Annotated in this window: 78 protein-coding genes, 1 tRNA gene and 1 pseudogene; 67 read left to right on the forward strand and 13 right to left on the reverse strand. The window is 72.5% G+C overall.

The window, feature by feature from the left end; genetic code table 11:
- Positions 1–49: 49 nt before the first annotated feature.
- The 3 genes from RB146_06255 to RB146_06265 form a co-directional block, all read right to left on the reverse strand.
- Entirely contained in the window at positions 50–490 is a 441-nt protein-coding gene (locus RB146_06255; GenBank protein MDQ7828581.1) for a hypothetical protein, read from the reverse strand.
- An 11-nt stretch (positions 491–501) separates the two neighbouring features.
- Complete coding sequence (locus tag RB146_06260; protein MDQ7828582.1) at positions 502–1,656, reverse strand: FAD/NAD(P)-binding oxidoreductase; 1,155 nt, start codon at positions 1,654–1,656, stop codon at positions 502–504.
- Positions 1,657–1,868: 212 nt separating this feature from the next.
- Positions 1,869–2,993 (reverse strand): trypsin-like peptidase domain-containing protein, encoded by a 1,125-nt coding sequence (locus RB146_06265; GenBank protein ID MDQ7828583.1) that lies wholly within the window; start codon positions 2,991–2,993, stop codon positions 1,869–1,871.
- A gap of 246 nt (positions 2,994–3,239) precedes the next feature.
- Between RB146_06265 and RB146_06270 the strand changes: the two genes are divergently transcribed.
- The 13 genes from RB146_06270 to RB146_06330 all read left to right on the forward strand — a co-directional run bounded on the left by RB146_06270 (position 3,240) and on the right by RB146_06330 (position 16,116).
- Positions 3,240–4,541, forward strand: a complete 1,302-nt coding sequence (locus RB146_06270) for an RNA chaperone Hfq (protein ID MDQ7828584.1) — start codon at positions 3,240–3,242, stop codon at positions 4,539–4,541.
- Positions 4,542–4,606: 65 nt separating this feature from the next.
- Positions 4,607–6,100, forward strand: coding sequence for an acyl-CoA carboxylase subunit beta (locus RB146_06275; protein MDQ7828585.1), 1,494 nt, complete (start codon positions 4,607–4,609; stop codon positions 6,098–6,100).
- Positions 6,101–6,245: 145 nt separating this feature from the next.
- A complete protein-coding gene (locus RB146_06280; GenBank protein ID MDQ7828586.1) occupies positions 6,246–6,593 on the forward strand; it encodes an SPW repeat protein in 348 nt (115 codons plus the stop codon).
- A 152-nt stretch (positions 6,594–6,745) separates the two neighbouring features.
- Positions 6,746–6,913 (forward strand): hypothetical protein, encoded by a 168-nt coding sequence (locus tag RB146_06285; protein MDQ7828587.1) that lies wholly within the window; start codon positions 6,746–6,748, stop codon positions 6,911–6,913.
- 88 nt (positions 6,914–7,001) lie between these two features.
- On the forward strand, positions 7,002–7,484 hold the full coding sequence (locus RB146_06290) for a GNAT family N-acetyltransferase (protein ID MDQ7828588.1): 483 nt from the start codon (positions 7,002–7,004) through the stop codon (positions 7,482–7,484).
- A gap of 32 nt (positions 7,485–7,516) precedes the next feature.
- Positions 7,517–9,010 (forward strand): biotin carboxylase N-terminal domain-containing protein, encoded by a 1,494-nt coding sequence (locus tag RB146_06295; protein MDQ7828589.1) that lies wholly within the window; start codon positions 7,517–7,519, stop codon positions 9,008–9,010.
- A complete protein-coding gene (locus tag RB146_06300) occupies positions 9,007–9,645 on the forward strand; it encodes a biotin/lipoyl-containing protein (protein MDQ7828590.1) in 639 nt (212 codons plus the stop codon). The genes RB146_06295 and RB146_06300 overlap by 4 nt, the downstream gene beginning before the upstream one ends.
- Positions 9,638–11,299: a methylmalonyl-CoA mutase family protein gene (locus tag RB146_06305; GenBank protein ID MDQ7828591.1), complete on the forward strand. Its 1,662-nt coding sequence runs from the start codon at positions 9,638–9,640 to the stop codon at positions 11,297–11,299. Before RB146_06300 ends, RB146_06305 begins: the two co-directional genes overlap by 8 nt.
- A 4-nt stretch (positions 11,300–11,303) precedes the next feature.
- Entirely contained in the window at positions 11,304–12,260 is a 957-nt protein-coding gene (gene meaB, locus RB146_06310) for a methylmalonyl Co-A mutase-associated GTPase MeaB (protein MDQ7828592.1), read from the forward strand.
- The gene (gene mce, locus RB146_06315) at positions 12,257–12,652 is read left to right on the forward strand and encodes a methylmalonyl-CoA epimerase (GenBank protein ID MDQ7828593.1); all 396 of its coding nucleotides are present in this window, start codon (positions 12,257–12,259) and stop codon (positions 12,650–12,652) included. Before meaB ends, mce begins: the two co-directional genes overlap by 4 nt.
- 268 nt (positions 12,653–12,920) lie before the next feature.
- Positions 12,921–13,958 carry a 3D domain-containing protein gene (locus tag RB146_06320; protein MDQ7828594.1) on the forward strand — a complete coding sequence of 346 codons (1,038 nt, stop codon included), beginning with the start codon at positions 12,921–12,923 and terminating at the stop codon, positions 13,956–13,958.
- 92 nt (positions 13,959–14,050) lie between these two features.
- The gene (rsmA, locus tag RB146_06325; protein ID MDQ7828595.1) at positions 14,051–14,875 is read left to right on the forward strand and encodes a 16S rRNA (adenine(1518)-N(6)/adenine(1519)-N(6))-dimethyltransferase RsmA; all 825 of its coding nucleotides are present in this window, start codon (positions 14,051–14,053) and stop codon (positions 14,873–14,875) included.
- Positions 14,872–16,116 (forward strand): PLP-dependent aminotransferase family protein, encoded by a 1,245-nt coding sequence (locus RB146_06330; GenBank protein MDQ7828596.1) that lies wholly within the window; start codon positions 14,872–14,874, stop codon positions 16,114–16,116. Before rsmA ends, RB146_06330 begins: the two co-directional genes overlap by 4 nt.
- A gap of 188 nt (positions 16,117–16,304) precedes the next feature.
- Here RB146_06330 and RB146_06335 read toward each other — a convergent pair whose 3' ends face one another.
- Positions 16,305–17,561, reverse strand: a complete 1,257-nt coding sequence (locus RB146_06335) for an LCP family protein (protein MDQ7828597.1) — start codon at positions 17,559–17,561, stop codon at positions 16,305–16,307.
- Positions 17,562–17,662: 101 nt separating this feature from the next.
- On the opposite strand from RB146_06335, the gene ispE reads away from it, so the two are divergent.
- The 8 genes and pseudogenes from ispE (at position 17,663) to RB146_06375 (ending at position 23,376) form a co-directional block, all read left to right on the forward strand.
- Positions 17,663–18,550, forward strand: a complete 888-nt coding sequence (gene ispE, locus RB146_06340; protein MDQ7828598.1) for a 4-(cytidine 5'-diphospho)-2-C-methyl-D-erythritol kinase — start codon at positions 17,663–17,665, stop codon at positions 18,548–18,550.
- Positions 18,551–18,594: 44 nt separating this feature from the next.
- Entirely contained in the window at positions 18,595–19,344 is a 750-nt protein-coding gene (locus RB146_06345; GenBank protein ID MDQ7828599.1) for a nucleotidyltransferase family protein, read from the forward strand.
- 43 nt (positions 19,345–19,387) lie between these two features.
- On the forward strand, positions 19,388–20,245 hold the full coding sequence (gene purR / locus RB146_06350; protein MDQ7828600.1) for a pur operon repressor: 858 nt from the start codon (positions 19,388–19,390) through the stop codon (positions 20,243–20,245).
- A 122-nt stretch (positions 20,246–20,367) separates the two neighbouring features.
- Positions 20,368–20,970 (forward strand): SMI1/KNR4 family protein, encoded by a 603-nt coding sequence (locus tag RB146_06355; GenBank protein ID MDQ7828601.1) that lies wholly within the window; start codon positions 20,368–20,370, stop codon positions 20,968–20,970.
- Between the two features lie 43 nt (positions 20,971–21,013).
- Positions 21,014–21,090, forward strand: a tRNA-Met gene (locus RB146_06360).
- A gap of 369 nt (positions 21,091–21,459) precedes the next feature.
- A complete protein-coding gene (locus tag RB146_06365; GenBank protein MDQ7828602.1) occupies positions 21,460–21,816 on the forward strand; it encodes an endonuclease/exonuclease/phosphatase family protein in 357 nt (118 codons plus the stop codon).
- Positions 21,817–21,830: 14 nt separating this feature from the next.
- The gene (locus RB146_06370) at positions 21,831–22,394 is read left to right on the forward strand and encodes a hypothetical protein (protein ID MDQ7828603.1); all 564 of its coding nucleotides are present in this window, start codon (positions 21,831–21,833) and stop codon (positions 22,392–22,394) included.
- Between the two features lie 811 nt (positions 22,395–23,205).
- A pseudogene (locus RB146_06375) lies at positions 23,206–23,376 on the forward strand (transposase).
- 478 nt (positions 23,377–23,854) lie between these two features.
- On the opposite strand, the gene RB146_06380 reads toward RB146_06375, so the two are convergent.
- Entirely contained in the window at positions 23,855–24,406 is a 552-nt protein-coding gene (locus tag RB146_06380) for a Uma2 family endonuclease (GenBank protein ID MDQ7828604.1), read from the reverse strand.
- A 635-nt stretch (positions 24,407–25,041) separates the two neighbouring features.
- On the opposite strand from RB146_06380, the gene RB146_06385 reads away from it, so the two are divergent.
- Positions 25,042–25,605: an NTPase gene (locus RB146_06385; protein MDQ7828605.1), complete on the forward strand. Its 564-nt coding sequence runs from the start codon at positions 25,042–25,044 to the stop codon at positions 25,603–25,605.
- Here the strand turns inward: RB146_06385 and RB146_06390 are convergent.
- A complete protein-coding gene (locus RB146_06390; GenBank protein ID MDQ7828606.1) occupies positions 25,541–25,762 on the reverse strand; it encodes an aspartyl protease family protein in 222 nt (73 codons plus the stop codon). The two genes, RB146_06385 and RB146_06390, sit on opposite strands and share 65 nt — an antisense overlap.
- Positions 25,763–25,981: 219 nt before the next feature.
- Between RB146_06390 and RB146_06395 the strand changes: the two genes are divergently transcribed.
- From RB146_06395 to RB146_06525, 27 genes are all read left to right on the forward strand, one after another.
- Positions 25,982–27,154, forward strand: coding sequence for a DEAD/DEAH box helicase (locus RB146_06395; protein ID MDQ7828607.1), 1,173 nt, complete (start codon positions 25,982–25,984; stop codon positions 27,152–27,154).
- 217 nt (positions 27,155–27,371) lie between these two features.
- Entirely contained in the window at positions 27,372–28,364 is a 993-nt protein-coding gene (locus tag RB146_06400; GenBank protein ID MDQ7828608.1) for an ABC transporter substrate-binding protein, read from the forward strand.
- A gap of 38 nt (positions 28,365–28,402) precedes the next feature.
- Positions 28,403–29,305, forward strand: coding sequence for an ABC transporter ATP-binding protein (locus tag RB146_06405; GenBank protein ID MDQ7828609.1), 903 nt, complete (start codon positions 28,403–28,405; stop codon positions 29,303–29,305).
- Positions 29,302–30,066 (forward strand): ABC transporter permease, encoded by a 765-nt coding sequence (locus tag RB146_06410; protein MDQ7828610.1) that lies wholly within the window; start codon positions 29,302–29,304, stop codon positions 30,064–30,066. Before RB146_06405 ends, RB146_06410 begins: the two co-directional genes overlap by 4 nt.
- Positions 30,059–30,907 carry an ABC transporter permease gene (locus tag RB146_06415; GenBank protein MDQ7828611.1) on the forward strand — a complete coding sequence of 283 codons (849 nt, stop codon included), beginning with the start codon at positions 30,059–30,061 and terminating at the stop codon, positions 30,905–30,907. The genes RB146_06410 and RB146_06415 overlap by 8 nt, the downstream gene beginning before the upstream one ends.
- A 163-nt stretch (positions 30,908–31,070) precedes the next feature.
- Positions 31,071–32,060 (forward strand): ABC transporter substrate-binding protein, encoded by a 990-nt coding sequence (locus RB146_06420; protein MDQ7828612.1) that lies wholly within the window; start codon positions 31,071–31,073, stop codon positions 32,058–32,060.
- 9 nt (positions 32,061–32,069) lie between these two features.
- Positions 32,070–32,819 (forward strand): ABC transporter permease, encoded by a 750-nt coding sequence (locus RB146_06425; GenBank protein ID MDQ7828613.1) that lies wholly within the window; start codon positions 32,070–32,072, stop codon positions 32,817–32,819.
- 38 nt (positions 32,820–32,857) lie between these two features.
- Complete coding sequence (locus RB146_06430) at positions 32,858–33,469, forward strand: urea carboxylase-associated family protein (protein ID MDQ7828614.1); 612 nt, start codon at positions 32,858–32,860, stop codon at positions 33,467–33,469.
- Entirely contained in the window at positions 33,466–34,266 is an 801-nt protein-coding gene (locus RB146_06435; GenBank protein ID MDQ7828615.1) for an ABC transporter ATP-binding protein, read from the forward strand. The genes RB146_06430 and RB146_06435 overlap by 4 nt, the downstream gene beginning before the upstream one ends.
- Before the next feature lie 17 nt (positions 34,267–34,283).
- A complete protein-coding gene (locus RB146_06440) occupies positions 34,284–35,000 on the forward strand; it encodes a class II aldolase/adducin family protein (GenBank protein ID MDQ7828616.1) in 717 nt (238 codons plus the stop codon).
- Positions 34,997–35,731 (forward strand): GntR family transcriptional regulator, encoded by a 735-nt coding sequence (locus RB146_06445; GenBank protein ID MDQ7828617.1) that lies wholly within the window; start codon positions 34,997–34,999, stop codon positions 35,729–35,731. The genes RB146_06440 and RB146_06445 overlap by 4 nt, the downstream gene beginning before the upstream one ends.
- Positions 35,728–36,744 carry a dihydrodipicolinate synthase family protein gene (locus RB146_06450; protein MDQ7828618.1) on the forward strand — a complete coding sequence of 339 codons (1,017 nt, stop codon included), beginning with the start codon at positions 35,728–35,730 and terminating at the stop codon, positions 36,742–36,744. Before RB146_06445 ends, RB146_06450 begins: the two co-directional genes overlap by 4 nt.
- Positions 36,741–37,781, forward strand: a complete 1,041-nt coding sequence (locus RB146_06455) for an ornithine cyclodeaminase family protein (GenBank protein ID MDQ7828619.1) — start codon at positions 36,741–36,743, stop codon at positions 37,779–37,781. Before RB146_06450 ends, RB146_06455 begins: the two co-directional genes overlap by 4 nt.
- Before the next feature lie 115 nt (positions 37,782–37,896).
- The gene (locus RB146_06460; protein ID MDQ7828620.1) at positions 37,897–38,769 is read left to right on the forward strand and encodes a VOC family protein; all 873 of its coding nucleotides are present in this window, start codon (positions 37,897–37,899) and stop codon (positions 38,767–38,769) included.
- Between the two features lie 6 nt (positions 38,770–38,775).
- Positions 38,776–40,866, forward strand: coding sequence for a hydantoinase/oxoprolinase family protein (locus RB146_06465; protein MDQ7828621.1), 2,091 nt, complete (start codon positions 38,776–38,778; stop codon positions 40,864–40,866).
- Complete coding sequence (locus tag RB146_06470; protein ID MDQ7828622.1) at positions 40,859–42,601, forward strand: hydantoinase B/oxoprolinase family protein; 1,743 nt, start codon at positions 40,859–40,861, stop codon at positions 42,599–42,601. Before RB146_06465 ends, RB146_06470 begins: the two co-directional genes overlap by 8 nt.
- A 158-nt stretch (positions 42,602–42,759) precedes the next feature.
- Positions 42,760–43,779, forward strand: coding sequence for an LLM class flavin-dependent oxidoreductase (locus RB146_06475; protein MDQ7828623.1), 1,020 nt, complete (start codon positions 42,760–42,762; stop codon positions 43,777–43,779).
- 144 nt (positions 43,780–43,923) lie between these two features.
- Positions 43,924–45,222, forward strand: a complete 1,299-nt coding sequence (locus RB146_06480) for an aromatic ring-hydroxylating dioxygenase subunit alpha (protein MDQ7828624.1) — start codon at positions 43,924–43,926, stop codon at positions 45,220–45,222.
- Entirely contained in the window at positions 45,213–45,719 is a 507-nt protein-coding gene (locus RB146_06485) for a 3-phenylpropionate/cinnamic acid dioxygenase subunit beta (protein ID MDQ7828625.1), read from the forward strand. The genes RB146_06480 and RB146_06485 overlap by 10 nt, the downstream gene beginning before the upstream one ends.
- Before the next feature lie 52 nt (positions 45,720–45,771).
- Complete coding sequence (locus tag RB146_06490) at positions 45,772–46,035, forward strand: dihydrodiol dehydrogenase (GenBank protein ID MDQ7828626.1); 264 nt, start codon at positions 45,772–45,774, stop codon at positions 46,033–46,035.
- 16 nt (positions 46,036–46,051) lie between these two features.
- Positions 46,052–46,846 carry a glucose 1-dehydrogenase gene (locus RB146_06495; GenBank protein ID MDQ7828627.1) on the forward strand — a complete coding sequence of 265 codons (795 nt, stop codon included), beginning with the start codon at positions 46,052–46,054 and terminating at the stop codon, positions 46,844–46,846.
- 161 nt (positions 46,847–47,007) lie between these two features.
- Positions 47,008–47,748, forward strand: a complete 741-nt coding sequence (locus tag RB146_06500) for a GntR family transcriptional regulator (GenBank protein MDQ7828628.1) — start codon at positions 47,008–47,010, stop codon at positions 47,746–47,748.
- Positions 47,749–47,759: 11 nt separating this feature from the next.
- On the forward strand, positions 47,760–48,620 hold the full coding sequence (locus RB146_06505) for a VOC family protein (protein MDQ7828629.1): 861 nt from the start codon (positions 47,760–47,762) through the stop codon (positions 48,618–48,620).
- A gap of 2 nt (positions 48,621–48,622) precedes the next feature.
- Positions 48,623–49,294: a DUF4286 family protein gene (locus tag RB146_06510; GenBank protein ID MDQ7828630.1), complete on the forward strand. Its 672-nt coding sequence runs from the start codon at positions 48,623–48,625 to the stop codon at positions 49,292–49,294.
- Positions 49,291–50,493: an amidohydrolase gene (locus RB146_06515; GenBank protein ID MDQ7828631.1), complete on the forward strand. Its 1,203-nt coding sequence runs from the start codon at positions 49,291–49,293 to the stop codon at positions 50,491–50,493. The genes RB146_06510 and RB146_06515 overlap by 4 nt, the downstream gene beginning before the upstream one ends.
- Positions 50,494–50,495: 2 nt before the next feature.
- Entirely contained in the window at positions 50,496–52,853 is a 2,358-nt protein-coding gene (locus tag RB146_06520; protein ID MDQ7828632.1) for a xanthine dehydrogenase family protein molybdopterin-binding subunit, read from the forward strand.
- 111 nt (positions 52,854–52,964) lie between these two features.
- Positions 52,965–53,642, forward strand: coding sequence for a dienelactone hydrolase family protein (locus RB146_06525; protein ID MDQ7828633.1), 678 nt, complete (start codon positions 52,965–52,967; stop codon positions 53,640–53,642).
- A 164-nt stretch (positions 53,643–53,806) separates the two neighbouring features.
- On the opposite strand, the gene RB146_06530 is transcribed toward RB146_06525, so the two are convergent.
- The 3 genes from RB146_06530 to RB146_06540 all read right to left on the reverse strand — a co-directional run bounded on the left by RB146_06530 (position 53,807) and on the right by RB146_06540 (position 56,145).
- Positions 53,807–54,943: a PQQ-dependent sugar dehydrogenase gene (locus RB146_06530; protein ID MDQ7828634.1), complete on the reverse strand. Its 1,137-nt coding sequence runs from the start codon at positions 54,941–54,943 to the stop codon at positions 53,807–53,809.
- 83 nt (positions 54,944–55,026) lie between these two features.
- Positions 55,027–55,416, reverse strand: a complete 390-nt coding sequence (locus tag RB146_06535) for a cupin domain-containing protein (protein ID MDQ7828635.1) — start codon at positions 55,414–55,416, stop codon at positions 55,027–55,029.
- A 57-nt stretch (positions 55,417–55,473) separates the two neighbouring features.
- Positions 55,474–56,145: a LysE family transporter gene (locus RB146_06540; GenBank protein MDQ7828636.1), complete on the reverse strand. Its 672-nt coding sequence runs from the start codon at positions 56,143–56,145 to the stop codon at positions 55,474–55,476.
- Between the two features lie 101 nt (positions 56,146–56,246).
- Between RB146_06540 and RB146_06545 the strand changes: the two genes are divergently transcribed.
- Positions 56,247–56,696 carry a DUF488 family protein gene (locus RB146_06545; protein MDQ7828637.1) on the forward strand — a complete coding sequence of 150 codons (450 nt, stop codon included), beginning with the start codon at positions 56,247–56,249 and terminating at the stop codon, positions 56,694–56,696.
- Here RB146_06545 and RB146_06550 read toward each other — a convergent pair.
- The 4 genes from RB146_06550 to RB146_06565 form a co-directional block, all read right to left on the reverse strand.
- Positions 56,614–57,537, reverse strand: coding sequence for a VWA domain-containing protein (locus RB146_06550; GenBank protein ID MDQ7828638.1), 924 nt, complete (start codon positions 57,535–57,537; stop codon positions 56,614–56,616). The two genes, RB146_06545 and RB146_06550, sit on opposite strands and share 83 nt — an antisense overlap.
- Positions 57,480–58,709 carry a ribonuclease H-like domain-containing protein gene (locus RB146_06555; protein MDQ7828639.1) on the reverse strand — a complete coding sequence of 410 codons (1,230 nt, stop codon included), beginning with the start codon at positions 58,707–58,709 and terminating at the stop codon, positions 57,480–57,482. The genes RB146_06550 and RB146_06555 overlap by 58 nt, the downstream gene beginning before the upstream one ends.
- Positions 58,710–58,800: 91 nt before the next feature.
- Positions 58,801–61,143: a DEAD/DEAH box helicase gene (locus tag RB146_06560; protein MDQ7828640.1), complete on the reverse strand. Its 2,343-nt coding sequence runs from the start codon at positions 61,141–61,143 to the stop codon at positions 58,801–58,803.
- Between the two features lie 162 nt (positions 61,144–61,305).
- Complete coding sequence (locus tag RB146_06565) at positions 61,306–61,488, reverse strand: hypothetical protein (GenBank protein ID MDQ7828641.1); 183 nt, start codon at positions 61,486–61,488, stop codon at positions 61,306–61,308.
- A gap of 273 nt (positions 61,489–61,761) precedes the next feature.
- Between RB146_06565 and RB146_06570 the strand changes: the two genes are divergently transcribed.
- From RB146_06570 to cas3u, 17 genes are all read left to right on the forward strand, one after another.
- Positions 61,762–62,148, forward strand: a complete 387-nt coding sequence (locus tag RB146_06570) for a cupin domain-containing protein (protein MDQ7828642.1) — start codon at positions 61,762–61,764, stop codon at positions 62,146–62,148.
- Between the two features lie 63 nt (positions 62,149–62,211).
- On the forward strand, positions 62,212–66,540 hold the full coding sequence (locus RB146_06575) for a DEAD/DEAH box helicase (GenBank protein MDQ7828643.1): 4,329 nt from the start codon (positions 62,212–62,214) through the stop codon (positions 66,538–66,540).
- A 28-nt stretch (positions 66,541–66,568) separates the two neighbouring features.
- Positions 66,569–67,987: a pitrilysin family protein gene (locus tag RB146_06580; GenBank protein ID MDQ7828644.1), complete on the forward strand. Its 1,419-nt coding sequence runs from the start codon at positions 66,569–66,571 to the stop codon at positions 67,985–67,987.
- Complete coding sequence (locus RB146_06585) at positions 67,984–69,450, forward strand: pitrilysin family protein (GenBank protein ID MDQ7828645.1); 1,467 nt, start codon at positions 67,984–67,986, stop codon at positions 69,448–69,450. The genes RB146_06580 and RB146_06585 overlap by 4 nt, the downstream gene beginning before the upstream one ends.
- Positions 69,451–69,478: 28 nt before the next feature.
- Positions 69,479–70,993, forward strand: coding sequence for a gluconokinase (locus tag RB146_06590; protein MDQ7828646.1), 1,515 nt, complete (start codon positions 69,479–69,481; stop codon positions 70,991–70,993).
- A gap of 92 nt (positions 70,994–71,085) precedes the next feature.
- Positions 71,086–72,414, forward strand: coding sequence for a phenylacetate--CoA ligase (locus RB146_06595; GenBank protein ID MDQ7828647.1), 1,329 nt, complete (start codon positions 71,086–71,088; stop codon positions 72,412–72,414).
- Positions 72,415–72,460: 46 nt separating this feature from the next.
- Positions 72,461–73,060: a TIGR00730 family Rossman fold protein gene (locus RB146_06600; GenBank protein MDQ7828648.1), complete on the forward strand. Its 600-nt coding sequence runs from the start codon at positions 72,461–72,463 to the stop codon at positions 73,058–73,060.
- A gap of 81 nt (positions 73,061–73,141) precedes the next feature.
- Positions 73,142–73,804, forward strand: a complete 663-nt coding sequence (locus tag RB146_06605; protein MDQ7828649.1) for a hypothetical protein — start codon at positions 73,142–73,144, stop codon at positions 73,802–73,804.
- 258 nt (positions 73,805–74,062) lie between these two features.
- Entirely contained in the window at positions 74,063–75,322 is a 1,260-nt protein-coding gene (gene cas7u, locus RB146_06610) for a type I-U CRISPR-associated RAMP protein Csb1/Cas7u (protein ID MDQ7828650.1), read from the forward strand.
- Between the two features lies 1 nt (position 75,323).
- Positions 75,324–76,928, forward strand: a complete 1,605-nt coding sequence (gene csb2, locus RB146_06615) for a type I-U CRISPR-associated protein Csb2 (protein ID MDQ7828651.1) — start codon at positions 75,324–75,326, stop codon at positions 76,926–76,928.
- Positions 76,929–77,073: 145 nt separating this feature from the next.
- Positions 77,074–78,051: a type III-B CRISPR module RAMP protein Cmr1 gene (gene cmr1 / locus RB146_06620; GenBank protein MDQ7828652.1), complete on the forward strand. Its 978-nt coding sequence runs from the start codon at positions 77,074–77,076 to the stop codon at positions 78,049–78,051.
- Positions 78,048–78,905: a hypothetical protein gene (locus tag RB146_06625; GenBank protein MDQ7828653.1), complete on the forward strand. Its 858-nt coding sequence runs from the start codon at positions 78,048–78,050 to the stop codon at positions 78,903–78,905. Before cmr1 ends, RB146_06625 begins: the two co-directional genes overlap by 4 nt.
- Positions 78,902–81,895, forward strand: a complete 2,994-nt coding sequence (locus RB146_06630) for a CRISPR-associated protein Csx11 (GenBank protein ID MDQ7828654.1) — start codon at positions 78,902–78,904, stop codon at positions 81,893–81,895. The genes RB146_06625 and RB146_06630 overlap by 4 nt, the downstream gene beginning before the upstream one ends.
- Positions 81,888–82,874, forward strand: coding sequence for an RAMP superfamily CRISPR-associated protein (locus RB146_06635; protein MDQ7828655.1), 987 nt, complete (start codon positions 81,888–81,890; stop codon positions 82,872–82,874). The genes RB146_06630 and RB146_06635 overlap by 8 nt, the downstream gene beginning before the upstream one ends.
- A complete protein-coding gene (locus RB146_06640; protein MDQ7828656.1) occupies positions 82,874–83,248 on the forward strand; it encodes a hypothetical protein in 375 nt (124 codons plus the stop codon). The genes RB146_06635 and RB146_06640 overlap by 1 nt, the downstream gene beginning before the upstream one ends.
- Positions 83,245–84,102, forward strand: a complete 858-nt coding sequence (locus RB146_06645; GenBank protein MDQ7828657.1) for a hypothetical protein — start codon at positions 83,245–83,247, stop codon at positions 84,100–84,102. Before RB146_06640 ends, RB146_06645 begins: the two co-directional genes overlap by 4 nt.
- Positions 84,099–86,396 (forward strand): type I-U CRISPR-associated helicase/endonuclease Cas3 (cas3u, locus tag RB146_06650; GenBank protein MDQ7828658.1); only part of this gene is annotated, 2,298 nt, incomplete at its 3' end. The genes RB146_06645 and cas3u, both read left to right, overlap by 4 nt.

An 86,396-nucleotide genomic window follows, 5' to 3' on the forward strand; every position in this document is an offset into this window, starting at 1 on the left:
CTAGCCGGAGGGGCGCTGCCCGGGCCCGGGACAAGGTCAACGGGAAAGGTCAACGGGCGGGCTGGGGAGGCCGCAGCGCCCGCAGGGCGGCCAGCAGCACCTCCAGGGCTTGGGCCACTTCCGGACTGCGAAGCGCCTGCCAGACCTCCCGGACACGCATGGGCCGGGTGCGCGGCTGGGCCAGCTTCTCGTTGGCGGCCTGCGCCGCGTACAGGGCCAGGCGGAACAGGGGCTCGTAGCGAACCTGGCCCAGGACGCCCAGGAGCATCATGGCGTTGGCCACCAGGGTCATAAGCTCCGGACGGGTGGCAGCGCTGAACTGTTCGTCGAACTCCTCCATCACGCCGTCGACGGCGGCCAGGAGCCCGCTGCGCTGCAGTCGGCCCACCACGTCCAGGAGCTGCTCCACCGCGTCCGCGTGCTCGGCCAGCTTGGCCAGCACGCGGTCCAGCGCCTGCCGGTCCACGTCCCGCACGCTCACCTCGCCCATGGCATCCCACCTCACCGCCCGAACAGGCTCGCGAACCACAGACGCTCGAACCCCACCTTCACCGACCGAAACAGCCGCATGCCCCCCAACAGCCGGCAGTCCGGGTAGGACGACCGCCCGTACAGTTTGTCGGTGAAGTCGCACCACACCGCGGCGCCGATGTAGCCCGTGTCCATCACGCACACGCCCACCATGTTGTAGAGCTCCCCCAGGTACGCCCCGCGCACCCGGTCCAGGATCTGGGTCACCACGTGGTCGGCCTGGAAGTGGGCGAACACCCCCGCCATGCCCAGGCCGATGGTGGGCGCCACGACGTCGCCGATCCCGAACACCTCCGGGTACCGCAGCGAGGCCATGCTGGGGAGCGCCACGTCCATGTACCCCTCCCCCGTCGCCAGGGGTGACTGGCGTACGGGCTCCGGCGGCGCGTGGGGTGGGATGAGGATGGCCAGGTCGTACTCCAGGGATCGCCCGTCTGCGGAACGCAGTGCCCGGGCGTCACGGTCATGGGCGACCAGCTGGAAACCTCCCTGGAAGTCCACCCGGAACTGCTGGAGGAACGTCCGAAAGCCTTCCACCATCAAGGGCCCGAAGGTCTCCATGGGCTGTTGCCACGGGTGGAACACCGTGATGCGGGTGCGGTCGGAGATGTGCCGCTGGTCCGCCAGGTAGCGCAGCATGAAGGCCACCTCGAAGGGCGCGGGCGGGCAGCGGTACGGCCACTCCACCGGGCCCACCACCACGTGTCCACCGTGGAACCCCCGCAGGGCCTCCCGCAGCCGCACCGCGTACTCCAGCTCCCACGGCCCCTCGAAGCCGTCCGTGCGGGGGTCGGGCCGCAGGACGGCACCCAGGGCCACTACCAGGACGTCGTAGTCCAGCGAACCCGCGTCCGTGTCCACTCGGCGCGCCTCCGGTTCGATGCGCGTCACCGTGGCGTGCACCACCTTCGTGCCGTACCGCGCCTCCAGAAGCTTCAACGGACGGCGTACCTGATCGGGGTCGCGCTTGCCCATCATCACCCACAGGTAGCTGGGCCGGTACTCGTGCCACGGGCTGCGGTCCACCAGGACCACCTCCACCTCGCCGGGCCGGGACCACTCCGCCAGGCGCTTGGCAGCGATGGCCCCGCCGCTTCCCCCGCCCAGGATCACCACGCGGTGCATCGCGCTCCGCCTCCTTTCCAGCCGCAGGGTATCGTGACTGTAGGCCGAGGGCCATCCGGCGGTCGCCCGAACCGACCGTACCGTGACCGTGGGTCGAGGGCCATCGGGCGGTCGCCCGAACCGACCGCTAATCCTGCGACGGCGCCGTCAGGTCTTGACGGCTCCCCTCGCGGCCGAGGGAGCACCGCCCCAGACGCGGGCGAGGCCGCGGATCACTCGAAGACGACCAGAGCCCAGACGACCTCGGTCCGCGGGTCGAAGAAGACGCCAATCCCCTCGCGCGGCCAGTAGGCGGCCGGGCTTCCGTCGCGGGCCGAGGCAAAGGTCCGGGAGCCCTGGACGCGCGGGCCGATCCGCGGTTCGCCCAGGACCCTGACGAACTCGGCCAGCCGCATCCCCCGGCGCAGCCCCTCCTCGGTCCGGTGACGCGAGAGGGTCGAGGCGATGAGCGCGACGGTCTCCTGCCCGGGAGGCCCGACCAGGATCATCCAGGCCGCGAAGGCGTCGCCCGCGCCGCGCCAGGCGCGGATGCGACACGAGGTGCCCCGGGTCCGCTCCTCCGGGCTGGTGCAGTCCTCGGCGATGCTGGCCGTGCCCCCGAAGGTCGTGATGGCCGCCGCCGAGGCTTCGTTGAGCGTCATGCCGAGCGCGATGCCCGAGATGCGCTCCCCCGGCACGACCAGATCGTCAAAGGCCGGAGCGCTGCGCACCACGGTCGGGTTCTGCACCTGCGCCCGGACCCAGTTGCTGGGGGCGGCGAAGGAGAACCCGGAACCACCGTGGAGCCGCCCGACGTGGACGCCGACCACCTCCGCCCGCAGGTTCACGACAGGGCTGCCGCTCCCGCCCCCGAAGGTGGCCGCATCGTACTGGATGAAGCCCTCGCGGCCCCGGGTGGCACTGATGATGCCGCGCGTCACGCTCGGCTCGCGCACCTGGGCGCCCAGGAGCGCCGGGTAGCCGATGACCAGGATCTCCTCCCCCTGCTGCAGCCGGTCCGAGTCCGCCAAATCGAGGGCGACGCAGGGCGGCCGTCCCTGCACCAGGGCGACATCCCTGGTGCGGTCGAAGCCGACCACCGTCCCCGGGTAGGAGGGACCCTGCCCATGGACGGTCACCTGCCGGGCGCGTCCCACCACGTGGGCGGCCGTCGCCAGGTGACAGCCACCCGAGACGTAGAAGCCACTGCCGAGGCTGCTGGGCGCCTCGACAATGACCACGGCGGGCTTCACCCGCTCGATGACCGCCACGTACGGCGACTGGGCTTCCGCAGGTCCGGAAGCCAGGCTCGCGACCAGCAGGGCCAGGAGGCACGAGGCGAGGGCCAGCGGTCTCATCGCGCCACCCCCTGGGTAGGAGGTTTGTCTCAAGACTGGGGATTCCTCCATGCGCGGGGGCGGCCCGTGCCCGGGCGAAGTTGCCACGATCCTCCCGCGACATTGCCTGGCGCCTGCCGTGCGCCCCCGAGCCGGCGCGGGGGTGGGTGGGGGGCCGGAGCCGGTGCGGGTACCGGGTCTCTCCCTGCCGTGGTCGCCCCGCCCGCGAGGCGGTACACTGGCCCTGAGGGCATTCCGGCGATCACCATGGCGACCGAGGTCTTTGCCGAGGAGATCGAGGCCTTCCTCGAGCAGGTCGAGGGCGTGGCCGCCGCCCGCGTCGTCGCCACCGACGAGGGGCGCATCGACCGCATCTACCTGACCACGGAGACCCAGCGCGACGACGCCGCGCTGCGGCGGGCGGTGACGGCGGCGCTGGCCAGCCGCTACCGCCTCCACCTGGAAGGGTGGCGGGTCCAGATCGCCCACCTGGAGCCCGATCCCACCCGACGGCCGCACTTCCACCTCCACCGGCTCGAGGAGACGCTCACCGGGGAGGCCACGCGCGTCATCGTCGAGCTGCGCTACACCCGCAACGGCGGGGCCCGCACGACGACGGGGAGCGCGGAGGCGCCGACAGGGGGAGGCGCCGTCCGCGTCCGCACCGCCGCGCAGGCCGCCCTGGCCGCCGTGCGTCCCGTCCTGGAGGCGCTGGGGTGGCGGCCGGCGCTGGAGGCCGCGACGGTGATGCCCTTCGGCGGCACGCAGGTGGCGCTGGCCGCCGTGACCCTCGCCGGCGGCGGGGCCCTCAACGCACGGGGGCAGGTGCACATCGGCGCGGTTGCCGTCAGTGGCAGCGAGACCGAGGCGGTCGTGCGCGCGGTGCTGCGTGCGGTCGGGACGACCGACGACCTGCCCGAGCCGCCGCGGGACCGCCGCGAGCGCATGGAGGCGCTGCGGGCCCACTACCACCGCCTGATCCGCCTGCCCGAGGCCGGGGAGGTGGCGGCGGCTGCGGAGGAGGAGAGCTTGCCGGAGCCGCCGCCGGCCGTGAGCGCCTCGGAGGCCGGCCCGGAGCCCGCGCCCGACGCCCCGCCCCAGGCTGCCACGCCTGCCGACGTCCCGCCCCAGGCTGCCACGGAAGCGCCGGCGGTGCCGGGACGCCCGTCGGTCTCGTGGGTCTCCGGAGGTGCGGATCCGGCCGGAGCGCCCAGTGCGGGAGCGTCCACCGGTGCCGCGGGGCTCCAGGAGATCCGTCCCGAAGTCGAGGGAGGTGCGGTGATGGCGACACGCGAGGAGCCGCAGCAGCGGGTGGAGGCGGTGTCCCGTCCCCCGGCGCGGCACGGGGCGCTGGAGGACGACTTCTACCGCCGCCTGGTCCACAGTGGCGTGCCCGTGCACATCCGCTGCCGGGACGGCTATGAGATCCCCGACGGCATCGTCAAGGACTTCGGCACCTACTGCCTGCTGGTGGAGAGCCAGGGGGTGGAGGAGCTCCTCTTCAAGCACGCCATCCTGACCATCCGCCCGCACCGTCCCGTGCCCCGCGACCTCCCCCTGCAGGCCTAGCCCGCCGCGTGCCCCCCGAGGACCTCCTGGAGGAGCTGCGCCGCCGCCGCGCCCGGGTGGAGGCGATGGGCGGTCCGGAGCGGGTGGCCCGCCAGCACGCCGCCGGCAAGCTCACCGCGCGGGAACGGCTGGCGGTCTTGCTCGACCCCGGCTCCTTCGTCGAGCTCGACCGCTTCGTCACCCACCGCGGCCGCGACTTCGGCCTCGACCGCCTGGAGGCGCCCGCCGACGGGGTGGTCACCGGCCACGGCACCATCGACGGCCGGCCGGTGGCGGTCTTCTCCCAGGACTTCACCGTGCTCGGAGGATCCCTCGGCGAGGCGCACGCCGAGAAGATCGTCAAGGTGATGGACCTGGCCCTGCGCGTCGGCATGCCGGTCATCGGCCTGAACGACTCGGGCGGGGCGCGCATCCAGGAGGGGGTGGCGGCGCTCGGCGGCTACGCGGAGATCTTCTTGCGCAACACGCTGGCCTCCGGCGTGATCCCGCAGCTCTCCCTCATCCTGGGCCCCTGCGCCGGCGGGGCGGTCTACTCGCCGGCCATCACCGACTTCACCATCATGGTGCGCGGGACGTCTTACATGTACGTCACCGGCCCGCAGGTGGTGCGGGCGGTGACGCGGGAGGAGGTCACCCACGAGCAGCTCGGCGGGGCGGACGTGCACGCCGAGCGCAGCGGCGTGGCGCACCTCGTGGCCGAGGACGACGAGGAGGCCCTCACGCTGGCACGGCGGCTGCTGGCCTACCTCCCCCAGAACAACCTGGAGGAGCCGCCGCGCCTGCCCCCCACCGACGATCCGGGCCGCATGGAGGACGCGCTCAACACGCTGGTCCCGGAGGACCCCCAGCGTCCCTACGACATGCACGAGGTCATCCGCCTGATCGTGGACCACGGCGAGTTCCTGGAGGTCCAGCCGGCGTTCGCCCGCAACCTGCTGGTGGGCTTCGCCCGCCTGCACGGCCGACCGGTGGGCATCGTGGCGCAACAGCCCAGCGTGCTGGCCGGGGTGCTCGACATCGACGCCTCGGTGAAGGGGGCGCGCTTCATCCGCTTCTGCGACGCCTTCAACATCCCGCTGGTGACCTTCGTGGACGTGCCGGGGTTCATGCCGGGCACAGCGCAGGAGTACGGCGGCATCATCCGCCACGGGGCCAAGCTCCTCTACGCCTACTGCGAGGCCACCGTCCCCAAGCTCGCCGTCATCACCCGCAAGGCCTACGGCGGCGCCTACGACGTGATGTCGAGCAAGCACATCCGCGGCGACCTCAACCTGGCCTGGCCCACGGCGGAGATCGCCGTCATGGGGCCAGAGGCGGCCATCGACATCATCTTCCGGCGGGAGCTGGCCGAGGCGCCCGACCCGGAGGCCCGCCGCCGCGAGCTCGTGGCCGAGTACCGGGCGCGCTTCGCCAACCCGTACGTGGCCGCCGCGCGGGGCTACCTGGACGACGTCATCGAACCCCGCGAGACCCGCCCCCGTCTCATCGCCGCCCTCGAGGTCCTGGCCCACAAGCGCCAGAGCCCGCCGCGCCGCAAGCACGGCAACATCCCTCTGTAGGGGAGAGCGTCCGGCACCTGCAGGGCGTCCGGCCCGCACCCCCCGGGAGTCTACCGGCCGGGCGACTGGCGCTCCCCGCTGATCGGCTGGTTATAATAAGAGCCGGGAAGGCTGCCGGACCCTGTGCGTAGGGAGGTGATGCGCCATGGTCTGGGCGAACTGGGTCAACGCCCTGGTCGGCCTCTGGTTCATCATCGCGCCCTTCGCGCTGGGCTTCCGGGACCAGAGCGGGGCCACCTGGCTGAGCATCATCGGCGGCGCCATCCTGCTCGTCCTGGCGGCCTGGGCCGCCATGAGCGAGGAGGCGCGGCGACAGCGGTGGATCCAGTACGTGAACGGCCTGATCGGGCTGTGGTTCATCGTCTTCCCCTTCGTGCTGGGCCTCACCGCCCGGTCGGCCGTCACCTGGACCTCCGTGATCGGTGGCCTGATCGCGCTGGTGCTCAGCGCCTGGCTGGCGTTCAGCGTCCTGCCGCGCGAAGCCCGCGCCTGATCTGCGCCGCCTCCTGAGGGCGGCACGCTGTCTTGGCCTGTCTCGTCCGGCCGGCGGCCTTCCCACCCCGCCGCCACGCAGACCCACCGGTCGGTGCGCCGGGAGATCGTGGTCGGGCCGCATCCGGCCCTGACCGGCGCGAGGAGGCTTCCATGCTGCTGGTCGCCATCGCCGCCGCTATCGGCGTCGTGCTCCCGCTCGTCCGCTTCAGCCTGCACACCTTCCAGGTCCCGCCCGAGCAGCAGGGCGTGGCGGCCATGGCCCTCCTGGTCACCTACCTCCTCTTCCTCTCCCCCGTGCTCGCCCTGCTGGCCCCGTAGGAGTCCGCTCCCGGGGAGGCCCCCGTAGGAGTCCGCCCCGCGGGGAGGAATACTCCAGGTGTCCAGCAGCCCCGTGGGGTGGAGCGCGATGAAGCTGGAGTACGTGGAACCGGGCGATCCCAAGTTCCGCGACTGGATCCGTCGCTACCGCGAGGAGATCAACGGCGAAGCCCCGCCCGACGACTGGCTCGACGGCTACCTGGAGACCCTCTTCAAGGAGCAGGGGAAGAGCCGTCACATCTTCTGGGGGGTGGACCAGGGGCGGCGGGTCGGGTGCGTGGTGACCTCCCTCCACCGCGGGATGAACGGGCGCCACCATGGGATGATCGCCGAGTTCTACGTCCACCCCGAGTACCGGCGGGAGGGGTACGGGCGGCGCATGGCCGAGGCCGTCATCGAGTTCCTGAAGGGACAGGGGGCCGGAGAGGTCTACGCCGCGGTGGTCGCTGGCAACGTCCGCGGCCTGCGCTTCTGGGAGTCCTGCGGCTTCGTCATCGCCCGCTACTCCCTCGTCTACCGGCCGGAGGCGCGCCGCGACGAGGACGAGGAGGAGGACGAGAGGACGTTCTGATCCGCCGCGTCCTCATCGCCAACCGCGGAGAGATCGCCCTCCGCATCGCCCGCACCTGCCGCGCGCTGGGGATCGAGCCGGTGGCGGTCTACACGCCCGCGGACCGCGACGCCCCCTACCTGCGCCTGGCCGCCGAGGCCCATCCCCTCCCCGCCGACGCCCCCGCCGAGTCGTACCTCAACATCGCGCGCCTGGTGGAGATCGCCCGGCGGGCCGGCGCCGACGCCGTCCACCCCGGCTACGGCTTCCTGGCCGAGAACCCGGAGTTCGCCGCAGCCTGCGCCGAGGCGGGGTTGCGCTTCGTCGGTCCGCCGGCCGCGGTGCTGGCGCGCTGCGGCGACAAGGCGGAGGCGCGCCGCCGCGTAGCCGCCGCCGGCGTCCCCGTGCTGCCGGGGACGGGGCCCGTCTCCGACGAGGAGGTCGAGCGCGCCGCGGCGGCGGTGGGCTACCCGCTGCTGATCAAGGCCGTGGGCGGAGGCGGCGGCAAGGGGATCCACCTGGTGGAGCGCCCCGAGGCATTGCGCAGCGCGGTGCGGCTGGCCCGCGGAGAGGCGCAGGCGGCCTTCGGCGACCCGCGCATCTACCTGGAGCGCTGGCTGCCCCGCCCCCGTCACGTCGAGGTCCAGGTGCTGGCCGACCGGGAGGGGCAGGTGGTCCACCTGGGGGAGCGCGACTGCTCCATCCAGCGGCGTCACCAGAAGGTGATCGAGGAGACTCCGTCCCCTGCGGTGGGTCCCGCCCTGCGGGCGCGGCTGGGCGAGGCGGCGGTCCGCGCCGCGCAGGCCCTGGGCTACGAGAACGCCGGGACGGTGGAGTTCCTCCTCGACACGGACGCCGCGCCGACAGGGTCTTCGGCACCGTTTGGGGAGGCTTTCTACTGCATCGAGATCAACGCCCGCCTCCAGGTCGAACACCCGGTCACCGAGCTCGTCACCGGGCTGGACCTGGTGGCCCTGCAGCTCCACCTGGCCGGCGGCGCGCCCCTGCCCCTCCGTCAGGAGGACGTGACCTGGCGGGGGCACGCGGTGGAGTGCCGGGTCAGCGCCGAGGACCCGCACCACGACTTCCTGCCCACGCTCGGCACCGTGGCGGCGGCGTGGGAGCCTTCGGGTCCGGGCGTGCGGGTTGACTCCACCCTCGCTCCCGGCCTGCTGGTGACGCGCCACTTCGACCCGCTCCTGGCCAAGGTGGTGACGTGGGGCCCCGACCGCCCCACTGCCATCGCCCGCATGACCGCCGCCCTCGACGAGATGGCGGTGGCCGGGGTGCGCACGACGCTCCCCTTCCTGCGGTGGGCGGTCCGCACGCCCGCCTTCCGTGAGGGCCGCTACGACGTGCGCTTCACGGAGGCGTGGACCCGGGCGGCCCCCGATCCCGAGGCCACGGAGCTGGCCGTCCTGGCCGCAGCGCTGTGGGAGCACGGGCGCCGCCGCGGCCCGGTCCTGCCGCGAGGGGAGGCGGGCGCGCGCTGGGGACGGGCGGGTCGCCTGGAGGCGGTCAGGCGCGAGGCGGGGGTGGGCGCGTGACCGGCGGCACCGGCGCTGCCGACCGTTACGTGGTGGAGACGCCCTCGGGGCGGCGCGAGGTCGAGGTGGCGGAGCGCTCGCCGGGCCGGTACCGCGTGCGGGTGGAGGGGGCGGAGTATGATGTCGGGTGGCGCCGTGCGCTGGGGCAGGCCCACTGGTGGCTCGAGGTAACCGGGCGGCGCCACCTCGTCGCCGCCGAGCCCGAAGGGGACCGGCTCGGGGTCACGGTGGGGTGGAGCCACCTGGACGTGGGCGTCGGCCTGGCCCTGCCGGGGGGCCGGCGGCGGTCCGCTGACCGACGCGGTGGGCCGGTGGAGGTGCGCGCGCCGATGCCGGGGCTGCTGGTGGCGCTGGAAGGTGCGCCCGGCGCGCGGGTGACCGCCGGCCAGACCCTGGCTGTCATCGAGGCCATGAAGATGCAGATGGAGTTGCGCGCCCAGCACAGCGGCACGGTGCGCGAAGTGCGGGCGCAGGCGGGAGCCGAGGTGACGGGGGGTCAGGTCCTCCTGGTCATCGTCCCGGAGGCGGACCCCGGCGCGCGGGAGGGGGACGCCGGCGCGCCGGAGGGGGACGCCGGCACCCACGGCGGCGCCTCCGCCGGGCACCCCCGAGAGGAGGCGGGATGGGATGGCTGACGAGCGGGAACGGATCCGGGCGGCCCGCGCGGCCTGGGAGGCGCGTGTGGACCGCGCGGCCCTGCGGCGCCCCGCGGTGGAGACCGCCGACGGGCTGCCCGTCGACCTGCTCTACACGCCCGCCGATGTCGCGACCGACTACCTGCGCGACCTGGGCTTCCCCGGCGAGCCGCCCTACACCCGCGGCATCTACCCGACCATGTACCGGGGCCGGCTGTGGACGATGCGCCAGTACGCCGGCTACGGCACCGCCGAGGAGTCGAACCGCCGCTTCCGCTACCTGCTCAGCCAGGGCCAGACGGGGCTCTCGGTGGCCTTCGACCTGCCCACCCAGATGGGCTACGACTCCGACCACCCGCTGGCCGAGGCCGAGGTGGGGAAGGTGGGCGTGGCCATCGACTCCCTGGCCGACATGGAGGTGCTGCTGGAGGGGATTCCCCTCGACCAGGTCTCCATCTCCATGACCATCAACGCCACAGCCGCCATCCTCCTGGCCATGGTCGTGGCTGTGGCCGAGCGCCGGGGCGTGGCCCCGGCGCGACTGGACGGCACCGTGCAGAACGACATCCTCAAGGAGTACATCGCCCGGGGCACCTACATCTTCCCGCCGGAGCCGTCGCTGCGCCTGGTCACCGACACCCTGGCCTACTGCGCCGAGCACCTCCCCCGCTGGAACCCCATCAGCGTGAGCGGGTACCACATCCGCGAGGCCGGCGCCACCGCCGTGCAGGAGGTGGCCTTCACGCTGGCGGACGCCCTCACCTACCTGCAGGCCGCCGTGGACCGGGGGCTCGGGGTGGATGCGATCGCCCCGCGCCTGAGCTTCTTCTTCGCCGCCCAGATGAACCTCCTGGAGGAGGTGGCCAAGTTCCGGGCGGCACGGCGCCTGTGGGCGCGCCTGGTGGAGGAGCGCTTCGCCCCTCACGATCCGCGCTCCCGCCTGCTGCGCTTCCACACCCAGACCGCGGGGGCGGCGCTCACCGCCCAGCAGCCCGACAACAACGTGGTGCGGGTGACCATCCAGGCGCTGGCGGCGGTGCTGGGCGGCACGCAGTCGCTGCACACCAACGCCCGCGACGAGGCCCTGGCCCTGCCCAGCGAGGAGTCGGCGCTAGTGGCGCTGCGCACCCAGCAGATCCTGGCCTTCGAGAGCGGGGTGGCCGACACGGTGGACCCGCTGGGCGGCGCCTACTACGTGGAGGCGCTCACCGACGCCATCGAAGCGGCGTCCCGCCGGCTGATCGAGGAGGTGGAGCGCGCCGGGGGGATGCTGCGGGCCATCGAGACGGGGCTCGTCCAGCGGATGATCGCCGAGAGCGCCTACCGTGAGGCCCAGCGCATCGAGCGGGGCGAGCAGGTGGTCGTGGGGGTGAACCGCTTCACCGAGGGTCCGTCCTCCCCCCCCGCCGGCCGGCTGCTGCGCGTCGACCCGGCGGTGGTGGAGCGGCAGCGCCGGCGCCTGCAGGAGGTGCGGGCCCGCCGCGACGGCGGGGCCGTGGCGCGGGCGCTGGAAGCGGTGCGGCAGGCCGCGGAAGGGCGCGACAACCTCCTCCCGCCTATCCTCGAGGCGGTCCGGGCCTACGCCACCATCGGGGAGATCTGCGACACCCTGCGGGCGGTCTTCGGCGTGCACCGGCCGGTGGCGCTCGTCTGAGCCGATGCGCGCCTCCCCGGCCGACCTGGCGGAGCAGGTGCGGGCCGGCTCGCACCAGGCGGCGGCACGCCTGATCAGCCTGCTGGAGGACGGTGACCCGGAGGGGCTGGCCGCCTTGCGCGCGCTGCCCCCGGAGCGGGAGGCCTACGCCGTCGGGATCACCGGGCCGCCGGGGGCGGGGAAGAGCACGCTGGTGGACGCGCTCACCCGGCTGGTCCGGGCGGAGGGCCGGCCCGTCGGCATCATCGCCGTCGACCCCACCAGCCCCTTCACCGGCGGGGCGCTCCTGGGCGACCGCATCCGGATGCAGGAGCACAGCACCGACCCCGGCGTCTTCGTGCGCTCGATGGCCACGCGCGGGCACCTGGGGGGATTGGCCCCGGCCACCACCGACGCGGTGCGCGTGCTGGCGGCGCTGGGGGTGGACCTCGTCCTGGTGGAGACGGTGGGGGCGGGGCAGGCGGAGGTGGACGTCGTCACCGTCGCCGACACGGTGGTCGTGGTGGCCGTCCCCGGGATGGGGGACGCCCTGCAGACGCTGAAGGCCGGGATCATGGAGATCGGGGACGTCTTCGCGGTGAACAAGGCCGACCGCCCCGACGCCGACCGCACCGTGATCGAGATCCGCATGATGCTGCAGCTGGTCCCCCCGGAAGGGTGGCGGCCGCCGGTGGTGCGGACGGTGGCCACGACGGGGGAGGGGGTGGCCGACCTCCTCGCCGCGGTGCGGTCGCACCGGGCCTACCTGGAGGCCAGCGGGACCCTGGAGGAGCGCCGCCGGCGGCGCCGCCGCCACGCCGTGCTGCGGGCGCTGGAGGCCCGCGTGCAGGAGGCGGTGCTGGCGCGGGCGCAGCATGACCCCGTCGTGGCCGCCGTGCTGGAGGAGGCGGAGCGGGGGGGGCTGGACGCGCGCGCCGCCGCGGAGCGCCTCCTCCAGCGCCTGGAGGGGGCGGGCCGATGATCCGGCTCGCCCACCTGGCCATCGCGGTGCGCGACCTGGCCGGGGCGGTGCGGGTCTACACGGAGGCGCTGGGGCTGTCGCTCGCCGGGGAGGAGACGCTGCCCGAGGAGGGGGTGCGCATCGCCTTCCTGGAGGCAGGTGGCGTGCGCGTCGAGCTGCTGGAGAGCCTCGGCCCCGACACCCCGGTGGGGCGCTTCCTGGAGCGGCGGGGGGAGGGGATCCACCACGTCGCCTTCTACGTCGAGGACCTGGACGCCGCGCTGGCCCGGGCGCGGGAGCGCGGGTTGCAGCCGGCGGGCGGCCCGCGCCGGGGTGCGGAGGGGCGGCGCATCGCCTTCCTCCATCCATCCGGCAGCCACGGGGTGCTGGTCGAGCTGATCCAGGCCTCCTGACCGTCCCGATGCGGCGGGAGTGGCTGGCCCCTCTCCCCGGGGAGTGGCTGGCCCTTCTCCCCTGAGGGTGGCTTGCCCCTCTTCCCGGGGTAGTGACTTGCCCCCCTCCCCCGGGGTGTGGTACGTTACCTGCCAGCACGACGCCCTAGGGTGACCCCCTAGGGTTTTTCGTTTTTCAGGACACTCCCCGAACCCATTCGCGCCAGCGCGCATCGCACGCGTCTTCGGCAAGACCCCTGGCGGCGCCGCCGCCGGTCCGGAGGTGTGCATGAAGCCTGCGCTCGTCCTGACGGTGGCGGCCACGTTCGTGGGGTCGGCGATGGGCGTCACCGCCTCGGCCTGGCGGTCGTCCCTCCCTGCCTCGTCGTCCAGCGGGGCGGCGATCCGCCGCCCGGCCACCCCTGCCAGGGCCCCCGAAGAGTCCGGTCGACCGGCCCGACCGACCGGGCTGGAGTCGGAGCGGGATGCGGGTGCTCCTGCCGTGCCGATCACACCCCGTCGGGCCCTGCCTCCCGTTCACGCAACCCTCGACCTCGACTCCTGGCTCAGCGAAGGCGACGCTGTGGAGGTGCGGCGGCCGGCCTACGTGAGCGTGGTGGCCGACGGCCGGGCCCGGCCGCTGCTCACCACCGCCGCCACCGTGGCCCAGGCGCTACGGGAGGCCGGCGTGCGGGTGGGGAAGGGCGACCGGGTCTTCCCTCACCCCTCGAGCCTCCTCCAGCCGCAGAGCCGCATCCGCGTCATCCGCATCCGCCGCGAGGTCCTGACGCGGCAGGTGGCCATTCCCCCGGCGACCGTCCGGCGACGCGACCCGACGGTGAACTGGGGGCGGGTGGTGACCGAGCCCGGCCGGGCCGGCGTGAGGCAGGTGACGGTGGTGAAGACGTACGCCGACGGGCGGCTGGTCTCGGTGGTACAGACGGCCGCGCGCCTCCTGCGGCCGGCGGTGCCGACCGTGGTGCGGGTGGGGCAGCGCCGCCTGGTGGCCTCGCGCGGGGCCTTTGCCGGGTACGAGTACCTGGACGTCGTGGCCACCGCCTACGCCCCCTGGCACGGGAAGGGCGTGGACGGCACGACGGCGATCGGCCTGCGGGCGGGGTACGGGGTGGTGGCGGTGGACCCGCGGGTCATCCCCCTGCGCAGCCGCCTGTATATTGAAGGGTACGGGTACGCCATCGCCGGCGACACGGGAGGACGGATCAAAGGGTTGCGAGTGGACCTGGGGTTCGACAGTGTGCGCGAAGCCCGGCGGTTCGGCCGTCGGCCGGTGCGCGTCTACATCCTGCAGAGGTATGAACGGCGCTGAGCGGTGAGGGGTCCCGGCCGTCCGGAGACCTCCCTGCCCCCGAAGACCTGGCGACGCCCGGCGGGACCCTGCGGGTCCTCAGGGCGTTCGGCATCCGCCCCCGCAAGCGCTTCGGTCAGCACTTCCTCACGAGCCGCCATGTCCTGGAGCGGATCGTCCGCGAGGCGGCGGTGGGGCCGGGCGACCGCGTCCTGGAGGTGGGGGCAGGCATCGGCACCCTCACCGTGGCCCTGGCGGCGACCGGCGCGGAGGTCGTGGCGGTGGAGGTGGACCGCACGCTGCTGCCCGCCCTGCGTGCCGTGACCGCCGCCTTCCCCACGGTGCGCCTGGTGGAGGGGGACATCATGGCCCTCGACCTGGCCGCCCTGGCCGGGCCCGGTCCCGTGACCGTGGCCGCCAACCTCCCCTACGGGATCGCTTCTCCCCTCCTGGTACGCCTCCTGGAGACGCTCCGGCACCTGCGCCGGGCGGTGGTGACCGTGCAGGCGGAGGTGGCCGGCCGGCTGACGGCGGCACCGGGGACGCCGGAGTACGGACTGCTCTCGGTCATGGTGCAGTACCGGGCCCGTCCGACCGTGGTGGTGCGCGTGCCGCCCGGCGCCTTCCTCCCTCCGCCGGAGGTGGAGTCGGCGGTCGTGCGCCTCGATCCCCACCCGGTCCCTCCCGTCACGGTGCCGGACGAGGCAGCCTTCTTCGCGGTGGTGCGGGCCGCCTTCGCCCAGCGGCGCAAGACGCTGCGCCGGGCCCTGGCGGCGCTCCCGGACCTCGCCCCCGAACGCGCCGAGGGGGCGCTGCGCCGGGCGGGCATCGACCCGCGGCGCCGGGGGGAGACGCTCGGCCTGGAGGAGTTCGCCCGCCTGAGCCGCGCGCTGGCCGGAGGGAACGGGCCGCGGGGAGGGAAAGAGGGAGGAGGATGAGCGTGGACTACGAGGCTTTCCTCTCCCGGAGCGCGCGCGGCATGCGCCGCTCGCTCATCCGGGAGCTGCTGAAGCTGACCAGCCGCGGCGGCATCATTTCCTTCGCCGGCGGCTTCCCCGACCCCGCCACCTTCCCCGTGGCCGAGCTGCAGGAGGTGACGCGGGACGTCCTGGCCCGGGAGGCGCACCGGGCCCTCCAGTACAGCATCACCGAGGGGGACCCGGCGCTGCGGGAGCAGCTCGCCCGGTGGATGGCCAAGGACGGCATCCGGGTGGGGCCGGACCAGATCCTGGTGACGGTCGGCTCCCAGCAGGGGCTGGACATCCTGGGCAAGGTCTTCCTCGACCCCGGCGACGTCGTCGTCCTGGAGCTCCCCTCCTACATGGCCGCGCTCCAGGTCTTCCGCACCTACGACGTGGAGCTGGTGGGGGTCCCCGCCGACGACGAGGGGATGGAGACCGACCGGCTGGCCGAGACCCTGACCCGCCTGCGGGCGCAGGGGCGGCGGCCCAAGTTCATCTACGTCGTGCCCGACTTCCAGAACCCCTCCGGGGTGACCTGGACCGAGGCCCGCCGCCGGGCGCTGCTGGGGCTGGCCCGCGAGTACGACACGCTGGTGGTCGAGGACAACCCCTACCGGGAGATCCGCTTCGAGGGGACGGCCCCGCCCCCGATCTTCGCCCTCGACCCCGAGCGCACGATCTACCTCTCCACCTTCAGCAAGACCCTCTGCCCGGGGCTGCGCATCGGGTGGATGGCCGCCGCCCCCGAGCTGGTGGCCCAGTTCGTCACGGCCAAGCAGGGGATGGACCTGTGCTGCCCCGCCTTCACCCAGGCGGTGGCGGCGGAGATGGCCGGCCGCGGCATCCTCCACCGCCGCCTCCCCCAGATCACCGCCACCTACCGGGTGAAGCGCGACGCCATGCTGCGCGCCCTCGAGCGGGAGATGCCCGACGGCGTCACCTGGACCCGGCCGGAGGGAGGCCTCTTCCTGTGGGTGCGCCTACTCGAGGGGATGGACACCGAGGCGATGCTGCACCCGGCGGTGGAGGAGGAGGGGGTGGCTTACGTCATCGGCTCGGGCTTCTTCGCCGACGGAAGCGGGCGGAACACCATGCGCCTCAACTTCTCCTACCCCTCGGTCGAGGAGATCGACGAAGGGATCCGTCGCCTGGCCAGGGTGGTCCGCCGCTGGCCGCGTCCGACCCCTGCGGTCATGCGAACGACAGTTTCGGATTGACGGTGCGGGGAGGCGGGTGTACGGTCAACTCGTCAGCGGTGCGCAATCGGTAGATGGGAGGAGGTACTCCTTCGGGAGCAACCCGGCCTAACTACCGAGAGCGGCCGCTGACGCTTTTGGCGGCGGCGGCACGGACGACGCCCGTCCGCCGGCGCCCACCCCGGCTGGGACCAGGTGCGAGGGTCTCGTTAGCGGTGGGCGCTGTAGTCGCGGGCCAGCAGGACGGTGATGTCCACCCCGTCCGCGCTGGCCCCGGTCGTCACGAGGGCCTTCCCCAGCAGATCCGCCAGGAGCCGGGCCACCTCGCGGCGCCCCGAGCGGTCGAAGACCACGGTCTCCTCGGCCCGCCGGGGGGCCGTGCCGACGCGCACCACGTGAAAGCCCAATTGCTCCAGCCGCGCGGCGGTGCGGCGGGCCGCCCCGGGGATGCCGCTGCCGTTGAGGACTTCCACCCGGGTGGCGGCCAGCACCTCGGGGTCCACCCCGTAGACCATCGAGGTGACCACCTGGCGGACGCGGGGCCAGTCGGGCTCCCAGTACTGGGGGGCGAAGGTCCCCGGGAGCGTGGCGGTGTGGATGTCGGTGGGCTCGAGCCGGGAGGCGAAGAGAGCCAGGGTGAGGAGCTCGCCGACGGTCAGGTTGGTCTGGGTGTTCTCGGTGAAGGCGCGCAGGAGCTGGGGGACCCGCAGGACCATGGCCGGCTGCTTCATCTTGCGGAAGAGCGCCAGCAGCAGTTTCTGCTGCCGCTCCACCCGCCCGATGTCCCCCGTGGCGTCCTTGCGGAAGCGGATGTACCCCTCGGCCTGGCGGCCGTTCAGCACCTGGCGGCCTTTCTTCAGGTCGATGTACAGGTCCGCCCAGGTGTCGGTGTACTTCATGTCCTTCTCGACGTCGACCTCCACCCCGCCGATGGCGTCCACGAGCTTGACGAACGACTGCGGCCCGAGCTTCACGTAGTAGTCGACCCGCACGCCCAGCAGCTCCTCGACGGTGCGGATGGTCAGCCCGGGACCGCCGAAGGCGTAGGCGGCGTTGATCTTCATCGTCCCCACGCCCGGGATGCGCGCCCGGGTGTCCCGGGGAATGGAGAGGACCGAGATGCGGTCGCGCGCCGGGTCGAAGACGGCCAGCAGGAGGGTGTCGGCGCGCGCCACGGGGACGATGCGCCGGCGGTTGTCCAGGGTGATGTCCGTGCCGATGAGCAGGACGGTGACCCGGTCGGTCAGGCGCAGGTTCCAGGAGAAGGAGGGGGAGCCGTCTTGGGCCGGCCGGTCCACCTCGCGGGTGCCGGTGAAGGTCTCGCCCGAGACCACCAGGTAGAGGTAGGCGCCCAGGCCGAAGCCGAAGAGCGCCACCACCAGCGCCGGCAGGAGCCAGGCCAGCAGCCATGGCCAGGGCCGCCGCCGGGGCGCGGGAGAGGCCGGATCGTGGGGGGTCCGTGCCATAGGCCTCCTGAGCCGGGTCGTCGGGGTGGTACCGAAGGCAGCACTATCGTACGAGCCGCACGGGGGATGTCAACGTGGCGGCGGAGAGGGGGATCGCGCCCGTGGCCGCAAAGGAACTGCGCCTGAACGCATACGCCAAGATCAACCTCGCCCTCGACGTCCGGGGACGCCGACCGGACGGCTCGCTGGACGTCGAGACGGTCCTGCACACCCTGGCCCTTCACGATTCTATTACCCTGCGGGAGGACGGGGTAGGCGAAGGACCGGGAGCGATCCAGGTCCAGGTCGATCCCCCGGCCGTCCCGGAACACGCCCGCACCCTGCCGCTGCGGGCCGCCCAGATGGTGCGGGACCTCTCCGGGCTGGGGCGAGGAGTGCAGATCGAGATCCGCAAGGCCATCCCCGTCGGCGTCGGGCTGGGGGGCGCCAGCGCCGACGCCGCGGTCACGCTGCTCGGGCTGGTGCAAATGTGGAAGGTGCGGCTCGACGGCCGGGGCCTGCTGGCGCTGGCCTCCCGGCTCGGCGCGGACGTGCCCTTCTTGATGGAAGGCGGGGCCGCGTTGGTCCAGAACGACGGGCAGCGGCTGCAGTGGCTGCCCACGCTCCCCCCCACCTGGCTGGTCCTGGCGCGGCCGCGGACGCAGGTCTCCACGGAGTGGGCCCACAGCGCCTACGACCCGGCGCAGGGGGGGACGCGCCCGGACATCCCGGCGCTGGTCGAGGCGATGCGGGCGGGCGACGTCCCGGCGGTGGGCCGGTTCGTGGGCAACGTCTTCGAGGAGCTGGTCGTGCGCACCCACCCGGTGGTGGGGGAGATCAAGGCCCGCATCCTGGCCGGAGAGGCCTACGGGGCCAGCCTCTCCGGCACCGGCCCCGTGGTCTTCGGGCTGATGGCCAACGAGGCGGCGGCCCGCAAGACCGCTCTGGACCTGGAGGCCCTGCCCGACGTGGAGGTGCTGGTCACGCGCACCTTCGCGGAGGAGCGGTAGCGGTGCCCCGGTCGTCCACCGGCACCGTCAGGAGGGCGCTCTAGGTGCCGGACGCCATCATCCTGGCCGGGGGGACCGCGGCCGACGGCAGCAACAAGGCCTTCCTGGACGGCGCCGGGCGCCCCTTCGTCTGGCACGTGGCCCAGGCCCTGGCGCGCACCCCGACGGTCGAGCGGGTGGTGGCCGTCGGCCCCGTCGAGCGCCTCACCGGCGCCTGCGCGGGCCTGCTGGCCGGGGCGGTCCCGGAGCGGGGCACGATCATGGACAACGTCGTCGCAGCCCTCAGCGCCCTACCCGGCGCCCGGCGCGTGCTGGCCGTGGCTTCCGACATCCCGCTCGTGCACCCGGCGGCGCTAGAGGAGTTCCTCCGCGGCTGCGAGAAGGAGGAGGCCGATTTCTACTACGGGATCGTGCCCCAGGCGGTCCTGGAGGAGCGGTATCCGGGGGCCCGGAAGACCTTCGTCCGGGTCGTTGACGGCTCGTTCACCGGCGCCAGCGTCATGCTCTTCAACCCCGCCATCGTCGACCGGGTGCGCGCCTTCGTCGAACGGGTCCTCCAGGCCCGCAAGAAGCCGTGGCTGCTGGCCAGCCTCTTCGGCTGGACCACGGTGATGCGGATGGCGTCCGGCAAGCTCTCCATCCGCGAGATGGAGGCGCGGGCGCAGGAGGTCACGGGCATCGTCCCGCGGGCGGTCGTCGTGCGGCACCCCGAGCTGGCGCTCGACGCCGACGTCGACCGGCCCGAGAACCTGGCGATCATCCACCGCGAGCTGGCCGCCCGCGCCCGGGCCTGACCCTGCGGCCGGTCGGCAGCGACCGGCGGAGCGCAGAGGCGAGGTGGCGGCCCTGAGCGTGGGCGAGACGCGGGCGGCCCGCAGGCGGGCCGGCAGGCTCCGGCGGGGAGAGCGGATGGTCGTCATCGCCCACCGCCTGCTCGCCCATCCCTACCGGCTCTTCCCCCTCGGCACCTTCATGGAGCTCCTCGGCGCCGCCAAGTCCACCATCAGCGAGGACCTGGCCCTGCTGCGGGGGGCCTTCGACCGTTTCCACCTGGGGCGGGTGGAGACGCTGGCCGGGGCGGCGGGCGGGGTCCGCTACATCCCCGAGATGCGCCGGGAGGCCATCGCGGCGCTGGTGGACGAGCTGTGCGGCCGACTGCGCGAACCCGCCCGGGTGCTCCCCGGCGGCTTCCTCCACACCACCGACCTGATCTCCCTGCCCCGCTACGCCGCCCAGGTCGGGGAGGCTTTCGCCACGCTCCTCGGCCAGACCCGCCCCGACGTGGTCCTGACCATGGAGGTGAAGGGGATCCCGCTGGCGATCATGACCGCCCGCGCCTTCAATGTGCCCATGGTGACCATCCGGCGCGGCGGCCGCGTCACCGAGGGGCCGTCGGTGAGCGTGAACTACGTCTCGGGCTCCTCACGGATGGTGCAGTCGATGACGCTGCCGCTGCGGGCCGTCCCCGCCGGGGGGAAGGCGCTCTTCATCGACGACTTCGTGCGGGGCGGGGGGACGGTGCGGGGGGTCTTCGACCTGATGCGGGAGTTCCGGGCCGAGGTCGTGGGGGTGGGGGTGCTGGTGGAGGCGGCGGTACCCCGGGAGCTCCCGCCCACCCGCTTCGTCTCGTTGATCGTCTACGAGGGCGTCACCGAGCACGGCGAGGTGGTGGTCTACCCGAGCCGCTACATCTAGGAACGGCTGAAACCCGCGCCCACCGGACGTTTCAGACAGCGGAACTCCTCGGAGCCTCCCTCGGTCGAGGAGCCTGCCCCACGGAGGAGTTGGGCACAAGGTGGGGCGAGGGCCGTGTGGAGATGACCGTCGAACAGGTGCGGCAAGAACTCGAGTACTTCGAGCCCGGCGTGGTCCGCCTCAACCCGCCCGCGCGCCCCCGGGAGGTCACGCGGGCGGAGGTGGTGCTGGGCGTCGCCTTTCCTCCGGCGTTCCGCCGGGCCCTCTCCGAGTTCAACGGCGGCTACGTCGTCGACCGGCCGGTCTTCGGTATCCCCCCGGTGCACTCGGCGTTGGACCTGGTCAGGGGCACCCGGCAGGCCCGCCACCTCTGGGGAGCGCTGGGGTGGTCGGAGGCGTTCGTCCAGGTGGGCAGCGACGGGTGCGGGAACCTCTTCGTGCTGCTGCTGGACCGCCGGGACGAGCGCGGGGAGTCGCCCGTGGGCTTCTTCGACACGGGGTGTATGGAGGTCACCGAGGTGGTGGCCAGCACCTACCTCCACTTCCTCTGGTTCCTGGCCCAGGACGCCAAGTGGGAGTACGCTGCCGACGGCCGGCCCATCCCCCGGGAGGCCGTGGTGTGGACGGCCGAGGCGGTGGTGGTGCGGCCGACGGCGCTCTCGCCCTGGCGGTTCAACGAAACCTGGATGTTCGCCCACGACCCGATCCTGGCCCGCTGGCGGTAGGGCATTGCCGCCTGGGGGGCGGCTGGTATAATAATCTTGTCGACGCGGGGTGGAGCAGTCCGGTAGCTCGTCGGGCTCATAACCCGAAGGTCGGAGGTTCAAATCCTCCCCCCGCTACCAGCTCACCGGCCCTCGGGAAACCTCCCGAGGGCCGGTACTGCACTTGACCAGGACGCCTCCTTCTTCCCCGGAAACAGCAGCAGACGCACGCTCAGAGGCGCTGCGAGTATCGGGCCCGCGGGGCGTCCGTTCGGTCCAGCGCGCCCGCCCGGGCGCTGGACCCCTCCCCGGAGCCGCCGGGGGGGTCCGGGGGCCGCGCGGGTCCCGCCAGAGGGAGGGCAGGAGGAAGTCGACAGACACCGGATAATCATCAGGGCCAAGACCTGCGGCTACAGTCTCACACGGCATGCGGCTGGGAGACAGCCCCGGGAACGGGGACTCCACGTCCAGCGCGAAGGGGCCGCCGCGGAACCGCACCCGCGTCCCCAGGTGCAATTGCTGCTGGGCTGGATCGACCGCAGAGGTGCACCCGATGCCCGCGTGGTGTGCGGAGATTTCAACGTCAGCGCCGGAGAGCCGGGCCTGGAGCGCATGCGTGAACGGTTGGCCTCCGCGCTTGATCAGGGAACGCTCCCGACCCCGCTGCGCTACCGCGTGGATGGGCTCTTGGGCCTGCGGGATCCGGCCGAGCCGCTGTCCCTGCCCCTGGACTACATCTGGTATGAGCCCCCGCTGCGGCTGATCGAGAGCGGCCGCTGCTTCGACCGGCCGTCTCCGACCGATCCCGACCTGTGGCCGTCGGACCACGTCGGCGTGTGGGCCGACGTTGACCTGGCTGCGCTGTGAGGAACCGCTCGGCGATGTTCCGCACGCTCACAGACTCGCTGCGGGTACTCGGGGGACTCGCCGCGTTCGCCCTGGTGACGGCCGGTCCGCTCGCGCTGACAAGCAACGCCCTGCCGGGCATCGTGCTGGGAGCCATTTGCCTCGCCGCGCTGCCGGCGCTTGCGGTCTCCCGGCCGCCGGTCATCTCTAGCGCCATCGTCCTCTCCGTGGCCGTGCTGGTCGTCGGGTTGATCGGCACAGTGCTGACCGAGCAGCCCGGCCCCTCGATCGCCGGCGCATGGCGAGAAACCAGGACGTGGCTGAGAGCCGCAGCCTTGCTTCTGGCGATTCTGATCCCGCCGATGGTGGCCATCAGGACCGTGGGGGCTACCAGGCCATCGCGGCGCAGCGTCTTTGGCACCAGCCTCATCAGTGTTGGTGTCGGGGCGTTCTTCGGCTTCATCGTCCTCACTCAATCCGAAGGCCTCGACATGCTCGTGATCGTCGGGCCTCTCTTCACCGGGTTGCTCGCCATGACCGCCGGCCTATTTCTGATGGCGGCATGGCGCGCACGGCGACGTCTCGGCCGGGATGGGTGAGAGCCAGGGAGTGTCAAGAGTCTTGTGTAAAAGCCTTTGAGCGGGAACGTATCCTCCACCGGTTGTGAGCCCGCTCGTCCCGGCATAGGTGAGGCGGGCACAGCTGGCCAGGTTGGTGAAGCAACTCGTCGGATCTTCCAGGCGGCGACCCACCGCCACAACCGGGTCTCAGCGGCTTCCCGTGTCGGGGCCTGGTAGATCTGTCGCGCCAAGGCGAGGCAGGGCTCTCGATCGCGGACCCGGAGGCGCTTGACGCCGTCGGGGGTCTGTACTGCCTCAGATAGATCCGCGACACCCTGACTGAGGGGTGTTCAAGCTCAAGACACCCCGCAGGCCGGCTGGTATAATGAGCCTGTCAACGCGGGGTGGAGCAGTCCGGTCTCATAACCCGAAAGGTCGGAGGTTCAAATCCTCCCCCCCGCTACCAAGCGAATCACAGTCGGCCCTGGGCCCCGGCCCGGGGCCGCGAGCTTCGGGAGCCCCTCCACCGCCCCCCGGACCGCCGCCTCCCAGGCGGCGCGATCCGGTTCCGCCCCAGCCTGACGGTCTCAGCCAGCGACGGGCAGCCGGTGTGGATCCGCTACTACGCCACCCCTGCCCAGCAGGCTCCCGCGCTGTACCTCGTCGTGGGGGGCGGCGCTGCGTAGCCGCCTCTACGTGGTGCTTGGGACCACGTCCTCGGCCCTGCGGGGCTGCCGCCTGCAGGCAGCCGTCTTCAGGGTGTCCATGGCGTCCTTCAGGGGGCGGTAGGGGTGTTGGCCTGCAGCCGGCGGTTCGCGCGTCGGTGGCCTGGGTGCGCGGGACCGGATCCCTGGCGATCGGGGTTAAAGCCACCGGCGAGCGGAAAGTCCTGGGGATGTGGGCCCGAGTGAGGACGGAGCTTTCTGGGTGCAGTTTCTGCGTGGGCTGGTGGCCCGGGGGCTACAGTGGCGTGCGCCTCGTGATCAGCGATGCCCATGAGGGGCTCAAGGAGGCGATGTCCACAACGGCAAGGAAGTCCCGGGTAGCCTTTGCCACCGGGGGATGACCGCCAGCGCCGATGATGCCCCCGCCGTTGCTGAAATAGAGACTGGTGGTTCCGTCGGCGAGGGAGACGAGGGTCACGGCGGCTCCGGGCCGCTGGAATTCCATCACGGCACCCCAGACGTGGGGAAGCAGCGGGCCCGGCGCGATCCCTACCTCCTCCGGCCGGGTGGCGAAGACCTGCGAACGCAGTCCAATGGACACCTGGGCCGGTTGCGGCATGGCTGGTCCCCGATGTATCCGGAGCGCCGCCCCGGGCGGCGCTCCTCTTCCCCGAGACAGTTGTCGGGCTCAAGTTGATGGTATAAACACGCCAGCGGCTGTGCGCGCAAAGTTAGGTCGAGTTTCTCCCGGAGGAGTACCTCTTCCTATCTTGGCGCCGATTGTCGCTGGAGCGCCGATTGCCGCTGGCAAAACATAAGCTAGCTAGCTAGGGGTTAGGCTTCGCCAAAAAGTTCTCCCAGTCGGCAGGAAAACCCCGGAAGGACAGGCTCCTCGATGGTCGCTTCCGGGCTCGACCAGGCACGGGGCGACTCGCCCGGCGCATGACGGGTCACCGTGCGGGTACGAGGATCCACCACCCATACCGCCCGGACGCCAGCTTCGAGGTACTGCTCGATCTTGCGGGCCAGATCGGGCTCCGAGGGATCCTGCACCTCGACGACCAGGTCCGGCGGGACCGTGGGGTAGCTCATCACGTCGGCGATGCGGGCGGCTCGTTCGGCGGAGTAGAAGGTCACATCCGGGGCGCGCAGGACGTCGGGATCCCGGCGGACAAAGAAGCCGGACTCCCCAGCCAGCACCTCACCGAGGTGGTGCTCGTGGACAAACCGCCGGAGGATGAAGTCGACTTGACTGGTAATCTTCCCGTGCAGCCATCCCGCCGGGGCCATGATGACCAGCTCCCCCTCGTCGATCTCGTAGCGCCAGCCTTCTGGGAGCCGGCTGAGCTCCTCGGCGGTCCAGGGCTTCTTCGTGATGGTGCCCACGGGTCGCGGCCTCCTTTGGTCCACAGCCGTAGTGTACCATGGGTACGTCGAGGTGGTCGCCCCGCCCCGGATGCGACACCGTGTCTTGATCCAAGAGCCGGCGGCCTTCCGGAGCGGCCACCGTAGCAAGGCCTCGGCGGCCCGAGCCCCAGCGGGTTTGCAGCCGGCGGCGGCGCAGCAGGCGGTAGATCGTCGTCGGGGCCAGCCGCACCCCGCCCGCGCACTGGCCGGTCCGGCTCGCAGGAGGCGAGGACGGTTCCGTGGACGCCCTGCAGCCGAGGACGCGCGAAAGCTCTTCAGGGCCGCTCAAGTACGCAAAAGGCCACTCGGGCCACCAGTAGAGGGAAGATGGCGCGCAGGGGCGCTCCGGGAGGCATTGCTCGACACCAGCGAGGTATCCCGATACCCACCACGCGGAGCTATAAGGTTAAGGAAGCGACACCGGCTATCGAAGTGGAGAATTTTCAATCGGCGATCTGGGGAAATTCAAACCGGCGTTGACACGGCCGAGACCGCCGCGGCGGGCGCGGAGCGCGTGCTCAGGCGCCTGCGCAGCCGACGGGCGGCGTCGGGACCCGCGTAGCGGGACGGTGGGGGCAAGATCTGCTCGCCCGAATCCCGCCTCGCCCGCACCTGTGGCCGAGATCTTCCTGATCACGGGCCGCCCCGGCGTGGGCAAGACCACCCTCATCCGCCGCCTCGCCGAGTGGCTGGGCCCGCGCGCCGGCGGTTTCTACACGGACGAGGTCCGTCATGGTGGGACGCGGGTGGGATTCCGGCTGACCACGCTCGACGGTCGCTCCGCGGTCTTCGCTCACGTGGATTTCGCGGGCCGGTCCCCGCACCGGGTCGGGCGCTACGGGGTGGACCTGGCGGTCCTGGAGGAGATCGGCGTGGCCGCCATCCGCCACGCGGCGTCGCGGGGCCAGATCGTCGTGGTGGACGAGATCGGCAAGATGGAGCTCCTGAGCGCCGCCTTCCGCCAGGCTCTCGAGGAGGTCGCCCGCGGGTCCGCACCGCTGCTCGCGACGATCACGGCTGTCCCGCACCCCTGGGCGGATGCCTTCAAACGCCACCCACGCACGGTGATACACGTGCTGACACCCGCCAACCGGGATCGTGTGGAGGAGGCCGTCAGGACCTGGGTGGGGGCGCTCCCGGCAAGACCTGCAGGGCGGGCCCGCGCCCGTCGGCCGTGACGAACTCCCGGCGGAACTGGGGCGTCACGCCCAGGCGCTGGAGGACGTCCCGGGGGGCCCAGGTGTAGCTGGCCCCCGTGTCGACCACGGCATCCAGGGCTTCCCAGCGGTGCCCCTGCGGGTCCCCCAGCTCCAGCGTGACGCGGAAGGTCCCCACGAGGCATGCTCCGGCATCCCGGCTTTGACGGGAACCCGGTCATCGCCTATTATGTAAAGGTCGTCCACTGCGTTCTGGCGAGGGGCGCCGGGTGCGCCCCTCGCGGTGTGTCGCGGGTCTAGTTCACGGCATCGGTCCGGCGAGACACGCGCAGGCGCCGGCACCAATGCTCCGGCGGCCGCCAGCCAGGCGGTCCGCCGGACCGTGAAGGAGATCTCGATGAGCACACAGACCCTCCTGCAGGATCCCGCCCGCACCTCGGGCTTCGACCGCTTTCCGCTGCGCGCCGAAACGCTTCGGGCCATTGCACACCTGGGATGGCGGACCCCGACCCCCATCCAGGAGCGGGTCATCCCCATCCTCCTGGAGGGACGGGACCTCATCGGCCAGGCCCAGACCGGCTCCGGCAAGACCGGAGCGTACGGCATCCCCCTGGTCGAGCGGGTGGACCCCGAGCCGCAGGACACGGCGCCGCCGAAGACGGGACCACAGGCGCTCGTCCTCGTCCCCACCCGCGAGCTGGCCCTGCAGGTGACCGACGACCTGCGGGCGCTGGGCGCGGGCCGGGCGCTGCGCGTCGTGGCCCTCTTTGGGGGCCAGCCCATCGAGCAGCAGTTTGCGGCCCTGCGCCGGGCCCCCCTGGTGGTGGTGGCCACGCCGGGGCGGCTCCTCGACCACCTCGGCCGCGGCACCGTCCGCCTGACCGCCGTCCGCGTCGTCGTGCTGGACGAGGCCGACCGCATGCTGGACATGGGCTTCCTGCTGGACGTGAGCCGCATCCTGGCCGCCACGCCCCCCGTGCGGCAGACCGGGCTCTTCTCGGCCACGATGCCGCCGGCCGTGCGCACCCTGGCCGAGCAGCGGATGCGCCGGCCGGTGTGGGTGGCCATCGACGCCCCGGTGCCCACGGTGGAGACGGTGGAGCAGTACTACGTCGAGGTGGCCGAGCGCGACAAGGTGCGCGCGCTGCGGCTGCTGCTCAGCCGGGAGCCCGTCGCCTCGGCCCTGATCTTCCGCCGCACGAAGCACCGCGCCGACCGCCTGGCCCGCCTGCTGGGGGAGCGCCACCGCGTGGGCGTGCTCCACGGCGGCATGGCCCAGGGGGCGCGGCTGCGGGCGCTGCGGGCGTTCGCGGAGGGGGAGCGGCCGCTGCTGGTGACCACCAACGTGGCCGCGCGCGGGCTGGACTTGCCCGCGGTCTCCCACGTCATCAACTTCGACATGCCCGAGGACGTGGACACCTACGTCCACCGGGTGGGCCGCACCGCCCGGGCCGGGCGCACCGGCGTGGCCATCACCTTCGTGGGGGAGCACGACCTGGAGGTCTTCGACGCGCTGCGCCGCCGCCTGGGAGCCCGCTTGCGCCAGCACCCGCTCAACGTCTACCGCTGAACCGGCCTGGCGCTGAGCCGGGCCGGCCCGCCCGTCGCTCCGTCCTGCGGGCCTGCGTCTGGGCCTCGCCTGCGCCGCGGTGCCCTGGCAGGAGTGTCACCCGCCCCGCGACAATAACTGTATACATCTCTCGGGCGCCCAGGCGTACACGAGACGGCCGCGTCCGGTGGGGGCGGCCGGACCGTCCCGGGCGACGCCCTGCGGAGGTGACGGTCTGATGCGCACGACCCTCTTGCTGATGGCGGGGCTCCTCCTGCTGGCGGGGACCCTGGGACCGGGGGGCCTGGCCGCGGGCGCGCCCGCGGCGCCCGTGGAGATCCGTCTGGGGCACGGCTTCGCCGCCGAGGAGCAGCTCTGGCTGATGGCGGCGCGCCCCGACATCACCCCCAACCAGGGGCGCGCCTATACGCTGCGCTTCACCGCCTTCCGGGCCAGCGACGACCGCCTGCGGGCCTACGAGGCGGGCCAGCTCGACGGCGGCACCATCCCCGGGCCCACCGCGCTCTTCGCGGCGGAACAGGGGGTGCCGCTGGTGCTGGTGGCCAGCGTCTCCAAGGAGGTACCCGGCGGGAACTGGCACAACACCACCTACCTGGCGCTGGCAGACGCGGGGATCCGCTCCGCCCGGGACCTGCGCGGCAAGCGGGTGGGGATCGTGGGCTTCAAGACCGCCACGGAGCTGTGGGCGCGGGCGGCCATCGACGCGGCCGGGCTCGACCCCAACCGCGATGTCAGCTACGTCATCGTCCCCTTCCCGGCCATGGGCGAGGCCCTGCGGGCACGGCGCATTGACGTGGGCGCCTTCCCCAACCCCTTCTTCCACGTGGAGCAGACGCGCGGCGGGGTGGTGGTCGTCTTCACCTCCAAGACGGGCGTCCCCTTCGAGGAGGAACTGATCACCATCTTCCTGCGGCCGGACTTCGTCCGGCGCCACCGCGAGGCCGTGCGGGCCTTCCTGCGCGACTTCGTCGCCGCCACGCGCTGGTACCTGGCCAACCAGCGGGAGGCGCGGCAGGCGCTGCTGGAGAAGCGCTTCATCACCGTGCCGCCGGAGGTCTACTTCAGCATGCAGGACTGGTACCGGGACCCGTCGGCCCGCATCTCCTTCGAGTTCCTGCGCCGGATGCAGGAGCTGCACCTGAAGCTGGGCTGGCAGACGAAGGCGGTCGACGTGCGCCGGCTCGTCGACACCTCGCTGCTGCCCTTCTGACGGAGACGCGGGGAGGCGGCACGCTGCGCGAGACCGTGGTGGACGCCGGGCGGGGTGAGCCCCGGGACGCGGCCGGGGCCGCGCGTCCGCTGGTGGAAGTCGCCGGGCTCTCCAAGGTCTTCACCCGCGGCGACCGGCGCGTCGAGGCGCTGCTCGACCTCTCCCTGGCGGTGCGCGCCGGGGAGTTCGTCACCGTGGTGGGGCCGAGCGGGTGCGGCAAGTCCACCTTCCTGCACCTGCTGGGCGGCTTCATCCCGCCCAGCGGCGGGGTGATGCGGGTGAACGGTCAGGAGGTGCGCGGCCCGGGGCCTGACCGCGGGGTGATGTTCCAGGAGCTGGCGCTCTTCCCGTGGCGCACCGTCCTGGGCAACGTGGTCTGGGGGCTGGAGGCGCAGGGGCGGCCGCGGGCGGAGCGGCTGGCTGTCGCCGAGCGCTACCTCGACCTGGTCGGGCTGCTCCCCTTCAAGGACGCCTACCCTGCGGAACTCAGCGGCGGGATGAAGCAACGCGTGGCGTTGGCCCGCACGCTGGCCTTCGACCCGGCGGTGTTGCTGATGGACGAGCCGTTCGGGGCGCTGGACGCCCAGACGCGCGAGCTGATGCAGGAGGAGCTGCAGCGCATCTGGCTGGCCACGGGCAAGACGGTCCTCTTCGTCACCCATGACGTGGAGGAGGCGGTCTACCTGGGCGACCGCGTGCTGGTCTTCTCGGCCCGGCCCGGGCGCATCAAGGCCGAGGTGGCGGCACCCTTCCCGCGCCCGCGCAGCCTGGAGGTCAAGAAGAGCGAAGCCTTCCACGAGGTGCGCAACCGCGTCTGGGACCTGCTGCGGGAGGAGGTGCTGAAGCTGGGCGCGGAGGGAGCCGGCGCCCAGGCAGAGGGCGCCCGGGCGTCCGGGGAGCGGCCGCGCGGGCGCCCGATGGGGCCGGGAGGAGGGCCGTGACGCGGGAGGCTCTGGGGCTGGTGGTCGCCGTCCTGGCCCTGTGGCAGGGGGCGGCCGCCTGGCACGTCCTCCCGCCCTACCTGACCAGCCCGGCCGTGGTGCTGGCGGAGCTGCTCCGCCTGATCCGCAGCGGGGAGCTGCTCCTCCACAGCGCCGTGAGCCTCTACCGTTCGGCGGCGGGATTCGCGCTGGGGGCCGGGCTGGGGGTGGGATTGGGCTTGCTGGCCGGGGTGTGGCGGCGTGTGGGCGACGCGGTGGAGCCGCTGGTCTCGCTCACCTATCCCGTCCCCAAGGTGGCCTTCCTGCCGATCCTGCTGGTCTGGTTCGGCATCAGCGACACCTCCAAGATCCTCCTCATCGCCCTGTCGACCTTCTTCCCCTGCTACATCGCCGCGCTCTACGGGGTGCGGGCGGTGGACCCGCTGTGGGTGTGGGCGGCGCAGAACATGGGGGCGGGGCGGGGCCGCGTCTTCCTGCGCGTCGTGCTGCCGGGCGCGGCGGTGCACATCTTCAGCGGCCTGCGGGTGGCGCTGGCGCTGGCCTTCATCCTGATGGTGGCCTCCGAGCTCATCGGCTCGTCGAACCGGCTGGGACTGGGTTTCCTCATCCTGAGCGCGGACGCCGGCGGGCGGTTCGACCTGATGTTCGCGGCCATCCTGGCCATCGCCGTGCTGGGCTTCGCCGCCGACCGGCTGTTGCTGGAGGTGCGGCGGCGGCTCCTGGCCGGCATCGTGCTCATGGAGGAGGCGCGTCGTGGCTAGGACGGCCGATCGCGCGGTGGCGGTCCGCCGCGACGTCGGCGTGGTCGAGGGCTCACGGCGGGTGCTCCCCGGGGTGGCGGCGGTGGCGGTCCGGGTGCTGCCGGTGGCGGCGGCGCTGCTGGCCTGGGAGGTGGTGGCGCGCTCGGGCCTGGTGAACCCGCGCCTCTTCCCCCCGCTCGGCGCCATCGCCGCGCACCTGGGGGCGCTGCTCCAGGACCCCCAGCTCGGCCGCCACCTGGGGGCCTCCTTCACCCGCATCGTGGCCGGCTTCGGCCTGGCCGTCGCCGTGGGCGTGCCGCTGGGAGTGGTGCTGAGCAGCGTGGCGCCGGTCAGCCGGGCGGTGGAGCCGCTCCTCGCCCTCACCTACCCCGTGCCGCGCCTGGCCCTCTACCCGATCCTCGTCTTCCTCCTGGGGATCGGACACCTCTCCAAGGTGACGCTGGTGGCGCTGGAGTGCCTCTACCCCATCGCCATCAGCACCGCCGACGGGCTGCGCCACGTCGACCGCCTCTACCTCTGGTCGGCGCAGACCATGGGGGCGGGGCGGTGGCGCCTCTTCTGGCGGGTGCAGGTGCCGGCGGCGGCGCCGCAGGTCTTCGCCGGCTTCCGCATCGCCCTGCCCATCGCCTTCATCATCACCGTGCTCACCGAGATGGTCAGCGCCACCGAGGGATTGGGCTGGCTCATCCTCTACGCGTCGGCCTCGCTGGTCCAGGCGCGCACCTTCGCGGCGGTGGCCCTGGTGGCGCTCATCGGCTTCGTCATGGACCGGGCGCTGGCCGCCCTGCGCAACCGGCTGATCTACTGGGAACGGGAAGAAGTCCTTGTGGCCTTGCGGTAAGCCCTGCCCCGCACGTCGCGCAGGCGCTCCTGCGGGCGCCCCATTGACACCCCCACGGGGAGCCGGGTTACCATCGTTGAAGTTAGAACTGTATGACAGTCCGACAATCCACGAGCGGAGGCGTGGGGGGGAGGGGGTTATGGGCCAGAGGAGCCGCAGTGGAATGGCTGGTCTTCTGATCGTCGGGCTGATCCTGGGGATCGCCGTCCATCCCGCCTCGGCGGGTGCCGACCGGGCCGTAACGCTCTATCTGGACTGGAGCATCGACGGTATCCACGCGCCGTTCTTCGTCGCGCTGAACAAGGGCTGGTACACCGAGTCCGGGCTGAGCGTGGACATCCGTCCCGGGCAGGGATCCAGTGATGCAGTCAAAGTTGTGGGGGCAGGCAGGGCCCAGTTCGGCTTTGCCGATGCCGCCACCATGGTCAAGGGCGTCGCGTCGGGGGCACCTGTGAAGATGCTTGCGGTCGTCATCCGGAAGACCCCGGCCGTCTTCCTCTGTAACAAGAACTTGAGGATTCGCGGGATTGCCGACCTCAAGGGCAGGTCTATCGGGGACGCTCCTCAGACCGCCACGGCGACGCTGCTCCCCGCCGTGCTGGAGGCCAACGGCCTGACCATGGCCCAGGTGAGATTCGTGGCCATGTCGTTTGCGGCGCGTGTACCCTCCGTTCGGGAGGGCAAGATCGACTGTGCCCTGGGGTACCTCCAGGAGTTCGTCAATGTCCTGGACCAGTTCGATGTGCTCCCCTACCATGCCATGGGGATCAACTCCTATTCGAGCGGCATCCTGGTGAACACCCGTTATCTCCGGGGTAATGTGGAGACTGTCCGCAGGTTCGTTGAGGTTTCACTGCGGGGCCTTCAGTGGGCTCTGAGCCATCGCCAGGAAGCCGCCAACATTACCGCGGGCTATACGAAGGATCCGGGGGCCACTCGCGCCTATTTTGCCGCCGAGCTGGACGTGCTTGCGGCGTACTTCACGGATGACGAGGTGCTCCGCCGGGGCTTGGGGTGGATGAGCGAGGCGCGGTGGAGGACCACCCAGGAGCTCATGGTCAAGTACGGAGGTCAGCGTGCGCGGGTGCCGTTGAGCCAGCTCTACACCACGGAGTTTCTGCCGCCCAAGCCGTTTCTGCCGCCCAAGCCGTGATCCGGCGTGATGTCCCGCATCAAGCCGGTGCTGCTGGTTGCCGGACTCGTGGTACTCTGGGAGCTCTTCTCCCGGCAGGAGTCCTTTCCTCGTTACGTCCTGCCGCCGCCAACGGTCATAGGCAGTTTCGCTGCCGCCCACTGGAGGATCATTTTCGCCCATGCGCTAGTGACGCTGCGCGAGGCCCTCATGGGCTTCGGCCTCTCAGCCCTGGTGGGTGTCTGCCTGGGGATCCTCATCGTGCGGTTCAGGCTTCTAGAGGAGACCTTGCTGCCTCTGCTGATCACGTCCCAGGTCATCCCCACTATCGCGATCGCCCCCTTGCTGGTCATCTGGTTGGGATTTGGCAGTGCCCCGAAGATCGCCGTCGCGTTCCTGGTGTCTTTTTTCCCCATTGTCGTGAACACAGTGGTGGGGCTCCGGGCGGTAGACGAGGACTTGCTCCACCTGGTCCGCGGCCTTTCAGCGACCCGGTGGCAGGAGCTGCGAAAGGTGCGTTTCCCGAATGCGCTGCCGTACATCTTCGCGGGACTTCGCGTGGCGATCACGCTGGCGCTGATCGGGAGCGTTGTTGGGGAATTTGTGAGCGCCGACCAAGGGTTGGGTTTCCTAATCCTGACTGGTGCAGGTCGGCTCGAGACTGAGCAAATCTTTGTCTCCATTGCGATTCTGGGCTTTGCGGGCGTGCTCATGTTTCATGGCGTTCGGTGGCTGGAGCGGGTGCTGCTCCCGTGGTTGACCGAGGAGCAGAGGGGTTGACCCTGCGGGAGGAGGTGAGGGCGGCTGTGAGGAGAGTGGTGACTGATCGCATTCTTCCCGGGAAGGCGTACACCGCCTTCACCCTGACAACAGGTCAGGTGCTGCGCATTGAGGACGTTGAGGGCAAGCAGGTGGCAGATCTCATCTGTTTCAACCTTCACGACTTCAAAGATCGCCTCAACAACGAGAACACCATGTTGCTCAATCATGTCTGGAATCCTACGAAGGGTCATGCTTTGTACTCTAACAACTGCAGCAAGATGCTGACCATTGTTGAGGATACCGTGGGTCGAAATTACCCTGGCGGTGCCATGTGCAGTGAGGAGCTCAACTACCTGCGTTATGGGGTTCGAGGAACGGCGAACTGCCGCGACAATCTGGCCGCGGCTGTGGCCCCCTGGGGAATCGCCAAGGATGAGCTCCCTGGGGCCTTTGCCCCCTTCATGAATGTCATTCACCACCCTGATGGTCGTGCTGAGATCGCGGAACCGACGTCAAAACCGGGTGATTACATCGAACTGCGGGCGGAGATGGACTTGCTCGTCGCCGTGTCGGTATGCCCGCAGGAGCTCAATCCGGTCAACGGCTGGAAGTCTACGCCGCTGCGCGTGGTCGTGTTCGAGCAGGAGGGCGCGAGTACCGGGCCGTGACGGTGGGCATCGCCCCTGGAAGCCGGCGTCTGGAAGGGCGCAAGGGAATTGCCCTGGAGTTGCGGGATCTGACCGTCGACTTCGTCCGGCGTGGTTCCGTGTTCCCGGCAGTAAGGGGAGTGACCCTGCGCGTGGTCCCCGGCCAGTTCGTCAGTTTGATCGGGCCCAGCGGGTGCGGCAAGAGCACGATCCTGAAGGTCATTCTGGGCGTCATTCCGATGACGTCGGGAGAGGTTTGGTTGGATGGAAGGCGGGTCTACGGCCCTCAGCCGGACATCGGCATCGTCTTCCAGTCGCCCACGTTGCTGGCGTGGCGCTCGGTCGTCGACAATGTGTTGTTGCCCGTCGAGATTCGCGGGTTGCCCATCGTTCCCTATCGGGATCGGGCGCGCCAGCTCCTGGAGATGGTCGGCCTCGGTGAGTTCGAGCGCCACTGGCCCCGTGAGCTCTCTGGGGGGATGCAACAACGCGTGGCGATCTGTCGGGCGCTGATTCATGATCCGCCGCTGATCCTCTTCGACGAGCCCTTCAGCGCTCTGGATGACCTCACCAGGGATCAGCTGAACCACGAGATCTTGAGGATCTGGGAACGTACGGGGAAGACGGTTGTCCTGGTAACGCATAATATCGGCGAGGCCGTCTATATGTCGGACCAGGTGTTCGTCATGACATCGCGACCTGGCCGCCTGGCGGGCAGCGTGGTGATCGAGCTGCCGAGACCTCGGTACTACGAGATGCGGCACACTCCGGAGTTCGTCGCCCATGTCCGGGAGCTGCGCGCATACCTGCGGACGTGACGGCCTCCGATCGTAGGATGGGTCGGCCGACCAGACTGGATAGACGAGCCTTCATCGCCCGAGAGCTGGTGTGGGCCAGCCGCGTGCTGGCGTCAACCGGGTTGGTGGAGGCTTTTGGGCACGTGAGTGCACGAGTGCCGGGGACGGAGATCGTCCTGCTGACGCCTCGGATCGCTCCAGGAGCGGTGAGCGTGGGGACGTTGGTGGAGATGGACCTGTCGACGGGGCGAGTGCAGGGCGGGCGGCTCCCCCTGGAGTGGCCCGTCCACGCCAGTGTCTACCGGGCCGACGGAGGGGTCGGCGCCATTTGCCGGATCCACGGGCCTGCAGCCTCCGTGCTCAGCGTGATCGGCGTCCCCGTCCGACCGCTACACTACCTGGGGACGATCCTGGGCGGGCCGGCGGCTGTGTATCCGGGCGGGGGGCTGGTGACCACACCACGGCTGGGTCAGCAGGTGGCGCGCGCCCTCCGCGGCGGGACGGCCGTCCTGCTGCGCGGCAACGGCCAGGTGGTGGTGGGGCGGACACTCCGGGAGGCCTGCGTACGGGCCATTTACCTCGAGGAGGCGGCGCGGGTGCAGTTGGCGGCGATGCTGGTGGGACGGCCCCGTTTCTACAGTTCACGGGAGGTCAGGGCGTATGCGCAGGTGTGGGAGGACGAGGTGAACCTTGATCGGGCCTGGGCCTACTATGTGCGCCGGGCCAGGCTCTGGCCGAGGTGGAACATCAATTGAGGACGACCCAGCGGGAGCCCTTGTCCCTGTCGGCTGCCTGGCGTTCCCTCGGGCGGCTGCGCAGTCGCCAGACGCTGGCGGAGCTCGTCGCCGCTGAGGTGCGCGAGCGGATCGCCTCCGGCGAGTTCCCGATGGGGGGGGAACTGAACCAGTTTCAGCTGACGCGGGAACTGGGCGTGAGTCGTACCGTCGTCCGGGAGGCGTTCCGGCAATTGGAGGCGGCGGGCATCATCATGCTGGCCCCCTATCGGCATGCCGTGGTTACGCCTCTCGACACCGACGACCTGGAGGACCTGTGGACCCTCAGGACGGTGCTGGAAGGACTGGCGGTGCGCCGGGCTGTTCGACGACCGGCGGACGCTGCTGCGCGGCTTGGCACGCTGCTGGCCGCCATGGAACGGGAAACGGGTGAGGACTGGCTGGAGCTGGACCGGCGCTTCCATCAGGAGATTGCCGAGTTGTCAGGGAATCCGCTCCTGCCGAAGCTACTCGATGCTGTACGGATGCCCATCGATCGTTTCCTCCAGTTCGTGGCAGGAGCTCGCCCCAGGATCCGGTCAGCAAACCGGGAACATCGGGCCATTCTCGATGCCCTGGTCAAAGGCGATGACGCCCGTGCTGTCGCTGTGGTCCGCGCGCACATTGACCGGACCCGGCGGCTGGTGACCGACCGGTTGCGCCGGGTAGGGTTGGCATCCTCCGATGGGACCGCGGCGAGGAAGGGACCGTGACGCTCCCCTACACCCGTGCCGAGGCCAAGGCCTGGGCGCGCGAGCACATGCGCGGGGTGTGCAACGTCGTCCTGCCGACCTTCACCGGCGACCTGCGGCGGCTGAACGCGGCGGCCATCGCCCACGACGTGCGCCGTTCGGTGGAGTTCGGTTTCTGGGGCTCGCTGCTGGCCTCGGAGTGCGGGGCCACGGTGGCGGAGTACCAGGCGTTCATCGAGATCGCCGCCGCCGCCGCCCCGCCCACCCACCACCTGGTCATCCACGGCTCCTTCGACACGCTGGAGGACGTCGTGACGGTGTGCCGCTTCGCCGAGGAGCACGGCGGGGTGCTGCTGCTGTTGAGCTACCCGCTGACCTTCTACCCGCGCAGCGCCCAGGACATCATCGCCTACACGCGCGCGGTGAGCCGGGCCACCGACCTGGGGATCATCCTCTTCGCGGTGGGCTTCTGGGGGTTCCGCCGCCTCCACCCGTCGGCCTTCCCCCCGGAGGCGATCGTCGAACTGGCCCGGGAGGAGACCGTGGTGGCGCTCAAGTACGAAGTGGGCCACCCCGGGACCGGCGGCATGGTGGAGGTGCAGAAGCGCGTGGGGCACCAGCTCGTCATCACCGACCCGCTGGAGCACAACGCCCCGGCCTGGGTGGACGCCTACGGGATGCAGTGGCTCGGGACGAGCTACTACAACTACTTCGGGGACCGCATCCCCCGCCTGTTCCGGCTGATGCAGGAGGGGCGCTGGGAGGAGGCGATGCCGCTCTACTGGGCCCTGCAGCCCTGCCGCGAGGCCTACCAGGCGCTGCGCGGCACGCTCACCGGCGCGGGGCTCGTGCCCCGGCTGGCCTGGAAGTACATGGAGTGGCTCAACGGGTTCAACGGCGGGCCCATCCGCATGCCGCACCTGCGCCTCAACGGCGCGCAGATGCGGCTGCTGCGCGAGGGGGCGGTGGCCTCCGGGCTCGACGTCACCGCGGACCCGGACGAGCGCTTCTTCCAGGGGCGCCACCCGGCGTGACCGCTGCGGGGCCGGCCGCCGTGACCGTCGTGTCGCCACCCGGCGCCCCCGCCCCGCCCGGCGGGGTGCTGGTGCTAACCGCCGAGGACGTGGCCAGCCTGCTCGATCCCGCCGCCGCCGTGGAGGCGGTCGAGGCCCTCTTCGCCGCCGAGGCCGCCGGCGGGGTGCGGGTGCCGACGCGCCTGACCGTGGAGACAGCGCACGGCTGGTTCCGCGTGATGCCGGGGGTGCTGCAGGACGGGGACGGGCCGCTGGCCGGGGCGAAGGTGATGGCGCTGGCGCAGGGGACGGGCCTCACCTACCTGGTGCTCCTCTACGACGCGCGGACGGGGGCGCTGCTCGCGCTGATGGACGCCTCGACCCTCACCCAGCGGCGCACCGGCGCCGTGACGGCGGCGTTCGTGCGCTTCGCCTTCCCCACGGGGGTGGGGCGGCTGGGCCTCTTCGGCTCGGGGTTCGAGGCGCAGGGGCAGCTCGAGGCCATCGCGCAGGCAGTGGCCGTCGAGGCGGCGGTCGTCTACAGCCCGCGGGCGGAGCGGCGGGAGCGGTTCGCCCGGGAGATGTCGGCGCGCCTGGGGGTGGCGGTGGAGGCGGTGGGCGACCCCCAGGCGGTGGCGGCGGCCTCGCTCGTCGTGCTGGCGACGCGCGCCGCCCACCCGGTGGTGCAGGGGGCGTGGTTTGCGCCGGGGACGGTGATCGTCTCCATCGGCGCCACCCGGCCCGACCTGCGCGAGGTCGACGAAGCGACGGTGCGGCGGGCCGGCCGCGTGCTGGTAGACCACCGCGACCAGGCGCTGCAGGAGTCGGGGGACGTGCGCGCGGCGCTGGCGGCGGGTGCCATCGGCGAGGGGGACGTGGTGGAGGTGGGGCGCGTCCTCGCCGGCGAAGTGCCGCTGCGCACCGGGGAGCTCGTCCTCTTCAAGCCCTCGGGGACGGCGGCGCAGGACCTGGCGGTGGCCCGCGTGGTCTACGAGCGGGCCCGCGCCCGCGGGGTGGGCCGCATGGTGGACGGGTTCCTCACGGTGAAGCCGCGGTGAGGGTCATGGGAGATCGGCGGTGAGCGCACGGGACCAGTCGCAGACCACCGTGTCCGCTCCTGGGACGCACCCGGAAGCCACCGTGTCCGCTCCCGGGACGCGCCCGGAAGCCGCCGTGTCCGCCCCCGCGGCCCGGCCGGCGAAGGCGCCGCGGCGCATCCGTCGCCCCGGCCACCTGGCCCTGCGCGTGCCGGACCTGGGCCGGGCCCTCGACTTCTACACGCGGGTGGTACGGCTGGCGGTCTCCGAGGAGGCCGACGGGGCCGTCTACCTGCGCGCCCAGTGGGAGCACCACTGCCTGGAGCTGCGCTCCGGCGCGGAGCCCGGCGTGGACCACCTGGCCTGGGAGACGGACAGCGACGAGGAAACCGCGGCGCTGTGGACGGCGCTGGCCGAACGCGGGGTGCCGGTGCGGGAGGCGATGCCGGAGCCGGGCCGCCGCGGGCTGGCCTTCCAGTTCCAGGACCCGCTGGGCATGTGGAACGAGGTCTACCGGGCGATGGACCGGCTGGGGGTGCTGGTCCCGGCGGGGCCGGCCCCGGTGCTGCGGCTGGGCCACTTCACCCGCATGACGCCGGACCCGGATGGCGCCATGGCCTTCTTCCGCACGGCGGGCTTCCGCGTCTCGGACTGGGTGCCGGACACCCAGGCCTTCCTGCGCTGCCGCCCGGAGCACCACAACCTGGGCTTCCTCAAGTTCGACCGGGTGACGCTGCACCACCACGCCTACGACGTGGGGGACTGGAACGCCATCAAGGCGGTCCTCGACTGGTGCGCCGCGCAGACGGTGCGCGTCGAGGTCGGGCCGGTGCGCCACGCCGCCGGGAACAACATCGCCGTCTACATCCGGGACCCCTTCGGGGTGCGCGTGGAGTTCTTCTGCGAGATGGAGGCCATCGACGACGACGAGGACCACGACACCCGCCGCCAGCCCGTCGTCTTTGACCTCTGGCACCGCACCCCGCCGCCCCCCGGCTATCGCGACTGACCCGTGGTGCGCGTCGGCGTCGACGTCGGGGGCACCTTCACGGACCTGCTGCTGGTCCCGCCGGACGGCCGCGCCGTCATCGCCAAGCACCTGACCACGCCGGCCGACCCCGGCGAGGCCGTGGCGGCGGTGGTGCGCCGCGCCCTCCCGCGCGACGGGGAGCGCCCCGTGGCGGGGACGCTGGTGCACGGCACCACCCTGGTGACCAACACCCTCATCGAGCGCAGCGGGCCGCCCACCGCGCTCCTCGCCACCATGGGGTTCCGGGACGCCCTGGAGATCGGCCGCGAGCACCGCTACGAGCTCTACGACCTGCGACTGGAGCTGCCCCGGCCGCTCGTCCCCCGCCACCTGCGCTTCGACGTCCCCGAGCGTCTGGCCGCCGACGGCACCGTGCTCTTGCCGCTCGACGAGGCCTACGTGCGCCGGCTGGCCGCCGAGCTGCGGGCCCGGGGCATCCGGGCGGTGGCGGTCTGCTACCTGCACAGCTACCGCAACCCCGTCCACGAGCACCGCACCGCGGCGCTGATCCGCGAGGTGGCGCCCGAGCTGCAGGTGGCCTGCAGCGCGGATGTGGCTCCGGAGCTGCGCGAGTTCCCGCGGATGAGCACCACCGCCGCCAACGTCTACGTGCAGGAACGGGTGGCCCGCTACCTGGGGGCGCTGGAGAGGCGCCTGCTCGAGGCGGGCTTCGCCGGGCAGGTCTTCGTCATGCTGAGCAGCGGCGGGGTGGGCACGGTGGAGACCGCGGTGCGCTTTCCGGTCCGCCTGCTGGAGTCCGGGCCGGCCGCGGGCGCGCTGGCCGCCGCGGCGCTGGGCCGCCGCGCCGGCTTCCCCGACCTGCTCTCCTTCGACATGGGCGGGACCACCGCCAAGCTGTGCGCGGTGGCGGGCGGCGCGCCGCTACGGGTGGACGAGTTCGAGGTCGACCGTGTCTACCGCTTCCGCCGCGGCAGCGGGCTGCCGGTCCGCATCCCCGTGATCGACATGATCGAGATCGGAGCCGGCGGCGGCAGCATCGCCCGGGTGGACGCGCTGGGCCTGCTGAAGGTGGGGCCGGAGAGCGCCGGGGCCGACCCCGGGCCGGCCTGCTACGGCCGCGGCGGGCGCGAGCCCACCGTCACCGACGCCGACCTGGTGCTGGGCTACCTCGACCCCGCCTACTTCCTGGGTGGGCGCATGCCGCTCGACCCCGCCGCCGCCCGCCGCGCCCTTGCCCCGCTGGCCGCCCGTCTGGGGTTGAGCGTGGAGCAGGCCGCCTGGGGGATCCACCAGGTGGTGAACGAGCAGATGGCCCAGGCCGCCCGCGCCCACCTGGCCGAGCGCGGCCGTGACCCGCGCCGCCTGCCGCTCTTCGCCTTCGGCGGAGCGGGACCGGTGCACGCCAGCCACCTGGCGCGCATCCTGCGTCTGCCGGCGGTGATCGCGCCGCTCGGCGCCGGGGTGGGCTCCACCTTCGGGCTGCTGGCGGCGCCGCTGGCCTTCGACTTCGTGCGCAGCGCCCCCGCCCGTCTGGACGCGCTGGACTGGGCGGCGGTCTCGGTCCTGGTGCAGGGGATGGCGGAGGAGGGGCGGGCGCTCCTGGCGCGCGCCGGTGTCCCCTCGGAGGCGGTGACGGTGCGGGTGAGCGCGGACATGCGCTACGCCGGGCAGGGGCACGAGGTCGAAGTACCGCTCCCCGACGGCGTGCTGGACACCCGGTCGGCCGCCGCCCTGACCGCGGCCTTCGAGCGCGCCTACCGAGAGCGCTACGGTCGCGCCGGGCCTGCCGTCCCGGTAGAGGTGGTGAACTGGCGCCTGACCGCGAGTGGCCCCGTCCCCGACCTCGCGGTGCGCTTCCCCCTGGAGGCGGCGGCCGGTCGCGCCCGCAAGGGGACGCGCCGGTGCTTCTTCCCCGAAGCCGGCGGCTTCGTGGAGACGCCGGTGCTCGACCGCTACGTCCTGCGCCCGGGCGACCGCTTCACCGGTCCCGCGGTGGTGGAGGAGCGCGAGTCCACCCTGGTGGTGGGTCCGGGCGCGCACGCCCGCGTGGACGAGCACCTGAACGTCATCGTGGAGTTCGCCGGGGCGCCCGGGCCGGAGGCCGGCCATGCGTGAGACGGCCCTCGACCCCATCACCCTGGAGGTGATCTGGAGCCGGCTGCTCGCCGTGGTCACCGAGCAGCAGGACGCCCTCATGCGCACCGCCTTCTCCACCGTGGTGCGCGAGAGCCAGGACCTGGCCTGCGGCCTCTTCGACCCGCAGGGCCGGATGATCGCGCAGTCGGTGAGCGGTACCCCCGGCCACATCAACGCCATGGCCACCTCCATGCGCCACTTCCTGCGCGCCTACCCGCCCGAGCGGCTCGCCCCGGGCGACGTGCTGCTGACCAACGACCCCTGGATGACGGCGGGGCAGGTGAACGACATCACGGTGGCCACGCCGGTCTTCCGGGGCGGGCGCCTGGTGGCCCTCTTCGCCAACACCTGCCACGCTCCGGACATCGGCGGCCGGCTCCTCTCAGCGGAGGCCCGCGAGGTCTACGAGGAAGGGCTGCTCCTCCCCATCCTCAAGCTCTTCGACCGGGGCGAACCCAACCAGGTCCTCCTCGCCGTCATCCGCGCCAACGTGCGCCTGCCCGACGAGGTGGTGGGTGACCTCTACGCCCAGGCCGCCTGCAACGAGGCGGGCGCGCGGGCGCTGCTGGAGACGATGGAGGAGTTCGGCCTGGCCACGCTCGACGACGTGGCCGAGGAGATCGTCCGCCGCAGTGAGGCGGCGGTGCGCCAGCGCATCCGGGCCCTGCCGGACGGGGAGTGGACGAGCGAGACGTGGAGCGACGGCTTCGACGAGCCGATCCTGATCCGCTGTCGGGTGCGCGTGGCCGGGGACGAGCTGTGGATCGACTTCACCGGCTCCTCGCCCCAGAGCCCCCGCGGCATCAACGTCGTGCTCAACTACACCCACGCCTACGCCTCCTTCGCCGTGAAGGCCGCCATCTACCCGGACATCCCGCACAATGAGGGCGGCTTCCGCCCGGTCCACGTCAGCGCGCCGCCGGGGTGCATCCTCCACGCCCTCCCGCCGGCCCCGGTGGCCAGCCGCCACGCCCTCGGCCACTTCATCCCCACGGCCATCTACGCCGCCCTGGCGGGCGCGCTGCCCGACCGGGTGATCGCGCCGGGCGCGGACCCGATCTGGCTGACGGTCTGGCGCGGCAGCGACCCCCCCTTCACCTTCACGATGTTCCAGGTGGGAGGCACCGGCGCGCGGCCCTCGCAGGACGGGCTCAACACGGTGGGCTTCCCGAGCGGCGTCGCCGGCGTGCCGGCCGAGGTGGTGGAGGCCCTCTCGCCCCTCATCCTGTGGAAGCGGGAGCTGCGTCCCGACTCCGGTGGCCCGGGCCGGTGGCGCGGCGGGCTCGGCCAGCGCACCACCTTCGGCTGCCGGGGGCGGGGCGCCTGGAGCGTCTCGGGGATCGTGGACCGCACTCGCTTCCCCGCCCCCGGGCTGCTCGGCGGCGGACCGGGGGCGCCCGGGGAGGTCGTGCTCGACTCGGGCGAGCGGCCGAACCCCAAGGCCCGCATCGACCTGCGCCCGGGCCAGCTCATCCACCTCCACCTGCCGGGCGGCGGCGGGTACGGCGACCCCTACACGCGCGATCCGGAGCGGGTGCGGCAGGACGTGGCGGCCGGCTACGTGACGCCGGAGGCGGCGGCGCGCGACTACGGGGTGGTGGTGCGCTTCACCGGCGACCCCGATGCGCTGGTGCGGCTGCCGGAGGAGTGGGTGGTGGACGAGGCGGCCACGCGCGAGTTGCGGGAGAGGCGCAAGACCGAGCGAGCACGCTGACAGGGCACATGGCCCGAGCGGGTGGGCCCGCTGCTTGCCCGTCACAACGAAGATATGTCGTTGTCACGGATCGATGAGCACGACGATATGTCGATGTCAACCGCGGCCGGGGCACAGGGCGTGTCCCCCCGGTCCGGCCCCAGCGTGGAGGTGACGATGTGACGCACGACGGGCAGCGCGTCGGGTTCGCGTTGGGCTACGGGCGGTTCACCAACGTGCGGGAGATGGCGGCCCTGATGCACCGGGCGGAGGCGCGCGGCTTCGAGATGGGCTTCTTCTCCGAGACGATCGAGCTGATGCGCGACTCCGTGACGGCGCTGGCCGCCATCGGCCTGGCCACGGAGCGCCTGATTCTGGGGACCACCCAGATCGTCCGCCTGCGCAGCCCGGTGGTGATGGCCCAGACCGCGGCCAGCCTGGACGAGCTGACCGGCGGACGCCTGACGCTGGCGCCCGGCGCCTGCACCGCCAGCCACGCCCGGCGCCACGGCCTGCCCCCGGCCGACCCGGCGGAGACGCTACGTGAGTGGGTGGAGGCGATCCGGCTGATCCTCACCGGCGACCGGATCAGCTACCACGGCCACCACGTCCACCTCGACGACGTGGGGCTGGGGTGGACGCCGGTGCGGCGCGCCATCCCCCTCTACATCCCGGCCACCAGCCGCACCGGCCTGCGGCTGGCCGGGGAGATCGGGGACGGGGTCGTGCTCAACGCGGTCTGCTCGCCGGAGTACACGGCGAACGCGCTGCGCATCGTCCGCGAGGCGGCGGAGCGGGCGGGGAAGGACTGGTCGCGCTTCGAGGTGGCGCAGATCATCAACTGCTCGGTGGAGGACGACCACCAGGCGGCGCTCGACACGGTGCGCTGGGAGGTGGCCACGAAGTTCGACCCGGTGCAGATCCCCTTCATCGCCGGCCCGAAGATGCGCGTGGGGGAGCCCTACATCCGCCAGGAGGACCTGCCCCGGTTCGCGGAGGCCTACGCGCGCGGCGGGATGGAGGCCCTGATCCGCGCGGTGCCGGACAGCTACGTGGAGGGCATGACGGCCAGCGGCACGCCCGAGGAGGTGCGCCGCCGCGTCCAGGCCTACCGCGACGCGGGCGTGCGCCTGCCCCTGCTGCGGCCGGCGGCCGCCCACCAGACCGACCGCCTGATCGACCTCTTCGCCCGCGCCTGAGGCTGGATGCCCCAGGGGCGGGGAGCCCACACCGCCGCGGTGCCGACCCGGGGGGGCCGTCGGGCCTGGGCCACCGGGCTCCCGGGCAGGCAGTGGAGGGGCGGCCGGGCGCCGAAGTAGTGGGGGAGCGAGGAGGGAGCACCTATGGCTGTGACGGCTGCACCGCTGTCGGCGGGGCTGCGGCAACGGTTGAGCGCCATCCGTCCCGAGGAGGGCGTCATCCCTGCGTTCATCTTCAGCGACCCGGAGGTCTACCGGGCGGAGATGGACACGATCTTCGCCCGCTGCTGGCTCTTCGTGGCCCACGAGTCGGAAGTGCCCTCGCCGGGGGATTACGTCACCCGCGCCATGGGCGAGCACCCGGTCATCGTGGCGCGCGGGGAAGACGGGCGGATCCGCGTGATGCTGAACGTGTGCCGCCACCGGGGCATGCGCATCTGCCGCGCCGACCTGGGGAACGCCTCCCACTTCCGCTGCCCCTACCACGGCTTCACCTACACTAACACCGGCGACCTCATCGGCATCCCCTACCAGCGGGAGATCTACGGCGAGGCCATCGACCGCAGCCGCTTCGGGCTGATCCAGGCGCGCACCGACAGCTATGCCGGCCTCGTCTTCGCCACGTGGGACGCGGACGCCCCGCCGCTGCGCGAGTACCTGGGGCCGATGACCTGGTACCTCGACCTGCTGGCCGGGCGGGCCGCCATGGAGGTGGTGGGCCCGCCCCACCGCCACGAGATGGCCGCCAACTGGAAGCTGCCGGCGGAGAACTTCGCCTCCGACGCCTACCACACGCTGCACACGCACGCCTCTACCGCCGAGATCGGGCTCACGCCCTCGCCCCGCTGGGCCAAGGACGGCTACCACGTGCAGGCCGGGAACGGCCACGGCGTGATGGTGGGGACGCCTGCCCCCCGCTTCATCTTCGCGGAGGCGCTGCTGCCGACGTTCGAGCGCCACCTCCGCCCCGAGCAGCTGGCCCTGCTGCGCACCCTGGCCAACATGCCGGGCACCGTCTTCCCCAACTTCTCCTTCCTCATCTCCGCGGTGACCTTCAAGGGGCGGTTCGTCTCGCACACGGGGCTGTACCAGTGGCAGCCGCTCGGTCCGGAGCGGATCGAGGTCTTCTCCTGGTTCCTGGTGGAGCGCGACGCCCCGCCCGAGTGGAAGGCGCTGTCGCGCGAGGCCTTCATCTTCACCTTCGGCCCGTCCGGCGTCTTCTCCCAGGACGACAGCGAGAACTGGACCAACATCACGCGCAACAGCCGCGGCCCGCTGGCCCGCCACCTCTCCTTCCTCTACGAGATGGGCAAGGGGGCGCGACCCACCCGCGCCTTCCCCGGGCCCGGGGAGGTGTACGAGGGGAAGTACAGCGAGGTGAACGCGCGGGCCTTCTACCGGCGCTGGCTCGACCTGGTGCAGGGGGACGGCCCGTGGACGTGACCCCGGAGGTGCGCCAGGAGCTCACGGAGTGGCTCTACCACGAGGCGGAGCTGCTGGACGGGCGCCGCTTCGAGGAGTGGCTGGCGCTGCTGGCCGACGACCTGACCTATGAGATGCCGGTGCGCCTGACCCGCGAGGCGGGCGGGGGCGAGGAGCTGGCGCGGGAGATGGCGTTCTTCCGGGACGACCGGGAGACGCTGCGGCTGCGTGTGGCCCGGCTGCGCACCGAGTTCGCCTGGGCGGAGGACCCGCCGTCGCGCACGCGCCACTTCGTGGCCAACGTCCGGGTGCGGCCCACCGACCGGCCGGACGAGGTAGAGGTGAGGAGCTACCTGCTCGTCTACCGCAGCCGCGGCGACGCGCCGCAGGCCGAGCTGCTCTCGGGGGAGCGGCGCGACCGCTTCCGACGGGAGGGGGAGACGTGGAAGCTCTGCCGGCGCGAGTTCGTGCCGGACCAGGCCACCCTGGGCCTGCGGAACCTGGCGCTCTTCGTCTGATGGAGGGCAGGCACCACGGGTTGCCGTCGGACGGGAAGGACGGGAGGAGGCCATGGACGACCATGAGCCGGCGCGTGCGCCGGCGATGGAGCGTGAGCCGGTGATCGAGGTGACCAACGAGTTCGCGCACGTCGAGGTGCGGCGGGTGTGGACGCGCAACGGGATGCGCCTGGAGATCAGCTCGCCGCGGCTGGGCCACTGCGTCCGGCTGGACGCGCTGGCGCTGGAGAGCCTCACCTGGCAGCCCATGGAGACCTTCAGCCGCTTCCTGGAGGAGCCGTTCGGCCCGGCGCGGCCGGACGGCCGGCACGGCTGAGGGGCCCCAGCACGCGGTGACCGGCGCAGCCCCACATCGGCCGGGCCGTCTCGCCGGGAAAGTCGCCCTCATCACCGGCGCGGGCAGGGGGATCGGCCGGGCGGCGGCAGAGCTCTTCGCCGCCGAAGGCGCCCGGGTGGTCGTGGCCGACCTGGAGGCCGCGGCCGCCCGCGAGGTGGCGGCGGCCATCGCCGACGCCGGCGGGGAGGCTCTGGCCGTGGGGGCGGACGTGGCCAGTCCCGAGGACAACGCGCGCATGGTGGCGGCGGCGGTGGAGCGGTGGGGCGCGCTGCACGTCTTCTACGCCAACGCCGCCATCGTGGACCGCACGCCGGAAGGGGACGTCGGCCTCGAGCGCATCGCCCTGGAGCGCTGGCACCGCATTCTGGCGGTCAACCTCACCGGCACCTTCCTGGGGTGCCGCGCGGCCATCCCCGAGATCGTCCGCGCGGGCGGCGGTTCGGTGATCCTCACCGGGTCGGTGGGCGCGCTCGTCGCCCACCGGGCCCACAACCACGCCTACGTCACCTCCAAAACCGGCGTGCTGGGTCTGGCCCGCAACCTGGCCGTGGAGTACGCGCCCAAGGGCGTACGCGTGAACTGCCTCTGCCCCGGCCAGGTCCGGACGGCCATGATGGCCGACTTCTACGACGACCCCGCACGCCGCCAGCGCTTCATCGACCTGACGCCGATGGCGCGCTTCGGGGAGGCGGTGGAGGTGGCTCGCGTGGCGCTCTTCCTGGCCTCTGACGAGTCCTCGTTCATGACCGGTGCCGCGGTGGTGGTCGACGGGGGCTGGACGGCGGTCTGAGCCGTGACCGGCCCGGCCGGTCTCCCGTCGGATCCGCCCGACCGCGTCCCCCCGGGCGCGCCGGCGCAGGAGAGGGGCGCGGGGCGGCCAATACTGTATACAGTTCGCGGGCTGCGCCACCCGGAGGCGTTCCGGCGCAGACCTCTCACGCCGTCGGGATCGTGCCGCTGCGCGACCTCCGCCGCCTCACCCGTCCCCGGACAGGAGCGGGGGGGACCACGCCCCCCGTCCTGGCCGCCGTCCTGCGCGAGGCCATCGTCACCGGCGTCCTGCAGGCCGGCGAGGAACTGAACCAGGTCCTCCTGGCCCGCCAGTTCGGCGTGAGCCGCGTGCCGGTGCGCGAGGCCATCCGCCTGCTCGAGGCGGAAGGCCTGGTGGTCTCGCCGCCGCACCGGCGCAGCGTCGTGAGCGCACTCACCCCGGAGGTGCTGGGGGAGATCTACGAAGTGCGGGTGCGCCTGGAGGGGCTGCTGCTCGGTGCGGCGGTGCCGCGCCTCGGACCGGAGGACCTGGCCGAGGCGGACGCGCTGGTGGCGGCGATGAGCCGCCTCCGCGACCACCGGGAGTGGCTCCGTCTCAACGACCGCTTCCACGACGCCCTCTATCGGGCGGCGGGCAAGCCTTTCGTCAGCGCACTCGTCCGCCAGCTCCGCCAGCAGGTCCAGCGGTACGTGTGGTTGAGCGGCCGGGCGCTCTACCGGGCGGCGGAGGCCAATGCCGAGCACCGGCGCATTCTGGAAGCCTGTCGCGCCGGGGACGTGCCCCGCGCGCGCCGGGAGCTGCGCCGCCACCTGCTGGCCACCTACCGGGGGTTGCGCCAGGCGCTCCGGTCGACCCCATCGGGACGGCGCCGGGCGATCTCTCCCGACCGGCTGGGGACGGTCCCACCGGACCGGCCATGAGGGCCCTGCTGGTGACCCACCTCGCCCACGTGGCCCTCACGGTGCCACACCCCGAGGACGCGGCCCGGTGGTACGCCGAAGTGCTGGGGCTCGCCATCACCGGTCGACTCCCCGACGGCGGGGTGCGCCTGGCCACAGCCCCGCCCCACGCCGCGGTGGTGGCCCACACTGAGGTGCTCTTGCTTCCCGGCGCACCTGGTGTCCACCACATCGGTTTCGGTATACCGAATACAGAATCCCTTGCCGCAGCCGCCGCTGCCCTGCGGCGGCAGGACGTGGAGGTCCATGAGGCGACGGATGGGCCGTGCGGGGTCGGGTGGTGGGTACGCGACCCGGACGGCCACCGGGTGGAGGTGACGGTTCCCCCATCCCCCGTCCCGCGCCCCGGGGGAGCCGGTGGCCCGGCGACGCTGGTGAAGCTCGGTCACATCACGCAGCGCAGCCCCGACCCTGTGGTGCAGGCGGCGTGGTGGCAGCGCGTTCTGGGGTTCCGCCTCTCCGACCGCATGGGGGAGACGTTTGCCTGGCTGCGATGCAACCGCGACCACCACACCATCGCGTTCATCCGCGCCCCCCAGCCCGGGACGCACCACATCGCCTTCGAGGCCGGGGGGTGGGACGACCTACGCCGCCTCGGTGACCACCTGGCCGCCTGCGGGTGGCGCTTCGAGTTCGGACCAGGGCGGCACGGCCCCGGGAACAACCTCTTCGCCTACCTCCTCGACCCCTGGGGGCTGCGCTGGGAAGTCTTCTGTGACCTGGTGCGGATCGACGACGAGGAGACCTACACGCCCGGAGAGTGGGACCCCGGGGCGAGGCTGACCACGGTGAACCGGTGGGGCCCGCAGCCGCCGGAGTCCTTCCTGCGCTAGCCATGCCGCGCGGCGTCCTCTTCTCGCAGATGGAACCGGCGCCTGAGTGGGAGGTGGCCTTCAACGCCTGGTACGACGAAGAGCACGTGCCCTCGCGCCTGGCGCTCCCCGGGTTCGTGGCCGCCGCGCGCTATGTCGCCGTCCGGGCCACGCCGAAGTACGCCGTCACCTACCTCCTGGACGACCTCGGCGCCCTGGCCACCCCGGCCTACCGGGCGCTGAAGCGCGAGCCCGCCCCGCGCACCGCGCAGATGCTGGCCGCCGTGCGCGGCTTCACCCGCTACGTCGGCGAGGAGGTGGCCCGTCTCCACCGGGACACCGGTGAGGACGCGGGCGTGCTCGACGCACCCTACCTCTATGCGGTCTTCTTGGCGGTGCCCGAAGCGCGGGAAGCGGAGTTCGAGCGCTGGTACGACCAGGAGCACGGCCCCCTGCTCCTGCGCCACCCCGCCTGGCGGGCGTTGCGGCGCTACCGTCTGCGCGAGGCGGCGGGCGGGGCGTGGACCCACCTGACCCTCCACTTCCTGGACGACCTGGCGGCCCTGGAGTCGCCCGAGCGGGCGGCAGCGCGCGCCACCCCCTGGCGGGAGCGGCTGGCCGCAGAACCCTGGTTCGCGCCGGATGCCGCCGTCTACGCCCGCCTGCCGCGGCGGTGGGGCGGAGGAGCGCGGTGACGCTGGCCGGGGGGGCCGTCCCGCCGGCGGCCATCGTGAACATCGGGACGGTGGTCACGGGGGAGCTCGACCGCCCCCTGCTGGAGGCGGACACCGTCCTGCTGCGCGGGGGGCGCATCGCCGCCGTCGGGACACGCGACCAGGTGGACGTCGGCGAGGCCGCCGTCGTGGTCGACGCCGCCGGGGCCACGCTGGCTCCGGGGCTGATCGACTCCCACTGCCACGTCGTCATCGGGGACTACACGCCGCGCCAGAAGACGGTGGACTTCCTGGAGAGCTACGTGCACGGAGGCATCACGCGCTGCATCTCGCCCAGCGAGGTGCACGCCCCGGGACGCCCGCGCGACCCGGCGGGCGTGAAGGCCCTCGCCCTGGCGGCCCAGCGCTGCTTCCGCGACTTCCGCCCGGGCGGCATGACGGTGCACGCCGGCTGCCTCATCCTGGAACCGGGGCTGGAAGAGCGCGACTTCGCCGAGCTCGCCCGGGAGGGCGTCTGGCTGGCCAAGGCCGGGTTCGGCGCCTTCGCCCGCCCGCGCGACTGCGCGCCTCTCGTCCGCTGGGCCCAGCGGCACGGGTTCGTGGTGATGTGCCACAGCGGGGGCGCCTCCATCCCCGGCTCCTCCCCAGTGACGGCCGACGACCTGCTGGCCATGCAGCCGGACGTCAGCGGTCACGTGAACGGCGGCCCGACGGCCATGGCCGACGAGGACGTGGAGCGGGTGATCACAGAGAGCACGATGGCCCTGCAGGTGGTCCAGGCGGGAAACCTGCGCTCGGCCCTCCACGTGGTGCGCCGTGCCGCGGAGACGGGCAACCTCCACCGCCTGCTCATCGCCAGCGACACGCCGACGGGGACGGGGGTGATGCCGCTGGCGGTGCTGAAGTCAGCGGCGGAGCTCGTGTCGCTGGCCCCGCTGGCGCCCGCGGTGGCGCTGGCCGCAGCGACGGGGAACGTGGGGCGGGTCTACCGGCTGGACGCCGGGATCGTCGCCCCCGGCCGCCCTGCGGACCTGGTGCTCCTCGACGCCCCGCTGGGCGGGCACGGGCGGGATGCCCTGGACGCGCTCGCCCGCGGCGACATCCCGGCAGTGGCCGCCGTCATCACGCAGGGGGTGCTGCGCGTGCTCGCCAGCCGGAACACGCCCCCGCCTGTGCGCCCCGTCCGGGTGGTCCGGGGGAGCGCCACGGCGCCCGCGTGAGCATGTCCGGGCAGCCGCGCGCGCTGTCGCACGCGTCCCCGCCGGCCGAGCACCTCCCGCTCCTCACCGGCCGGGGTCGGTTCATCGGCGACCTGGTCCTGCCGGGGATGGTGCACGTGGCCCTCCTGCGCAGCCCGCACGCCCACGCCCGCATCGCCCGACTGGATACGCGCGCCGCCGCCCGCGCCCCGGGCGTGGTGGCGGTCGTCACCGCCGCCGACCTGGGCCCGGCCAACCGCCCCCTGCCGCCACGCGTCCCGCACCCGGCGCTCACCGACCCGCGCGGGCCGCGACCGCTGGCCGAGGGCGTCGTCCGCCACGTGGGCGAGGCCGTGGCCGCCGTGGTGGCGGAGTCGGCGGCCGCCGCCGCAGACGCCCTGGAGCGCGTCGCGGTCACTTACGAGGCCCTGCCGGCCGCCGCCGACGTGGAGGCGGCCCTGCACCCCGACGCCCCCCGCGTGCACGCCGACCGCCCGGACAACGTGGCGGCGCGCTGGACGACGGCCGCCGGCGACGTCGGAGCGATCCTGCGGGAGGCCCCGGTCGTGGTCCGGCTGCGGCTGGAGATCGCCCGTGGCCACGGCCAGCCCCTCGAGCCGCGCGGAGTGGTGGCGGTGTGGGACGAGACGGCACAGGTCCTCACCCTCTGGTCCTCCACGCAGGCACCCTACGCCGTCCGCGACGTGGTGGCGGCCGCGCTGGGATTGGCGCCCGGGCAGGTCCGGGTGCGCGTCCCCGACGTGGGCGGCGGCTTCGGCCTCAAGGGCGCACCCTACCCGGAGGAGGTGCTGGTGGCCTGGCTGGCCCGGCACCTGTGCCGGCCGGTGCGCTGGCTGGAAGGGCGGGCCGAGTCCTTTGTCGCCTCGGTGCAGGACCGCCGGCAGGTGCACGAGGTGGCCGTGGGCGCCGACCGGGAGGGACGGGTGCTGGCGCTCGACCACCGCTTCCTGCTCGACGTGGGCGCTTATCTGCCCTTCGGCATCCCCGTGGGGGCAAACCTGCAGAGCCACGTGCCCGGTCCCTACGCCATCCCCCACCTGCGCACCGAGCTGGTGGCCGTCTACACCCACTGCACCCCCACCGGCCCGTGGCGCGGCGCGGGACGGCCTCAGGCCAACTTCGTGGTGGAACGGGCGCTCGACCAGGTGGCGCGCTGCCTGGGCCTCGATCCCGTCGCGGTGCGCCGCCGCAACCTGATCCGTCCCGCGCAGATGCCCTACGCCACCGGCCTGCGCCTGGCCACCGGCACGCCCGTGGTCTACGACAGCGGGGACTACCCCGCGCTGCTCGACCGCGTGCTCCAGCTCTTCCGGTACGAGGAGCGCCGCCGCTGGCAGGCGGCGGCACGGGCGGCCGGGCGCGCCTGCGGCCTTGGCGTGGTCTGTGGCATCGAGGCGAGCGGCGGTGGCGGGGTGGAGGGCGCGGCGGTCCGCGTGGAGCCCGACGGCACGGTGCGGGTGGCCGTGGGCAGCCCGGCGCAGGGGCAGGCCCACCGCACGGCGCTCGGCCGCCTGGTGGCCCAGGTCCTGGGTGTCCGCCCCGAGGCGGTGATCGTCGAGGGCGGCGACACCGCCCTGCTGCCGAAGGGTTCGGGGACCTTCGGGAGCCGCACGCTCGTCGTCGCCGGCACCGCCGCCGCGGAGGCGGCGCGGGCGGTGCGCAGGCGCGCGCTGGGCCGGGCCGCCCGGCGCCTCCGCGTGGGCCCCGCCGACCTCGAGACCGTCGACGGCGCCATCCGGGTGCGCGGGGCACCGCAGCGCACCGTCACCTGGGCGACCGTGGCGGCGGACGGGGAGGAACCGCTCCAGGCCACGCACCTCTTCACCCCGCCCGGCCCGGTCTGGAGCAGCGGCGCGGCGGCGTGTGCGGTGGAGCTCGACCGTGAGACCGGCGAGGTACGGGTCGAGGCGTACGTCTTCGTCCACGACTGCGGCGTGGTCCTCAACCCCGACCTGGTGGAGGGGCAGGTGCTGGGAGCGATCGTGAACGGGCTGGGCAACGTCCTCTGCGAGCACCTGGTCTACGACGCGCAGGGGCAGTTGCTCACGGCCACGCTCATGGACTACGGCCTCCCCCGGGCGGCGCGGCAGCCGCCGATCCGTCTGGGCCACCAGGAGACGCCCTCGCCCGCCAACCCGCTGGGCGTCAAGGGGGTAGGGGAGAGCGGCATCATCACCGTCGCCAGCGCCCTGGCCCAGGCGGTGGAGGACGCCGTCGACGACCCGGCCCTGGTCGTGACGGCCGTGCCCATCCTGCCCTGGCAGGTGCTGCGCTGGTTGGCCGGCCGGTCCGGTCCCTGCGGCCCCGGCGGGGAACGGTCCGGGCCCAGTGCGCCCCCAGGCCCCGACTTCGTGCGGTAGGCCTCGACCCCCGGGCTCGCGGAGCAGGCTGTCTCAACGGCGATCTCCGTGGGGACACCCCGTGCATCCGGGCCGTTGGCGTGCCATGGTTGAGACAGGGAGGTGGGAGCGATGCCTCAGCCGGCGCTGGTGCGGTCGGTCACGCTCCCGGCCGGCGGGGTCACGCTGGCGGGAGACCTCGCCCTCCCGGAGGATCCCAAGGGAGTCGTCCTCTTCGTGCACGGCAGCGGCAGCAGCCGCCACAGCCCCCGCAACCGCTTCGTCGCCGAACGCCTCCAGGCGGTGGGGCTGGCCACCCTGCTCTTCGACCTCCTTACCGAGGAGGAGGAAGCGGTCGACCTCCGCACGGCCCACCTGCGCTTCGACATCGACCTGCTCACCCGCCGGGTGCTGGACGCGCTGGCCTGGGCGGGCCGCCAGCCGGAGACGGGCCCGCTGCGCGTGGGGCTCTTCGGGGCGAGCACGGGTGCGGCGGCCGCGCTGGTGGCCGCGGCGGAGCGGCCCGGTGCCGTGGCCGCCGTCGTCTCCCGGGGCGGGCGGCCGGACCTGGCAGGGGAGGCGGTCCTGCGGCGCGTGCGCGCCCCCACGCTGCTGATCGTGGGCGAGCGGGACGCACCGGTGCTCGCGCTCAACCGCGAGGCGCTGGCGATCCTGGGCGGGGAGAAGGCCCTCGAGATCGTGCCGGGGGCGACGCACCTCTTCGAGGAACCGGGCGCGCTGGAGGAGGTGGCGCGCCTGGCGGCCGACTGGTTCGTCCGCCACCTGAGCACGCCACCTCCCCTGGCCTGACGGCGCGGTTGTGACGCCAGCGCCGGTGCGTGACCAGCCGCCGGTCCAGGCTCTGCTCGCGGGCGCGGTGGTCCACGGCGTAGAGGATGGCCCGCGTGCGGCCACCTCGGGCTGGAAGCTCGGCGGCACCGGCTGCGCCCGGTGGAGCAGACGGCTCTTGCGCGTCAGCGCGCCGCCACCCGGTAGACCGCGCCGCCGTGGTGCACCAGGTACAGCTCGCCGGACTGGTCCTCGCCGAACGAGGAGATGTTCACCGCCTGCTGGTGGAGGAGGGTCATGGCCCACCCATTGCCTTCCGGCCGCAGGCCCCAGATGCGCCCGCTGCAGTAGTCCCCAAAGACGTACCAGCCGCGCAGGGCGGCGAAGGCCGTGCCGCGGTAGACGAACCCCCCGGTGACGGCGCAGCCCCAGGCGTGGGTCTCGTACTCGGCGATGGGCAGCTCCAGCCCCGTCCGGTCGCACCCGGAGGGCGGGTTGAAGCACAGCGACCCCTCCATGATGCGCCAGCCGTAGTTGCCGCCCGGGCGGATCAGGTCGATCTCCTCCCGCGCCCCCTGCCCCACGTCGCCCAGGAAGAGGCGTCCGTCGCAGCGGTCGAAGCTGAAGCGCCACGGGTTGCGCAGGCCGTAGGCGTAGATCTCCCCGCGCGCCCCGGCCCGCCCCACCAACGGGTTGCCGCGCGGGATGGCGTAGGGGGTGCCGGCGTCGACGTCGATGCGCAGGAGCTTGCCCAGCAGGTCCCCCAGGTTCTGCGCGCGGTTCTGGGGATCGCCGGCGCTGCCGCCGTCGCCCAGCCCGATGTAGAGGAAGCCGTCGGGCCCGAAGAGGTTCAACCCCCCGTTGTGGTTGCTGTAGGGCTGGGGGACGACCAGCACCTCACGGGCGCTGGTGGGGTCGGCCACGTCGGGATGGCCGGAGGAGACCCGGTACTCGGCGATCACGGAGGCGCCGTCCGGCCGGCGCGTGTAGTTCACGAAGAAGCGCCCGGTGGTGGCGTAGCGCGGGTGGAAGGCCACGCTCAGCAGGCCCTGCTCCCCGCCGGCGAGCACGAGGCTGCGGATGTCGAGGAAGGGCGTGGACAGCACCGTCCCGCCGCGAACGATGCGGATGCGGCCGGGTTGCTCCACGACGAAGAGGCGGCCCGACCCGTCCCCGGCGTGGGTGAGGTGGACGGGCTGGTCGAGCCCCGTGGTAACGAGCTGCAGGCTCAGCGTCGGCGGGGTGGCACCCGGAACGGGACAGGTGACCGGGGCAGCGAGCGGTGGGACTGACTGCACACACCCGGCGAGGAGGACGGCCATGAGCAGTCGTGCCCCCCGCCCGGCCGTCGTGGCCCTGCGACGGCGCATGGAGGCCGGGCCACGGGGGTAGGCGGCGGTGGGGCCTATCGGCTGACCTCGGGGCCGTCCTCCAGCCACTCCGTGGGATAGGTCGCCGTGCGCGGGACGACGCAGAGGAACTCCACCGGCTCGTCCGTGGGGTTCTCGTACCAGTGCGCCGCCCCGGCGGGGATGAAGATGGCCTGGCCCGGCCCGACCTCGCGCACCTCGTCGTCGATGCCGACGCGCATGCGGCCCGAGAGGACGTACTGCTCGTGCTCGATGGTGGGATGGCGGTGGGCCGGGATGCGCCCGCCCGGCGCCAGGGTGAAGACACGCGTGACGAAGTGCGGCGCCCCGTCGTCGGGCCCGATGAGGACGCGCATCTGCGCCCCCCGCGCGCGTTCCACCGGCCGGGGTTCCACGTCGCGCGCCGTGCGCACCACTCCGCCCACGGCTTCAGTATACGCGGAGGAGCCTTCGGCCGGTCCCCGGACCGGGGCGTGGGCGCCTCATGCCGTCAGGAAGCGCAGCCCGGAGATGACGAAGTAGACGCTCACGGCCAGGACGAAGAGTCCGGCCACGCCCACCACCACCCGGTAGACCGCCGGCGGGATGCGCCCGCGGCCGGTCCCGACCAGGGTGGCCAGCAGGGTGTTCCACCCCAGGTCGAGGGCCAGGTGCCCGATAAAGAAGAAGAGGAAGATGGCCAGCGGGCCGAAGCGGGTGAAGAGCAGGAAGTAGCTCGTCCCCACCGTCGCCCACCACAGCAGCCAGTAGGGGTTCCCGGCGGTGACCACCAGCCCGGCGCGGACGAGGTGGGCGGGGCCGGCGCGGGACGCCGTCTCCCCCGCGGCCTCGCCGGCCGTGGCGGGATGTGCGACCACTTCGCCCCGCAGCGCCGCCCGCAGGATGCCCCACCCCATCCAGGCCAGCACCACACCGCCGAGCAGGCCCACCACCCCGACGACGCCCGGCTGCCGCAGCACGGTGCTCACCCCGGCGGCCAGCGCCCCCAGCATCGCCCCCTCGGCGAGGGCGTGGCCGGCGGTGAGGAGCGGCCCCGCCGCAGGCCCGCGCCGTGCCCCCTCGGTGATGGCCATGGCGGAGACCGGGCCCGGCATGAGGACGCCGGAGAGGCTCACCATCCACCACGTCAGCGAGATCACCCACAACTCGGCCACGCTGGCGGTCCCTCCACGGGCAGGATACGCTCTACTGTAGCAGCCCGGAGGGGTCGCAGGAGGGAGCGACGGCAGCGGGCCGCGGGTCCCGGGAGGTGGCGATGGCGGGGGAGATCGGACCGATCCGCCTCAAGCGTGTCTACGAGCCGGCCGCGCCGGAGGACGGCGCGCGCTTCCTCGTGGAGCGCCTCTGGCCCCGGGGCGTGCGCCGCGACGCGCTGCCCCTCACCGACTGGCTGCGCGACGTGGCGCCCAGTCCCGCGCTGCGCCAGTGGTACGGCCACGATCCCGCGCGCTGGCCCGAGTTCCGGCGCCGCTACCTGGCCGAGCTGCGCGCCCCCGGGCGCGCCGCCGCCCTGCGTCGCCTGGAGGAGGCGGCTCGCGCCGGGCCGGTCACGCTCCTCTTCGCGGCGCGCGACGAGGCCCGCAGCAGCGCCGCGGTCCTGCGGGAGGTGCTCCTGCGCCGGCTCAGGTTGCGGGCGCGAGCCGGCCGCGCGCCAGCAGCGCCAGCACGAGCACGGCCGCCGCGGCCAGCGCGGCCACGGCGCTGACCTCCTGCTCCTGCCGGGTCCACCCCAGCGTCCCGGCGAGCGACCGGTAGATGGCCCGCAGGTCGCGGGCGCTGGCGGCGTGCCAGTACCGCCCGCCGGTCAGTTCCGCCACCGCGCGCAGCGTCTCCTCGTCCAGCACGCCCCAGTAGCCGCTGCGGAAGCGCGAGGGATCGCCGCCCGTCCCCATGCCGATGGTGTAGACGCGCACCCGCGCCGCCCGGGCCTGCTGCGCCGCCACGAGCGGCGGGACGCCGTCGCTGGCCCGCCCGTCCGAGAGGAGGACGACCACCGCCCGCGGGTCGGCGTCCCGCGGGGCGTCGGCCACCGCCCGCACCCCTTCGAGCAGCCCGTTGCCCAGTTGCGTGCGCAGCTGGGTGGTCAGCGCGGCCAGGGCGGCGAGCAGCCGCGGCCGGTCCCGGGTCGGCGGCACGACCAGCGTGGCGTAGTTCCCGAAGGTGACGAGGGCCACGGGGGTGGAGGGGGGCAGGCGGCGCACGAACTCCGCCGCCGCCGCCTTGGCCGCCTCGAGCCGGGTGGGCGGGATGTCGGTCTCCTCCATGCTGCGGCTGACGTCGATGACCAGCACCACCGGGCGGGTCGACGCGACCGGCCACGGCGCCACCGGGCGCGCCGCCGCGACCAGGGCCATGACCAGCGCTGCGCCGAAGAGCGCCGGCGGCAGGTGGCGCCGCCACCCGGCCGCCCGCGCCGCCAGCGCGGCGGTGGTCGCGGGGGGGAAGCGTACGGGGTGGCGGGGGCGGTGCAGCGCCCGCACGTACGCCGTCAGGAGGAGCGGCAGGCCGAGCGCGCCCCAGAGGACGCCGGGCCAGAGGAAGCGCATGCGCGGGGTGCCTCCTGTGGACTCCATTCTAGGGGAGGACGCGGGCGGATGCCGGTGACCTTGCGGACCAACCGGGCCCGCCGCCGGTGGAGGCGCTCCAGGACCGGTGCGTCGACCGGCCCGTCCGCCGCGCCGGATGCGGCGACGGCCGCCTCGGCGCAGGCCAGCGCCTGCCGCAGGTCCCGCCCGTACCGCTCCCAGGACACGGCCAGACGTTCCAGGCACCGCCACCGCGGCAGGATGCCCAGGGCGGCTTCGCGCTGCCACAGCGCGAGCAGCGCGTCCGGCGCCCCCGCGCGGCGGTAGAGCCGCGCCAGCGCGCACGCTGTGCGCCAACGCCGCGCAGGGTCCTGCTCGACACGCAGCACCTCCCGGTAGCAGGCCGCCGCACCGACGGAGTCTCCCCGCACCTCCCGCAGGCGGCCCAGTCCCCAGAGGTCCACAGGCACCGCCGCCACCCCCGCGGCCTCGCCGGTCGCGGCGCGGATGGTCCCCGTGCCCTCCGGGCGGACGGTCCCCGGGCCGTCCGCCACGAGCGCGCCGGCCAGGCCGTGGAGCGCCATCAGGGAGAGGAGGTCCTGCAGGTTGTGGGTGAAGACGGGCTCGAGCCCCGCCCGGTCGCCGGTGCGCAGGTACTCGACGTAGCGGGCGGGGATGGCCCACCCCGGGAGGTCCCCCTGGCGGCGCACCCCCAGCACGGCACGCTCCACCATCCCCAGGCTGAACCCGCCCAGCGGGCGGTACCACAGGCGCCGGGCCACCGTCATCAGGTCGAGGTGGGCCGGCGGTGCCGGTCCGCGCCCCGCGCGGGCCAGGAGGTACCGCGTCGTGAGCAGCGGCAGGTCGAAGCGGGTGCCGTTGAAGGTGATGAGCCCGTCCGCATCGCCCAGCTCCACGGCCAGCCCCTCGAGCATGGCCCGCTCGCCGCGCAGGTCGGCGAGGAAGTGCTGGCGCACGGTGACCGCGTCGTCGTCGAGGCGGGCCAGGCCCACGAGGAAGACGTAAGTGCCGGTGCCCCCGCTCAACCCGGTGGTCTCGGTGTCCAGCCAGAGGAGGCGCTCTCCGGGCGGTCCCAGGGCACGGCCGACCCGCGCGGCCGCACCCGGCGGCCAGTCGCCGTCACCCTGCGTCGCAGGGAGGCGCCGGCACCGCACCTCGTACCCGGGGGCCACGACCTGTACGCGCTCACCCCCCGCGGGAGGGCGCGGGGCGACGTCCGCCGTACGGGCCAGGGTCGGGTCCGTCGGGTGCACGGCGCCGCGCTCAGGGCGACGTCTCGACGACCATCCGGCGGGCGGCCTCCTGCAGGGGGCGGGTGGCCTCCTGCAGCAGGAGGCGCGCGTCCGCCTTCCCGTGCGCGCCAACCTCGAGCGGCGGGCCCACGCAGGAGGGGCACCCCGCGGCGCACGGACAGCCCGCCACCAGGTCGGCCGCAGCGGTGGCGAGCCGGTCGAGGAAGCGGAAGAGGCGTTCGGCCAGCCCGACCCCGCCCGGTGCCCGCTCGTACAGGTAGACGGTGGGCGCGCCGGTGTGCGGCGAGCGCACCTCCACCACCCGGCCCAGGTCCTGCGGGTCGCACATGAGCGCCAGCGGCGCCACGGCGAGCAGCACGTGGCCCAGGGCGGCCAGCGCGCCGTGCAGGCGGTCGGCGCTGCGCCACCGCAGTGCTTCAGGCGCCAGCCACACCCAGGCGGCGGTGGTGTGGAGCGTGGTCTCGGGCAGCGCGATCTTCCCCCACCCGACGTTCTCGTGGGTGAAGAGCTTGAGCTTCTTGTAGACGGTCGGCCGGAAGGTCAGGGCCACCTCGCCGTGCGCCGCCTGGAGCGCGTCGGCGGTGCCCGCCGCGTGGGGCGCCGGCCCCGGCGTCCGCCCCGTGGTCGCCGCCTCGGTGAGCACGGCCAGGCGGACGGCGATCTCCGCCTGCGTGTAGTAGTCGACGTCCACGCGCCGCACGTAGGCCTTGCGCGCCTCCCAGTCGAGGCGGTCGACGTGGTGCTGGCGCCCCAGGTGAAGGTAGATCGCCCCCTCGTGCACCAGCCCCGGGGCCGAGGCCAGGTCCACCTCGCCGATGACGCGGGGCTGCGGGTCGGTGGTGTCGATGACGACCACGTTCTCGGTGGAGGCGCTGCGCAGGCTCACCTCCTCGGCGGGGAAGGTCTCGGCGACGTAGTGCCAGCGGGTGCCGTCGTCGTGCACCATCCCCTGGGCGGCCAGGTGCTGCAGCAGCCGCAGCGGCGGCTCCGGCCCGAAGGGCTCGTCGTGTCCCAGCGGCAGCTCGAAGACGGCGCAGCGCAGGTGGCTGGCCAGCACCAGCGGGTTGTCGGGGTGGATCCAGGCCTCCTCGGGCGAGCGGCCGAAGAGGTACGCCGGGTGCGTGACGAGGTACTGGTCGAGCGGGTCGCTGGTGGCCACGAGGAAGGCGGCGGCCAGCTCCCCGGTGCGCCCGGCGCGGCCGATCTGCTGCCAGGTGGAGGCGATGGTGCCGGGGTAGCCGGCCAGCACGGCGGCGCCCAGCTGCCCGATGTCGATCCCCAGCTCCAGGGCGTTGGTGCTGGCCACCGCCCGCACCGTCCCCTGGCGCAGGCCGCGCTCGATGGCCCGCCGCTCGGAGGGGAGGTAGCCGGCGCGGTAGCCGCGCACGCTCTCTGCCTCGCCGCCGCTGCGCGCGGCCAGGTCGCGCAGGTAGGCGGTGAGGAGCTCGGCGGCCAGGCGGCTGCGCGCGAAGACGATGGTGGGGACGCCTCCCGCCACGAGCTCCCGGGCCAGGTCCCGCACCTCCAGCAGCGTGTCGCGTCGGATGCCCAGCGCGCGGTTGACCACCGGCGGGTTGAGCAGGACGACGACGCGCGGGCCGGCGGGAGCGCCGTTGTCGTCGATCAGCGTGACGGGCGCTCCCACCAGCCGCCCGGCGTGTTCCTGCGGGTTGCCGATGGTGGCGCTGGTGCAGATGACCTGCGGGGCCGACCCGTAGAAGCGGCAGACGCGCCACAGGCGGCGCAGCACGTTGGCCACGTGGCTGCCGAAGACCCCGCGGTAGTGGTGCACCTCGTCGATGACCACGTAGCGCAGCGACTCGAAGAGGCGCAGCCACTTCGTGTGGTGGGGGAGGATGGCGGTGTGCAGCATGTCCGGGTTCGTCACCACGACGTGTCCCGCGGCGCGGATGGCGCGCCGGGCCGGGGCGGGCGTGTCGCCGTCGTAGGTGAAGGTCGTGATGTCGGCGCCGGTGGCGGCGACGAGGGATTGCAGCTCGTCCACCTGGTCGGCGCCCAGCGCCTTGGTCGGGAAGAGGTAGAGCGCCCGGGTCTCGGGGGCTTTGAGGATGCGGTCGAGGACGGGCAGCGTGTAGCACAGCGTCTTGCCGCTGGCGGTGGGCGTGACCACCACCAGGTGCCGCCCCTCGGCGGCGGCGCGGTAGGCGGCGGCCTGGTGGGTGTAGAGGGTGGTGACCCCGCGGCGGCGCAGCCCCTCCACCAGGCGGGGGTGGAGGTCCTCGGGGAAGGGCGCGTAGCGGGCCCGGCGGGCGGGGAGCTCGTGCCAGGCGGTGATGCGGGCGGCGAACCGGGGGTCGTGGCGGAGGCGGTCGAGGAGCTGCTCCAGCGTCATGGGCGGCCTCCAAGACGAGTGGGATCGAACTGGTGTTCGCTATCGTGCCGATGAAGTCCTTCCCGGGACGCCCGGAGGCATCAGGAAGGAGAAAGACGCCGGGCCGGAGCGTGCTCCGGCCCGGCGACACAAACGGCTGGCGAGCGGGTCCCGTTGGAGGCCTCAGGCTCCCGCCGCCGCCTCGGCGGCCGGCATGCGCGGGCGGCGGCCCCGCCGGCCGCGAGCCCGGACGACGGTGCGGCGCCTGCGGGGGCGTCCCGGTCGCCGTCCTCGCCGGCGCGTGGGACGGCCTTCGCCGGCCAGCGCGTTGAGGATCTCCGCCGCATCCTGCGGCGACTCCGCCATGACCTCCGCACGACGCTGTCCACGACCGCCGAATACCGTGATCGCGATGCGCAATGTCCACCCTCCTTTTGTGCTATGACATGGCGACCACTATGACAGCCATTATCTTGACCGTGACACACGAAACTTGCAAGATGCGCCAGGGAGTTTTTTCCTCAAAAATGCAGTCACGGACGATACATCCAGCACGTGATGAGACATGCGCGTCGCGCAGGACGATGGGTGTGCACGTCAATGGTGCGTTCACGACCCCGACGTGAGGAGGAGACCACCGTGGAGATCACGCGCGTCGACCCGGCCGCGGCTGCGCCGGCGGCCCACCCGGAGTACTTCGACGGTGCCGTGCACATGCAACCGCTCTACGTTCCCGACCGCGACGGCGAGGAGTCGGAGCTCGTGGCCGTCTTCTTTGCGCCCGGGGCCCGCACACGTCCGCACGTGCACGACAGCGCGCAGGTCCTCCACGTGCTCTCCGGGTCGTGCGTGGTCGCCGACGAGACCGGCCGGCAGGTCGTGCCGGCCGGGCACCTGGTGGTGGTCCCGCGCGGCGTCTGGCACTGGCACGGGGCCACCGCCGACGGTCCGATGGTGCACATCTCCATCAAGCTGCCCGGGCGCACGCGCTGGGACGTCCCGGAGCGCGACTGGGCGGCCCGTTGAGCCGACGGGCGGCACCGGACGGACATCCACGGGCGGGTGCCGGCGCGGGGCTATAATGGGGCGATGACGCTCCCCGCCCCCTTCCACCCGCTCGTCGCCGGCTGGTTCGCCGACCGGTTCGGCACGCCCACGCCGCCCCAGGCCGCGGGCTGGCGCGAGATCGCCGCCGGCCGCCACACGCTCATCGCCGCGCCCACCGGCTCGGGGAAAACGCTGGCCGCCTTCCTGTGGGCCATCGACCGCCTGGTCACCCGGGCCCTCGACGGGACGCTCGAGGACCGCACGTCGCTGGTCTACGTCTCGCCGCTGCGGGCGCTCGGCAACGACATCGAGCGCAACCTGCAGCTCCCCCTCCAGGAGATCCGCGCGCGGGCTGCGGCGGCCGGAGTGGCCCTGCCCGAGCTCCGCGTGGCCGTGCGCTCCGGCGACACCCCGCCGGGCGACCGGGAGCGCATGCGCCGCCGCCCGCCGCACATCCTCATCACCACGCCCGAGTCGCTCTTCATCCTCCTCACCGCCGCCGGCAGTCGCCAGTTCCTGGCGCAGACGGAGACGGTGGTCGTGGACGAGATCCACGCCGTGGCCGGAGACAAGCGCGGCAGCCACCTGGCGCTCTCCCTGGAGCGGCTCGACCTGCTGGCCGGGCGGCGGGTGCAGCGCATCGGGCTCAGCGCCACCCAGCGGCCCATCGAGGCCATCGCCGCCCTGCTGGTGGGGGCGGCGTGCCGCCCGGACGGGCGCCCGGACTGCGCCATCGTCGACGTCGGCCACCGCCGCCCGCTCCACCTGACGGTGGAGGTGCCGGACCAGGAGCTGGGCCCCATCGCCACGCACGAGCTGTGGGCCGAGGTCTACGACCGCATCGCCGCGCAGGTGCGCCGGCACCGCAGCACGCTCGTCTTCGTGCATACGCGGCGGCTGGTGGAGCGGGTGGCCCACCAGCTGGCGCAGCGCCTGGGGGAGGCGCGGGTGGCCGCGCACCACGGCAGCCTCTCGCGGGCGGCGCGCCTGTCGGCCGAGCAGCGCCTGAAGGGCGGGGAGCTGGCGGTGGTGGTGGCCACGGCGTCGCTGGAGCTCGGCATCGACATCGGGCACGTCGAGCTGGTCTGCCACGTGGGGGCGCCGCGGCAGCTCGCCGCGCTCCTGCAGCGGGTGGGCCGCTCCGGCCACTGGCTCGGGGCCGTGCCGCGCGGCATCCTCTACCCGCTCACGCGGGACGAGCTGGTGCAGTGCGCCGCGGCGCTGCGCGCCGTGCGCCAGGGGGAGCTGGACCGCGTCGTCGTCCCCACCGCCCCGCTGGACGTCCTGGCGCAGCAGATCGTGGCCACCGTGGCCACCGGGGAGATCGCGGAGGAGGCCCTGTGGGCGCTGGTGCGGCGTGCCGCGCCGTACCGGGACCTGTCGCGCAAGGACTTCGACGCCGTGGTGGAGATGCTGAGCGAGGGCATCGCCACCGGACGGGGCCGGCGCAGCGCCTACCTGCACCGTGACCGCGTCCACGGCGTGCTGCGGCCGCGGCGGGGGGCGCGCCTGGCGGCCATCACCTCCGGCGGGGCCATCCCCGACGTGGCGGACTACGACGTGGTCGAGGAGCCCACGGGGGCGCTGGTGGGCCGGGTGAACGAGGACTTCGCCGTGGAGAGCCTGGCCGGGGACGTCTTCCTGCTGGGCAACCGGCCCTGGCGCATCCGGCGCGTCGAGTCCGGCCGGCTGCGCGTGGAGGACGCCCAGGGGGCCACACCCACCATCCCCTTCTGGCTGGGGGAGGCGCCGGCACGCTCGGCGGAGCTCTCCCGGGCGGTCGCCGAGGTGCGCGAGGCGGTGGCGGCGCGGCTGCCGGACCGTGAGGCGGCCGAGGCCTGGCTGGTGGCGGAGACGGGCGTGCCGCCGGAGGCGGCCCGGCAGATCGTCGCCTACCTGGAGGCCGGCCGGCAGGCGCTGGGGGTCGTCCCCACGCAGCGGGTGGTGGTGGCCGAGCGGTTCTTCGACGAGGCCGGGGGGATGCAGCTGGTGCTGCACGCCCCCTTCGGCGGGCGCATCACCCGGGCGTGGGGGATGGCCCTGCGCAAGCGCTTCTGCCTGACCTTCGACTTCGAGCTGCAGGCGGCGGCCACCGACGACGGCATCGTCCTCTCGCTGGGGGAGCAGCACGCCTTCCCGCTGGAGAGCGTCTTCCGCATGGTGCGGCTGGCCACGCTGCGCGAGGACCTCACCCAGGCCGCCCTGCAGTCGCCGATGTTCACCAACCGCTGGCGGTGGAACGCCTCCCGCGCGCTGGCGGTGCTGCGCCACGAGCGCGGCCGGCGCGTGCCGATGCCGCTGCAGCGCATGCGCGCCGACGACCTGCTGGCCGCGGTCTTCCCCGAGCAGGTGGCCTGCCAGGACAACCACCCCGGCGGGCCCATTACCCCGCCCGACCACCCGCTGGTCACCGAGACGGTGCGCAACTGCCTGCACGAGGCCATGGACCTGGACGGGCTGCGCGCGGTGCTGGAGGCGATCGACCGCGGCGAGATCCGCGTGGTGGCGGTGGAGACGCCGGCGCCGTCGGTGCTGTCGCACGAGCTCCTCCACGCCAACCCCTACGCCTTCCTCGACGACGCGCCGCTGGAGGAGCGGCGCGCCCGGGCGGTGGCGCTGCGCCGCACCGACCCGGACCTGGCGGCGGGGTGGGGCCGCCTCGACCCCGAGGCCGTCGCCACGGTGCGGGCGCAGGCCTGGCCCGATGTGCGCGACGCCGAGGAGCTGCACGACCTGCTCCTCTCCCTGGGGTGGCTGCCGGTCGGCGATCTGGGCCCGTGGGAGGGGTGGGCCGAGGAGCTGCGCCGGCAGGGGCGGGCGACGGTGGCGACCTGGTCCGGACCCGAGGGGACCTGCCGGGCGCTCGTGGCCGCGGAACGCCTGGGGTGGCTGGAGGCCCTGGTGCCGGGCGCGCGGCTGGACCCCCCCTTGCGCGTCCCGCCCGGGGTGCCCGCGCACACCGAGGAGGAGGCGCTCGGGGCGGTGGTGCAGGGGTGGCTGGAGGTGCTGGGTCCGGTCACCGCAGCGGCGCTGGCGGGGCGGCTCGGGGTGCCGGTCTCGGCGGTCGACCGCGGGCTGGCCATCCTGGAGGGGCGCGGGGCGGCGTTGCGCGGACAGTTCATCCCGGAAGGTTCCGCCGCGGTCGACAGCGCCGGCCTTGGCACGCCGAGGCCGGCGGAGCAATGGTGCGACCGCCGGCTGCTGGCGCGCATCCACCGCCTGACCCTGGGGCGCCTGCGCCAGGAGATCGAGCCGGTCACCACGGCGCAGTTCATCCGCTTCCTGCTGCGCTGGCAGCACCTGGCCCCCGGGACGCAGCTGCACGGGCGCGACGGGGTGCTGGCCGTGCTGCGGCAGCTGCAGGGGCTGGAGCTACCCGCGCCCGCCTGGGAGCAGTGGGTCCTGCCCGGACGCGTGGCCCGCTACGACCCCGCCGACCTGGAGCACCTGTGCCTGAGCGGCGTCGTGGCCTGGGGCCGCCTCACCCACCAGCCGGTGGAGGCCGCCTCGCCCGGCGAGGCGACGAACGGCGCCGCCCCGACGCGGACCCGGCGCAGCGCCGCCCCCGGCCGCCAGGCGCCGCTGGCCTTCGTGCTGCGGGAGGACCTCCCCTGGATCGCCCCGCCGCGGCGCCCGACGTGGCGCGACGTCCCCGGGCTGTCGCGGGAGGCCCGGGCGGTGGCCGCCTACCTGGAGCGACGCGGGGCCTCCTTCCTCACCGACATCGCGCGCGGCACGGGGCTCGTCCCCGCCGCCAGCGAGGACGCGCTCTGGGAACTGGTGGCCCGCGGCCTGGTGACGGGTGACGGGATCAGCGGGCTGCGGGTGCTGCTGCAGCCCGAGGTGAAGCGGCGCCACCGCCGCCTGCGCGCCCTGCGCGGCGGCCGGCTGACGCCGCGCCTCATGCCGGTGGGGCGGTGGAGCCTGTGGCATGCGGGAGACGAGGCGCCCACCGACGCCGAGCGTGCCGAGGCGTGGGCGCGGGTGCTGCTGCACCGCTACGGGGTCGTCTGCCGCGACCTGCTGGCGCGCGAGGGGCAGGCGCCGCCGTGGCGCGTGCTGGCGCCGGTCTACCGGCGGCTGGAGGCACGCGGCGAGGTGCGCGGTGGGCGCTTCCTGGCCAGCGTGCTGGGGGAGCAGTTCGCCCTGCCCGAGGCGGTGGAGGCCCTGCGCAGCGTGCGCCGCACCGCCCCGTCGGGCGAGGTGGTGCTGGTGGCGAGCGCCGACCCCCTCAACCTGGTCGGTGTCCTGACGCCCGGCGCGCGCCTCTCCCCCTTCGCCCGGCAGGTGATCGCCTATCGCGACGGTATCCCGGTCGAGGTGGGGCCGCTCGGGGCGGTGCGCAGCCGTCTCCAGGCAGGAGAGGCCTGAAGCGCAGGGGGAGGGAGGCGCGGGGGAGATGAGGGAGGCTCCCCACCGGCAAGGCCTCGAATGGCTCGTCGGCGGCTGTGCCCGTCGGGTCGGGGACTGCGCCTGTCGGACCGCGCCGGGCCTGTGGCTGGCCGCGCTCCTCGCAGTCTTCCTCCTGTCGGCCGTCCTGCTGCCCGCGGCCCCGGCGCGGAGCCAGAGCCGGCCGGGCGGGCCTTACCGCGAGGTCCTCCCCAACGGGCTGACGCTCATCGTGCAGGAGCAGCGCACCAGCCCGCTCGTGGCCGTCCAGGCGTGGGTGCGGGCGGGTTCCCGCGACGAGGACGACGAGACCAACGGGGCGGCCCACTTCGTCGAGCACATGCTCTTCAAGGGCACGGCGCGGCGGAAGGTGGGGGAGATCGACCGCGAGGTGGCGGAGGTGGGCGGCCAGATCAACGCCTCCACCTTCTTCGACTACACCCAGTACTGGCTGGTGGCCGCCGGCCGCTTCTTCGAGCGCCTGATCGACCTGCAGGCCGACGCGCTGCGCCACTCCAGCTTCGATGCGGCGGAAGTGGAGCGGGAGCGGCAGGTCATCATCGAGGAGCTGAACCGCCGCGAGGACTCCCCGTTCGTGCGCACCTTCGACCGGCTCTACACCACGGCCTTCACCGTCCACCCCTACCGCCGGCCCATCGGCGGGAACCGCGAGGTCATCCGCCGCATGAGCCGCGAGGCGCTTTTGGCCTTCTACCGCCGGTACTACGTCCCGTCCAACGTGACCATCGTCGTCGCCGGGGACGTGGCCACCGCCGACGCCGTGCGGGTGCTGCGGCGGGCCTACGCCTCCTGGCGCGGTCCGCGCCCCGACCGTCCCGCTGTCCCCCCCGAGCCGCCGTGGACGGGGGTGCGGCGCGCCGTGGTCGAGCAGGACGTGCGCGCCGCCTACCTCCACCTGGGCTGGCTCGCCCCGGCGGCGCGCGACCCCGACCTGGCCGCCATGGACGTCCTCGTCTACGCGCTGGGACAGGGGCGCGGCGCCCGCCTCCTGCAGGCGCTGCGCGACCGGCGGCGCGTGGCCCAGAGCGTGAGCGCCTTCTTCCCCACCGCCCAGGACCCGACGCTCGTGAGCCTCTACGTCGTCACGGAGCCCGAGCTGGCGGCCGAGGCGGAGCGGGCGCTGCTGGAGGAGGTGGCGGCGGTGCGCGACGGGGACGTGAGCGAAGAGGAGGTGGCGCGGGCGCGGGCGCTGCTCGAGGGGGAGACGCTGCGGAGCCGCCACACCAGCCGCGGGCTGGCCACCACCCTGGGCTTCTACGCCACCGTGGCCGAATTGGAGGTGGGGCTCGGCTACGTGGAGCGGGTGCGGGCCGTCACCCGCGCCGACGTCCAGCGCGTCGCCCGCCGCTTCCTCGACCCGGGCCGCTACGCCGCCGTGCTGGTCCGCCCGCGCCCCTCCGCGCCGTGAGCGCCCGCCGCTCCGGCACCCTCGTCGTCCTCCTCGCCCTCCTCGCGGTCGCCCTGGCGGTGCCGCCATCGCCGCCCGCTGTGGCCCGGGCGCCGGCGGCCCCGTCCACGGCCGCCGGGCCCGGCGCCGTCCCGGTCGTCCGGTACGTCCTGCCCAACGGACTGCGCCTGCTCGTCCGACCGCTGGCCGGCTCCGGGCTCGCCGCCGTCTCCCTGCTGGTGGGGGCCAGCTCGCGTGCCGAGGAGGCGTCCCAGGCCGGGGTGGCGGTCTTCACCCGCGAGGTGATGCTCCGCGGGACCGCGGCCCGCACCGGCGCCGAGATCGCGCTGGCGCTCGAGTCGCTGGGCGGGACGTTGCGCGTGGGGACGACCGCCGACTACACCCAGCTGGCCGTGATCGTCCCGGCGCGGCGGCTGGCGGCGGCGCTGGACATCCTGGCCGAGCTCGTCACGCAGCCGCGCTTCGACCCGCAGGACGTGGAGGCGCAGCGCCGCCTCACGCTGGCGCGCATCCGCGCCGCCGCCGACGACGCCGCGACCCGCGCCTTCGACCTCCTCCTGGCCCAGCTCTACCCCTACCACCCCTACGGCCGGCCGCTGCTCGGCACGCCCGAGACGGTCACCGCCCTCACCCGCGAGGCGCTCGTGGCCTTCCACCGGGCCACCTACACCGGCCCCAACATGGTGCTCACCGTGGCCGGCGACGTGGAGGCCGCCCCTGTGGCCGCCCGCGTGCGCCGCGCCTTCGCCGCCGTGCCGGCCGACCCGCCTCCCGCGAGGCTGCGCCTGCTGCGTGCCGTCGAGGCGGCGCTGGCGCCCCGCCCGACAGCGCCGGCGGAAGTGCGGGAGAGCCGCGGCGTGGCGGCGGGGTGGGTGAGCGTGGGCTACCTGGGGGCGCGGCTCGGGCACGCCGACTGGCCCGCCCTGCGCGTCCTGGCCGCCCTGCTCGGCACCCGGCTCTTCGCCGAGATCCGCGACCGGCAGGGCCTGGCCTACGTCGTGGGGGCCTCCTTCGCCTCGCGCGCCGGACCCGGGCCCTTCCTGCTGGCGGCGGGCGCGGAGGGCGCCAACCTCCCCCGGGTGGTGGAGGGGCTGCTGCAGGAGGTCCGCCGCGTGCAGGAGACCGCCCCGCCGGCGGACGAGGTGGAGCGGGCGCGCAACCGGGTCATCGGCGCGCTGGCCATCGAGCGGGAGGACCTGGCGGGGCAGGCCTTCGCCCTGGGCTGGCTGGAGCTGCTCGGTCTGGGCGCGGCAGCCGACGCCCGCCTCCCCGACCTGGTCGGGCGGGTCGCGCCCGCCGACGTCCAGCGGGTCGCCCGCCGCTACCTGGCCGTCCCCACCATCGCGATGATCGTGCCGGCTCCGCGATTGGGTGCCGCCGGGCAACGGACCCCCGGCCGGCCCGGTCAGGGGCGGGCGACCGAGTCCGGGGCCGACCGCCCCGCGGCCCTTCGCCCCCGCTGAGACCGTGGGGGCGGAGGCGGGCGCGCGCATGGTGCAGGAGGTGGGAAGGCCCGGAGGGGCGCCGGGGAGCGGCCCTGCGGTCCTGGCGCTGGACGTCGGCACCTCCACGGCCCGCGCCCTCCTCTACGACCGCCGGGGCGTGCGGCAGCCCGACGTGCAGGCCTCCACCACCCTCGCCTGGTCGGCGGTGGACGGCGGCTTCGAGGCCGCCGCCGAGGACCTGGCCGGTACGATCGAATCCCTCCTCGACCAGGCCGTGGCGCGCCTGCGCGCGGCCGGGCGCGCCGTCGACGCGGTGGCGGTGGCCACGTTCTGGCACAGCCTCCTGGGCGTGGACGCCGACGGCCGCCCCGTCACCCCGGTCATCCCCTGGATGGACGGCCGCAGTGCGGCCACGGTGCGCCGCCTGCGCGCACAGGTGGACGAGCGCGCCCTCCACGCCCGCACCGGCGCGCGCCTCCACCCTTCCTACCCGCTGGCCAGGATCCGCTGGCTGACGGAGTCGCGCCCGCAGGACGCCGCGCGCGTGCGCCGGTGGCTGGCCTTCCCCGAGTACCTCCTCCTGCGCTGGTTCGGGCGCACCCACGCGCACCTGAGCATGGCCTCCGGCACCGGGTTGCTGGACCAGCGCACCCGCCAGTGGGACCCGGAGGCACTGGCGCTGGCCGGGGTACACCCGGACGCGCTCCCATCCCTCGCCGACACGCCGGCGCCCGCGAGCGGCCTGCGGGAGTCCTACGCCTCGCGGTGGCCGCCGCTGGCCCGCTGCCCCTGGTACGGGCCCTTTGGCGACGGCGGGACGGGGAACGTGGGGGTGGGGTGCCTGGAGCGCGGGCGCGTGGCCGTGATGGTGGGGACCTCGGGGGCGATGCGCGTGGCCTGGCGCGGGGAGCCGGCCACGCCCCCCTGGGGGTTGTGGACCTACCGCATCGACGGCAACCGCCCGGTGATGGGCGGGGCGCTCAGCAACGGCGGCAACCTCTTCGCCTGGGCGCGGCAGGTGCTGGACCTTGAGCCCGACGACGTGCGGCTGCAGATGGCCCTGGCCGAGGTCCCGCCCGACGGGCACGGCCTCACCGTGCTCCCCTTCTGGGCGGGCGAGCGCAGCCCTGACTACCCGGAGGAGGCGCGCGGGTGGCTGGTGGGCTTCGGCCTGGAGACCACGCCGGTGCAGGTCCTGCGCGCGCTGATGGAGGCGGTGGCCTACCGCTTCGGCGTCCTCTACCGCCTGCTGCAGCCGCACCTGCCGCCGCTGCACCGCATCGTGGCCACGGGGCAGGCGCTGCTGCGCTCGGCGGTGTGGACCCAGATCCTGGCCGACGTGCTGGGGCAGGCGGTGGACCTGGTGGACGTCCAGGAGGCCAGCGCCCGCGGCGCGGCGCTGCTGGCGCTGGAGGCGCTGGGGCAGGGCGACCCCATCGCCACCCCGCCGGCGGTGGTGCGCACCATCAAGCCCGGCCCGGCCGCCGCTGCCTACCGCGAGGCGCTGGCGCGCCACGAGCGGCTCTACGCGCACGTGCTCGCCGGTGGCCCCACGGCGTAGCCCTGTCCGGGGCGTGTCGCCGGCGCGTCGAGGAGGGGATCGCGGGGGCGCCTGCCAATTCCCCCCGCGAGAACGGGGGGTGAGGGTCGGCGATGATCTGGAACCCCGAGATGGAGACCATGCCGCGCGAGGACCTGCGCGCCCTGCAGCTCCGCCGCCTCCAGCAGGTGGTCGAGCGGGTCTACGCCCGCGTCGACGTCTACCGCCGCCGCTTCGACGAGGCCGGGGTGCGCCCCGAGCAGGTGCGCACGCTGGACGACCTGCGCCGCCTGCCGTTCACCACCAAACGCGACTTCCGCGACACCTACCCCTTCGGCCTCTTCGCCGTGCCGGTCAGCGAGACCGTGCGCATCCACGCCTCGTCCGGCACGACCGGCAAACCCACCGTGGTGGGGTACACGCGCGGCGACATCGCCGTCTGGGCTGAGGTGTGCGCCCGGTGCCTGGCGGCGTCGGGCGCGCGGCCCGGCGACGTCTTCCAGAACGCCTACGGCTACGGCCTCTTCACCGGCGGCCTGGGGATGCACTACGGCGCCGAGCTGCTCGGGCTGTGCACCATCCCCGTCTCCGGGGGCAACACCGAGCGGCAGATCCTGCTGCTGCAGGACTTCGGGCCGCGCATCATCGCCTGCACCCCCACCTACGCGCTGACGCTGGCCGAGGCGCTGCGGGCCCGGGGCATCGCTCCCGGCACGCTGCCGCTGCGCTACGGAGTGCTGGGCGCGGAGCCCTGGACCGAGGAGATGCGGGCGGCCATCGAGGCCGGGCTCGGGATCACCGCCGTGAACATCTACGGCCTCAGCGAGGTCATCGGCCCCGGGGTCAGCAACGAGTGCGTCGAGGAGCAGCGGGGGGCCCACATCTTCGAGGACCACTTCCTCGTGGAGGTGGTCGATCCCCGGACCGGCGAGCCGCTGCCGCCCGGGGAGCGGGGGGAGCTCGTCTTCACCACGCTGACGAAGGAGGCCGTCCCGGTGATCCGCTACCGCACCGGCGACCTGGCCTGGCTCATCGACGAGCCCTGCCGCTGCGGCCGCACCCACGTGCGCATGAGCCGGGTGGTGGGACGCACCGACGACATGCTCATCATCCGCGGCATCAACGTCTTCCCCTCCCAGGTGGAGGCGGCGCTCGGCACCGTCCCCGACCTGACGCCCCACTACCGCCTGGTGGTGACGCGCGACACGCTGGACGAGCTGGAAGTCCAGGTGGAGGTCGGCGAGGCCTTCCTGCAGCGGGCCGGCGGCGCGCTGGCCCCCGAGGCGCCGGCGGTCCAGGCGCTGCGCCGCCGGGTGGAGGAGACGCTGTTCGGCGTGCTGGCCCTGCACACTCGCGTGACGCTCATGCCGCCCGGGACGCTGCCGCGCAGCGAGGGGGGCAAGCTGCGCCGGGTGGACGACCGCCGGGGCCGCATCGCGTGATCCAGTCCCGGGCGGCACACCCGCGGGGAGGCCTCCCGTGACCGCCCTGCGTCGGGTCTGCGTCTTCTGCGGCTCCTCCGCGGGGGTGCGGCCGGCCTACGCGGCGGCGGCCCGCGCGCTGGGAGCGCTGCTGGCCCGCCGCGGGCTCGGGCTCGTCTACGGCGGCGGGCGCGTGGGGATGATGGGGGTCCTGGCCGACGCCGTGCTCGCCCACGGCGGCGAGGTCACCGGCGTCATCCCGCGCCACCTGGTGGAGCGCGAGGTGGCCCACGACGGCGTGAGCACGCTGCACGTGGTCACCACGATGCACGAGCGCAAGGCGCGCATGGTGGAGCTGGCCGACGCTTTCATCGCCCTGCCGGGCGGCGTGGGGACGCTGGAGGAGCTGTTCGAGGTGTGGGCCTGGGCGCAGTTGGGCCTGCACGCCAAGCCCTGCGGCGTGCTGAACGTCGACGGATACTACGACACCCTGCAGGCGCACGTGGCCCGCATGGTGGCGGAGGGGTTCCTGCGGCCCGAGCACGGCGCCATGGTGGTCTTCGCCGACGACCCTGAAGTGCTGCTGGACCGGTTCGCCGACTACGTCCCCCCGCCAGAGCGGTGGCCCTCCCGCCTCTCCCCGGAACGCCCGGGGGCTGGAGGTTAGCCCAGGTCCCTGCGCCACTGCACGTCCGCCCCCGCAATTCGCCGGGCGCCGGCCGATGGTAGAGTATGGGTTGAAGCAGCCATGCTAGAGGCGCGTGTGAACAGAATCGAAGCCGCCCTGGAGCGCCTGGCGGACGCTCAGGCGCGCACCCAGGAGCAACTCACAGCCCTCACCGCCCGGGTCGATGCCCTCGCCGTACGCGTGGACGCCCTGGCTGCGGGGCTGGAGACGCTCACCCGGCGGGTCGATGCCCTGGCCGAGCAGATGGCCGTCCTGGCCACCGCCATGACCCGACTGGCCTCCGATGTGGGGGACCTCAAGGGCGACGTGCTGGAGCTGCGCTACCGGTCCCACCTCAATGCCTACTTCCACGGGGTCCTGCGACGCCTCCGCCTCGTCACCGACGAGGAGTTGGGACGGCTCGCCGACGAGGCCAGGCAGCGGCGCGTCCTGACCGAGGAGGAGGCGGCCGACCTGCTCAGGAGCGACCTCGTCGCCCTCGGGCGGCGGCCGGAGGACGGGGCCGAAGCCTACCTCGTCGTCGAGGTGTCGGCCGTCGTCGACTCCAACGACGTGCGCCGGGCAGCCCGCCGGGCAGGACTCCTCTCGAACATCACGCGCCTCCCGGCGGTGGCGGCCGTTGCCGGGAACGACGTCACGGAGGCCGCCCGCACCGAAGCCCGCAACGCCGGCGTCTGGTGCGTGCTGGACGGCCTCGCCTCCCCTCCGACGGCTCCCTCCTGAATCAACCTGCGCTCCGGGCTGGGCGCGCGCCTGGCTGAGGGTTCCCGCAGGCACTCGCGCTCGGGCGAGGAACCACGACGCCCCAGATCAAGGCCCCCGCGGCGCCAGAATCAAGTCAAGGAAATCTTTAGGGAGTGTCGAATTTTCGGCAAGAGGTCGCCGCCTGGGCGAACGACCTCGCTATGAACGAATTTGCAATCTCCTCAGCACACCTTGGAACTTCTCGAGTCCAAGCGCAGGGAGGCTGAATAGGAGACCATGGAACAACTGAGCGTTGAGGTGCTGAAGAGTGCTGTCAAAGGTGCGGCCGCGGCGTTCCGTTGCCGCCGGCGGCTCCTGCCGGCAGGCGGTCCCGGCGAGAAGGTATTCCCACCGACGTTCGCAGGTGCCGTCTATGCCATCGAACAGCGACGTATCCCGGGTCGTGATGGACCAGTCACCTGTGTGTTGCTGGACAGCGTGCAGAGCCAGGCCAACCGCATGGAACTGGCCCTCCAGGAGGCAGTGGACGCCGGCAGGATCAGGATCCCGCTCGTGGTCGTGGACTTCACGGAGTACGATCCCACGGGCGACCTGGAAGCCGACGAGCGGGCCGGTCGACTAATCGACAGGGTGGGGAAGATCACGAGCCTGCAGGTGCCACACCGCCTGGCTGACGCCACCTTGCGGTACAGCGAGCTGGACGGTGTGCCGTTCCGGAAGTCCGACAAGGGCAAGGCGCTCAACACGGTGAGTCCGACCAATGCGACTCCCCTGTTCGAGCTCTGCCCCACGGCGCTCCTGTTTGGCATGTGGGACTCGACCGGGCCCAAAGGCGGGCTCGGGGCAAAGTTCGAGCGGGCAATGGTGTCCGAGATCGTCGGAGTCGGAGTGGAGGTCGGAGACCTTCGACGTGGTGTGCGACGGGATCCCCTTGGGACGAGCAGGGACGTCACCGTGATCCCCTCGGAGGACCGGACGGAGTTCCGCGTCGCAGAAGGCAGGAACCGGGGCGTCCGCCCATCGAAGCTCGGCCTTGCCAGCGTCCCCTTCCCCAAGCAGACGGATCAGAAGACCCGGGAAAATTACTACGATGGCGTCACGATCGAGTACGCAGAGCAGACGACCACCCTCTCGCTGATCTGCCTCCGCCGTCTGCGCTTCCCACTGAACGGCCAGCCGCCGCAGGACGAGGTGGACGTGGCCGCCCGCACCGTGCTGGCGGCCCTTGGGCTCTGTGCGGCCACCCTCGCCTTCGAAGCCGGGGCCGACTTGCGGTCGCGGTGCCTTCTGTGGCCTGACGGTCCGACGGTCTGGGAGCTACTGGCCCGACCCGGAGCCGAGCCCGAGCGGTTCTCGCTCACTGGCGAGACCGCCATTGCTCTACTCAAGGAAGCTGTAAGACAAGCCAAGGAGAAGGGGTTACCGTGGCCGGATGAACCGGTGGTTCTCAAGCCCTCTGAGGAGCTGGTGAAACTCGCACGCCTGAGCCAGATCGAGGCGGCGAAGAAGACCGGCGAGACTGGGGAGACAGCGTGACATGCTGGCCTTTGGGATCCGGTACCTGAATGGCTTTGCAGCCGCCTGTGAACCACACGAACGGCAGCCGGAACGCGAGCGGCCCGAGTGGCCGCCACACCCCGCGCGGGTCTTCATGGCGCTCGCGGCGGCACACTTCCAGACAGGAGAGGACCCCGACGAGCGCCGGGCCCTGGAGTGGCTGGAGTCGCTGCCCGCGCCTTCGCTGAGGGCACCCGAGCACGTCCCCCGGGCGGTCGTCACCCACTATGTACCGGTCAACGACAAACCCGGCAACAAGACCAAGCCGCCGACTGCGGTTATCCAGTCCGTCCCTCAACTGGCCCGTGACCGCCAACCCCGGACTTTCGCCCGTACTTGGCCCGACGAGGATGTGGTGTACCTTGTCTGGCCGGAGGCCGTGCCACAGGAGCCGGTGGCGCGCGCATTAACACAACTGTGCGCCAAGGTGACCCGGATCGGCCACTCCATGTCGCTGGTCCAGATGTGGATGGCGACCTCTGAGGAAGCCGGCGAACCCACCTGGATTCCCGACGAGGAGCGTGCGGAGATTCACCTGCGAGTGCCGTCGGCCGGGCTGCTCGCGGACCTCGAGCGCAGATACAATCAGGTGGCGGTCGAAGCGTACGCAGCGCTTCTCGTCGCCGCAGAGGATGGAAATGCCAAAACCCGGCGAGCCGCGAAAAGGCGGCTGAGTGAGGAGTTCGGAGGAGAGCCGCCTCCCCGGCTCCGACCGCAGGTGCCTTTCTACCAGGGTTATGCGCGGCCAGTTGCAGCCGAGTCTCCGAAAGAGACCCCGGGGACCGTCTTCAGCCCCCACCTCGTCGTGTTCCGCCTCGAGCGCGAGAGCGGCCCCTATCAGGCGCTCAGCCTGCGCACCGTGGCGACGGTCACCACGCGCTGGCGCGAGGCCCTGGTCAGCCAGTGCAACGACATGCCGGACCGTGTGCGGGAGATCGTGAGCGGCCACCACCGGGACGGCGCGCCACTCGAAGCACCTCATCTGGCGTTCCTGCCGCTCGCCTTCGTTGGACACCCGCACGCGGACGGCCACCTGTTGGGGATGGGGATTGTCCTACCCCAACAGCTAACACTCGACGAGCGCCGCCAGGTACTCCGGGTGCTTGCACGCGTAAGCCAGCTCAGGCTCGGAGCTCTCGGCGCCTGGCGTCTGGATCGGGAGGCCGGCGGTCGCCCGCCGTGGAACCTGAGACCTGAGGCCTGGACCGCGCACCCCGACGGCGCGACCCACTGGTCCACCGTGACGCCTGTGGCGTTCGACCGACACCCGAAGGCGAAAGATCGGGGCGAGTACCAGCGGGAGGTGGCCGAGATGATCGCCGCCGCCTGTGCAGCGGTTGGGCTGCCACGCCCGCGAGAGGTCGTCGTGACGGCGGTCTCGGCCCATCTCGGGGTGCCGCCCGCGCACGTTTTCCCACGCCTTGCGCGCAAGGATGGCAGCGAGCGTCGCCACGCCCACGCGATCCTTGTCTTCGACGAACCGGTGCGCGGACCGGTGCTCATCGGGGCGGGAAGGTATCGGGGATACGGGGTGGCCAGGCCGATGTGGCCGTCCGGGTCGCAGGGTGAGGGGGGAAAGTCGTGAGGCAGGTCACCGCGCGGCCGCAGCTCGCCAATCTCCTCGGCCTGGGGCAGAGAGACATTCGTTGTTCACGGTTTGCGGAGGGCGACTCGGGACAAAGCTAACCAGCGGGCACGCGGCTTGGTTCGGGGAAGGTTGAGGATCAATCATGGACGCTGCTCGCGAATGGCAGTTGAACGCACTGACCCCTGTTTGGACCGGGAGCGTCAAGATCGAGAACGACCGCGAGAAAATCGTTAACGAGCAGGTTGTCCCGATTGGCCTCCTGGGCTCGATCCGGTGGTGGTTCGAGGTGTTGGTTCGCGGGCTAGATGGCAGCGCCTGCGATCCGATAGACACGAAGTGTCGGGCTAAGGATCACTGCGTTGTCTGCGAGCTGTTCGGTTGCACCGGCTGGGCGCGCAAGTTCCGCTTCCAGGTCCTTGCCGGAGCCGACGGAGACACGATCCAGCGGGAGCCGCTTCAGATGGGCAATCGGTTTCGCCTTCGCTTCCAGCCGCTTCGCGAGATTGCCCCCGAAGAATGGGCGCTCCTTGATCTGACGCTGCACCTGATCGCTGACTACGGCGCCATCGGCGGCAAGACGGTGCTGAAGCCTTCGGACGAGACCTCACGCGCGAGTCGGCCCCACCATCAGGACTACGGCATAATCGATCTTCTAAAGGGCCCGTTCGAGAAGGACGGGTTCGCGGCGGGGGTACGACGGAGAGAACTCGAAGCCTACGTGCGTAACGGGCAGTGGTGCACGGTACAGCACGGCGACTTTGCGTGGGCTTCGCTTCGGCACTTCTGGTGCGTGAACGGGAAGTACCTTGCCCGGGAGGATGCAGACAAAAGTCGATTTAACCGCGTGATTGGGCGCGAGGAGCAGAAGGCTAGAGGCCAGCAAATTCGCAATGGCCAGAGACGTGCGAATGAGTGGCTTGCGGGCCGGCAGCGCGAAAGCAAGAAGGTCTTCAGCTTCAAGAGCCCGGCGCGCACGTTCGGCTTCGTCAAGCCTGGGACGGTGGACTTCGAGGCGATCAAGGGGAGGCTCAGGCGGGCATGGCCCGATCTGAGAGACGATGAGTTCCTCACGGGCGATGAGATCATAGATCGACTGCTCAGCGGGACGACGAGTTCATGAAAGACCTCTACGCCTCGCTCGCAGACGAGCGGGCCTGCCCGGACCAGATGACCGCTCCGGCAGGACTCGGCTCCGGCTTCGTGGACGGCTGCACGGCGTGGTCCGCCCGCGGAAGCGCCGAGAAGAACGAAGCCCGGCGCTGCTACCTGAAGCACATCGCTGGCAGGGCAGGTCTCGCCTTGCCGGCTGCCCTCCGCCTCGAGCCGGATTTCAGCCAGCTCCCCGCTCGGGGCTGGATCGGCTTCGAGGTGGCGTTCACCCTCGAGACGCCCTGGTACTCGAAGGACGACCGGCCCTTCCACGTCCTCGACAACCCGGCCCGAAAGGACCGCGTCTTCGGTGTGCCGTTCATGGCGGCCGCGAGCTGGAAGGGGCTGCTGCGGTGGGCCTGCCGCATGCGGAATCTCGACCCTGGGCACATCCGCCACCTCTTCGGCAACGAGAAGGGCAAGGACGAGGACTTCCAGCGTGGCGCGCTGGCGTTCTACCCGACCTGGTTCGACTGCCTGGGCTTCGAGGTCATCAACCCGCACAGCCGAACGACCCGCGCGGGCACGCAGCCGATCTACTACGAGGTCGTGCCACCGGAGGCGAGGGGCGTTCTGCGCTTGCTCTACGCGCCGCTGCCCGGTATGGAGGAGAACCCGCAACGGTCGGGCGCGCTACTGGGTCTGCTCAAGGCCACAGACGACCTGCTACGCAAGTACGGCATCTCGGCCAAGCGCACCGTGGGCTGGGGAACGGCCAGACCCGAATTGTGGAAGGCGTATCGGAAGGGCGAGGCAACTGTCCAAAAACAGACGGTAAGTGACTTCGTCAACTCGTTCTCGTCATGGCTCGGAGGCAACGCATGAGCGCCTTTACCGCTCCCGATAAGCTCCGGGAGCACCGCTCCCTCCTCCTCGCTATGGAGTGCGTGGGCTGGTTCCACATGCTGGGTAAGTGCCGCGCCGAGTTCCTTCGTAAATACGGAGGCCAGAAGACAGATTACGACGACCTGCGTTGGTTTGCCAAGGAATCGCCACCGTTCCCGTGGGACGACCTCCTCAGCTGGTTGAGGAGAGCCTATCCTCAGCTAGGCGGTCTGAACCCGTGGCCAGAGAGCTTCACGGAGTTTGTTGAGAAGCATCGCGAGAGCAACTCCGGCCTCCTCGGCCTGCTGCAAGCAGGGCACGGGATGGCCTCGGGGATCGAGAAGCAGAGCTACGCTGAGAACACTGTCAGGTATCTCGCCCAGGACGCGACCCACATGTGGATCGCCTCTCCGTTCGGCCAGCCGCGGCGGAACCTCCTAGCAGACCCGCCCGACGTGCTCACAGCCAGTGGCTGGGCGCGGCTCGTCGGCGAAGCCCGCCGGGTGCTGGAAGAGCTTCAACAACTGGGCAGCAACAAAAACACGAATCTCGATACCTGGTGGAACTGGCGGGACAGCGCGATTGGGCCGCGGGCCTTCATTCGCTCGGCGCTCGCCTCGACTGTCGCCGAGACCAGGCTTCCGAACAACGACGTAACGGTCTGGGACCAGTCCTACGTCGCCGCAGCGCTGTTCAAGAGCGCCGTGGCCGGTGTGATCCTCGAGGGCTCGGCCCTCCCCTGGTCTGACGGCAGGATCAAGCACAAGACCCGTTGGCGCCTCCTCACCGTGGGCATGGGTGCGGACCACTACGAGGCGCGGGCCGTGCGAATCGGCGACTGGACCGGGGCACGCCTTGCTCTGGACAGGTTCTTCTCGGACGTCCGCCGGCTCGTGGAAGTGGATCTTGCCGTCGGTTCGGTGCTCTACGTCGATGGTTCGATGCACGTGTTCTCGTTCCCGGGCGAACGGGACGATGGCGGCGGAGCAATCGAGGAGAGCGAGTGGCGGGACTGGCTAAGGGGAGAGATCGACGGACTCGCTCGGAAGCTCGATTTGGAGACGCCCCCGCACTGCGACCTGAGCGCTCCCACACGGTCGCTGGTGCCGATGACGAACGCGATCACCGCGACACGCTGCCGGCTCGCGTTGCCGGTTCACCGACCGTGGACCGTTGCCCCGAGTGGACCAGCGACACCCGGCCACACGTGCCCCGTCTGTCTCGTGCGCCCGAACGGAGATCCGACGGACAAGCAGAAGCCCTGTGCTCCGTGCCGTGACCGTCGCAATCACCGTCTCCGGGCATGGCTCGAGGGGCAGCTCGGCGACGACACCATCTGGATTACTGAAGTGGCGGATGGGAACGATCGGCTGGCACTTCTCACACTGAGCCTCGACATCGAACCGTGGCTCGACGGCACGCGGGTCGACGCATTGCGCGCCCAGGCGGCTCCCGAATGGCGGCGCCACAACCAGGTCCTGGGGAACACCGCGAACCCGGTTGACACGGACCGGCCCTTCGAGAGCCTCATTCAGTATGTCAAGAGTCAGCTCGGTGCGTTCAACCGAAAAGACCCGGTGTTGAGCAGCCTCCAGGAGGGCTACCGCCACGAGAGCGACTGGCGGACGTTCTTCTCGAAGATCGTCGAGGACCGTGCGAAGGCCCCAGCCTGGGACGAGCTGGATGACAGCGGGCGCGCCCGCTGGATCGTGCACCAGCTCTTCCGCAAGCTACCGTCGCCGGGCCGCGTGTATCGATTCTGGCGGGAAAGCGAGGCGTTCTTCGGTCGGCTTCTCGCACGTTTTCGCGAGGAGGCCGCGGCCGACGCGAATCGGTGGCGGGTGCGACGTCTCGAACTCGAGGCTGGCAACGGGTCCAGTACGGTCTGGCAGGAAGGGGAGGTATACAACGGCCGGCTGGGCGAGGCACCGGTGAGCGTGCTGTACCGGGAGGGCCGATTCGTCACAGTTTGCAACTTGTCTCGGCTGCTCCGCAACGAAGCGGCGGCCGATGGCCTTCGAGGAAAGGTAGTCGAGTTGCGCGGTGACGACCATGACCAGGTGATGGAGCTCGTGGTCAACCGCATTCGCGAGGTGCCGAGCAGACTCGGCACCTACCATCCCGTTATCCCTCTTGAGCTGAGCCCCTTGCGCTTCCGCGTCCTCGTGCCGCTCGAAGCAGCGTCGCGGTGCGTGGACCTTGCCTACAACAATTGGAAGCAGGAGATGTCGCGTGTATGGGACCGGCTGCCGCTGCGGATCGGGGTCGTTGCCTTTCCCCGCATGGTGCCGTTCCAGGCCGTAATCGAGGCGGCGCGGTCACTGGAGCACATTCTGCACGCGGCAGCGGACGAGATCTGGCGAGTAGCCGAGCGCGAGGTGCGCGAAGGGGTCGTCAGCCTCCGCCTCGTCCGCCCCGACGGGGAGACCGAGCTCCGTGCCGTTCCCGTCAGCCTGCCCGATGGGCGCCGCGACGTGTTCTACCCGTACGTCCGAGTGAGTGATCGGCGCCTTCGCGCACCGCTCGACTTCGGGAATCCGCAGGACGGCCGGATCTACCGCCACGTGCAGGATGTATGGCCTGGTGATGGCATGGTCGTCGCTCCCGCTCGCATCGCCACCGTGTTCCTCGAAAGCACTGGGCGGCGCTTCGAGCCGGTCCTGCCCCGCCCGCTCGCGGCCTGGGACCGCATGCAGGACGTCTGGCGCCTCCTTGAGCGCTCGGGGCCCAGCCAGGCGGCGCTTCGTGGGGCGTGGTCGGAACTCGCCGAGCGTGCCGAGGCGTGGCGTGGGCCCGATGGCGGTTGGCTTCCCGGCGGACGCGAAGCTTGGCTCGCGCTCGCCCGCGCGCTGCTCGGAGAGCGCCTCGATGTTGGCGGCGCTGCGCTCGACCACCTCGTCGAGGCGGCAGCCGACGGTACGCTCGAATGGGCCATCGAGTGGCACGTGGTCACCCTGAAGCAGAGGATCCGGGAGGTGGCTCATGCCTGATACGGCCAGAAGCTTTCAGGTATCTCGGTACGTCGGGTTGGCGCTCGATCCGATTCATGTAGGCACGGGCGGGAGCCGGCTCGGCCGGGTGGACCTCACGATCGTGCGGGATCCGGTGACGCGGGTCCCCAAGATCCCCGGGTCCAGTCTTGCCGGTGTGCTGCGTGCGTACGCCGCGATGGCGCAGCAAGACAAGCATCCCAACCGCCAGGTTAACGGCAAGCAGAAGCCGTACTATCCCGACTGTGCGGGCCAAGGCCAGCCGAAGCAGGACGGAACGGGCGGCCACTGCGGCCAGCCGGACTGTCCGATCTGTACTGTCTTCGGCTTCGCACGCGGGGATGCTGGCGGCTTCGCCGGCCTCGCGGCCTTCAGCGATGCGCACGTCCTGCTCTTTCCCGTGGCGACGCGCGAGGGGCCGGTCTGGGTGACCTGCCCCGACTCTCTGCGTGACATCATTGGACAGCCGGTGGAAGCAGACGGGGAGGCGATCTACCGCGAAGTGGACGGCTCCCCACTGAACCTGGGCTGGCTGATGCTGCCGGTCAAGAAGCTGGGCGTCTGGGACTCGATCACGCAAGCGCTGAAGGCTCGGGGTGTGACCGAGGAGATCACGCGCGCCCTCGCTGTCGTCTCCGACAAGCTTTTCAGCCACGTGGTGAACAGCAACCTCGAGGTGCGCACGTCCGTATCCATCGACCCAGGGACGGGTGCGGCCGAGGAAGGTGCGCTCTTTACCTACGAGGCGATTCCCCGGGGCACTGTACTTTCTTGGACTGTTACCTGTCGAGATCCCAAACACTTCCGGATCGGGAATCAAGCAGTCACTGCAGTAAGGAGCCCTGAGGAGGTCCATGGCGTCGTACGGAGGGCATCTACTTACCTCGAGCATTTGGGTATCGGCGGCATGGGTACGCGGGGCATGGGGCGGCTACGGGTGCTTCAAGGCGGTGCACAGCACATAGGGGAGGCGTTGTGATGGAAAACCTCGACCTCGCATGCGCTGAGCTGGGCTCCGCTCTGGCGACGATTGGTGGGGTGGAGGAGAAACTCCTGATCGATGCGCTCTCTGTGCTCGAGGAGCAGGGGCCGTATGCGTTCTTCCTGTATCTGAAGGCACGCGGGGGGAAGCCCGGGGGAGCGATCAGCCAGAAGTGCTATGAGTTTCTGAGGACCCATCCGACAGAGCGCGCTCTGCTTCGCGGCGACGAACGTGACGCCCTTGCTCACGTACGGGCCTCACTGGCCGATGACCTTGACGGTCTGCTCCTCGCCCGCGATCTTTTGCGCCAGGCGTTGATCTACGCTTGCTACCACTCGAGGACTCGCGGCGGGTTGAGGCGCGGCCGATGATCTGGAGGTTGCACCGCTGGGTCTGGAAGCTTCAGGGGCCGCTTTCCGTCGGCATGGCGCCCGCAGGGGCGCTGAACCGGTGCCGCCTCTACGTACCTGCTCGCGCGGTCTGGGGTGCCTGTACGACCGAGCTGGCGCAGAGCCGCCCGGCCGACTTCATCGAAGCGGGCAAGAAACTGCTCGAGCGCGCCCGATTCAGCTACCTCTTTCCGGCGGAATGGGACGGCCGGTCCTGGAGCGCCTGGCTTCCTCGCTTCAGGGAGGGACACGGCCTTACGTGGGCGCGCGAGGACGACCGCGACGGGCAACAGCCCGTCGCGGATCGCGACTTCCGGTTCCATCTGCTGGAGGCACGCCCCGGAACCGCTATCGATCCCGAGTCGGACAGTGCGGCTGATGGCAGCCTGCGCGAGACCGAGTGCATCACGCGAAGGTGGAGAAGGGGGCGCGGTGAGGTCGCGCTCGTTGGCTACGTCTTCACGAAGAACGATATCGACCTGGGCTCGGTCGACTCGCTCTTCCTCGGCGGCGACACGCGCTACGGGCTCGGTGCCATCAAGCGTGAGGGTTTCGATCCGACAGGCAGTTTCTTCGGCGCGCAGATATCGCTCGAAGACGAGGATCCCAGCGTTGAGACCAATCGGGTACTCGGCCACGCGACCACGGACGCCTCCATGCTTGGCGCGCTCGAGCATGTCGCCGGTTGGGATCGTTCCCGCGCTGGGCTCCGGTCGATCCGCGCGAAGCCGCTGTGGGTTCCGGGCACGGCGACGCCGGACAACGCACCGAGGCGATGGTGGATCGGGGACGATGGGATTTGGCGGGACCACCGGAGGGGGGGCGAGCGCGAGTGAAGGACCTCGTGTGGACGTTTGGGAGCTTCTTCGACGCCCTGTGGGGCCAGGACCCCTTCCCCTGGCAGCAGATGCTGGCCGAGCGCGTGGCAGCCGGGGAGTGGCCATTAGCCCTGGATCTGCCGACCGCCTCGGGCAAAACCGCATGTCTCGACATCGCCGTCTATGCTCTGGCGACCCAAGCATACCGCCCGCTCGCCGAGCGTACCGCACCACGCCGCATCTGGTTCGTCGTGGACCGGCGGATCGTCGTGGACGAGGCCTTTGAGCGCGCCCAAACCATCTCCGAGAGACTGGCCACGGCCACTGGCGGGTCGCTCAAGGAGGTCGCCGACCGACTGCGGGCGCTGAGCGGCACCAAACGCCCGCTGGCCGTTGCCCGACTCCGCGGTGGGATCTTTCGCGACGACGGCTGGGCGCGGATTCCCTCGCAGCCCGCGATCATCACCTCCACCGTCGACCAGCTCGGCTCGCGGCTCCTGTTCCGAGGCTATGGACACAGCCTGCTCGCGGCTCCCATCTTCGCCGGCCTCGCGGCGAACGACAGCCTGATCATCCTCGATGAGGCCCACTGCGCCGTGCCCTTCATGCAAACTCTCGAGGCTATCGCCCGGTTCCGAGGGCCGAGGTGGGCCGAAGAGCCGCTGTCGTCACCGTTCGCCTTCGTGGTGATGTCAGCCACGCCGCCGCAGGGGATCCCGGCGGGAGCAATCTTTCCGGGCCACGAGCGCGAGCGGGCGCTCGACCACCCGAAGATTCACCGGCGGCTTCGCACGTCGAAGCTGGCCGAGCTTGTCACGGTCGGAGGCGAGCGCAAGAAGAAGAACGAGGACGGCGAGTCGGATGATCCGCTGGTCGCCGAGGCCGCCGCTCGCGCGGCGCAGTACCTGGCCGAGGGACGGCGCCGCGTGGCGGTCATGGTCAACCGCGTGCGGACCGCCGAAGCGGTCGCGGGAGTTCTCAGTGCAGCCCTTTCCGACCGCGCGGACGTGGTTCTCCTGACGGGGCGTTTCCGCCCCCTCGAGCGTGATGAGCTCGTCGAGCGGTGGATACGGTATCTGCGAGCGAGAGAACCGGAGGAACCCCAGCGCTCCGTCGTTGTTATATCCACCCAGTGCCTCGAGGTGGGTGCCGATTTCAGTTTTGACGCACTCGTTACGGAGTGCGCCAGCCTCGATGCGCTCCGCCAGCGGTTCGGCCGGCTGGCGCGTTTGGGCTCGGACGAACCACCGCCTGCAGCGATCCTCGTCCGCGAGGAGGACGTCGACCCTGACAAGCCGGACCCGATCTACGGGCTTGCCCTGTCGGAGACGTGGCAATGGCTCCGAGACGCGGTGGCCTCACAATCGAACGGCCGACAGGTCGTGGACTTCGGGGTCGATGCCTTGGAGGCGAGGGTACGGGATATTGACGACGTCTCCAGGCTGCTGGCCCCAACCGAGAACGCTCCAATGCTGCTCCCGGCTCACCTGGATCTCCTCTGCCAAACGGAGCCACCGCCTCATCCGGAGCCGGAGGTCTCCCTGTACCTGCATGGGCGTCCCGGTGCGGCTGAAGTCTTCGTCGTCTGGCGTTCCGACCTCTCACCGGACCAAGATGGAACCTGGGCGGAGACCGTAGCCCTTTGCCCTCCCGTGAGTGGAGAGATGCTCCAGTCGCTGCTTTGGCGCGTGCGGAGCTGGCTGGCAGAAGGTGCACCCCCGGATGATTCGCCCGACGTCGAGGGGGCCGAAACCGAGCGCGACCCCGTCCGGGACCGAATCCGACCGTGTCTTCTCTGGCGGGGCCGCGACCGGTCGCTGGTTGCGAGAAAAGCCGGGGACATCGCGCCCGGCGACGTGGTCGTGGTGCCCGCGTCGTACGGGATCGCGGGGCTCGGCCACGCCACGAACGAGCGAGGGCTGGGTGCCGACGGGCTCGACCTTTGGGAGGCTGCGCGCGATGAAGCCGGCCAGCCACCGGCGGTGCGCCTGCAGCGGACTGTGCTTGCGCCCTGGCTGGCCTGCCCCCCGCTTGCCGACTTGATCAGACTGGCCGAGACCCCGGGGTGGGACCGCGGCGAGATCCAGGACGCGATTGACGCGGTGCTCGCCTACCAGCCCGAGGGTGAGGGATCGCCGCCTGCGCCCCCGGACTGGTGGCGGGATCTCCTGGGGCGGGCGAGGACCGGACGCCTCCAGGATCACCCGGCGGGTGGGATCGTCGTGCTGGGCCGCCCGAGCTCCGCAAGGGGGGTGGTATCCGAGCCCGACCTCTTCGCGGACGATGACGACCTCGCGTCCGCAGCGGACGCC

Source organism: Armatimonadota bacterium (assembly GCA_031081585.1).
GTDB lineage: Bacteria > Sysuimicrobiota > Sysuimicrobiia > Sysuimicrobiales > Humicultoraceae > Geohabitans > Geohabitans tengchongensis.

What these genes read in the sequence shown, in the direction of transcription:
- RB146_06580 (MDQ7828644.1), top strand. Translation starts at nt 66,569, where the DNA reads ATGAGGGAGGCTCCCCACCGGCAAGGCCTCGAATGGCTCGTCGGCGGC.
- RB146_06560 (MDQ7828640.1), bottom strand. Translation starts at nt 61,143, where the DNA reads ATGACGCTGGAGCAGCTCCTCGACCGCCTCCGCCACGACCCCCGGTTC.
- RB146_06420 (MDQ7828612.1), top strand. Translation starts at nt 31,071, where the DNA reads ATGGCTGGTCTTCTGATCGTCGGGCTGATCCTGGGGATCGCCGTCCAT.
- RB146_06525 (MDQ7828633.1), top strand. Translation starts at nt 52,965, where the DNA reads ATGCCTCAGCCGGCGCTGGTGCGGTCGGTCACGCTCCCGGCCGGCGGG.
- RB146_06290 (MDQ7828588.1), top strand. Translation starts at nt 7,002, where the DNA reads ATGAAGCTGGAGTACGTGGAACCGGGCGATCCCAAGTTCCGCGACTGG.
- RB146_06625 (MDQ7828653.1), top strand. Translation starts at nt 78,048, where the DNA reads ATGAAAGACCTCTACGCCTCGCTCGCAGACGAGCGGGCCTGCCCGGAC.
- RB146_06575 (MDQ7828643.1), top strand. Translation starts at nt 62,212, where the DNA reads ATGACGCTCCCCGCCCCCTTCCACCCGCTCGTCGCCGGCTGGTTCGCC.
- RB146_06425 (MDQ7828613.1), top strand. Translation starts at nt 32,070, where the DNA reads ATGTCCCGCATCAAGCCGGTGCTGCTGGTTGCCGGACTCGTGGTACTC.
- RB146_06355 (MDQ7828601.1), top strand. Translation starts at nt 20,368, where the DNA reads ATGACCGTCGAACAGGTGCGGCAAGAACTCGAGTACTTCGAGCCCGGC.
- RB146_06520 (MDQ7828632.1), top strand. Translation starts at nt 50,496, where the DNA reads ATGTCCGGGCAGCCGCGCGCGCTGTCGCACGCGTCCCCGCCGGCCGAG.
- RB146_06270 (MDQ7828584.1), top strand. Translation starts at nt 3,240, where the DNA reads ATGGCGACCGAGGTCTTTGCCGAGGAGATCGAGGCCTTCCTCGAGCAG.
- RB146_06480 (MDQ7828624.1), top strand. Translation starts at nt 43,924, where the DNA reads ATGGCTGTGACGGCTGCACCGCTGTCGGCGGGGCTGCGGCAACGGTTG.
- RB146_06370 (MDQ7828603.1), top strand. Translation starts at nt 21,831, where the DNA reads ATGTTCCGCACGCTCACAGACTCGCTGCGGGTACTCGGGGGACTCGCC.
- RB146_06260 (MDQ7828582.1), bottom strand. Translation starts at nt 1,656, where the DNA reads ATGCACCGCGTGGTGATCCTGGGCGGGGGAAGCGGCGGGGCCATCGCT.
- RB146_06565 (MDQ7828641.1), bottom strand. Translation starts at nt 61,488, where the DNA reads ATGGCGGAGTCGCCGCAGGATGCGGCGGAGATCCTCAACGCGCTGGCC.
- RB146_06635 (MDQ7828655.1), top strand. Translation starts at nt 81,888, where the DNA reads ATGCCTGATACGGCCAGAAGCTTTCAGGTATCTCGGTACGTCGGGTTG.
- RB146_06275 (MDQ7828585.1), top strand. Translation starts at nt 4,607, where the DNA reads ATGGGCGGTCCGGAGCGGGTGGCCCGCCAGCACGCCGCCGGCAAGCTC.
- cmr1 (MDQ7828652.1), top strand. Translation starts at nt 77,074, where the DNA reads ATGGACGCTGCTCGCGAATGGCAGTTGAACGCACTGACCCCTGTTTGG.
- RB146_06590 (MDQ7828646.1), top strand. Translation starts at nt 69,479, where the DNA reads ATGGTGCAGGAGGTGGGAAGGCCCGGAGGGGCGCCGGGGAGCGGCCCT.
- RB146_06285 (MDQ7828587.1), top strand. Translation starts at nt 6,746, where the DNA reads ATGCTGCTGGTCGCCATCGCCGCCGCTATCGGCGTCGTGCTCCCGCTC.
- RB146_06280 (MDQ7828586.1), top strand. Translation starts at nt 6,246, where the DNA reads ATGGTCTGGGCGAACTGGGTCAACGCCCTGGTCGGCCTCTGGTTCATC.
- cas7u (MDQ7828650.1), top strand. Translation starts at nt 74,063, where the DNA reads ATGGAACAACTGAGCGTTGAGGTGCTGAAGAGTGCTGTCAAAGGTGCG.
- RB146_06400 (MDQ7828608.1), top strand. Translation starts at nt 27,372, where the DNA reads ATGCGCACGACCCTCTTGCTGATGGCGGGGCTCCTCCTGCTGGCGGGG.
- RB146_06320 (MDQ7828594.1), top strand. Translation starts at nt 12,921, where the DNA reads ATGAAGCCTGCGCTCGTCCTGACGGTGGCGGCCACGTTCGTGGGGTCG.
- RB146_06530 (MDQ7828634.1), bottom strand. Translation starts at nt 54,943, where the DNA reads ATGGCCGTCCTCCTCGCCGGGTGTGTGCAGTCAGTCCCACCGCTCGCT.
- meaB (MDQ7828592.1), top strand. Translation starts at nt 11,304, where the DNA reads ATGCGCGCCTCCCCGGCCGACCTGGCGGAGCAGGTGCGGGCCGGCTCG.
- RB146_06605 (MDQ7828649.1), top strand. Translation starts at nt 73,142, where the DNA reads ATGCTAGAGGCGCGTGTGAACAGAATCGAAGCCGCCCTGGAGCGCCTG.
- mce (MDQ7828593.1), top strand. Translation starts at nt 12,257, where the DNA reads ATGATCCGGCTCGCCCACCTGGCCATCGCGGTGCGCGACCTGGCCGGG.
- csb2 (MDQ7828651.1), top strand. Translation starts at nt 75,324, where the DNA reads ATGCTGGCCTTTGGGATCCGGTACCTGAATGGCTTTGCAGCCGCCTGT.
- RB146_06395 (MDQ7828607.1), top strand. Translation starts at nt 25,982, where the DNA reads ATGAGCACACAGACCCTCCTGCAGGATCCCGCCCGCACCTCGGGCTTC.
- RB146_06440 (MDQ7828616.1), top strand. Translation starts at nt 34,284, where the DNA reads ATGGGTCGGCCGACCAGACTGGATAGACGAGCCTTCATCGCCCGAGAG.
- RB146_06545 (MDQ7828637.1), top strand. Translation starts at nt 56,247, where the DNA reads ATGGCGGGGGAGATCGGACCGATCCGCCTCAAGCGTGTCTACGAGCCG.
- RB146_06550 (MDQ7828638.1), bottom strand. Translation starts at nt 57,537, where the DNA reads ATGCGCTTCCTCTGGCCCGGCGTCCTCTGGGGCGCGCTCGGCCTGCCG.
- RB146_06640 (MDQ7828656.1), top strand. Translation starts at nt 82,874, where the DNA reads ATGGAAAACCTCGACCTCGCATGCGCTGAGCTGGGCTCCGCTCTGGCG.
- RB146_06470 (MDQ7828622.1), top strand. Translation starts at nt 40,859, where the DNA reads ATGCGTGAGACGGCCCTCGACCCCATCACCCTGGAGGTGATCTGGAGC.
- RB146_06305 (MDQ7828591.1), top strand. Translation starts at nt 9,638, where the DNA reads ATGGCTGACGAGCGGGAACGGATCCGGGCGGCCCGCGCGGCCTGGGAG.
- RB146_06490 (MDQ7828626.1), top strand. Translation starts at nt 45,772, where the DNA reads ATGGACGACCATGAGCCGGCGCGTGCGCCGGCGATGGAGCGTGAGCCG.
- RB146_06330 (MDQ7828596.1), top strand. Translation starts at nt 14,872, where the DNA reads ATGAGCGTGGACTACGAGGCTTTCCTCTCCCGGAGCGCGCGCGGCATG.
- RB146_06510 (MDQ7828630.1), top strand. Translation starts at nt 48,623, where the DNA reads ATGCCGCGCGGCGTCCTCTTCTCGCAGATGGAACCGGCGCCTGAGTGG.
- RB146_06630 (MDQ7828654.1), top strand. Translation starts at nt 78,902, where the DNA reads ATGAGCGCCTTTACCGCTCCCGATAAGCTCCGGGAGCACCGCTCCCTC.
- RB146_06265 (MDQ7828583.1), bottom strand. Translation starts at nt 2,993, where the DNA reads ATGAGACCGCTGGCCCTCGCCTCGTGCCTCCTGGCCCTGCTGGTCGCG.
- RB146_06335 (MDQ7828597.1), bottom strand. Translation starts at nt 17,561, where the DNA reads ATGGCACGGACCCCCCACGATCCGGCCTCTCCCGCGCCCCGGCGGCGG.
- RB146_06645 (MDQ7828657.1), top strand. Translation starts at nt 83,245, where the DNA reads ATGATCTGGAGGTTGCACCGCTGGGTCTGGAAGCTTCAGGGGCCGCTT.
- RB146_06595 (MDQ7828647.1), top strand. Translation starts at nt 71,086, where the DNA reads ATGATCTGGAACCCCGAGATGGAGACCATGCCGCGCGAGGACCTGCGC.
- RB146_06255 (MDQ7828581.1), bottom strand. Translation starts at nt 490, where the DNA reads ATGGGCGAGGTGAGCGTGCGGGACGTGGACCGGCAGGCGCTGGACCGC.